This window comes from Streptomyces sp. NPDC001922 (assembly GCF_042891165.1).
In the GTDB taxonomy this organism is placed as follows: domain Bacteria; phylum Actinomycetota; class Actinomycetes; order Streptomycetales; family Streptomycetaceae; genus Streptomyces.
Genome location: NZ_JBIASV010000011.1, coordinates 47484 through 162826 on the forward strand (window position 1 = coordinate 47484; position 115343 = coordinate 162826).

Annotated in this window: 97 protein-coding genes and 1 riboswitch (1 of these 98 only partly in view); of the genes, 44 read left to right on the forward strand and 53 right to left on the reverse strand. The window is 72.8% G+C overall.

Annotation, left to right across the window (positions count from 1 at the left end):
- Positions 1–152: 152 nt before the first annotated feature.
- From amaP to ACFYYR_RS21295, 5 genes are all read right to left on the reverse strand, one after another.
- Positions 153–752, reverse strand: a complete 600-nt coding sequence (gene amaP / locus ACFYYR_RS21275; protein ID WP_388855609.1) for an alkaline shock response membrane anchor protein AmaP — start codon at positions 750–752, stop codon at positions 153–155.
- A gap of 8 nt (positions 753–760) precedes the next feature.
- Entirely contained in the window at positions 761–1522 is a 762-nt protein-coding gene (locus ACFYYR_RS21280; RefSeq protein WP_388855612.1) for a DUF6286 domain-containing protein, read from the reverse strand.
- Complete coding sequence (locus ACFYYR_RS21285; RefSeq protein ID WP_388855616.1) at positions 1519–1914, reverse strand: Asp23/Gls24 family envelope stress response protein; 396 nt, start codon at positions 1912–1914, stop codon at positions 1519–1521. The genes ACFYYR_RS21280 and ACFYYR_RS21285 overlap by 4 nt, the downstream gene beginning before the upstream one ends.
- Before the next feature lie 246 nt (positions 1915–2160).
- Positions 2161–2352, reverse strand: coding sequence for a hypothetical protein (locus ACFYYR_RS21290; RefSeq protein ID WP_388855619.1), 192 nt, complete (start codon positions 2350–2352; stop codon positions 2161–2163).
- 126 nt (positions 2353–2478) lie between these two features.
- Entirely contained in the window at positions 2479–2964 is a 486-nt protein-coding gene (locus ACFYYR_RS21295) for an Asp23/Gls24 family envelope stress response protein (RefSeq protein ID WP_388855621.1), read from the reverse strand.
- Between the two features lie 191 nt (positions 2965–3155).
- Between ACFYYR_RS21295 and ACFYYR_RS21300 the strand changes: the two genes are divergently transcribed.
- Positions 3156–4049 (forward strand): nucleopolyhedrovirus P10 family protein, encoded by an 894-nt coding sequence (locus ACFYYR_RS21300; RefSeq protein ID WP_388855624.1) that lies wholly within the window; start codon positions 3156–3158, stop codon positions 4047–4049.
- Between the two features lie 127 nt (positions 4050–4176).
- Here the strand turns inward: ACFYYR_RS21300 and ACFYYR_RS21305 are convergent, their stop codons facing one another.
- The 4 genes from ACFYYR_RS21305 to ACFYYR_RS21320 all read right to left on the reverse strand — a co-directional run bounded on the left by ACFYYR_RS21305 (position 4177) and on the right by ACFYYR_RS21320 (position 8276).
- Positions 4177–4962, reverse strand: a complete 786-nt coding sequence (locus ACFYYR_RS21305) for an enoyl-CoA hydratase/isomerase family protein (protein ID WP_388855627.1) — start codon at positions 4960–4962, stop codon at positions 4177–4179.
- A 141-nt stretch (positions 4963–5103) separates the two neighbouring features.
- Complete coding sequence (locus ACFYYR_RS21310; protein WP_019709629.1) at positions 5104–5325, reverse strand: helix-turn-helix domain-containing protein; 222 nt, start codon at positions 5323–5325, stop codon at positions 5104–5106.
- 400 nt (positions 5326–5725) lie between these two features.
- Positions 5726–7324 (reverse strand): ABC-F family ATP-binding cassette domain-containing protein, encoded by a 1599-nt coding sequence (locus tag ACFYYR_RS21315; protein WP_388855631.1) that lies wholly within the window; start codon positions 7322–7324, stop codon positions 5726–5728.
- Between the two features lie 250 nt (positions 7325–7574).
- Positions 7575–8276, reverse strand: coding sequence for a hypothetical protein (locus tag ACFYYR_RS21320; protein ID WP_388855634.1), 702 nt, complete (start codon positions 8274–8276; stop codon positions 7575–7577).
- A 381-nt stretch (positions 8277–8657) separates the two neighbouring features.
- Here ACFYYR_RS21320 and ACFYYR_RS21325 point away from each other — a divergent pair, with 381 nt between their 5' ends.
- Complete coding sequence (locus tag ACFYYR_RS21325; RefSeq protein WP_388855637.1) at positions 8658–9065, forward strand: VOC family protein; 408 nt, start codon at positions 8658–8660, stop codon at positions 9063–9065.
- Positions 9066–9283: 218 nt separating this feature from the next.
- On the opposite strand, the gene ACFYYR_RS21330 is transcribed toward ACFYYR_RS21325, so the two are convergent.
- From ACFYYR_RS21330 to ACFYYR_RS21340, 3 genes are all read right to left on the reverse strand, one after another.
- Positions 9284–10777 (reverse strand): hypothetical protein, encoded by a 1494-nt coding sequence (locus tag ACFYYR_RS21330; protein WP_388855640.1) that lies wholly within the window; start codon positions 10775–10777, stop codon positions 9284–9286.
- A gap of 188 nt (positions 10778–10965) precedes the next feature.
- Positions 10966–12093, reverse strand: coding sequence for an alpha/beta hydrolase family protein (locus ACFYYR_RS21335; protein WP_388855643.1), 1128 nt, complete (start codon positions 12091–12093; stop codon positions 10966–10968).
- 75 nt (positions 12094–12168) lie between these two features.
- Positions 12169–12834, reverse strand: coding sequence for a class II aldolase/adducin family protein (locus tag ACFYYR_RS21340; protein WP_388855646.1), 666 nt, complete (start codon positions 12832–12834; stop codon positions 12169–12171).
- Between the two features lie 526 nt (positions 12835–13360).
- Between ACFYYR_RS21340 and ACFYYR_RS21345 the strand changes: the two genes are divergently transcribed.
- The 10 genes from ACFYYR_RS21345 (at position 13361) to cobC (ending at position 25479) form a co-directional block, all read left to right on the forward strand.
- The gene (locus ACFYYR_RS21345; protein ID WP_388855649.1) at positions 13361–14650 is read left to right on the forward strand and encodes an anion permease; all 1290 of its coding nucleotides are present in this window, start codon (positions 13361–13363) and stop codon (positions 14648–14650) included.
- A gap of 17 nt (positions 14651–14667) precedes the next feature.
- Positions 14668–14904: a hypothetical protein gene (locus tag ACFYYR_RS21350; RefSeq protein ID WP_388855652.1), complete on the forward strand. Its 237-nt coding sequence runs from the start codon at positions 14668–14670 to the stop codon at positions 14902–14904.
- Between the two features lie 208 nt (positions 14905–15112).
- Positions 15113–15244: riboswitch (cobalamin riboswitch) on the forward strand.
- 163 nt (positions 15245–15407) lie between these two features.
- Positions 15408–16391 (forward strand): cobalamin biosynthesis protein, encoded by a 984-nt coding sequence (locus ACFYYR_RS21355; protein ID WP_388855655.1) that lies wholly within the window; start codon positions 15408–15410, stop codon positions 16389–16391.
- Positions 16388–17956, forward strand: coding sequence for a cobyric acid synthase (locus tag ACFYYR_RS21360; RefSeq protein ID WP_388855659.1), 1569 nt, complete (start codon positions 16388–16390; stop codon positions 17954–17956). The genes ACFYYR_RS21355 and ACFYYR_RS21360 overlap by 4 nt, the downstream gene beginning before the upstream one ends.
- Positions 17957–18260: 304 nt before the next feature.
- The gene (locus ACFYYR_RS21365) at positions 18261–20429 is read left to right on the forward strand and encodes a putative cobaltochelatase (protein ID WP_388856286.1); all 2169 of its coding nucleotides are present in this window, start codon (positions 18261–18263) and stop codon (positions 20427–20429) included.
- Positions 20429–21025 (forward strand): cob(I)yrinic acid a,c-diamide adenosyltransferase, encoded by a 597-nt coding sequence (gene cobO, locus ACFYYR_RS21370; RefSeq protein WP_388855662.1) that lies wholly within the window; start codon positions 20429–20431, stop codon positions 21023–21025. Before ACFYYR_RS21365 ends, cobO begins: the two co-directional genes overlap by 1 nt.
- Positions 21025–22581 carry a cobyrinate a,c-diamide synthase gene (locus ACFYYR_RS21375; protein WP_388856289.1) on the forward strand — a complete coding sequence of 519 codons (1557 nt, stop codon included), beginning with the start codon at positions 21025–21027 and terminating at the stop codon, positions 22579–22581. Before cobO ends, ACFYYR_RS21375 begins: the two co-directional genes overlap by 1 nt.
- An 89-nt stretch (positions 22582–22670) precedes the next feature.
- The gene (locus ACFYYR_RS21380; RefSeq protein ID WP_388855665.1) at positions 22671–23396 is read left to right on the forward strand and encodes a cobalamin biosynthesis protein; all 726 of its coding nucleotides are present in this window, start codon (positions 22671–22673) and stop codon (positions 23394–23396) included.
- Positions 23393–24409 (forward strand): sirohydrochlorin chelatase, encoded by a 1017-nt coding sequence (locus tag ACFYYR_RS21385; protein ID WP_388855668.1) that lies wholly within the window; start codon positions 23393–23395, stop codon positions 24407–24409. Before ACFYYR_RS21380 ends, ACFYYR_RS21385 begins: the two co-directional genes overlap by 4 nt.
- Positions 24410–24411: 2 nt before the next feature.
- Positions 24412–25479 carry an Rv2231c family pyridoxal phosphate-dependent protein CobC gene (gene cobC / locus ACFYYR_RS21390; RefSeq protein ID WP_388855672.1) on the forward strand — a complete coding sequence of 356 codons (1068 nt, stop codon included), beginning with the start codon at positions 24412–24414 and terminating at the stop codon, positions 25477–25479.
- 106 nt (positions 25480–25585) lie between these two features.
- On the opposite strand, the gene ACFYYR_RS21395 is transcribed toward cobC, so the two are convergent.
- Both ACFYYR_RS21395 and ACFYYR_RS21400 read right to left on the reverse strand, forming a co-directional pair.
- Positions 25586–26677, reverse strand: a complete 1092-nt coding sequence (locus ACFYYR_RS21395) for an SCO1860 family LAETG-anchored protein (RefSeq protein WP_388856292.1) — start codon at positions 26675–26677, stop codon at positions 25586–25588.
- 360 nt (positions 26678–27037) lie between these two features.
- Positions 27038–28129 carry an amidohydrolase family protein gene (locus ACFYYR_RS21400; protein WP_388855675.1) on the reverse strand — a complete coding sequence of 364 codons (1092 nt, stop codon included), beginning with the start codon at positions 28127–28129 and terminating at the stop codon, positions 27038–27040.
- A 403-nt stretch (positions 28130–28532) separates the two neighbouring features.
- Here ACFYYR_RS21400 and ectA point away from each other — a divergent pair, with 403 nt between their 5' ends.
- The 4 genes from ectA (at position 28533) to thpD (ending at position 31882) form a co-directional block, all read left to right on the forward strand.
- Positions 28533–29096, forward strand: a complete 564-nt coding sequence (gene ectA, locus ACFYYR_RS21405; RefSeq protein WP_388855678.1) for a diaminobutyrate acetyltransferase — start codon at positions 28533–28535, stop codon at positions 29094–29096.
- Positions 29097–29151: 55 nt separating this feature from the next.
- Positions 29152–30420: a diaminobutyrate--2-oxoglutarate transaminase gene (gene ectB / locus ACFYYR_RS21410; protein ID WP_388855681.1), complete on the forward strand. Its 1269-nt coding sequence runs from the start codon at positions 29152–29154 to the stop codon at positions 30418–30420.
- Positions 30421–30519: 99 nt separating this feature from the next.
- Positions 30520–30924 (forward strand): ectoine synthase, encoded by a 405-nt coding sequence (locus tag ACFYYR_RS21415; RefSeq protein WP_351507333.1) that lies wholly within the window; start codon positions 30520–30522, stop codon positions 30922–30924.
- Between the two features lie 58 nt (positions 30925–30982).
- Positions 30983–31882 (forward strand): ectoine hydroxylase, encoded by a 900-nt coding sequence (gene thpD / locus ACFYYR_RS21420; RefSeq protein WP_388855685.1) that lies wholly within the window; start codon positions 30983–30985, stop codon positions 31880–31882.
- A 170-nt stretch (positions 31883–32052) separates the two neighbouring features.
- On the opposite strand, the gene ACFYYR_RS21425 is transcribed toward thpD, so the two are convergent.
- The 3 genes from ACFYYR_RS21425 to ACFYYR_RS21435 form a co-directional block, all read right to left on the reverse strand.
- On the reverse strand, positions 32053–33117 hold the full coding sequence (locus ACFYYR_RS21425; protein WP_388855688.1) for an aminotransferase class V-fold PLP-dependent enzyme: 1065 nt from the start codon (positions 33115–33117) through the stop codon (positions 32053–32055).
- 216 nt (positions 33118–33333) lie between these two features.
- The gene (locus tag ACFYYR_RS21430; protein ID WP_388855692.1) at positions 33334–34017 is read right to left on the reverse strand and encodes a GntR family transcriptional regulator; all 684 of its coding nucleotides are present in this window, start codon (positions 34015–34017) and stop codon (positions 33334–33336) included.
- Positions 34018–34311: 294 nt separating this feature from the next.
- Positions 34312–35844, reverse strand: a complete 1533-nt coding sequence (locus ACFYYR_RS21435; RefSeq protein ID WP_388855695.1) for an aldehyde dehydrogenase (NADP(+)) — start codon at positions 35842–35844, stop codon at positions 34312–34314.
- A 107-nt stretch (positions 35845–35951) separates the two neighbouring features.
- On the opposite strand from ACFYYR_RS21435, the gene ACFYYR_RS21440 reads away from it, so the two are divergent.
- From ACFYYR_RS21440 to ACFYYR_RS21450, 3 genes are all read left to right on the forward strand, one after another.
- Positions 35952–36722 carry an IclR family transcriptional regulator gene (locus ACFYYR_RS21440; protein ID WP_388855698.1) on the forward strand — a complete coding sequence of 257 codons (771 nt, stop codon included), beginning with the start codon at positions 35952–35954 and terminating at the stop codon, positions 36720–36722.
- Between the two features lie 297 nt (positions 36723–37019).
- Complete coding sequence (locus ACFYYR_RS21445; RefSeq protein WP_388855701.1) at positions 37020–38288, forward strand: sensor histidine kinase; 1269 nt, start codon at positions 37020–37022, stop codon at positions 38286–38288.
- Entirely contained in the window at positions 38285–38947 is a 663-nt protein-coding gene (locus ACFYYR_RS21450) for a response regulator (RefSeq protein WP_388855704.1), read from the forward strand. The genes ACFYYR_RS21445 and ACFYYR_RS21450 overlap by 4 nt, the downstream gene beginning before the upstream one ends.
- A 264-nt stretch (positions 38948–39211) precedes the next feature.
- Here ACFYYR_RS21450 and ACFYYR_RS21455 read toward each other — a convergent pair whose 3' ends face one another.
- A complete protein-coding gene (locus ACFYYR_RS21455) occupies positions 39212–39985 on the reverse strand; it encodes a hypothetical protein (protein ID WP_388855707.1) in 774 nt (257 codons plus the stop codon).
- 674 nt (positions 39986–40659) lie between these two features.
- Here ACFYYR_RS21455 and ACFYYR_RS21460 point away from each other — a divergent pair.
- Entirely contained in the window at positions 40660–41856 is a 1197-nt protein-coding gene (locus ACFYYR_RS21460) for a TerD family protein (RefSeq protein WP_388855710.1), read from the forward strand.
- A 311-nt stretch (positions 41857–42167) separates the two neighbouring features.
- Positions 42168–42989, forward strand: a complete 822-nt coding sequence (locus ACFYYR_RS21465; RefSeq protein ID WP_388855713.1) for a class I SAM-dependent methyltransferase — start codon at positions 42168–42170, stop codon at positions 42987–42989.
- Here ACFYYR_RS21465 and ACFYYR_RS21470 read toward each other — a convergent pair.
- Positions 42961–44394, reverse strand: a complete 1434-nt coding sequence (locus ACFYYR_RS21470) for an alkaline phosphatase PhoX (protein WP_388855716.1) — start codon at positions 44392–44394, stop codon at positions 42961–42963. The genes ACFYYR_RS21465 and ACFYYR_RS21470 overlap by 29 nt on opposite strands.
- A gap of 368 nt (positions 44395–44762) precedes the next feature.
- On the reverse strand, positions 44763–46253 hold the full coding sequence (locus tag ACFYYR_RS21475; RefSeq protein WP_388855719.1) for a hypothetical protein: 1491 nt from the start codon (positions 46251–46253) through the stop codon (positions 44763–44765).
- A 191-nt stretch (positions 46254–46444) separates the two neighbouring features.
- Here ACFYYR_RS21475 and ACFYYR_RS21480 point away from each other — a divergent pair, with 191 nt between their 5' ends.
- Both ACFYYR_RS21480 and dapA read left to right on the forward strand, forming a co-directional pair.
- The gene (locus ACFYYR_RS21480; protein WP_388855722.1) at positions 46445–48277 is read left to right on the forward strand and encodes an endonuclease/exonuclease/phosphatase family protein; all 1833 of its coding nucleotides are present in this window, start codon (positions 46445–46447) and stop codon (positions 48275–48277) included.
- A gap of 118 nt (positions 48278–48395) precedes the next feature.
- Positions 48396–49334 (forward strand): 4-hydroxy-tetrahydrodipicolinate synthase, encoded by a 939-nt coding sequence (dapA, locus tag ACFYYR_RS21485; protein WP_388855725.1) that lies wholly within the window; start codon positions 48396–48398, stop codon positions 49332–49334.
- A 41-nt stretch (positions 49335–49375) separates the two neighbouring features.
- Here the strand turns inward: dapA and dapD are convergent, their stop codons facing one another.
- From dapD to ACFYYR_RS21535, 10 genes are all read right to left on the reverse strand, one after another.
- Positions 49376–50368, reverse strand: coding sequence for a 2,3,4,5-tetrahydropyridine-2,6-dicarboxylate N-succinyltransferase (gene dapD / locus ACFYYR_RS21490; RefSeq protein ID WP_388855728.1), 993 nt, complete (start codon positions 50366–50368; stop codon positions 49376–49378).
- Positions 50369–50638: 270 nt separating this feature from the next.
- Positions 50639–51004 carry a VOC family protein gene (locus tag ACFYYR_RS21495; protein ID WP_388855731.1) on the reverse strand — a complete coding sequence of 122 codons (366 nt, stop codon included), beginning with the start codon at positions 51002–51004 and terminating at the stop codon, positions 50639–50641.
- Between the two features lie 84 nt (positions 51005–51088).
- Positions 51089–51481, reverse strand: coding sequence for a metal-sulfur cluster assembly factor (locus tag ACFYYR_RS21500; protein WP_388855734.1), 393 nt, complete (start codon positions 51479–51481; stop codon positions 51089–51091).
- A complete protein-coding gene (sufU, locus tag ACFYYR_RS21505) occupies positions 51478–51942 on the reverse strand; it encodes a Fe-S cluster assembly sulfur transfer protein SufU (protein ID WP_388855737.1) in 465 nt (154 codons plus the stop codon). The genes ACFYYR_RS21500 and sufU overlap by 4 nt, the downstream gene beginning before the upstream one ends.
- A gap of 29 nt (positions 51943–51971) precedes the next feature.
- Positions 51972–53228: a cysteine desulfurase gene (locus tag ACFYYR_RS21510; RefSeq protein ID WP_388855740.1), complete on the reverse strand. Its 1257-nt coding sequence runs from the start codon at positions 53226–53228 to the stop codon at positions 51972–51974.
- Between the two features lie 102 nt (positions 53229–53330).
- Positions 53331–54098 (reverse strand): Fe-S cluster assembly ATPase SufC, encoded by a 768-nt coding sequence (sufC, locus tag ACFYYR_RS21515; RefSeq protein WP_351507297.1) that lies wholly within the window; start codon positions 54096–54098, stop codon positions 53331–53333.
- A gap of 7 nt (positions 54099–54105) precedes the next feature.
- Positions 54106–54429 carry a bifunctional 3-phenylpropionate/cinnamic acid dioxygenase ferredoxin subunit gene (locus ACFYYR_RS21520; RefSeq protein ID WP_388855744.1) on the reverse strand — a complete coding sequence of 108 codons (324 nt, stop codon included), beginning with the start codon at positions 54427–54429 and terminating at the stop codon, positions 54106–54108.
- Positions 54426–55610: a Fe-S cluster assembly protein SufD gene (gene sufD, locus ACFYYR_RS21525; RefSeq protein ID WP_388855747.1), complete on the reverse strand. Its 1185-nt coding sequence runs from the start codon at positions 55608–55610 to the stop codon at positions 54426–54428. The genes ACFYYR_RS21520 and sufD overlap by 4 nt, the downstream gene beginning before the upstream one ends.
- A 188-nt stretch (positions 55611–55798) precedes the next feature.
- Positions 55799–57220 carry a Fe-S cluster assembly protein SufB gene (sufB, locus tag ACFYYR_RS21530; protein WP_388855750.1) on the reverse strand — a complete coding sequence of 474 codons (1422 nt, stop codon included), beginning with the start codon at positions 57218–57220 and terminating at the stop codon, positions 55799–55801.
- The gene (locus tag ACFYYR_RS21535; RefSeq protein WP_388855753.1) at positions 57217–58017 is read right to left on the reverse strand and encodes a helix-turn-helix transcriptional regulator; all 801 of its coding nucleotides are present in this window, start codon (positions 58015–58017) and stop codon (positions 57217–57219) included. Before ACFYYR_RS21535 ends, sufB begins: the two co-directional genes overlap by 4 nt.
- 194 nt (positions 58018–58211) lie before the next feature.
- On the opposite strand from ACFYYR_RS21535, the gene ACFYYR_RS21540 reads away from it, so the two are divergent.
- The 3 genes from ACFYYR_RS21540 (at position 58212) to ACFYYR_RS21550 (ending at position 61311) form a co-directional block, all read left to right on the forward strand.
- Complete coding sequence (locus ACFYYR_RS21540; RefSeq protein ID WP_388855756.1) at positions 58212–59192, forward strand: ABC transporter ATP-binding protein; 981 nt, start codon at positions 58212–58214, stop codon at positions 59190–59192.
- Positions 59193–59280: 88 nt separating this feature from the next.
- Positions 59281–60051, forward strand: coding sequence for an ABC transporter permease (locus tag ACFYYR_RS21545; protein WP_388855758.1), 771 nt, complete (start codon positions 59281–59283; stop codon positions 60049–60051).
- Between the two features lie 276 nt (positions 60052–60327).
- Complete coding sequence (locus tag ACFYYR_RS21550) at positions 60328–61311, forward strand: heme A synthase (protein ID WP_388855761.1); 984 nt, start codon at positions 60328–60330, stop codon at positions 61309–61311.
- A 293-nt stretch (positions 61312–61604) separates the two neighbouring features.
- On the opposite strand, the gene ACFYYR_RS21555 is transcribed toward ACFYYR_RS21550, so the two are convergent.
- Both ACFYYR_RS21555 and ACFYYR_RS21560 read right to left on the reverse strand, forming a co-directional pair.
- A complete protein-coding gene (locus ACFYYR_RS21555; protein WP_388855764.1) occupies positions 61605–61955 on the reverse strand; it encodes a hypothetical protein in 351 nt (116 codons plus the stop codon).
- A 182-nt stretch (positions 61956–62137) separates the two neighbouring features.
- The gene (locus ACFYYR_RS21560) at positions 62138–63100 is read right to left on the reverse strand and encodes a heme o synthase (protein WP_388855767.1); all 963 of its coding nucleotides are present in this window, start codon (positions 63098–63100) and stop codon (positions 62138–62140) included.
- 434 nt (positions 63101–63534) lie between these two features.
- Here ACFYYR_RS21560 and tkt point away from each other — a divergent pair, with 434 nt between their 5' ends.
- The 8 genes from tkt (at position 63535) to ACFYYR_RS21600 (ending at position 72780) form a co-directional block, all read left to right on the forward strand.
- Positions 63535–65613 (forward strand): transketolase, encoded by a 2079-nt coding sequence (gene tkt, locus ACFYYR_RS21565; protein ID WP_388855770.1) that lies wholly within the window; start codon positions 63535–63537, stop codon positions 65611–65613.
- A 34-nt stretch (positions 65614–65647) separates the two neighbouring features.
- Positions 65648–66766 (forward strand): transaldolase, encoded by a 1119-nt coding sequence (tal, locus tag ACFYYR_RS21570; RefSeq protein ID WP_388855773.1) that lies wholly within the window; start codon positions 65648–65650, stop codon positions 66764–66766.
- 1 nt (position 66767) lies between these two features.
- Complete coding sequence (zwf, locus tag ACFYYR_RS21575) at positions 66768–68306, forward strand: glucose-6-phosphate dehydrogenase (RefSeq protein WP_388855776.1); 1539 nt, start codon at positions 66768–66770, stop codon at positions 68304–68306.
- A complete protein-coding gene (gene opcA / locus ACFYYR_RS21580; protein WP_388855779.1) occupies positions 68303–69361 on the forward strand; it encodes a glucose-6-phosphate dehydrogenase assembly protein OpcA in 1059 nt (352 codons plus the stop codon). The genes zwf and opcA overlap by 4 nt, the downstream gene beginning before the upstream one ends.
- Positions 69358–70140, forward strand: coding sequence for a 6-phosphogluconolactonase (gene pgl, locus ACFYYR_RS21585; RefSeq protein WP_388855782.1), 783 nt, complete (start codon positions 69358–69360; stop codon positions 70138–70140). Before opcA ends, pgl begins: the two co-directional genes overlap by 4 nt.
- A 228-nt stretch (positions 70141–70368) precedes the next feature.
- On the forward strand, positions 70369–71199 hold the full coding sequence (locus ACFYYR_RS21590) for an ABC transporter substrate-binding protein (RefSeq protein ID WP_388855785.1): 831 nt from the start codon (positions 70369–70371) through the stop codon (positions 71197–71199).
- Positions 71196–71996, forward strand: coding sequence for an amino acid ABC transporter permease (locus ACFYYR_RS21595; RefSeq protein WP_388855788.1), 801 nt, complete (start codon positions 71196–71198; stop codon positions 71994–71996). Before ACFYYR_RS21590 ends, ACFYYR_RS21595 begins: the two co-directional genes overlap by 4 nt.
- Positions 71997–72003: 7 nt before the next feature.
- Positions 72004–72780 carry an amino acid ABC transporter ATP-binding protein gene (locus tag ACFYYR_RS21600; protein WP_388855792.1) on the forward strand — a complete coding sequence of 259 codons (777 nt, stop codon included), beginning with the start codon at positions 72004–72006 and terminating at the stop codon, positions 72778–72780.
- Here ACFYYR_RS21600 and pgi read toward each other — a convergent pair.
- The 14 genes from pgi to uvrA form a co-directional block, all read right to left on the reverse strand.
- Positions 72756–74408 carry a glucose-6-phosphate isomerase gene (pgi, locus tag ACFYYR_RS21605; protein ID WP_388855795.1) on the reverse strand — a complete coding sequence of 551 codons (1653 nt, stop codon included), beginning with the start codon at positions 74406–74408 and terminating at the stop codon, positions 72756–72758. The two genes, ACFYYR_RS21600 and pgi, sit on opposite strands and share 25 nt — an antisense overlap.
- Positions 74409–74464: 56 nt before the next feature.
- Positions 74465–75733, reverse strand: a complete 1269-nt coding sequence (locus ACFYYR_RS21610) for an MFS transporter (RefSeq protein ID WP_388856295.1) — start codon at positions 75731–75733, stop codon at positions 74465–74467.
- Positions 75734–76197: 464 nt separating this feature from the next.
- Positions 76198–76533, reverse strand: a complete 336-nt coding sequence (locus ACFYYR_RS21615; RefSeq protein WP_351507258.1) for an RNA polymerase-binding protein RbpA — start codon at positions 76531–76533, stop codon at positions 76198–76200.
- Between the two features lie 163 nt (positions 76534–76696).
- The gene (gene secG / locus ACFYYR_RS21620; protein ID WP_388855799.1) at positions 76697–76927 is read right to left on the reverse strand and encodes a preprotein translocase subunit SecG; all 231 of its coding nucleotides are present in this window, start codon (positions 76925–76927) and stop codon (positions 76697–76699) included.
- Positions 76928–77076: 149 nt separating this feature from the next.
- Positions 77077–77853: a triose-phosphate isomerase gene (tpiA, locus tag ACFYYR_RS21625; RefSeq protein WP_388855802.1), complete on the reverse strand. Its 777-nt coding sequence runs from the start codon at positions 77851–77853 to the stop codon at positions 77077–77079.
- A 100-nt stretch (positions 77854–77953) separates the two neighbouring features.
- Positions 77954–79165 carry a phosphoglycerate kinase gene (locus ACFYYR_RS21630; RefSeq protein ID WP_388855804.1) on the reverse strand — a complete coding sequence of 404 codons (1212 nt, stop codon included), beginning with the start codon at positions 79163–79165 and terminating at the stop codon, positions 77954–77956.
- Between the two features lie 107 nt (positions 79166–79272).
- Complete coding sequence (gene gap / locus ACFYYR_RS21635) at positions 79273–80277, reverse strand: type I glyceraldehyde-3-phosphate dehydrogenase (protein WP_388855807.1); 1005 nt, start codon at positions 80275–80277, stop codon at positions 79273–79275.
- A 128-nt stretch (positions 80278–80405) separates the two neighbouring features.
- Positions 80406–83354: a M14 family zinc carboxypeptidase gene (locus ACFYYR_RS21640; protein WP_388855810.1), complete on the reverse strand. Its 2949-nt coding sequence runs from the start codon at positions 83352–83354 to the stop codon at positions 80406–80408.
- A gap of 323 nt (positions 83355–83677) precedes the next feature.
- Positions 83678–84667, reverse strand: coding sequence for a DNA-binding protein WhiA (gene whiA, locus ACFYYR_RS21645; protein ID WP_351507247.1), 990 nt, complete (start codon positions 84665–84667; stop codon positions 83678–83680).
- Positions 84658–85686, reverse strand: coding sequence for a uridine diphosphate-N-acetylglucosamine-binding protein YvcK (gene yvcK, locus ACFYYR_RS21650; protein WP_388856298.1), 1029 nt, complete (start codon positions 85684–85686; stop codon positions 84658–84660). The genes whiA and yvcK overlap by 10 nt, the downstream gene beginning before the upstream one ends.
- 236 nt (positions 85687–85922) lie before the next feature.
- Complete coding sequence (rapZ, locus tag ACFYYR_RS21655) at positions 85923–86852, reverse strand: RNase adapter RapZ (RefSeq protein WP_388855814.1); 930 nt, start codon at positions 86850–86852, stop codon at positions 85923–85925.
- Positions 86849–88990, reverse strand: a complete 2142-nt coding sequence (gene uvrC, locus ACFYYR_RS21660) for an excinuclease ABC subunit UvrC (RefSeq protein WP_388855817.1) — start codon at positions 88988–88990, stop codon at positions 86849–86851. Before uvrC ends, rapZ begins: the two co-directional genes overlap by 4 nt.
- A gap of 1326 nt (positions 88991–90316) precedes the next feature.
- Positions 90317–91219, reverse strand: a complete 903-nt coding sequence (locus ACFYYR_RS21665; RefSeq protein ID WP_388855820.1) for a GNAT family N-acetyltransferase — start codon at positions 91217–91219, stop codon at positions 90317–90319.
- Positions 91220–91682: 463 nt separating this feature from the next.
- Entirely contained in the window at positions 91683–94853 is a 3171-nt protein-coding gene (uvrA, locus tag ACFYYR_RS21670) for an excinuclease ABC subunit UvrA (RefSeq protein WP_388855823.1), read from the reverse strand.
- Between the two features lie 179 nt (positions 94854–95032).
- On the opposite strand from uvrA, the gene ACFYYR_RS21675 reads away from it, so the two are divergent.
- From ACFYYR_RS21675 to ACFYYR_RS21685, 3 genes are all read left to right on the forward strand, one after another.
- Positions 95033–95749, forward strand: coding sequence for a maleylpyruvate isomerase family mycothiol-dependent enzyme (locus tag ACFYYR_RS21675; protein WP_388855826.1), 717 nt, complete (start codon positions 95033–95035; stop codon positions 95747–95749).
- A 4-nt stretch (positions 95750–95753) separates the two neighbouring features.
- Positions 95754–96410: an MBL fold metallo-hydrolase gene (locus tag ACFYYR_RS21680; RefSeq protein ID WP_388855829.1), complete on the forward strand. Its 657-nt coding sequence runs from the start codon at positions 95754–95756 to the stop codon at positions 96408–96410.
- 409 nt (positions 96411–96819) lie between these two features.
- Positions 96820–97074 carry a hypothetical protein gene (locus tag ACFYYR_RS21685; protein WP_388855832.1) on the forward strand — a complete coding sequence of 85 codons (255 nt, stop codon included), beginning with the start codon at positions 96820–96822 and terminating at the stop codon, positions 97072–97074.
- Between the two features lie 107 nt (positions 97075–97181).
- Here the strand turns inward: ACFYYR_RS21685 and ACFYYR_RS21690 are convergent, their stop codons facing one another.
- Positions 97182–97394, reverse strand: a complete 213-nt coding sequence (locus ACFYYR_RS21690; protein ID WP_388855835.1) for a hypothetical protein — start codon at positions 97392–97394, stop codon at positions 97182–97184.
- 598 nt (positions 97395–97992) lie between these two features.
- On the opposite strand from ACFYYR_RS21690, the gene ACFYYR_RS21695 reads away from it, so the two are divergent.
- Complete coding sequence (locus tag ACFYYR_RS21695) at positions 97993–99279, forward strand: MFS transporter (protein ID WP_388856300.1); 1287 nt, start codon at positions 97993–97995, stop codon at positions 99277–99279.
- Positions 99280–99448: 169 nt separating this feature from the next.
- Here ACFYYR_RS21695 and ACFYYR_RS21700 read toward each other — a convergent pair whose 3' ends face one another.
- The 4 genes from ACFYYR_RS21700 to uvrB all read right to left on the reverse strand — a co-directional run bounded on the left by ACFYYR_RS21700 (position 99449) and on the right by uvrB (position 106062).
- Entirely contained in the window at positions 99449–100444 is a 996-nt protein-coding gene (locus ACFYYR_RS21700) for a TerC family protein (RefSeq protein ID WP_388855838.1), read from the reverse strand.
- A gap of 236 nt (positions 100445–100680) precedes the next feature.
- Positions 100681–102804, reverse strand: coding sequence for a TerD family protein (locus ACFYYR_RS21705; RefSeq protein WP_388855841.1), 2124 nt, complete (start codon positions 102802–102804; stop codon positions 100681–100683).
- A gap of 90 nt (positions 102805–102894) precedes the next feature.
- Positions 102895–103473, reverse strand: coding sequence for a TerD family protein (locus tag ACFYYR_RS21710; RefSeq protein ID WP_388855845.1), 579 nt, complete (start codon positions 103471–103473; stop codon positions 102895–102897).
- 435 nt (positions 103474–103908) lie between these two features.
- Entirely contained in the window at positions 103909–106062 is a 2154-nt protein-coding gene (uvrB, locus tag ACFYYR_RS21715) for an excinuclease ABC subunit UvrB (RefSeq protein ID WP_388855848.1), read from the reverse strand.
- 601 nt (positions 106063–106663) lie between these two features.
- Between uvrB and ACFYYR_RS21720 the strand changes: the two genes are divergently transcribed.
- The 3 genes from ACFYYR_RS21720 to ACFYYR_RS21730 all read left to right on the forward strand — a co-directional run bounded on the left by ACFYYR_RS21720 (position 106664) and on the right by ACFYYR_RS21730 (position 109820).
- The gene (locus ACFYYR_RS21720; RefSeq protein WP_388855851.1) at positions 106664–107578 is read left to right on the forward strand and encodes a glycerophosphodiester phosphodiesterase; all 915 of its coding nucleotides are present in this window, start codon (positions 106664–106666) and stop codon (positions 107576–107578) included.
- A gap of 106 nt (positions 107579–107684) precedes the next feature.
- Positions 107685–108218, forward strand: coding sequence for a methylated-DNA--[protein]-cysteine S-methyltransferase (locus ACFYYR_RS21725; protein ID WP_388855854.1), 534 nt, complete (start codon positions 107685–107687; stop codon positions 108216–108218).
- Positions 108219–108443: 225 nt separating this feature from the next.
- Entirely contained in the window at positions 108444–109820 is a 1377-nt protein-coding gene (locus tag ACFYYR_RS21730) for an MFS transporter (protein ID WP_388855857.1), read from the forward strand.
- Between the two features lie 31 nt (positions 109821–109851).
- Here the strand turns inward: ACFYYR_RS21730 and ACFYYR_RS21735 are convergent, their stop codons facing one another.
- Together ACFYYR_RS21735 and ACFYYR_RS21740 are read right to left on the reverse strand one after the other, a co-directional pair.
- Complete coding sequence (locus ACFYYR_RS21735; protein ID WP_388855860.1) at positions 109852–110214, reverse strand: cupin domain-containing protein; 363 nt, start codon at positions 110212–110214, stop codon at positions 109852–109854.
- A gap of 182 nt (positions 110215–110396) precedes the next feature.
- Positions 110397–111728, reverse strand: a complete 1332-nt coding sequence (locus ACFYYR_RS21740) for a glycoside hydrolase domain-containing protein (RefSeq protein ID WP_388855863.1) — start codon at positions 111726–111728, stop codon at positions 110397–110399.
- Between the two features lie 250 nt (positions 111729–111978).
- On the opposite strand from ACFYYR_RS21740, the gene ACFYYR_RS21745 reads away from it, so the two are divergent.
- The 3 genes from ACFYYR_RS21745 to ACFYYR_RS21755 form a co-directional block, all read left to right on the forward strand.
- Complete coding sequence (locus tag ACFYYR_RS21745) at positions 111979–112902, forward strand: pseudouridine-5'-phosphate glycosidase (RefSeq protein WP_388855866.1); 924 nt, start codon at positions 111979–111981, stop codon at positions 112900–112902.
- Complete coding sequence (locus tag ACFYYR_RS21750; protein ID WP_388855869.1) at positions 112899–113876, forward strand: carbohydrate kinase family protein; 978 nt, start codon at positions 112899–112901, stop codon at positions 113874–113876. The genes ACFYYR_RS21745 and ACFYYR_RS21750 overlap by 4 nt, the downstream gene beginning before the upstream one ends.
- A gap of 325 nt (positions 113877–114201) precedes the next feature.
- A protein-coding gene (locus tag ACFYYR_RS21755; RefSeq protein WP_388855872.1) for a tyrosine-type recombinase/integrase crosses the window boundary here: on the forward strand, positions 114202–115343 show its 5' portion. 37 nt of this gene lie beyond the right edge of the window; only the first 1142 of its 1179 coding nucleotides appear in the window; its start codon is at positions 114202–114204; the stop codon falls past the right edge of the window.

Consider the following 115343-nt stretch of genomic DNA (forward strand, 5'->3'; position numbering starts at 1 on the left):
TAGGTCGGCGGTGTCGTCGTCGGCGCCCTTCCCGGAATCAATCTGCGCACCCCCCCCCCCCCCCCCCGGCCCCCCCCACCCCCGAAACCCACCACACACCCGCACCCAACAAACAAGGCCCCCGCACAAACAAACCCCAGCAGCGCGCAGCGCTAAAGCACCCGCTCCGCCCCATGCCGCACAGCCGTCACCCGCACCTCCGCCGGCAGCACCGCCAGCCCCGCCGACTCCCGCGCATGCCCCAGCGCATCGCCCGTCAGCCGCCCCACCGCCTCCGCCGGCCCCGCATGGGGCTCCAGCACCATGCCCACCTGCGCCTCCGGCGCGGTGCGATGGCGCCCCGTCAGCCGGACGTCCACCCGGGACACACCGTCCATGGCCTCGGCCTCGGCCGAAACGGCGGCTTCCAGCGCCCGCGCCCGCAGCAGCGCCCCCTCCCCGTCCCCACTGTCCAGGAGCGTCTCGCCGAGCCGGTGCTTCCGCAGCTGGGCCAGCAGCCACCACAGCGTCAGCACGAGCAGCACACCCAGGACCGCGAAGACGACCGGCCACCACCAGCCGTCGTCCTTGTAGCGGGTCCGCCCCGCCGCGCTGAGCACCACGTCGTCGGGCCCCCGGAAGGGCCACCAGCCGGGCAGGGTGAAGCCCCAGTGCCGGGGCAGGTCCAGCGCGCCGACGAGCACCGCGCCGCCCAGGGCGAACAGCGCGAGTCCGGCGAGCCCCAGCAGCACCCGGTTGACCTTCCTGAGCATGCGTCACATCACCTCTTCGCCGCGCGCCGTACGTGCACGGACAGGGCGGGCCGGCGGGCCAGGCCCAGCTCCCGCAGGCCGTCCGCCGTCGCCGTGTCCACGTCCTTCCGTACTTCGTCCAGCTCCCGGAAGTGCGCCCGGGCCCGGATCGTGACCCGGCGGCGGCCGACGGCGGCCCGCACCGACTGCACCCCGGGCACCTCCATGACCCGGTCGCGCAGCACGAGCGCGGCGGCGTTCCGGTAGAGCCCGGCCCGTACGTGGTCCGCTCCGGGGACGCCGGCCGGGCGGCGCATCGGCAGGAGGGCCCGCAGCCCCGGGGTGAGCGCCAGCACGAGCAGCCAGAGCCCCACGGCCATCGCGCCGGCCGCGCCGCCGATCATCCAGGGGTTGTCCAGTGGCCGTTCGGCGAGCTGGTCGGCGAGCTCCCGGCGCCAGGCCATCGCGGACCGGCCCGCCCGGACGGCGGCCACGTCGTACAGGGTCAGCGCCACCCCGGCGACCGCGAGGAGCGCGACGACACCGGCCGGCACCCTTCGCGCGGACCAGAAGCGCCGGTTCCGCTCCTTGTCGCCGCCGCCCTCGTCCGTCGCGTCGGATCCGGACCGCTCGGGGCCCGAATCGCCGGGGCCCGAATCACCTGGGCCCGAGTGCCCGCGGCCCGAGTCACCGGGGGAGGCGGCGTGTTCGCCCGTCCCCGGGGAGGACTCGGGTCCGACGGTCGGCAGCCGCCGGGTGGTCCGCTCGTCGCGCGCGTCGTCCCCGGTCATTGCACCCGCTCCCCGTCCGCCCGGGCGGTGTGGGCGGAGTGCAGCCGTTCGACGGTCACGGAGACCTCGGGAACGTGCATGCCGGCCAGGGCCCGTACGCGTTGGGCGACCGAGCGGCGCACCGCGCGGCACTGTGCGCCGATGTCGCAGGGGTAGCCGAGTTCCACGGCGAGCCGTACCCGCGCTTCGCCCAGCGGGCCGCGCACATCCTCGTGCTGGGTCGCGGCGCGCACCGAGACGGTGGCATGGGCCCCGCGGCCGGTCGGCACCCGGTGGGCCTCGGGAGCCGTGCGCAGCACCTCCCGCGCGGCCTGCGAGGCGATCTTGGCCACGACCCGGTCGGCGACCCGGGTCGAGCCGCGCACGCCGGGCGGCACCGGCGGCTCACCCACACCCGCACCTGCACCCGCACCCGCACCCGCACCCGCAGAACCGGATCGCGCCCCAGCCTCCGCAGGCCCCGCATCCGCAGAACCGGGCGTCCCCCCGGGGCTCTGGCCCCGCCCCGGCCCGTACTTCGGCCCGCGCCCCTGTACCGGCTGACGCTCCTGTCCCTGCCGCTCCTGTCCCGACTGCCGCCCGGTTCCGGGCTCCCGCTCCGGCCCCGGTCCCGCGGCGGCCCCGTTCGCCACCCGCGCTCACCGCCGCCGCTGTTCGCGTTGGCGCGGCCGGAAGAAGTCCCCGGGCTCGAGGTCGCCGTCCAGGAACCGTCCGGCCACGAACCCGACCGCTCCCAGCGCGGCCACCAGCAGGAAGGCACCGAAGCCGCCGAAGTATCCGGCGAAGCCCAGCGCCATTCCGGCGATCAAGCCGACTGCGGCCATGTTCATCGTCCGCTCCTTGCGCTTGCGGCCCGCTCGCGGCCCGCTGCTGTACGGGTGGCTGCTGCTCGGCGGCCACCCCTCACTGACTGCGCCACCCCTCACTACGGTGCGGCCTCACTGACTGCGCGGCCCTCACTGGATGCGCGGCTGCTCCTCGTCCTCGTCCTCCTCGTCGGGCAGCTTCACATCGCTCACCGCGATGTTCACCTCCACCACGTCGAGGCCGGTCATGCGCTCGACCGCGGAGACCACGTTCTCCCGTACGGCACGGGCCACGTCCGTGATGGAGACGCCGTAGTCGACGACGATCTCCAGGTCCAGCGCCGTCTGCACCTCGCCGACCTCGGCCTTGACGCCGCGGGTGACCGACTTCCCGGCTCCCGGCACGCGTTCCCGGACGGCGCCGAAGGTGCGGGAGATGCCGCTGCCCATCGCGTGCACCCCGACGACGTCCCGGGCGGCGAGGCCCGCGATCTTCTCGACCACCCCGTCGGCGATGGTGGTCCTGCCGCGCGACGCCGGGTCTCCCCCGCCGCGCCGGGCCCCGGTGGCACGCCGGGGTTCGACCGTCTCGGTCGTGGTCGTCTCGGGCCGGTTCCGCTGAGGGGCATCGGACATCGCCGGTCACCTTCCGAGGGGGAGGAAGGAGCGGCATCCCGCTCCGCCGCCCACACTATGTGCGTTTGTCAGGTTTCGCCCCAGGGTTGTGGCAGGCGTGGGACAGGGGCTTTCCGACGAATGGCGCACCCGGCCGTCCCGTCGCGCGTGCGGCAGGCTGTACAGCAGCAGAGGGATGGAGGTGAGCGACGATGACGGCGGACGGCTGGATCCACGCGGTCCGGCACCAGCTCGGCCTGGGCCGGCTGCTCCCGCTCGGCGGACCACGGGACGGCGCGTGGATCACGGAGCACGCGGCTGCAGAAGTACTGCGGCAGGCGGTCGCCCCGGTGGAGGGTGTCCGGCTCGGCCGGCTGCGCATCTCCCTGGTGGACCCGGGCTCGGCGGACGCGCCGCCGGCCCCTCACCCGCCCAGCGCCCTGCCCCCCGGACCGCTGCGCATCGAGGCGGATTTCGCGGCCGCGATGCGGCTGCCGCTCCACGAGGCGGCGACCCGGGCCCGCGAGGCACTGCTCACCGCCGCGGAGGACCGGCTGGGGCTGACCGTGACCGAGGCGGACCTGCGTGCCACCGACCTCCTGGACGAACCGTCCCCCACCTCCGGCGGCCCCGGCCCGGCGGAAGCGGAACCCTCACCCCGTCGGCCGGACGTGGACACCCCGGCACCGCAGGGGCCGGCCTCGACGGAGACGGCCGGAGCACCGCGGCCGACGGACGTTCCGCAGCCGGCCGGACCGCCGGAGGCCGCCGAATCCGGGGCGCCGGCCCCCTCGGCGACGGCGCCCCGGTCGCCGGAGCGGTGGGGCGACGTCACCGCGGCCGCCTGCGCCGTGCCCGGGGTGATCCGGCTCGCCGCGGCCCTGGCCGGACCCGCGGTGCGGGTCGAGGACCGGACCCGCCCCGAACAGCGTCATGTCCAGGTGCAGTTGGCGGTCTCCGCCGACCACCGGACGCTGGACATCGCCCGCGCGGTGCGGACGGCGGTGACGATCGCGGCGGCGCTGGAGTCGCCGGGGCCGGTCAGGGTGGCGGTCGTCATCACGGCCGTCGAACCGGGACCGGGCCGCCGGCCACCGCACTTCTGACGGCGATCCCCCGCGCAGGCAGCCGCCGACCGCTCCCCCGCGCACGCTCCCGTCGACCGTCCGCGGTCCGGTGACGTACGCCGCCGGGCCCCTCGGCGCCACCCCGGCGGCGCCGCCCGCGCCCCGCCTACTCGGCGATGCCCGCCAGGTCGCGGAGCCGCCGCGCCTGGGCCGCCCGCTCGGCCCGGCGCTGCTCCTCGTACGTGCGCTCGCCCGCGCCCCGCAGGAGCGCCTTGGTCTCGATCACCGCGTCGCGCGGCGCGGCCAGCAGCGCGGCCGCCAGGTCCGCGACGGCGCCGTCGAGCTCGCCGGCCGGAACGACCAGGTTGGCCAGGCCCGTCCGCTCGGCCTCGGCGGCCTGGACGTACCGGCCGGTGGCGCAGATCTCCAGCGCGCGGGCGTAGCCGACCAGGGAGACGAGCGGATGCGTGCCGGTGAGATCCGGGACGAGCCCGAGGCTGGTCTCGCGCATGGCGAACTGCACGTCCTCCGCGCAGACCCGGAGGTCACAGGCGAGGGCGAGCTGGAAGCCCGCACCGATGGCGTGCCCCTGCACCGCGGCGATGGTGACGATGTCGTTCCGCCGCCACCAGGTGAACGCCTCCTGGTACTCGGCGATGGTGTCGTCGAGCTCCGTGTCGGAGCCGCGCGCCAGGTCGATGAACGAGGGCTCCCCGTCGAAGCCCTCGGGGGTGAACGCCTGGCGGTCGAGCCCGGCCGAGAAGGACTTGCCCTCTCCGCGCAGCACGACCACCCGGACGGTGCCCGGCAGCAGGCGCCCGGTCTCGGCGAGGGCCCGCCAGAGAGCGGGCGACTGGGCGTTGCGCTTGTCGGGACGGGCGAGGGTGACCGTGGCGACCTGTGCCGCGTCGTCCACGGTGAGCCGTACGCCGTCCTTGTCCAGCAGGGTCATGAGGTGCCTCCGGGTGGGCGCAGTCAACCAGCCCTCCCGGGTCGGTACTGTCCCGGGAAGCTGCGATTACTGCACAGTAACCACCCGGGCGACCGCGCGATCGACCGGGTGGTCACCACCACCCCTGCCGGGGGTGCCTCGTCAGGCCGAAGTGGCCTTCTTACCTCGTGTGGCTCCGCCGCGACCACGGAGGGTCACGCCGGACTCGCTGAGCATCCGGTGAACGAATCCATAGGAACGGCCCGTCTCCTCGGCCAGCGCCCGGATGCTCGCACCGGAGTCGTATTTCTTCTTCAGGTCAGCCGCGAGCTTCTCGCGCGCGGAACCGGTCACCCGGCTGCCCTTCTTCAGAGTCTCGGCCACCCGTGCCTCCTCATGGGAAGTGCGCTCTGTGACTCTCATGATCACCCCTTGCGGGCTTCCTGGCCACCCATTCGGCAAGGTCTGTGCCACATCGTTTCCTGTCCGAGCCCGCATCGAGGCGCCCGGAATGCAAGGTTCCGAACGATCGAACGGCCGTCACTGTCCGCAGTCATCGACGAAGGAGCAGGTCAGCGGTGTTACGTATGCCACAGTTCATGGCGCGCGGCGGTCGGCTGTTGTAGGGACCACGAATTTCCGGCCCCGCGAGGAAGGCGCGCCGGAGTACGAACCGGGCTCACCCAGATGATGGATCACCCATCGGCCGAATGATCCAGAAGCGCGACGGGAGGCCGGGAGCCGCCCCGGGACCGGGCGAGCCGCCCGGCCCGGGGCCGCCGGGTCAGGCCAGGGCGACGAGGTCCGCGTAGTCCGGGCCCCACAGGTCCTCGACGCCGTCGGGCAGCAGAATGATGCGCTCCGGCTGGAGGGCGTCGACCGCGCCCTCGTCGTGGGTCACCAGCACCACGGCGCCGGTGAAGGTGCGCAGCGCACCGAGGATCTCCTCGCGGCTGGCGGGGTCGAGGTTGTTGGTCGGCTCGTCGAGCAGCAGCACGTTGGCGGACGAGACCACCAGCGTCGCCAGGGCCAGCCGGGTCTTCTCACCGCCGGAGAGCACCCCCGCCGGCTTGTCGACGTCGTCGCCGGAGAACAGGAAGGAACCCAGGGTCTTGCGGATCGCGACCAGGTCGAGGTCCGGCGCGGACGAGCGCATGTTCTCCAGCACGGTGCGGTCCGGGTCGAGGGTCTCGTGCTCCTGGGCGTAGTAGCCGAGCTTGAGGCCGTGGCCCGGGGTGACGGAGCCGGTGTCCGGGGTCTCGACCCCGCCGAGCAGCCGCAGCAGGGTGGTCTTGCCGGCGCCGTTGAGGCCCAGGATGACCACGCGGGAGCCCTTGTCGATGGCGAGGTCGACGTCGGTGAAGATCTCCAGGGAGCCGTAGGACTTCGACAGGCCCTCGGCGGTGAGCGGCGTCTTGCCGCACGGCGCCGGGTCGGGGAAGCGCAGCTTGGCGACCTTGTCGGACTGCCGGACCTCGTCCAGGCCGGCGAGCAGCTTCTCGGCGCGGCGCGCCATGTTCTGCGCGGCCACGGTCTTGGTCGCCTTGGCCCGCATCTTGTCGGCCTGGGAGTTGAGCGCGGCGGCCTTCTTCTCGGCGTTGGCGCGCTCGCGCTTGCGGCGCTTCTCGTCGTCCTCGCGCTGCTGGAGGTACTTCTTCCAGCCCATGTTGTAGATGTCGATCTGAGAGCGGTTGGCGTCCAGGTAGAACACCTTGTTGACCACGGTCTCGACCAGGTTGATGTCGTGGGAGATCACCACGAAGCCGCCGCGGTAGGTCTTGAGGAAGTCGCGGAGCCAGAGGATCGAGTCGGCGTCGAGGTGGTTGGTCGGCTCGTCGAGCAGCAGGGTGTCGGCGTCGGAGAAGAGGATCCGGGCGAGCTCGACACGGCGCCGCTGGCCGCCGGAGAGGGTGTGCAGGGGCTGGCCCAGCACCCGGTCGGGCAGGTTGAGGCTGGCGGCGATGGTGGCGGCCTCGGCCTCGGCGGCGTACCCGCCCTTGGTGAGGAACTCGGTCTCCAGCCGCTCGTACTTCTTCATCGCCTTTTCGCGGGTGGCGCCCTGCCCGGTGGACATCCGCTGCTCGTTCTCGCGCATCCTGCGCAGCACGGTGTCCAGGCCGCGGGCGGAGAGGATGCGGTCGCGGGCGAGGACGTCGAGGTCGCCGGTGCGCGGGTCCTGCGGCAGATAGCCGACCTCACCCGAGCGCGAGATGGTGCCGCCGGCCGGGATGCCCTCGCCGGCCAGGCACTTGGTGAGGGTGGTCTTGCCCGCTCCGTTGCGGCCGACGAGGCCGATGCGGTCGCCCTGGGCGATGCGGAAGGAAGCGGACTCGATGAGGACTCGGGCGCCTGCGCGCAGCTCGAGGCCGGAAGCGGTGATCACGGAAAGACTCCAGGGCAGGTTTCGGGCGTCGGGACGGACGGGCGAAGTCGGGCGACGCCGTCTAATGCACAAGGAGAATTGCCATGCGGGCCAGTCTAGCGGGGCGGCGCAATGTCATTTCCGCGGAGCCCCGTTCCCCCTGCTCCGGTCCCCCGTCCCGGGCGCCGGCCGGCCCGCCGGGCGCTCGGGCCTGACCTGTGCGGGTGCGTCCCGTGGCGGCCGGCACCGCTGCCGGCCCCACTCGCCGTACTCAGGCGCGGGGCGGGCCGCCGGGGAGCGTCGGCGCCGTGTCGGTGCCGTCGACGGCGACCAGCTCGGCCGTCCACGGCGGGTCGGCGCCCCCGCGGGGCCGGATGCAGGGCTGGGCGATCAGCAGCGCGGGGCCGTTGCGGACCGTCCGGCGCGGCGCGAAGGAGCAGCCGGGGCGGGCGGGCAGCACCCAGCGGAGATCGCCGTCCGCGCTGCGATAGGCGGTGACGCGCCGCGGGGTCAGCACCGCGAGCAGCCGCCACCCGGGGCCGAGGGGGCGCAGCACGGCCCCGGCGCGCCGGACGACCCGGTCGGTGAGCGGGTTGGTGGCGCCGGGGACGCTCCGGTGCCAGCGGACCGCGGTGGGCCCCGTGTCGGTGACCATGCCGTCGTTCCAGAGGGTGAAGGAGTGGCCGGGCACGGTCCGTACGGTGACCGGGCGGCGGCCGGACCGGGCGTACGTCCACCGGCGGGCCCCGCTCACCGGGTCGCGGGCCTCCACGGACCGGTCCGTCATGCGCAGCACCGGCTGCGGGAGCGGGCCGGGCGCGGCAGCCGCGGCGGGGTGGAGGGTGAGCCGGTCGCCGTAGGGGGCGGGCCGCTCCCACAGCGCGGCGGCAGCGAGTGCCAGCACCAGCAGAACCGCGGCTACGGGGAGGGCCAGGTACGCGGTGCGGGTGCAGTCCGTGGCCCCGGCCGACATGGCGCAGAGCGTAGACCCGCGGTGCGGGACGGACCGGGCGGCCGGGGCGACACGGCGGGCGGAGCCGGGCGCATCCGCCCGTTCGGCCGCTGCCGGTGGCCACGACCAGCGGCCGGCGAGCCGCCGCGCCTTGTCGGGGGCGCGCCCCGGGGCCGCCACACACCGCGGCTGTGACGTACTTCACTCATACTCGTGGGTGGGCAGCCGCCCCCGGCGGGCGGTCGACGGCGGGTCCGTCGCGCCGGCCACAGCCCCGCCCGGTGCCCTGCCGCCTTGACGATGCCGCGCGGCGCCCGCGCGCGGCGGCGCGGTCCGGGGCGAGGGGCGCGGCGGAGCGGGACGAGGAGCGCGGCGGAGCGGGTTCGACGAGGAGTGAGCGCCATGGCAGAGAGCAACCGGCCGACCATCCACCCCACGCTGCTCTACGCGGACGCCCAGGCGGCCATCAAGCTGCTCACGGAGGCGTTCGGCTTCACGGCCGACGCCGTGTACACGGGCGAGGGCGATGTCGTCACCCACGCCGAACTGAGCTGCGGCAACGGCGTGGTGATGCTCGGCTCGAAGGGGCGGCCCGGGGTCTTCGCCGAGGCGATGCGGGACGCCGGGCCCGCCGGGATCTACGTGGTGGTCGAGGACATCGACGCGCACTACGAGCGGGCCGCCGCGCACGGCGCGGAGATTCTGATGCCGCCGACCGATCAGGACTACGGCTCGCGCGACTACATGGCGCGGGACGCCGAGGGCAATGTGTGGAGCTTCGGCACCTACGCCCCGGCCGGAGCGGCGTAACCGCCCTCCGCGGGGCGGCTTCCGGGCCTTCCCGGGGTGCGACGCCCTGGGCCGGGCGTACGTCCTCGGTGGGCTCCTCCCGAACGCGGCGTCGCGCCCGGCGTGATGCGGGGTCCGTACCGAACGGACCGGGCGGGGCCCCGGCGGTGCGGGTTGGTCTCCCGGCGCCCGTGCCCGGGAGACCGGCGGCGGGCTGCCGGGGCGCGCCCCCGCCTCGCTCAGACCCCGCCGGTGTGCACCTGGAAGGCGGCGCGGCGGACGGCCTTGGCGAGCGCCGGGTCCGGGTGGGCCGCCGCCAGGGCGACGAGCACCTGCACCGTGCGCGGGTGGCCGACGGCCCGTACCTCCTCGAGCAGGGCCGGGACCGTGCCCTGCACCGCTGCGTCGAGATGGCGGACCAGCAGCGGGCTCTCGCCGTGGTCGGCGACGGCCGCCGCGGTGTCGACCCACAGCCAGGTGGCCTCCTCTCGGGTGAGCACCGCCAGGGTGTCCTCCGGATCGCCGCCTTCCTGTTCGGCCAGCCACAGCAGGGCGTAGGGACGGAGGTACGGCTCGTCGACGGCGTCCCGCACGGCGGGCTCGGCCGGGGCGCCGACGACGCGCAGCGCCTCGAAGGCGAGTCCGCGGAGCAGGGCGTCGTGGCCCCGGGCCGCCGCGAGGAGTTCGCTCACGGCGCTGCCCACCGGGCGGGCCGCGAGCCAGGCGCGGTACTCGGCGCGGGCGGGCCCGGGGGTGAGCCGGGCGCAGCCGCGCAGCATGTCCTCGGCGGACTGCTCGATGTTGCCCGCCGGGCTCTGGGCGGCCACACAGATCTGTTCGAGCTTGACCCAGACGGCCCAGTTGCCGAGCGGGGTGAGCGTGGCCTGGTCGCCGTCGAGGGTGAGCGCGCCGACGGAGGCCAGGGCCTCGAGGGCCCAGTCCAGCAGGGCGGCGGGCGGCGGGCCGTCCGCGGCGGGCGGCTCGGCCTCGGTGACGCGCCGTCCGGTTGCGGTGCCGGCGGCGCCGCTGCCGGCTTCGGCGATGCCGGCCCGGTCGGCGCCGGCTTCGGCAGCAGTGACTTCGGCGGGGGCTTCGGCGGTGGTGTAGGCGGGGACCTCGCAGCGCTCGGTGCGCAGTTCGGCGACGCGCTGTTCGAGCAGGTCCATCAGCGCGGACAGCAGCACGGGCCCGGCCGAGAGCTGCAGCAGGGAGAGGAGCTGCGGGACGGCCTCCACCACTTCCCCGACGACGGTGGGGGCGAAGGCGGCGGGCACCGGGTGGGCGAGCGACCAGGCGTCGAAGAGCGCGACCCAGCCGCGCAGCACGGCGCTGTCGTCGCCGTCCCACGCCTGGAGCCGCCAGCCGGGGCGGGCGGTGTCGCCGCAGAGCTCGACGAGACCGGCGAGGCGTGCGCGGTCCCAGTCGGTCCGTACCTGTGCCGGAGTCAGCTGCAGGGCCGCTGCGGCCCGTTCGGCCGCGTCGTCGCCGAGGGCGCCGGTGCCGCCGGGCCGCAGCCCGGTGCCGCCCGCTGCGTCCGCCCAGCGCGCGACCCGCACGGCGCCGGCCAGGCCGGCCCGCGCCTGCCGTGCCAGCTCCGCGGGTGCCGGAGTGCCCGCGGGGGGCCGGGGCGCCGGCCGGGCCCGGTGGTTCGTCACCGCCTGACGGGCAGCGGTGGCGATCGGCCGTCGGGGGACGAGGCGGAGCCTGGAGTCGCGCGGAGTACGGGACGTCACAGGAGCAGTCTTCCCGCTGACGGCCCGAAAGCCCAATCGGAATCCGTGCGCGGGGTCTCGCGCGCGCCGAACCGCAGGTCACAGCGGCGCGTGAGGCGGGGGCACGGACCTCTCCGGGCGCCGCCGTCGCCCTGTGCGCGCCGGAGTCCGCGCACGCGGACGGGACCGGGAAGCGGGGGCGGGGCGGGTCACATGAGCGGCGTCAGGAAGCGCCGCAGGGCCTCCTCGTAGCCCTGCGGGTCGGCGTTCCACATCGCCGCGTGGGGGGCGTGCGGCACGGTGTGCAGGGTGACGAGGTCGGGCCGGCGCTCGGCGAGCGCCCGGGAGGTCTCCCAGGGGGCGATGGTGTCGTCCGGGCCGTGCAGCAGGAGGGCCGGTACGGACAGGCGCTCCGGATCGGCGGAACCGCCGAGCAGGTCGCCGTCGAGTCCGAGCCGGCCCTGCGCGGCGCGGACGGCCAGCGGCAGCAATGGCCTCGGGGCTCCGGCGGCGGACGCGAGCGCGCCCACGGTCGCCCGCCAGTCCAGGACCGGGGAGTCCAGGACGAGCCCGCTCAGGAGGTGCCGCAGGGGGGAGTGCGCGGCGGCGATGAGTGCCATGGTGGCGCCGGTGGACCAGCCGTACAGCACGATGTGCTCCGCGCCGTATCGGGCCGCGTAGCTCATGCCCGCGTCCAGGTCGCGCCACTCGGTGGCGCCGAAGTGCTGGATGCCGTCCGGCGGACGCGGGGCTCCCAGGTCGCCGCGGTGGCCGAGGTCCAGTACGGGGAAGCGGTGCCGGTGGAGGAAGGGCATGACGACCATGGGGTGTTCGCGGCCGGTGCCGAGGCCGTGCACGGTGATCACCCAGGTGTCGCGGGCCCCGGGCACGAACCAGGCGGGGAGCGGCCCGCGGTCACCGGGGACGTCGACGTCGGCGTGGTCGAGGCCGAGCGCGTCGCGCGGGTTGCCGATGTGCACCTGCGGGGTGAGCCACAGCCGGGCGCCGGGGCCGGGGCTGCCGTGGGTGACCCGCTCCAGGCGGCGGACGACGACGTCCGGGGCGTGCGGCACGCCTTTCAGGACCGGTCCGACGACGGCGTGGGTCCCGCCGCCGGTCAGACCGTAGGTGCCGGGCCGCAGGGCGGTGAGGCTGCGGGTCAGGGCGATCCGGCCGTCGGCGACGCCGTGCACAGTGAGCGGCGGGTCGGCGGGCAGCGGGCGCAGCCGGTGGGGCTTGAGGGCGGCGTCGCTGGCGTACCGGCCGGCCGCCACGGCGGCCGCACCGGCCCCGAGCACGGTGAGGGCGGCCCCGGCCGCCGCTGTTCGCAGGCCCATCCGCTCAGTGTGAGCGGGGGCGGGGCGGGCGGCCAGTGGGCGTCCGCGGCCGGGTGAGCGCCGGGTGCCGGGGCGTCAGTCCCGCCGCGGCTGCCCGTAGCCGCGCAGCTTCTCGCCGGCCTCGTGGAGTTGGCCGGCGGACAGCAGGCTCGGCGTGTGGCCGGGGACGGACCGGGCGGCCAGCCAGACCCGGCACATCCACTCCAGCTGGGCGGTGCGGTCGTAGGCCTGGGCGAGGGTGGCGCCGTGCACGACGGTCCCGTGGTTGCGCAGCAGACAGGCGGTGCGCTCGTGGAGCGCCCGGAGCATGTTCTCGGCCAACTCGTCGCTGCCGTAGAGCGCGTAGGGGGCGACCCGGACGGGGCCGCCGAGGGCCGCGGTCATGTAGTGGACCGGCGGGAGCTCGTCGACCAGCAGGGAGACGGCGGTGGCGTGGACGGCGTGGGTGTGCACCACCGCGGCGGCGTCGGTGCTGCGGTAGACGGCCAGGTGCATCGGCACCTCGCTGGTCGGCTCCAGCTCGCCGAGCACCCGACGGCCGTCGAGGCCGACGCCGACGGCATCCTGCGGGGTGAGCCGGTCGTAGGGCACGCCGGTCGGGGTCACCAGGACGGTGTCGCCGACGCGTACGGACACATTGCCCGAGGTGCCGACCACGAGTCCGTCGGCGACCGTCCGCCGTGCCGTGGCCACCAGATCGGCCCATGCCTCTTCGATGCGGGCGCGCTCGGTCTCGGTCAAGGCCCTCACCTCCGCGGCCGATCCTGTCAGGTACGGGACATCGACTCGCGCACCGGGCGCCGACCCGGCCGGAAACCGCTCCGGAACAGGGCATGGAACGGGACGAACAGTGCGCCGGGGCGAACCTGAGGGGGCATCACGCACCCTCGGGGCGATTTACTCCATATGGCATCAGATGTACACCCATGAAGGGATTCGCGACCGCCGGTCTCACTCCCCCGCGTCCGCCCTCGATGACCGGTCACGCCCCCTCGATGCCACACGCGCCGCTTCATTTTCCGGTCGCGCGCCGGCCATGGGAGATTTCCGGAGGACGGAGCGCGTTCCGCCGGCGGCCTCGCAGCTCACACGGCTCACCCACAGCGGAATCCAACGCTCCGGAGAACCCCCGGCGGACGAAGGGGAACGGCCCCTTCCGGGCACCCCGAAAGGGTGACACTCCAAACACCCCTTCAGTTCACCTTCCGTTCACTCGCCGTCTCTACGTTCGCCGTGCCACTGACCAACGAGCTGATTGCCTGGGTGAATGGAACACATCACGCTTCTCATCGGGATCGTGATCATCACGGCCTTGGTGTTCGACTTTACGAACGGCTTCCACGACACCGCCAACGCCATGGCCACCACCATCTCCACCGGGGCGCTCAAGCCCAGAACAGCGGTGGCGATGTCGGCGGTCCTCAACCTGATCGGCGCTTTCCTCTCCATCGAGGTCGCCCGGACGATCTCCGGCGGCATCATCGACGAGGGTTCCGGCATCCGGCCCGAAGTGATCTTCGCGGGGCTGGTCGGGGCCATCATCTGGAATCTGCTGACCTGGCTGGCGGGGCTCCCCTCCAGCTCGTCGCACGCTCTGTTCGGCGGTCTGATCGGCGCGACCGTCGCGTCCGTCGGCTTCGGCGCCGTCAACGCCGACGCGGTCGTCATGAAGGTCCTGATCCCCGCCGTCGCCGCCCCGCTCGTGGCCGGCATCGCCGCGATGGTCGCGACCCGGCTCACCTACCGGCTGGCCCGGAACCAGGACGAGCAGGAGACCGCCAAGGGCTACCGCGCCGGACAGATCGCCTCCGCCGCGCTGGTCTCCCTGGCGCACGGCACCAACGACGCGCAGAAGACCATGGGTGTCATCACCCTGGCGCTGATCACCGGCGGCGCGCTCGCCCCGCAGGCCGACCCGCCGATGTGGGTCATCGTCTCGTCCGGTGTCGCCATCGCGCTCGGCACCTACCTGGGCGGCTGGCGGATCATCCGCACCATGGGCAAGGGCCTCACCGACATCCAGCCGCCGCAGGGCTTCGCCGCCCAGACCGGCGCCGCGACCGTCATCCTCGCCTCCTCGCACCTCGGTTTCGCGCTCTCCACCACCCAGGTCTGCTCCGGCTCGGTCATGGGCTCCGGCCTCGGCCGCAAGGGCGGGGTCGTCCGCTGGTCGACCGCGGGCCGCATGGTGGCCGCGTGGGGTCTCACGCTTCCGGCCGCCGGTCTCGTCGCGGCGGCCGCGGCGCTCCTCGCCGGCCAGGGCACCTGGGGGGTCGCCGCCGTCGCCGTCCTCGCGCTCGTCGCCTGCGGCGCCATCTGGGCGCTGTCCCGCCGCAAGCCGGTGGACCACACCAACGTCAACGAGACCGCGGCCACCGAGCCGCCGGGCGTCGTCACCGCCGCCCTCCGCACGGTCTCCCCGCCGCCGGTCGGCTCCGCGGTCTCCGGTGAGGCGTCCGACGCCGCCACCGGCGCCCCGGTCGCCGGCGTCGCCGCGCAGGGCACGGCCCCGCAGAGCGCGCAGGCCGGCCAGTCCGCCGCCAAGGTCACGGTCTAGGTAAGGAACCCATCGTCATGAACATCGACTGGGCAGCTCTCGGCCAGGTCTTCGGCGTCAGCCTCGTGGTGACCGTCGCGCTCGTGGGCCTGTTCACCCTCGGCATCGTCGGCACCTCCCGCCGGACGCGGACCCAGCCGGACGGCACCGCCGCGGTGTCCGCCCCCGGCTCCCTGGCCCGGACCGGCGCCTACGTCTGCTACGGCCTGTGCCTGGCCGCCGTGGCGTACGGCATCCACCTGATCGTCTCCTGACGGGCCGGGGCGAACGGCCCCGCCCGCAACCGGTCCGCCGGGCCGGACAGCGCACGCCGCGCCGTCCGGCCCGGCGGATCGTCGTGTGCGCCCGAGGAGGGCCCGGCCGCCCGCTGTGGGCCGCGGCACACTCTCCCGTCGCAGGTCAAGCGCAAGTTGACGGGCCTTCGCGGCCCGTGGTGGACTGCCGGGGCCCAACGGCGGCAGGAGAGGAAGCCGGTGCAAGTCCGGCGCGGTCCCGCCACTGTCACCGGGGAGCGCACCCCCACCCGAGATGTCACGGCCCGCACCGACGGGCTGGAAGGCCGGGGGACGCGCCGATCCGGGAGCCAGGAGACTCTCACCGCCGGTACGTCGAGCCAGGGCGCGGACCCTGAGTGAGGACGATCGCGATGCCCGGCTGTTCCCGTACGCCAAGAGCCGTTCCCGGATGTTCCCGCCGAGGCGCGACGGCCGGCTGATCCGATGCGTGCCCATCACGCCCGGAGGGGACGGATCGCACGGTGAGGGGACGACACGGACTCGCCGCCGCGGGCGCGGCCGGCCTCGGTACCGCCCTGGGCTTCGCCGCCGACCTGGTTCTCGGTGACCCGCGGCGCGGTCACCCCGTCGCCGCGTTCGGCCGGACCGCCGCGGCCGTCGAGCGCCGGCTCTGGCGCGACCACCGCGGGGCCGGCGCACTGCACACCGCCCTGCTCGCCGGCGGCGCCACCGCGGCCGCCGCCGTACTCGCGCGCACGCTGCGCCGCTCCCCCGCCGCCACGGCCGGGCTGACCGCCGCCGCCACCTGGGCGGTGCTGGGCGGGACGTCGCTGGGCCGGGAGGCGCGTGCCGTGGGCGGCGCGCTGGCCGCCGGGGACCTGGAGGTCGCCCGCGAGCGGCTGCCGCATCTGTGCGGCCGGGATCCGCAGGCCCTGGACGGGCAGCAGATCGCCCGCGCCGTGGTCGAGTCGGTCGCCGAGAACACCTCCGACGCGGTCGTGGGCGCCCTGGTGTGGGGAGCCGTCGCCGGAGTGCCCGGCCTCGTCGGCTTCCGCGCGGTCAACACCCTCGACGCGATGGTGGGCCACCGGTCGCCGCGCCATCTGCGGTTCGGCTGGGCCGCGGCGCGGCTGGACGACGTGGCGGGCTACCCCGGTTCACGGCTCACCGCCGCGCTGGCGGTGCTCGCCGGACCGGATCCGCGGGGCGCCTGGCGGGTGCTGCGCCGGGACGCCCGGCGGCACCCCAGCCCCAATGCCGGACCGGTCGAGTCCGCTTTCGCGGGGGCGCTCGGCGTCCGTCTGGGCGGCACCCTGGCCTACCGCGGCCGGGTCGAACACCGGCCGGTGCTCGGCGGGGAGAACCGTCCGGTGGCGGTGCCGGACATCGAACGCGCGGTCCGGCTGTCCCGGCGCGTCAACGCCCTGGCCCTCGCGCTCTGTGTCGCGGGCGGCCTGGTGCGGAGCCGCCCGCGGCGCCCGGCCGCCGGAAGGGGGAGCGGATGAACGGGCCGGACGCACACCGGAGAGGCGGCGGGCTGCTCGTCGCCGGAACCACCTCCGACGCCGGGAAGAGCGTGGTCACCGCGGGGATCTGCCGGTGGCTCTCCCGCAAGGGGGTGTCCGTCGCGCCGTTCAAGGCGCAGAACATGTCGCTGAATTCGTTCGTCACCCGGGAGGGCGCGGAGATCGGCCGGGCGCAGGCCATGCAGGCCGCCGCCGCCCGCGTCGAGCCGAGCGCCCTGATGAACCCGGTGCTGCTCAAGCCCGGGAGCGACCGCAGCAGCCAGGTGGTGCTGCTGGGGAAGCCGGTCGGGGAGATGAGCGCCCGGGGCTACTTCGGGGACGCCTCGGGCACGCCGGGGCGGCAGCGGCGGTACACCGACCGCGGGCAGCTCCTGGAGACCGTGGTGGAGTGCCTGGAGGAGCTGCGGGGCACGTATGACGCGGTGATCTGTGAAGGAGCGGGGAGTCCGGCGGAGATCAACCTGCGGCGCACGGACATCGTGAACATGGGCCTGGCCCGGGCGGCCGGGCTGCCCGTGGTCGTCGTCGGGGACATCGACCGCGGCGGGGTGTTCGCCTCGTTCTTCGGCACGACGGCGCTGCTCGCCCGGGAGGACCAGGCGCTGGTCTCCGGCTATCTGGTCAACAAGTTCCGCGGGGACGTCTCCCTGCTGGAGCCCGGCCTGGACATGCTGCACGGGCTCACCGGGCGGCGCACGCTCGGCGTCCTGCCGTACGCGCACGGGCTGGGCATCGACGAGGAGGACGGGCTGCGGGTGTCGCTGCGCGGCACGGTCCGCGAGTCGGTGGTCGCGCCGCCGCACGGGCAGGACGTCCTGCGGGTCGCGGTCGCCGCGGTGCCGCTGATGTCGAACTTCACCGATGTGGACGCGCTGGCGGCCGAACCCGGCGTGGTGGTGCGCTTCGTGGACCGGCCGGAGGAGCTGGCCGACGCGGACCTGGTGGTCCTGCCCGGCACCCGGGGCACCGTGCGGGCCCTCGCGTGGCTGCGGGAGCGGGGCATCGCCGACGCGGTGGCGCGGCGGGCCGCGGAGGGCCGTCCGGTGCTGGGGATCTGCGGCGGCTTCCAGATGCTGGGCGAACGCATCGAGGACGAAGTGGAGTCGCGGGCGGGGACCGTGGACGGGCTGGGACTGCTGCCCGTACGCGTCCGGTTCGCGCCCGGGAAGACGCTGGCGCGGCCGGTGGGCGAGGCGCTCGGCGAACGGGTCGAGGGCTACGAGATCCACCACGGCGTGGCCGAGGTCGGGCCGGCGGACGAGGAGTTCCTGGACGGCTGCCGGGCGGGGTCCGTCTGGGGGACGCACTGGCACGGCTCGCTGGAGAGCGACGGGTTCCGGCGGGCGTTCCTGAGCCGGGTCGCGCAGGCGGCCGGGCGGCGCTTCGTCCCGGCGCCGGACACCTGCTTCGCGGCGCTCCGCGAGGACCAGCTGGACCGGCTCGGCGACCTGATCGAGGAACACGCCGACACGGACGCGCTGCTGCGGCTGATCGAGTCGGGGCCCCCGCCGGGGCTTCCCTTCGTCGCCCCGGGGGCGCCGTGACGGGCCGGCGGGAGAGGTGCCGAGGGGCGGCCGGACGACGGATCAGTGAGCGGTGGATCAAGGGCCGGTGGACCGGGAGCCGGTGGCTCAGGGGCCGGTGGACGACGACGGGCCGGACGACAGCGGCGGAACCGGGGGTCCATGAGCGGCTCCGCGCGACCTGCCCGCAGCTCGAGGGTGACCTGGAGGGTGACGTATGACGACCACGACGACTTCGGCCGCGGGGCCGGACGCGGCGACCGGGGGCGGCGGCGCGGCCGGCGCCCCCGCGGTGCCGAGCTATCCGTTCACGGCGATCGTCGGCATGGACGACCTGCGGCTGGGGCTGCTGCTCAACGCGGTCTCCCCGGCGGTCGGCGGGGTGCTGGTGCGCGGTGAGAAGGGCACGGCGAAGTCGACCGCGGTGCGGGCGCTGGCCGCCCTGATGCCGGCGGTGGACGTGGTGCCGGGCTGCCGGTTCTCCTGCGATCCGGCGGCTCCCGACGCCTCCTGCCCGGACGGGCCGCACGAGCCGGCGGCGGGGGTCTCCCGGCCGGCCCGGATGGTCGAACTCCCGGTGGGCGCCTCGGAGGACCGGCTCGTCGGTGCCCTGGACATCGAACGGGCGCTGTCGGAGGGCCGGAAGGCCTTCGAGCCGGGCCTGCTGGCGGACGCGCACCGCGGGGTGCTGTACGTGGACGAGGTCAACCTCCTCCACGACCATCTGGTGGACCTGCTGCTCGACGCGGCGGCCATGGGCGCCTCGTACGTGGAGCGCGAGGGCGTCTCCGTGCGGCACGCGGCCCGGTTCCTGCTGGTCGGCACCATGAACCCGGAAGAGGGCGAGCTGCGGCCGCAGTTGCTCGACCGGTTCGGGCTGACCGTGGAGGTGGCGGCGTCGCGGGAGCCGGACCAGCGGGTGGAGGTCGTCCGGCGGCGGCTGGCGTACGACGAGGACCCGGCGGGCTTCGCGGCGCGCTGGGCGGCCGAGGAGCAGCAACTGCGGGAGCGGATCGCCGCCGCGCGGGCGCTGCTGCCGTCGGTGCGGCTCGGGGACGGCGCGCTGCGCCGGATCGCGGCGGTGTGCGCGGCGTTCGAGGTCGACGGCATGCGCGCGGACATCGTGACGGCGCGGACGGCCACCGCGCTGGCGGCCTGGGCCGGGCGTACGGACGTCCGGAAGGAGGACGTCCGGCAGGCCGCGCTGCTGGCACTGCCGCACCGGCGGCGGCGCAACCCGTTCGACGCGCCGGGACTGGACGAGGAGAAGCTGGACCGCACCCTGGACGAGTTCGGGGACGACGATCCCGATCCGGGCCCGGACGGCGACGGGGGCGGCGAATCGCCCTCGGACGGGCCGGAGCCGACCGGTCCGCAGGACGCGGAGCCCTCCGGGGAGCGGCCGGAGGACGAGGCGCCCGCTCCGACCGAGGCGGACGCGCCCGCTCCGTCGGCGTCGCAGCAGGAGCCGGAGGAGCAGCCGGAGACCTCGTCGGAGGCTTCGCAGGCCGGTCCGGAGCCGTCCGGGGAGGAGTGCGGGCCGGACGGCGCCCCGGGCGCGGGGGCCGCGGCTGAGCAGCGCGCGGTCGGGGCGGCGGAGCCGTTCCGGACGAAGATGCTGAGCGTGCCCGGGCTGGGTGAGGGCGCGGCCGGGCGGCGCTCACGGGCGCGTACGGCGCACGGGCGCACGACGGGTGCCGTACGGCCCCGGGGCGCGCTCACCAAGCTGCATCTGGCGGCGACCGTGCAGGCGGCCGCCCCGCACCAGCATGCGCGCGGACGTCGCGGGCCGGGGCTGGTGGTCCGCCGCGACGACCTGCGGCAGTCGGTGCGCGAGGGCCGCGAAGGCAATCTCGTGCTGTTCGTGGTGGACGCCTCCGGGTCGATGGCGGCGCGGCAGCGGATGAGCGCGGTCAAGGGCGCGGTGCTGTCGCTGCTGCTCGACGCCTACCAACGGCGCGACAAGGTGGGGCTGGTGACCTTCCGGGGCCGGGACGCCGAGCTGGCGCTGCCGCCGACCTCGTCGGTGGAGGCGGGCGCGGCCCGGCTGGAGTCCCTGCCGACCGGGGGGCGTACGCCGCTGGCCGCGGGGCTGCTCCGGGCCCGTGAGGTGCTGCGGGTGGAACGGCTGCGGGACCCCTCGCGGCGGCCGCTGCTGGTCGTGGTGACGGACGGCCGGGCGACCGGTCCCGGCGCGGGGCGCCGGAGCGGGGCCGGTGCCGCCGCCGGAGCAGGCGCCGGCGGCCGGGAGGAGCCGCTCGCGCTCGCCTCCCGGGCCGCGCGGCTGCTGGCCGCGGAGGGCACGGCGTCGGTGGTGGTGGACTGCGAGTCCGGGCCGGTGCGGCTGGGGCTGGCGGGCGGGCTCGCCCGCGATCTGGGCGGCACCGCCGTGACGCTGGACGAACTGCGGGCGGAGAGCGTGGCGTCGCTGGTCCGCGATGTACAGGGAACGCCGGGATCGCCCGGACTGCCGAGGACAGGGAGGGCTGCGTAATGCCGCAGGGCAAGCCGAGTGTCGTACCCCAGGACGGGCTGACGACCCGCCAGCGCCGGAACCGGCCGCTGGTGATGGTGCACACGGGCGTCGGCAAGGGGAAGTCGACCGCCGCGTTCGGGATGGCGCTGCGGGCGTGGAACCAGAACTGGCCGGTCGGTGTATTCCAGTTCGTGAAGTCGGCGAAGTGGCGGGTCGGCGAGGAGCGGGCGCTGCGGGTGCTCGGTGACTCCGGCGAAGGGGGGACGGTCGCCTGGCACAAGATGGGCGAGGGCTGGTCGTGGGTCCAGCGCGACATCGAGTCGAGCGAGGAGGCCGCGAAGGAGGGCTGGGAGCAGGTCAAGCGCGATCTGGCGGCGGAGGCATACCGGCTGTACGTGCTGGACGAGTTCGCCTACCCGATGCACTGGGGCTGGGTGGACCCCGACGAGGTGGTGTCGGTGCTGCGGGACCGCCCGGGCACCCAGCACGTCGTCATCACGGGGCGTAACGCACCGCAGCAGCTGGTCGACTTCGCCGATCTGGTCACCGACATGTCGAAGGTCAAGCACCCGATGGACGCGGGGCAGAAGGGCCAGAGGGGCATCGAGTGGTGATGTCCTCCGCCGGCTCGCCCGTCCCCCGGCTGGTCATAGCCGCGCCGGCCTCCGGCAGCGGCAAGACGACCGTGGCGACGGGCCTGATGGCCGCGTTCGCCGAGCGCGGCCTGGCCGTGTCGCCGCACAAGGTCGGCCCGGACTACATCGATCCGGGCTACCACGCGCTGGCGACGGGCCGGCCGGGCCGCAATCTGGACGCGTATCTGTGCGGCCCGGAGCGGATCGCGCCGCTGTTCCTGCACGGCGCGGCGGGGGCCGGTCTGGCCCTGGTCGAGGGGGTGATGGGCCTCTACGACGGTGCCGCCCTGCAGGGCGAGCTGGCGTCGACGGCGCATGTGGCCAAGCTGCTGAAGGCGCCGGTGGTGCTGGTGGTGGACGCCTCGTCGCAGTCCCGTTCGGTGGCGGCGCTGGTGCACGGCTTCGCCTCCTGGGACCCGGAGGTACGGGTCGGCGGGGTGATCCTGAACAAGGTCGGCTCGGACCGGCACGAGGAGCTGCTGCGGGAGGCGCTGGGCGGTTCGGGTGTACCGGTGCTGGGTGCCCTGCGGCGTACGGACGGCGTGGGCACCCCGTCCCGGCATCTGGGCCTGGTGCCGGTCGCCGAGCGGCGGGAGGACGCCGTGGAGGCGGTCGCGGCCATGGCGGCGCACGTCCGCGCGGGGTGCGACCTGGAGGCGCTGCTCGCGCTGGCCCGTACCGCTCCCGCGCTGCCGGGCCCTGCCTGGGATCCCGCGGAAGCGCTCGCGGAGGAGGCCCGGTGGTCCCCCGCGTGGACCGGCGCGGGCACCGCGCCGGAGCCGGGTACGGAGACCGCCGTGGCGGGCGCCACGGACGCGGCCCCGGACTCCCCCGCACCGGCCCGTGCGGGGGGCGGCCCCGGGAGCGGCAGGCCGGTGGTCGCCGTCGCGGGCGGCTCCGCGTTCACCTTCTCCTACGCGGAGCACACCGAGCTGCTCACGGCGGCCGGGGCGGAGGTGGTCACCTTCGACCCCCTGCGGGACGAAGAGCTCCCGGAGAACGTCTCGGGCCTGGTGATCGGTGGCGGCTTCCCGGAGATGTACGCGCCCGAGCTCTCGGCGAACGAGCCGCTGCGCGCGGCCGTGGCCCGGCTGGCCGCGTCGGGAGCGCCGGTGGCGGCGGAGTGTGCCGGCCTGCTGTATCTGTCCCGGTCGCTGGACGGCAGCCCGATGTGCGGGGTGCTGGACGCCGAGGCGCGGATGTCGCAGCGGCTGACCCTCGGCTACCGGGAGGCGGTGGCGGTCTCGGACAACGTGCTGGCTCCCGCGGGTGCCCGGCTGCGCGGGCACGAGTTCCACCGCACGGTGCTGGAGCCGGGGGCCGGGCCGACGGCCGCATGGGGACTGGTGCACCCGCAGCGCCGGCTGGAGGGGTTCGTCCACGGCGGGGTGCACGCCTCGTACGTCCATGTGCACTGGGCCGCCGCGCCGGGGGTGGCCCGGCGGTTCGTCGAGCAGTGCGCGGAGTCGCGCGTCCGGAACGCCGCGGCCGGGCGGCCGGCGCCGGCGTCCGGCCCTCCTGCCGGGGTCCGTTGACCTCCGAGGGCACCGGGGCGGGGGCGGCCGGGGAAGCCGGTGGGGGACGGACCGGCGGGACTCGCGCGGTGGCCGGCGGGACCCGTGCGGTGGCCGGCTCCGAGACCGGCGTGCCGCGCCGGCCCCCGTCCCTCGTCGTCGGGGTCGGGGCGCGCCGGGGCGCACCGTGCGCCGAAGCCCTCGGGCTGATCCGGGACGTCCTCGCCGGCGCCGGGCTCGCGGAGAGCGAGGTCGCCGAACTCGCGACCGTCCGCGCCAAGGCGGACGAGGCCGGGCTCCTCGGCGCCGCCGAACGGCTCGGCGTGCCGCTGCGGGCCTATCCGGCCGACGCGTTGGCCGCCGTGGAGGTGCCGCACCCGTCCGAGGCGGCCCGCGCCGCCGTCGGTGCGCCCGGGGTCGCCGAGGCCGCCGCGCTGCTGGCCGCCGGGCCGGGGGCCGAACTCGTCGTGCCCAAGCGGAAGTCGGTGCCCGAAGGCCGCCCGGCGATGGTGACCGCGGCCGTGGCCCGGCGCCGGGACGGCGGACACGACGCGGCGCCGGGAGCGGCTGCGGCAGGAGCGCCGCCCGGAGCGGCGGCACCAGGGGCCCCGGCAGGAGCGGCGACGGCCGGAGCAACCGGGGAAACGCCGGTCGGAACGGACAGTTCGGCGGAGAGCAAGGCTGCCCTGCGCAGACAGCGCGGCGGAAGAGTCAGTAACGTCGGGGAGAAGAGCGGTCCGGCCGGCGTCGCGGCGGTTCCCCATCCGCTTCTCCTTGCCGGTCCGGCCTCGTCCGGACCGGTCGGCCCCACCCGCACGTCCAAGGAGTCACAGTGACGACCCCGCCCGCGCTGCTCATCGCCGGCCCCGGAACCCGCGACGAAGCGGGAGTTGCCGCCGTCCACGCCCTCGTCCAGGAGCTGGAACGGCGCGCACCCGGACTGCCGGTGGCGGGTGGACTCGTCGACCAGACTCCACGGCCCGGCGCTCCCCCCACCGGCCCGGAGCGGTCCTCCTCACCGCAGAACCTTTCACCGCACACCCCGTCACCGCAGAACCCCTCAGCGCAGAACCCCGCGCCCCGGCCCGCGCTGCGGCTGTCGGACGCCGTGGCCGGGCTCGCCGAGCGCGGAGTGACCCGGTGCGCGGCCGTGCCCCTCACGCTCGTCGCCGCCGGACGCGCCGCCGACGGCGTGACCGACGCACTGGCCGACGAGACGCGGCGGCACCCCGGCATCGCCTACCGGTACGGCCGCGCGCTCGGCCCGCACCCCCTGCTGCTGCGGGCGCTGGACCGCCGGCTCGACGAGGCGCTGGGCGACGCCGCCCGGTCGCCCGCCGACCGGGCGCGGACCACCGTGCTGCTGGTGGGCGCCGGTGCCACCGACCCGGCCGGCAACGCCGAGGTGCACCTGGCGGCCCGGCTGCTCTGGGAGGGCCGGGGCTTCGCCGGTGTGGAGACGGCCTTCGTCTCGCTCGCGGCGCCCGATGTGCCGTCCGGCCTCGACCGCTGCCTCCGGCTCGGCGCGCAACGGATCGTGGTCCTGCCGTACTTCCTCTTCGCCGGGGCGCTCCCGGACCGGGCGCGGCAGCAGTCCGAGGGCTGGGCCTCGGCGCACCCCGAGGTGGAGGTGGTCTCCGCCGATGTCATAGGACCGGCCGGGGAGTTGGCCGATCTGGTCCTGGAGCGGTACCGGGAGGCCGTCGGCGGCGGCCCGGAGCAGTTCTGCGAATCCTGCGCCCGGCCGGCGGAGCCGTGGGGCGGGGCCCCGGTGACCGTTCCGCGGCAGCACGACCGGGCCGGCGCGCCTGCCGGCGAGGAACCCCGCGACCACCGCACGGGACGGTGACCGTGCCGACATCCCCCGGGCCGGCCGAGTCCGCCGTCGATCTGCGCCACCACGGGGACGCGGAGGTGCGCGGCGGCGGCGCCGGTCTGACCGATCTCGCGGTGAACGTCCGGGCGGGCACGCCCCCGGCCTGGCTCAAGGAGCGGATCGCCGCGTCCCTGGACGGCCTGGCCGCGTACCCGGACGGGCGGCCGGCCCGCGCGGCCGTGGCCCGGCGTCACGGGCTGGACGAGGACCGGGTGCTGCTGACGGCGGGCGCGGCCGAGGCGTTCGTGCTGCTGGCGCGGGCCTTCCCGGCACGCCGTCCGGTGGTGGTGCACCCCCAGTTCACCGAGCCGGAGGCCGCGCTGCGGGACGCCGGACACGAGGTCGAGCGCGTGCTGCTGGCGGCCGGGACGGGGTTCCGGCTGGCCGCGGAGGCGGTCCCGGACGACGCCGACCTGGTCGTGGTGGGCAACCCGACCAACCCCACCTCCGTGCTGCACCCGGCGGACGCGCTCGCCCGGCTGGCACGCCCCGGGCGGGTGCTCGTCGTCGACGAGGCCTTCATGGACGCCGTGCCCGGCGAGGGCGAGTCGCTCGCCGGGCGCACCGACCTGCCGGGGCTGGTGGTCCTGCGCAGCCTCACCAAGACCTGGGGGCTGGCGGGGCTGCGCATCGGGTACGTGCTCGCCGCGCCGGAGCTGATCGCCGCGCTGGAGCGCGCCCAGCCGCTCTGGCCGGTCTCCGGGCCGGCCCTGGCGGCGGCGGTGGCGTGCAGCGAGCCGCAGGCCCTCGCCGAGGCCGCCCACGCCGCCCACCGCATCGCCTCCGACCGCGCCCATCTGCTGGGCCGGCTGGCCGAGGTCGGCGGGGTGGAGGTGTGCTCGCCCCCCGCGGGACCGTTCGTGCTGGTCCGGCTGGCCGGAGCCGCCACCGTGCGGGACCGGTTGCGGGACCGGGGGTTCGCGGTCCGCCGCGGTGACACCTTCCCGGGCCTGGGACCGGACTGGCTGCGGATCGCGGTGCGCGACCGCACGACGACGGACCGCTTCACGGAGGCCCTGGCGAAGGTCCTCGTGGACGGCTGACGAGGGAGGTCACCGGGTGTCGTCGCCAGGGGTGGATCCCCGGGACGACACCCCGCGCCCGGCCGCCGACGCCCACCCCTACGGGGTCGGCTCCGGCGTCACGGGCTCAGCCCCGGCGGCGGCGCCGGGCGAGCACCAGCGCTCCGCCGCCCGCCACGACCAGCAGGGCCGCGCCCCCGGCCAGATACGGGGTGGTGGCGCTGCCACCGGTCTGGGCGAGGTTCCCGCCGGCCGGCCGGTCACCCGCGGCCGCCCGTTCCGCACCGGACCCCGTCTGCGTGCTGAGCCGCGGGCCGTCGGTGCCGCCCGGCGCGGGCTTCCCGGCCCCCGGCTCGTCCCCGCCGGGCGTTTCCGCACCGCCGGGCTTCTCCGTGCCGCCCGGCTGCCCGGCACCCGGCTCCTCGTGCCCGGGCCGCTCCTCACCGGGCTTCTCCGCTCCCGGCTTCTCGTGGTCCGGCCGCTCCCCGGGCCGCCCCGGCTCCTGGCTGCCCCCGGCGCGCGGGCTCCGGCAGGTGGCCTCGGCCAGCGTGACCCGGCCCTCGACCTTCGCGACGTTCAGCTTGAGCGGATCGACCGAGACCCGCAGCGCGAGCGCGGTGGCCGCCGCCGTCCGCGAGGTGGTGGCGGTCCGTGACAGATCGAGCCGCACCTCCCCCACCTGCGGCACCCGTACCCGGGTGGTGCCACCGGAGCTGAGCGTGACCTTCTTGCCGAGCACCCGCACCGTGCCCAGCACGTTCGACACGGCCTCCGGCCGGTGACCGGCCCGGCACACCGCCTTCGACGTGACCTGCTCGACCTCGATCAGCGACAGCAGCGGCAGACCGGGGACATGGACCCTGGCCCGGACGAGGTTGGCGTAGCCCTTGGCCCGGCGGGCGTCGGCCGTGGCGCGGGCGGTGGCCGCGTCGGCGCGCAGCACGCTGACCGGGCGGCCACGGCCGACGCCGTCGAGCCGCACCGCCAGCGCGGTCCGGTCGGCGTCCGCCGGGGCCTGGACCTCGTTCAGGGCCGCGTTCAGCGGGACGTGCACGGAATCGTTGAGCAGACGGACATCGAGGCCGGTGCGGAGCACGACGGCCCCGGCCTTCCCGCCGCCGCCACCGGTGGCGTGGGCGGGCGCCGCGCCCAGGACGGCCGCGGGACCGGCGGCCAGGGCGGTGGCGGTCAGCATGGCGGCGGCGCGGCGCGCGGGCATGCCGAAGGCAGAGCTGTTCACGGTGGAAACCCCCAAGGAGACATGGGGCCGTCGGCGCCGCCCAGGGGACATCGGGGGCGCCGACGACCACGACCCGGACATACTTACGTACTGAGCGTGAACAGAGGTCAACCCGCCGTGAGTTCATCCCAACGGGTGGTTTCCGTCATCACATTCGAATACGCCGCCCGGCTCGCGGACCGCCGATCACGGCCGTGACCTCGGCGGCCGCCCCGGTGGCGCGCCCGCGGGGCACGCCGCCCCCGCGCCCGCCACTCATGGCCCCGGACACGGCCGCCGCGCCGGGCCCGTCACCCTCGGTCGCCGCCGGTGGCCACACAGCCGCCCCGCCCCCGGCGCTCAGCCGATCACCCGCCCCCGCAGCACCACCCGCCGCGGCGCGGTCAGCACCCGGACGTCGGCCCGGGGATCGTCCTCGTAGACCACGAGGTCGGCCGGAGCACCCTCGGTGAGCCCCGGCCTGCCCAGCCACTCCCGCGCGCCCCAGGTGGTCGCGGAGAGCGCCGCGAGGGGCGGGATGCCCGCCCGGACCAGCTCGGCGACCTCCGCCCCGACCAGACCGTGTGCGAGCGAGCCGCCCGCGTCCGTGCCGACGTACACCGGGATGCCCGCGTCGTAGGCGGAGCGCACCGTGTCGTAGCGGCGGGCGTGGAGCCGCCGCATATGGTCCGACCAGCGCGGGAACTTCGCCTGGCCGCCGTCGGCGAGCTTGGGGAAGGTGGCGATGTTGACCAGCGTGGGCACGATGGCGACGCCGCGTTCGGCGAACAGCGGGATGGTCTCCTCGGTGAGCCCGGTGGCGTGCTCGACACAGTCGATGCCCGCCTCGACCAGCGGCGCCAGGGTCTCCTCGGCGAAGCAGTGGGCGGTGACCCGGGCGCCCAGCCGGTGCGCCTCGGCGATCGCGGCCTCCACGGCGCCGCGCGGCCAGCAGACGCCCAGATCGCCGGTCTCGCGGTCGATCCAGTCCCCGACGAGCTTGACCCAGCCGTCGCCGCGCCGGGCCTCCTGCGCGACGTACGCGACCAGGTCCTCGGGCTCGATCTCGTGCGCGTAGTTACGGATGTAACGCTTGGTGCGCGCGATGTGACGCCCCGCGCGGATGATGCGCGGCAGGTCCTCGCGGTCGTCGATCCAGCGGGTGTCGGAGGGGGAGCCGGCGTCCCGGAGGAGCAGCGCCCCGGCGTCGCGCTCGGTCAGTGCCTGCTTCTCGCTGGTCGAGTCGTCGACCGGGCCGTGGGCGTCCAGCCCGACATGACAGTGGGCGTCCACCAGGCCGGGGAGCGCCCAGCCGGTTACGGTGGTCACATCGCGTGCGGCCGCCGGCCGCCGGTAGGTGATCCTGCCGTCCACCGCCCACAGCTCGTCCCGGACCTCTTCCGGCCCGACCAGCACCCGTCCCCTGATGTGCAGCACAGCACTCTCGCTCATGGGACGCACTGTACGAGCCCCCGGACGCCGGGCGCACCGGTCACGCGAATACTGCCCCCGCCTTCCACAATTGCGGGGCCAGCGATTCGACATATCCTTTGCGGGCGAATTCCCAATTACTCATCCGTATAGCTTTCCATCTGCTTCTTCCCTCCATCCCGGCCTTCAAACGCCCCAGTTTTCTGTCGGTCGGTGACGCAATTCAGAGGGGTCTCATCCGCGTTACGCACATGTGACGGACTCCACAGCAGGTCCGCTTCGTCCCGGAATTACCGGGCAAAACGGCCCTATCCGCGGAGCGTCCGCACGCCCGCGCGTCCACGCGCGATATCACATGGACCCCCACTTCCGTAACCCCTCCCCGAGATGCGATTTTGATTTGCCCTCGGTAAATTTAATTTGCATGACCGCCGCACAAGCAGCCCTGGCAGGTGTCGACACCGAATTCCTCGAAATGCCCGAGGGCCTCGAACTCGACACCCCGCGAGTCGAGGACGGAGCCGCGATATGGCGCATTGCCCGCGACTCCAAGGTGCTCGACCTCAACTCCTCGTACAGCTACCTCCTGTGGTGCCGTGACTTCGCCGCCACCTCCGTGGTGGCGCGCGACGGGGGCGGCGAGCCGGTCGGCTTCATCACCGGCTACATCCGCCCGGAGCGCCCACAGACCCTGGTCGTCTGGCAGGTCGCCGTCGACCACGCGCAGCGCGGACGCGGCCTGGCCGCGGCGCTCCTGGACGGACTGACCCTCCGGGTCGCCGGCGGACTCGGCGTCCGCAGCGTCGAAACCACCATCACCCCCGACAACGCCCCCTCGAACCGGCTGTTCACCTCGTTCGCCGAGCGGCACGGAGCCGCGGTGGAGCGAGAGGTCCTGTTCGACGGCGGCATGTTCCCCGACGGCGGGCACGAGCCCGAGGTGCTGTACCGGATCGGTCCCCTCGCGGCACCGGCGCCCCCACGCTGAAGCCCGCCCCCCAGACTTTCCTCCCTTCCTCACGCCACTCTCCCTGGAGCTCGCTGTGACCATCACCCCGCCCGCCCTGAGCGTCTTCGAGACCCTGGAGTCGGAGGTGCGCAGTTACTGCCGCAGCTGGCCCGCCGTGTTCGACCGGGCTCAGGGCAGCTACATGTACGACGAGGACGGCCATACGTACCTCGACTTCTTCGCCGGTGCCGGCGCCCTGAACTACGGGCACAACAACCCGGTGCTGAAACGCGCGCTGATCGACTACATCGAGCGCGACGGCGTCACCCACGGTCTCGACATGGGCACCACCGCCAAGCGTGCCTTCCTCGAGTCCTTCCAGAACACGATCCTGCGCCCGCGTGACCTGCCCTACAAGGTCATGTTCCCGGGCCCGACAGGCGCCAACGCCGTCGAGGCCGCGCTGAAGCTCGCCCGCAAGGTCAAGGGCCGCGAGTCGATCGTCAGCTTCACCAACGCGTTCCACGGCATGTCGCTGGGCGCGCTGGCCGTCACCGGCAACTCGATGAAGCGCGCCGGTGCGGGCATCCCGCTGGTGCACGGCACCCCGATGCCGTTCGACAACTACTTCGAGGGCCGGGTCCCGGACTTCCTGTGGTTCGAGCGGCTGCTCGAGGACCAGGGCTCCGGCCTGAACCAGCCCGCCGCCGTGATCGTCGAGACGATCCAGGGCGAGGGCGGCATCAACGTCGCCCGCGCCGAGTGGCTGCGCGCCCTCGCGGACCTCTGCAAGCGCCGCGACATGCTGCTGATCGTCGACGACATCCAGATGGGCTGCGGCCGCACCGGTGCCTTCTTCTCCTTCGAGGAGGCCGGCATCACCCCGGACATCGTCACCCTGTCGAAGTCGATCAGCGGCTACGGCCTGCCGATGTCGCTCACCCTCTTCAAGCCCGAGCTGGACATATGGGAGCCGGGTGAGCACAACGGCACCTTCCGTGGCAACAACCCGGCTTTCGTGACGTCTGCCGCCGCCCTGGACACCTACTGGGCGGACGGGCAGATGGAGAAGCAGACCATCGCCCGCGGCGAGCAGGTCGAGCAGGCGCTCAACGCGATCGTCGAGGAGCACCCGCGGCTCGGCGGCAACGCCCGCGGCCGTGGCCTCGCCTGGGGCCTGGAGTTCGCCGACAAGGACCGGGCGAACAAGGTCGCCGCCCGCGCCTTCGAGCTGGGTCTGCTGATCGAGACCTCGGGTCCGCAGAGCGAGGTCGTGAAGCTGCTGCCGCCGCTCACCGTGACCCCGGAGGAGCTGGACGAGGGTCTGCGCATCCTCGCCCGGGCGGTGCGCGAGACGGCCTGACGGCTGCTTTCCGGGGGCGGCCCGACGGCCGCCCCCGGTCCCCACGGGTTGACCTCATCCCCCGTACCGCCGACCGTAGAACAGAAAGGCACCATCACCGTGATCGTCCGTTCGTTCAAGGACATCGAGGGCACCGACCGGCACGTGAAGGCCGCGTCGGGCACCTGGGAGAGCAAGCGCATCGTTCTCGCCAAGGAGCGCGTGGGCTTCTCGCTGCACGAGACGACGCTCTACGCGGGCACCGAGACGTCGATGTGGTACGCCAACCACATCGAGGCCGTGCTCTGCGTCGAGGGCGAGGCCGAGCTGACCAACGACGAGACCGGTGAGACGCACTGGATCACTCCGGGAACGATGTACCTCCTGGACGGCCACGAGCGTCACACCATGCGCCCGAAGACCGACTTCCGCTGCGTCTGCGTGTTCAACCCGCCGGTCACCGGCCGGGAGGACCACGACGAGAACGGTGTGTACCCGCTGCTCACCGAGCCTGCCGAGAACTGAGCTTCCCCCCGCAGGAAAGGAAAGAGCAGGGACGTACGAGAGGAGAGGGAGCACCACCATGACCACCGCACCCGAGCGAACGGCCGATCTCTACCCGACGCGCGGAGCCACCGAGGTGAGCACTCCGCGACTGGACCCGGTCGTATGGTCCGAGCCGGGGGCTCCCGGCCCGGTCCAGCCGTCCGACCTGCGCGACTTCGATCGCGACGGTTTCCTGACGGTGGACCAGCTGATCACTCCGGACGAGGTGGCGAAGTACCGTGCCGAGCTCGACCGGCTGACCACCGACCCGGTCATCCGCGCCGACGAGCGCTCCATCGTCGAGCCGAAGTCGCAGGACGTCCGGACGGTCTTCGAGGTGCACAAGATCAGCGAGGTGTTCGCGGGCCTGGTGCGTGACCCGCGCGTGGTGGAGCGCGCCCGGCAGATCCTCGGCTCGGACGTGTACGTCCACCAGAGCCGGATCAACGTCAAGCCCGGTTTCGGGGCCACGGGGTTCTACTGGCACTCGGACTTCGAGACCTGGCACGCCGAGGACGGCCTGCCGAACATGCGGACGGTGTCCGTCTCGATCGCGCTGACCGAGAACTACGACACCAACGGCGGCTTGATGATCATGCCGGGCTCGCACCGGACCTTCCTTGGCTGCGCGGGGGCAACGCCGAAGGACAACTACAAGAAGTCGCTGCAGATGCAGGACGCGGGCACCCCGTCGGACGAGGCGCTCACGAAGTTCGCCGACCAGCACGGCATCAAGCTGTTCACCGGTGCGGCCGGTTCGGCGACCTGGTTCGACTGCAACTGCATGCACGGTTCGGGCGACAACATCACGCCTTTCGCGCGCAGCAACGTCTTCATCGTCTTCAACAGCGTGGAGAACGAGGCCGTGGAGCCGTTCGCGGCCCCGGTCCGGCGCCCGGACTTCATCGGGGCGCGGGACTTCACGCCGGTGCGGTGACGTCCGCGCCGTAGCGGGAAGCGGGAAGCGGCGCTGCCGCGAGGAGTGGCGCTTCCGCAGGATCACGAGAGCCCCGCCCGGCTCGGTGCGTTGCCGGGCGGGGCTCTCGTCCGTCCGCTCCGCTCAGGTTCCGGGCGGGCTTTCGCCGAACGCCTCCCGGGACGGACGGGTCAGGGGCTGTCGGGGAGCCCGGAGAGCACGTCCAGCACGCGGTCCACGTCGGCGGCCGTGTTGTAGAGGTGGAAGGACACCCGCAGGTTCCCCGCCCGGGCGGAGATCTGCACCCCGGCGGCGCGCAGCGTGTCCTCGGCACGGCCGAGCCCGGGGACGGAGACGATGGCCGATCCCGGGGCCGGCACCGGCTCCCGGCCCAGCCGCGCCAGACCAACCCGGAACCGCTCCGCGAGGGCCGTGTTGTGCGCGCCGACGGCCGCGGGACCGCCCAGCTCCCGGATCACCGGGATCGAGTGCTGGGCCGCGAGATACGGCAGCAGGCCGTGGCTCTGGTCGTAGCGACTGGCCGAGCGGGCGAGCCGCACCGGGCCGTAGATGCTGCCCCGCGGGTCCTCTGCGGCCGGCCAGGAGGCGTAGAGCGGCGGCAGGGCGTCGCAGGCCTCCGGGACGACGAGGAACGACACCCCGCGCGGGCAGAGCAGCCACTTGAACGCCCCGCACACCGTGTAGTCGAAGTCGTCGGCGCGGAACGGCAGCCAGCCCAGGGACTGCGTGGCGTCGACCAGGGTCCGGGCCCCGTGGTCCGCGGCGGCCTCGCGTACCGCCGCGAGGTCGGCGATCCGGCCGTCGGCGGACTGGACCGAGCTGACGGCGACCAGGGCGGTGCCGGGGCGTACCGCGTCGGCCAGGCTCTCCAGCGGCACACTGCGCAGCTTCAGGTCCGCCCGCGCGGCGAACGGGGCGACGAGCGAGCTGAAGTCGCCGTCCGCGACGAGGACTTCGGCCCCGGCGGGCAGCGACGCGGCGATCAGCCCGGTGTGCACCGAGACCGAGGCCGCCGCCGACACCCGGCCGGCGGGCACCCCGGCCAGGTCGGCGAAGGCCTCCCGGGTCCGCTCCACGGACTCGGTCCCGAGACCCGGTGTGGGCCTGCCGGTGACGGCGTCGTCGACCGCCTGCCGCAGCACGGCGGCGGACCGCGCGGGGAGCAGACCGCTGGACGCGGTGTTGAGATAGGTGGTCTCGGGCGCGAACCGGGCGCCTCCCAGGCTGTTCTCCATGGCCTCAAGCCTCTCCCGGGGGCCGGAGGACGTCCACGTAGTGGTGGTGGGGGACACCCTTCAGAGTTCCTTCGCACCGGGGCGACGGCACCCGCCGGGGCGGCTCTTCGTGCTGGTCGGAGCGGTGGCGGCGGCCGCCCGGGACGGGAGGCGGAGGCATGGCGGCAGGAGAGGCCGGGTGGCCGAAAAATGACTGGCGCACCGCGTCTGCGGCCGCTACCCGCTGAGGTCGGCGGGGCGGGGCAGTGCGAACTCCTCGACGACGCCGATGCGGTGCAGGGTCGCGGAGACGTGCCGGTGCAGCAGTCCGCGGGCGTCGCCGCCGCGGCCGATCGCCATGGCCTCGGCGATGGCGGCGTGCTCGGCGGCGTCGTTCTCCGGGTTGCCCGGCCCGACGGTGGAGGAGGCGGCGATGTGCCAGGTCCGGTCCCAGAGGGCGACGTGCATGTCGGCCACCACCGGGTTGCCGGCCGCGCGGACCAGCCGGGTGTGGAAGGCCCGGCCGACCGCCATCGCTTCGTCGGGCGTGCCGACCTCGTGGATCTCGCTCAGCAGCTCCTGGCCGAGTTCGCGCAGCTCGGTGCGGCTCCGGGCGGCGACGGAGTCCAGGGCGAAGATCTCCAGCAGCAGCCGGGCCTCCATGACGTCCCGTGCCTCCTGCAGGGTGGCGGGCAGGACCAGCGCTCCTCGGGTGGGGTAGAGCCGCAGGGCGCCCTCCTCCCGGAGCCGGGTGAAGGCCTCGTGCACGGCCTCGCCCGGCAGCCCGAGCTCGGTGGCCACGGTGTCCTCGTGCAGCAGCTCCCCCGGCCGGTAGGAGCCGTCGAGCAGCCGGGCCCTGACCTCGGCGTACGCTCGGTCCGTCGTCCGGGGTCCCGGGCTCTCGGGGCTCGTCTCCGGCATCACTCCATTGTCTCTGCTCCCGGCCCATCGGGCAGTTCCAGCCGCATCCGCAGGTGGGTTCCGCCGGGGGCGGGGGCCGGCTCGGGGCGCCCGTCATGATCACCAGGACGGCGGGAGGGCGCCGGGGGTTCCCGGCGCGGTGGTGCGCTCGCGGGCGGCCGTGCGGGCTGCCCGGGAGGGGCCGCAGGGCACAGGCCTCCCGGTGCGCTCGGCGTTCCCGGTCCGCTCGGCGTTCCGGGCAGCCCGGTCTCCCGGGCGGCCCGCCGCTCCCCTCGCGCCGGTGTTCCGGGCGGCTCAGCTCTCCGGGCGGCCGTCGACCCGGCGGGGCAGCCCGAGGGGGTTTCCGTCGCGGAGCTCCGGCGGCAGCAGCGCCTCGGGGGTGTTCTGGTGGACGACCGGCCGCAGCCAGCGTTCGACGGCGGTGCCGCCGACCGAGGTGGAGACCGAGGTGGTGGCCGGGTACGGGCCGCCGTGGTGCTGCGCCGGGGCGACGGCCACCCCGGTGGGCCACCCGTTGACCAGCAGCCGGCCCGCGAGCGGGGTGAGTTCGGCCAGCAGCCGCGCGGCCGGCCCGTCGCTCGTCGCGGCCTCCTCGGTGCCGAGGTGGACGGTGGCGGTGAGGTTCCCGGCGAGCCGGGCGAGGACCGCGGACACCTCCGCCGCGTCCACGTACCGGGCGACGACGGTGACCGGGCCGAAGCACTCCTCCAGCAGCAGATCGTGGCCGTCACCCGCGGCGAGCCGGGCGGCCGGGACGGTGAGGAAGCCGGCGCTGACGGCGTTGTCGCCGCTCTCCCCCGGGGTCACCGGGCTCTCGACGCCGGGCAGCGCGCTCCGTTCCCGCACGCCGGTGACGAAGGCCTCGTGCATCCGGGTGTCGAGCAGGACCCCTTCCGCCGTGTCGCTGACGGCCTCGGTGAGGGAGCGCACCAGGCGGTCGCCCGCCTCCCCGGCGGGGGCCAGGACGAGGCCCGGCTTGACGCAGAACTGCCCCACGCCCAGGGTCATCGACCCGGCCAGGCCGGTGCCGATCTCCTCGGCCCGCTCCGCCGCCGCGGCCTCGGTGACCACGACGGGGTTGAGGCTGCCCAGCTCGCCGTGGAAGGGAATGGGCACCGGGCGCGCGGCGGCGGCGTCGAAGAGGGCCCGGCCGCCGCGTACGGAGCCGGTGAACCCGGCGGCGGCCACCCGGGGGTGCCGTACCAGCTCCACCCCGGCGTCGAAGCCGTGGACCAGGCCGACCAGCGTCTCCGGCAGGCCGTGCCGTGCCGCCGCCCGGCGCAGCACGGAGGCGCACAGCTCGGAGGTGGCGGGGTGGTCGGGGTGCGCCTTGACGACGACGGGGCAGCCCGCGGCGAGCGCGCTGGCCGTGTCCCCGCCCGGCACGGAGAACGCCAGCGGGAAGTTGCTGGCCGCGTAGACGGCGACGACCCCGAGGGGCACCTTGTAGCGGCGCAGGTCGGGGCGGGGCACGGGGACCGCGTCCGGGTCGGCGCGGTCGATGAGGATGTCCAGGAACGCGCCCTCCGTCACGGCCTCGGCGAAGGCACGCAGCTGGTGGGTGGTCCGCGCCAGTTCCCCGGTGAGCCGGCCGGGCCCCAGCGCCGTCTCGGCGTCGGCGGCCTCGACGACGAAGTCGCCGGCCTCGTCGAGAAGGTCGGCGGCGGTGCGCAGGAAGGCGGCCCGTACCGCCCGGTCGGCGAGGGCCGGGCGCGCCGCGTCGGCGGCGCGGACCGTCCGGTCGACCTCCTCCGGCGTGGCCTCGACGGCGACCTGCTCCCGCTGCTTCCCGGTCCTGGGGTCGACACTCCAGACTGCTGCTGTCACCGCGCATCCTTCCGCGTGCCGCACAGGTCGTTCGATAGGCTGAACGTTGTTCCTGATGATGAATGCTTCGGGGACAGTATTCCTGGCCAACGAGGGGGTCAAGGCCGATGCCGGCTGCGGAGACGGGCGGGGCTCCGGTGAAATCCGCGGTGCGCACCGTGGAGTTGCTGGAGTTCTTCGCGAGCCGCCCCGGCCTGCACCCGCTCACCACCGTCCAGGAGGCCGTGGGCTACCCCAAGTCCAGCCTCTACATGCTGCTGCGCACCCTGGTGGAGCTGGACTGGGTGGAGACGGACCCGACGGGCACCCGGTACGGCATCGGGGTCCGCGCGCTGCTGGTCGGCGCCGCGTACCTCGACGGCGACGAGGTGGTGGCCGCCGCCCGCCCGGCCCTGGACCGGCTGGCGGAGGACACCGGCGAAACGGTCCATCTCGCCCGGCTGGACGGCACGGACGTCGTCCACCTCGCGACCCGGCAGTCCCGGCATCACTTGCGACCCGTCCCCCGGGTGGGGCGCCGGCTGCCCGCGCATTCGACGTCCCTGGGCCGGGCGCTGCTGGCGACGTACTCCGACGAGCAGGTACGGGCGCTGCTCCCGGCGGTGCTCACCCCGCTGACCGAGCACACGGTCACCGACCGGGAGCAACTGATCGAGGAACTGCGCCGCGTCCGCGAGCAGGGGTACGCCGTGGACCGCGAGGAGAACACGCTGGGGCTGTGCTGCTTCGGCGCCGCGCTGCCGTACCGCACCCCGGCCAGGGACGCGATCAGCTGCTCGGTGCCGGCGGCGCGGCTGACCGCGGACCACGAACGGACGGTCAAGGAGGCCCTGTTCGCCGCCCGTGACCGGCTGGCCGTCGCCACCCGCCGGTGCTGACCCCGCCCTCCCCCATGCGGCGGAGGAGGATCCTCACCGGGGCCGAGGCGCGGCCGGGGGCGCCCCGCGAGAGTGACGGGCATGAGAGAGATCTCCCTCGGCTCCGCCCGGCCGCCGGCAGCAGTCGCTGGCGGAACTGCCGGTGGCGGCCCGGCCGTCGGGCCGGGCCGGGCACCGCGACGCGGCCGAGCGGCTCATCCCGTGGTGGAGCCTGGCCTACGCTGGCCGGATGACCGCCGGGATGCCCGTCGCCGCCGTCCGCTCCCCCGCCGGGCGCGCGGCGCGACACCGTACGACGTGAACGCCCTGCTCCGGAGTGCCGACGTGTTCCTGGGGCCGCGGGCGCGGACGGGCTGGGCCCATCTGGTGTTCGGCGGCGCCATGCTGATGCCGTATTTCCTGGTGTCCTCGGTGCTGGTGGGTCCGCTGCTGGGCGAGGACGAGCTCTTCGGTTCCCTCGCCGCCGTGCTGACGACGTTCGCCGTGGCCCTGCCCATCGTGGCCGTGAGCGCGCTCCTCCCGCTCTCGCGGCCGCTCTCGCTGGGGCTGCTGCACGCACTGCACGGGATCCCGGACACGGAGTTGGCGAGCGGCCCGGCCCGGAGTACCGGGGCGCGGCTGCGCACCGCGGCCTGGTGCACCCTCCACTTCGCGGTCGGCGGAGTCATCAGCGGGATGAGCCTCGCCGTGCCGCCGTTCGCGTTCAGCCTCGTGCTGCTGCCGTTCTCGGAGCAGCTGCGCAACCACTACCTGGTCCGCTTCGCGTCGTTCGACGGCCCCGCGCAGTGGATCCTGCTCCCGCTCTCGGGCGTGGCGCTGCTGATCGCGCTGGCGGGGATCGCCGTCTCGACCGCCGAGCTGCTCGGCCGCGCCGCCCGCGTGCTGCTGGGGCCCACGCCCTCCGACCGGCTCGCCGCCGCCGAACAGCGGGCCACGGTGCTGGCACAGCGCAACCGGGTGGCCCGGGAACTGCACGACTCGGTGGGGCACGCGCTGAGCGCGGTGAGCCTGCAGGCGAGCGCGGCGCGCCGGGTGCTGGACGCCGATCCCGCGTTCGCCCGGCAGGCGCTGGCGGCCATCGAGGAGACGGCCCGGCGTACCGTCGGTGAACTGGACGCCGTCCTGGGCCTGTTGCGGCAGGACGACGACGAGGACCGGGCGGCCGCACTGCCGTTGGGGCCGACGCTGGCGGAGCTGGACGAGCTGCTGATCCGCACCCGGGCGGCGGGCGTCACCATCGACCCGTCGGTCTCGGGAGAGCTCGGCGCGCTGCCGGACGCGGTCTCCCGGGAGGCGTACCGGATCGTGCAGGAGGGGCTGAGCAACGCGCTGCGGCACGCCGGGCAGGTGCCCGTGCGCCTGCGGATCGCGGTGGAGGAAGAGGAGCTGGAGATAACCATGGAGAATCCGGTGCCCGCGCGGGACCGTGCTCGGGACGAGGGCGGCGGCCGCGGGCTGCGGGGCATCGCCGAGCGCGCCACCCTGCTGCACGGCAGCGCACGGGCCGGGGAGGACGACGGGGTGTGGAGGCTTGCGGTGCGGCTGCCGGCGGGAGGGGCGCGGTGACGCCCCTGCGGATCGTGCTCGCCGACGACGAGCAGCTGGTGCGGACGGCCCTGCGGGCGATTCTGGAGGCCGAGCCGGACATGACGGTCGTCGGGGAGGCCGCTACCGGCGCGGAGGCGGTGCCGCTGATCCGCGAACTCCGCCCGGATCTGGTGCTGATGGATGTGCGGATGCCGGAGATCGACGGCATCCGGGCCACCGAACAGCTGCTCCGCACCATGCCGGAGCCGCCGCGCGTGGTGGTGGTGACGACCTTCGAGAACGACTCCTACGTCTATGACGCGCTGCGGGCCGGGGCCAGCGGCTTCCTGCTCAAACGCTCGGGGGCGGAGGAACTGGTGCAGGCGGTCCGGCTGGTCGCCCGCTGCGACTCGCTGCTGTTCCCGGCCGCGGTACGGGCGCTGGCCGCCGAACACGCGCCCGCGCCCCGGGTGGGCGGCGCCGGCGCGCCCTGGCTGAACCGGCTCACCGACCGGGAGGCGGAGGTGCTGCGGCTGATGGCGTCGGGGCTGTCCAACGCCGAGATCACCGAACGGCTCCGGGTGGGCCCCGCGACGACCAAGACCCATGTGGCGGGGGTACTCACCAAGCTCGGGGTGCGGGACCGCACCCAGGCGGTGATCGCCGCCTACGAGTCGGGCTTTCTCCGGCCCGGGTGAGGCGGCCGCGGGGGCGTGGGGTCGCCTCGGCGGTCGGCTCGACGGTGGCCTTCGGTGCGGAGGCGGCCGCGGGGGCGTGGGCACCCCTGGGGGGCGCCCCTGCCGGGGCGGGCGCACGGGGTGCACAGGCTGTCACGTACGACGTGCGCGCCTGTGCACCTCCGATGCACCAGTGGTGGGGTCACCGGGGGCCGGTCTCCCCGTGGTTCGGGGGCCGGTCTCCGGTGGTCCGGTCGGCGGGTTCCGGTCTCCGGGGGTGGGGGCTCAGCCCACGCGCTCGATCCGGGCGTTGCGGATCAGGTTCTTCCCCGGCTCGCGGACCTCCTCGAACGCCGCGTTGTTCAGCAGCGCACAACTCCCCGACGGCCCCGTCACCGACACCGTCGTCGACTTGTCGTTGTCCAGGTTCGTCACCTTCAGCTTCGTCCCCACCGGGAAGTCACCACTCGTCGCACCCGGAGCCCCGCCCTCACCCGACAACGTCACCGTCGAACCGGGGCAGACGACCTCACCCTTCGCCTCCGCACCACCCGCACCGGCTCCCGCACCGGCTTCCGCACCCGCGTCGTCCGCGGCGCCGCCGTCGTCCGCGCCGTCCGCCGGGGGCTGTTCCGCGGACTGGCCCGCGTCTCCGCCGCCTTCGCCCACGCGCTCGATCCGGGCGTTACGGATCAGGTTCTTCCCCGGCTCCCGCACCTGCTCGAACGCCGCGTTGTTCAGCAGCGCACAACTCCCCGACGGCCCCGTCACCGACACCGTCGTCGACTTGTCGTTGTCCAGATTCGTCACCTTCAGCTTCGTCCCCACCGGGAACTCACCACTCGTCGCACCCGGAGCCCCGCCCTCACCCGACAACGTCACCGTCGAACCCGGGCAGACGACCTCACCCTTCGCCTCCGCACCACCCGCACCGGACGCCATGCCGGTGCTGGCGTTACTGGTCGCCGCCATCACTCCGGCCCCGGTGCCGGCGAGGGCGAAGGCGCCGACCAGCAGAGCGAGCTTCTTCTTGCGGCTGACGGTCCTCTTGTGTGCCATGTCTGACTCCTTTTCTGGGCGTTCCGCGTTCTCATACGGCGGGAGTCGCCCTTCGTTTCAAGGCGTCCGGAAAATAATCGCGCGAACCTGCCGGAGAATTACCCTCCGGGCCACTCGGCCTCCCTCTCCCATAAAGCAGCCTTAAGGCTTAATGAAGCTTTAAGGCAGAAGGGATTTCCCCGCCGCCACAGCCGTCACCCCGGGAAGCGAGCGGATGTTCACCCAGGTCAGCACGGCCGATCCGGGCGATGGATCGGGAGTCACGGGTCGGCGAGGAAAGCGTGGCCGGCGGTTCGGCAGGGGAGTCCGGCCCGCCCCGCAACGCCGAGAAAAGACATCGCACACGACCACCGCGGAACCACCGAAGGGTACTTTCCGACTCGCTGGAGGACCTGGGATTCCGGCCGTCCATCCCGAAACCGGACGCTCCTCCCGAAGGGACCCACGGAAGAATCCCGGATTCCGGATCAGGGACCCGGGCGCCCCACCCGTCCGGCTCCGGAGCGCCGGTGCCGCCGCGAGATGCCCGAGCACGACGGGCGGACGGCGGACGGCGGACGGCGGACGGCGGATCCTGTCGAGGGTGGCCGGCCCGCCACCGACGCCCGGGGAAGCCGACGGAAGGAAGCGGAAGGTAATGGAACCGTAAACCCGTCTCGCTCGTTACCCCGGACATGACCGCAATGACCCCTGGCTCGAACATTCCGCTGCCCGTCCCCCGCGTGGTGGTGGACGTCAGCGCCCCGGTCCGTCTCGATGTGTCGGGCCTGCTCCTCACCGCGGACGGAAAGGTGCGCTCGGACGACGACTTCGTCTTCTACAACCAGCCCAACGGCCCGGGCGTGACCCACCGGGCGGGCGGCGGTGCCGGGCCGGACTCGGTCACCGTGGACACCGCCGCCGTCCCCGCGGACATCGAGAAGATCGTCGTGACGGCGAGCCTCGACGCCCCCGGGACGACCTTCTCCGGCACCGAACCCACCGCGACCCTCCGGAGCGCCGACGACGGCGGCGTGCTGGCCACGTTCACGCCGCCCCGGTTGAGCGCGGAGACCGCCCTGGTGGTCATGGAGGTCTACCGCCGGGCCGGAGCGTGGAAGGCCCGGGCGGTCGGCCAGGGCTATGCGAACGGGCTGGCGGGCATCGCGACGGACTTCGGCGTGAGCGTCGAGGAGCCGGCCGCGCCCCCCGCTCCCGCAGCCGCCCCCCAGCCTCCGGCGCAGCCCGCGGCGGCACCCGCCGCACCGGCCGCTCCCGCCGCGGCTCCGTCCGCCCCGCCGGCGGCGGGCACCGGGAAGATCAACCTCGACAAGGGCCGGGTGAACCTCCAGAAGAACCAGACCGTCTCCCTGGTGAAGGGCGGCGCCCCGCTCCTCAGCTCGGTCCGGATGGGACTCGGCTGGGAACCGGCCTACCGCGGCAAGGACATCGACCTGGACGCCTCGGTCATCGCCTACGGCCCCGACCGCAAGAAGGTCGACGCCTGCTACTTCGGCAAGCTCGCCATCCTGAACGGCGCCATCCAGCACTCCGGGGACAACCTCACCGGCGAGGGCGGCGGTGACGACGAGGCGATCACCGTGCACCTCGGCGGCCTGCCCGCGAACGTCACCGGGCTGGTCTTCACCGTGAACTCCTTCTCCGGACAGCGGTTCTCCGAGGTCGCCAAGGCGTACTGCCGGCTGCTCGACGCGGGCACCGGAGAGGAGCTGGTGCGCTTCGACCTGACGGGTGCGGAGCCGCGGACGGGCGTGATGATGTGCAAGCTGATCCGCCAGTTCTCCGGCGAATGGGAGATGACGGCGATGGGTGAGTACGTCGACTCCCGCACGGTGCGGGGCATGGTCAAGCCGGGCGGGCAGGCACTGTAGCCCCCGGGAGGCGCCGGGCGCCGCGGAGAACACGAACCGGGTGGGCCGGTCACGGCGGGCGTTCCGCCGCGACCGGCCCACCCGGTCCCGTACTGCTCCGCAGGGATCGGGGGCCCATCGGCTCCGCGGCCCTCGTACGACTCCGTGGCCCCCGGACGACCCCGTGCCCCTGTACGGGACACGGTGCCCTCGCAGGCCGTTCGGGATCCGTAGGAAGCCCGGGCTCCGGGTCGTGAACTCATCTCGTCGCGTGGCATGGTGAGACCACGTGGGCAGGCTCTCCGACGCCCCGACGAAGCGAGGAAAGCCCCATGGCACAGCGACAGCCGCTGCCGGAACAGGTCGACAAGACCTACGGCTCGTTCGACCTCAGCACCGTGCCGGCCTTCACGGGTGGCTTCATCAACTTCGGTTACTGGCGCGACATCCCGGTCGAGCGCCCCCTCACCGGGGAGGACCGGCTCCGCACCGAGCAGGAGCTCTACCGGGTGGTGCTGCGCGAGTTCGACCGCACCGTGGGGCTGAACGCCGTCGACGTCGGCTGCGGCATAGGGCTCGGAGCCGCCCTCGCGCTGCGCGAGTTCGGCTTCGGCGAGGTGTGCGGTCTGGACGTGCACCCCGAACAGCTGGACCGGGCCCGGTACGCGAACGCGGCCCTGCTGACCGAACTGCCCTCACGGCTGCGCTATGTGTGCGGCGCCGCCGAGAGCATGCCGCTGCCCGATCTCTCCGTCGACTGCCTCTACTCCGTGGAGTCCGCCCAGCACTTCCCGGACATGCCCGGCTTCGCCGACGAGGCCGCCCGGGTGCTGCGCCCCGGCGGCCGGCTCGCGGTGGCGACGTTCTTCGCCACGAGCCGGCACGCGGCCCGGGCTCTTCCCGGGCTGCTGCCCAGCTACGCGGACCGGCTGGACCATCCGCACGTCATCGGCCTGTTCGTGGAGGACCTGGCCGCCGCCGGCCTGCGGAACGTCACGGCGCGCTCGATCGGTGAGGACGTCTGGGCGGCCTACGACCGCTGGCTCGCCCAGACGCCCCTGGAGTACCTCTGGCCCCGCCGCTTCCTGGAGGCGTACGAGACCGGGCTGCTCGACTACTACGTGGTCACCGCTGACGCCGCCACGGCCCGGTGATCGCCAGCATGATCCCCGGCTCCTGGATGTTGGCGAACAGCGTCCGCCCGTCCGGGGAAAACACCACGCCCGTGAACTCGCTGAACTCCGGCTCCGCGGCGGTGCCGATGTTGAGATCGTTGCGCGCGATGGGGTAGGTCTCCCCGGTGTCCGTGGCTCCGAAGAGGTGCTGGACGCCCTCGCCGTCCTCGGCGATGACCAGGCCGCCGTACGGGGAGACGGTGATGTTGTCCGGGCCGTCGAACGCCCCGTCCTCACCGGGGTTCCGGTTCACGCCCAGCAGCACCTTGAGGGTCAGGGTCCGGCGGCGCGGATCGTAGAACCAGACCTGGCCGTCGTGCGCGACCGGGCTCTCCTCCCGGGCGTACGAGGACACGAAGTACGCGCCGCCGTCCGCCCACCACATGCCCTCCAGCTTGCGGGCCCGGGTGACCTCACCGTCGGCGAACTGCTTGCGCACCGGCTTCGTCCGGGCGTCCCGGTCGGGCACGTCGACCCAGTCCACGCCGTAGACCGTGCCGGTGCGCGTGGCCCGGGACAGGTCGTCGACGAACCGGCCGCCCGAGTCGAAGCACTTCGGCGCCTGGAGCACCCCGGCGTCGTCGGCCAGCGTCCGCAGCCGGCCGCGGCCGTGCCGGAAGCCGTGCGGCGGCACCCAGCGGTAGAACAGGCCGTTCGGACCGGAGGCGTCCTCGGTCAGGTACAGATGGCCGCGCCGCTGGTCGACGACCACGGCCTCGTGCGCGTACCGGCCGAGGGCCTTGACCGGCCGGGGTGCGCGGTTGGCGCGCCGGTCCTGCGGGTCGACCTCGAAGACGTAGCCGTGGTCCTTGGTCATCCCGTGCTCGCCGGCCCGGTCCTCGCTCTCCTCGCAGGTGAGCCAGGTGCCCCACGGGGTGCTGCCGCCGGCGCAGTTGGTGGAGGTACCGGCGATGCCGACCCACTCGGCGACCTGTCCGTGCCGGTGCACCTCGACCACCGTGCAGCCACCCGAGGCGGCCGGGTCGTAGACGAGACCGTCGGTGAGCGGGACCGGGTGGTCCCAGTCGGCCCGCGGGCCCTTGAGCTCGTGGTTGTTGACCAGCAGCGTCACCCCGCGCGGCCCCTCGAAGGCGGCCGTGCCGTCGTGGTTGGAGGGGGTGTACTCCCCGGACTCCAGCCGGGTCACCCCGCTGCGGGTGATGATCCGGTACGAGAACCCGGCGGGGAGGGCGAGGATGCCGTCCGGGTCGGCCACGAGCGGCCCGTAACCGGCCTTCCGTCCGGCGTCGGCCTCGCCGGTGTCCCCGGGCTCGGATCCGAGGGCGCCGGGGGCGGTGCCCAGTACGCCGACACTGCCGGCGAGGGCGACCCCCGCCCCGGTGGCGGCCGAGTGCTTCGCGAAGTCTCTGCGGGTGAGCGGCATCGTGAACTCCTGAGTGGCCGGATCTGTCCCCTTGGTCTGCCGCTCCCACGCTGCCGCGCCCTCTCGAACGCCGGCTGAACTCGACACGACATCCCCGGACCGATAGGGGATCCGTTCCCCTCTCCGCGTTCCTGCCGCTGTCACTCCCCATCCGTACAGAACAGAATGAAATGGCTGATATCGCACTATGGCCCGGTGGAGAGCGCTCCGGCCGGCGGCGCCGGCGGACCGCACCGGCGGCCGGGCACCGGCGAGCGGCCCCGGCCGGGGCGCGGACGTCGGCGCGACACCGGGCCGCCCCACGGACCCCGCGCGCCCCGCCCCCGCGACACCCTGTGGACACCCGGGGCAATCAGGTGATCAGCCGGTCAGCGCCCCGACTTCGACCGGGCCTTGAAGGCCGCCTTCCGCGCCTCCTTGGCCAGCTTCTTGTCCGGGTGCAGCCGGCCCATCGCCTCCAGGACCTCCGCCGCCGCGGGGTGGTCCACCCGCCAGGCGGCCTCGAAGAACCCGCTGTGCTGCCCCACGACGCCCTCGACCAGCTCCCGCAGCTCCGCGGTGTCCTCCACCCGGTCGAGCTGGGCCGCGATGGTGTCGATCGTCAGCCAGAAGACCATGTCCTGGGGCGGCGGCGGCACATCGGTGATGCCGCGCTCGGCGAGGCCCACCCGGGCGAGACCGCCCAGCCGCGGGTCGTCGAGCACCTCGCGGAGCGCGGGCGCGGCCTCCGGGCCGACCATCAGCAGCGCCTGCTGGCAGGCGAGCCGCCGCAGCGGGGCCTGCGGATCGTCCCCGCGGGCCGCCGCGAGCAGCTCACGGGTGGCGTCCGTGCCGTCACGCCGGGCGAGCCACGCCTCGAGCTCCCCCTGGGCGACCATCTCCGGGTAGCCCGGCAGCCGGTCCAGCAGGACGTCGGCCCCCTTGTCGGCGAGGTCACCGACGGCCGGGGCGTCCACTCCGGCCTCCAGCATCCGGGCCCTTACGCCGTAGACGCCGAGCGGCGTGAGCCGGACCATGCCGTAGCGCGAGACGTCCGCGTCGTCCGCGTCCGCGCCGTCCGGCGCCGCGCCGCCCTCCGCCCCGAGCTCCGCGATCAGCGTCTCGTCCACCGGCCGGTACTCGACGAGGCCGATGGGGGCGAGCAGCCGGAACTGGTCGTCGAGCCGCATCATCGCCTCGGACACGTCCTCCAGCACCTCGTCCGTGGGCTCGTCCATGTCCTCGGGGACGATCACGGAGGCGGCCAGCGCGGGCAGCGGCACGGCGGGGTCCCCCGAGCCGTCGTCGAGGACGGTGAGCAGGTAGAGGTTGCCGAGCACGCTGTCCAGGAAGTCGGCCTCCTCCTCCGGGTCCCAGTCCAGGGCGTCGAGGTCCAGCTCGCCGCCCTCGCCGATGTGCTCCACGAGGTCGGCGATGTCGGGCGCGGCGGCGTCGTCGAGGACGGTGTCGAGCCCGTCCAGCCAGAGGTCGAGGACGTCGCGGGGGCTGCCGGAGGTGAGGAGCGCCGCGGCCTCCCCGGGGGTGGCGGTTCCGGCCGCCCCGCCCTCGGCGCCGGCCGCCTCCCCGGCTCCGTCCGGCGCGTCCTCCTCGACGTCCACCAGCCCGGTGTCGACGGCGAGCCGCCAGGCCTCCGCGGCGTGCACGGCACCGTCCTCGTCCTCGGTGAGCCCCAGGTGCGCGACCGCCTCCCGCAGCCCCTCGTCCAGGAGTTCGCCGCCGGCCCCCACCGGTGTCCCCGGACCGGCCCAGCGCGCGAGGCGCACGGCGCGGGCGAGGAGCGGGGCCGCGAGGGCGTCGCGGGCCAGCTCGGCCTCCGAGGGCAGGCGCACCGGCGGCATGATGGGGCGGTCTCCGGACATCGGGGGATTCTCCTCGGGACGCGGGTCTGGCACCGCCCAAGCCTAGACGGATTTCACCCCATCCCACCTGGTTCATGTCCCTGACAGGAGCAATACATCGGAGATCCCTTGACAACTCCGTTGACAACACAGGACATTGACGCGCGTAGAGCATCTTTCTACTCCACCCCTCACCCTTTCCGGAGACGTTGATGTCCGCTCACCCCATCCGCAGACCGGCGACGTTCGCCGCGCTGATCGCCGCCGCCATGGCGACCGGTCTGCTGGCAGCGCCGCAGTCGGCGAGCGCCGCCGATGTGCGTATCCACGACATCCAGGGCAACACCCGGATATCCCCGCTGGCGGGGAAGACGGTGACCGATGTGCCGGGCACCGTGACCGCCGTCCGCTCCTTCGGCTCCGCCCGCGGCTTCTGGCTCCAGGACCCGGACCCGGACCGCGACCAGGCCACCAGTGAAGGCGTGTTCGTCTACACCGGCTCCAAGACCCCCGAAGTGGCGGTGGGGGACTCCGTGCGGGTGTCCGGCACCGTCACCGAGTACTACCCCGGCGGTGCGGCGTCGGGCGTCCAGTCGGTCACCGAGATCAGCAAGCCCACCTGGACCGTGGCCTCCTCGGGGAACCCGCTGCCCGAGACCTTCCGGCTCAACGCCGCCTCGCTGCCGAATCGTTACTCCCCGACGGCCGACGGCGGGGACGGCAACGTCGAGTCGCTGCCGCTGGCCCCGCGCAGCTACGCGCTCGACCGGTACGAGTCCCTGGAGGGCATGCTCACCCAGGTCAAGGACGCCCGGGTGGTCGGCGCCGCGAGCGAGCACAACGAGCTCTGGGTGACGGCCGAGCCGAAGCAGAACGGCACGGTCCGCGGCGGCAGCCTCTACGGCTCCTACGACCAGCAGAACGGCGGCCGGGTGAAGGTCGCCTCGCTGCTCCCGCTCGCGGAGCGGCCGTTCCCGCAGGCGAACGTCGGCGACCGGCTCACCGGGGTCACCTCCGGCCCGCTGGACTACGACCAGTTCGGCGGCTACGAGGTCCAGGCCACCGCGCTCGGCGCGCTGGAGGACAACAAGCTCCAGCGCGAGAGGACCCGCAAGCAGTCGGCGTCCGAACTCTCCGTCGCCACCTACAACGTGGAGAACCTCTCCCCGAAGGACGCGCAGGCGAAGTTCGACCGGCTCGCCGGGGCCGTCGTGGAGAACCTCTCCTCCCCCGACGTCATCGCGCTCGAGGAGGTCCAGGACGACAACGGCCCCACCAACGACAAGGTGGTGTCCGCCGACGCCACCCTGAAGAAGCTCACCGAGGCGATCGCCGCCGCGGGCGGCCCGTCCTACGCCTGGCGCCAGATCGACCCGGCCGACGACCAGGACGGCGGCCAGCCGGGCGGCAACATCCGGGTGGCCTTCCTCTACAACCCGCAGCGGGTCTCGTTCACCGATGTGGCCGGCGGCGACGCCACCACCGCGGTGACCCCGGTGAAGTCCCCCGGCGGCGCGGCGCTGTCCGCCAACCCCGGCCGGATCGAGCCGGCCGACGAGGCCTGGAAGAACAGCCGGAAGCCGCTGGCCGCCCGGTTCACCTTCCGCGGCAAGCCGGTCTTCGTCATCGCCAACCACTTCAACAGCAAGGGCGGCGACCAGGGTCTGGACAGCCGGTTCCAGCCCCCGGCACGGCCGTCCGAGACCCAGCGGACGGCGCAGGCGAAGGTGGTCAACACCTGGCTGAAGTCGCTGCTCGCCATCGACGCGAAGGCCCGGGTCGTCGTGGCGGGCGACCTGAACGACTACGACTTCTCCCCCGCCCTCGACGCCCTCACCGCCGGCCGGGCGCTCACCGACCAGGTGACCCGCCTGCCGCGCGCCGAGCGGTACGGCTACGTCTTCAACGGCAACTCGCAGGTCCTGGACCACATGCTGACGAGCCGGGGCATCCGCAAGCCGGACTACGACATCGTGCACGTCAACGCGGAGTTCGCCGACCAGGTGAGCGACCACGACCCGCAGGTGCTGCGCTTCCGGCCGTGAACCGGAAGCACCTCGTAGATCTGCTGACACGTTGAGTGAGCAGATTTAAGTGGATCATTGCGGACAGGAGGGGCGAGACTCGGCAGAGTCCCGCCCCTCCTCTCCGGAAGGTCCCTCCATGTCCGCAGTCCGCCCCTTCGGCCGCACGTTGTGCGCCATGGTCACCCCGTTCACCGACGACGGTTCGCTCGACCTCGACGGCGCCCAGCGGCTCGCCACCCATCTGGTGGACCGCGGAGGCTGCGACGGTCTGGTGCTGAACGGCACCACGGGCGAGTCGCCCACCACCACCGACGCCGAGAAGACCCGCCTGGTCGAGGCCGTGGCCGAGGCCGTCGGGGACCGGGCACGGATCACGGCCGGGGTGGGGAGCAGCGACACCCGGCACACCATCGGGCTGGCCCGGGCCGCCCAACGCGCAGGCGCCCATGGGCTGCTGGTGGTCACCCCGTACTACAGCCGCCCGCCGCAGGAAGCGGTCGAGGCGCACTTCCGCGGCGTCGCGGACGCGGTGGAGCTCCCGGTGATGCTCTACGACATCCCGGGCCGCACCGCCACCCGGATCGAACCGGCGACCATGATCCGGCTGGCCGGGCATCCGCGCATCGTCGGCGTGAAGGACTGCTCCTACGACGTCCTGGGCATCTCGAAGGTCCTCAGCGACACCGGGCTCGCCGTCCACTCCGGCTGCGACGAGATGAACCTGCCGCTCTACGCCATCGGCGCGGCCGGGGTCATCAGCACCGTGGCGAACGTCGCCGGGCCGGAGATCCGGGCGGTGCTCGACGCCCACGACCGCGGCGACAACGCCGGGGCCGCGCGCCTGCACCGGCGGCTGGTCCCGCTGACCGAGCTGATGATGGCCGGCGGCCTCCCCGGCGCCGTCACCGCGAAGGCGCTGCTGAACGCCCTGGGGCTGCCGGGCGGACCGGTGCGCGGACCACTGCAGCCCGCCGGTCCGGAGCGGACCGACGGGCTGCTGGACGCCCTCGCGCGACTGCGCCGCGCGGCCCCCGGCCCGGTGCCGAGGCCGGGTTCCGTCGAGATCCGGAGCTGACCTCGCGGAGCCGGCCGGCGCGCACCGGCGGGGGCGGATGATCAGTTGTGGCTGTGCAGCGCCTCGTTGAGGCCGCCCCAGGAGCCGCTGCGCTGGAGCACCTCGACCCGCCCGGTGGTGGAGTTCCGCCGGAACAGCAGGTTGTTGGCGCCGGAGAGCTCCAGCGCCTTGACCACGGTGCCGTCCGGCAGGGTGACCCGGGTACCGGCGGTCACGTAGAGGCCGGCCTCCACGATGCAGTCGTCACCGAGGGCGATGCCGATGCCGGCCTCGGCGCCGAGCAGGCAGCGCTCACCGATCGAGACGATCTGCTTGCCGCCGCCCGACAGGGTGCCCATGATCGACGCGCCGCCGCCGATGTCGGAGCCGTCGCCCACCACGACACCGGCGCTGATCCGGCCCTCGACCATGGAGGTGCCCAGGGTGCCGGCGTTGAAGTTGACGAAGCCCTCGTGCATGACCGTGGTGCCGGAGGCCAGGTGGGCGCCGAGCCGGACCCGGTCGGCGTCCGCGATGCGCACCCCGGACGGCGCGACGTAGTCGGTCATCCGCGGGAACTTGTCGACGCTGGTCACCGCGAGGTGCAGGCCCTCGGCGCGGGCGGCGAGCCGCACGGTCTCGAGCTGATCGACGGCCACCGGGCCGAGGCTCGTCCAGGCGACATTGGCGAGCAGCCCGAAGATGCCGTCCAGGCTCTGCCCGTGCGGCCGCACCAGACGGTGGCTGAGCAGGTGGAGCCGGAGGTACGCGTCGTGCGCGTCGAGCGGCTTGTCGTCCAGGGAGGCGATGACCGTGCGGACGGCCACGGTCTCGACCCCGCGGCGGTGGTCCGGGCCCAGCGCGGCCGGCGCCTTCTCACCGAGCAGCTCGGCGGCGCGCTCGGCGGTCAGCCGCTCGGTGCCCGCCGGGCCGGGCTCGGCGACGAGCTCGGGAGCGGGGAACCAGGTGTCGAGCACGGTGCCGTCGGCGGTGACAGTGGCGAGGCCGGCGGCGACGGCGCCGGTGGAACGGGAAGCGGTAGCAGCATCGGTCATGGTCGAACGCTAACCGGCCCGGGCCCCCGGACGCTAACCGGTCTCAGTGCGCAGACCTCCTGCACAGCGGCACCGTCACCCCGCCGGAGACCGGTCGCGGGCGGGAACGGGCCGTCGGGTGGTCCCCTGCCGGAAGCCGCCCTCCGGCGCGGGCCGCGGACCCGCCCGGCCGACTGCCACCCCGCCGGCCCCGGAAGGCACGGGCCTCCGGCGCTCACCAGGGGACCGGGGCGCCGGACGACCGCCCTCCGGCCCCGGCGGGCACGGGTCTCAGTCGAGCAGGGTCTCCTTGGGGCGCAGCACGCAGAACTCGTTGCCCTCCGGGTCCGCCAGCACCACCCAGGTCACGTCCTCGCCCTGGCCGACGTCGGCCCGCCGCGCACCGAGGGCCAGCAGCCGCGCCACCTCGGCCTCCTGGTCGTCCGGGCTGAGGTCGAGGTGCAGCCGGTTCTTCACCGTCTTGCCCTCGGGCACCGGCAGGAAGACGATGCCGGGCCAGGTGTCCGGTCCGGCGCCGATGACGACCTCCTCGGGGTGGTCGAACAGCACCGCCCAGTCGAGCACCCGGCACCAGAAGCGGGCGAGTCCCCGGACGTCATGCGCGTCCACGGCGATCTGGAACAGCGAAACGGCCATGCCCGCCAGTCTTCCCGGCGGGCATGGCCGTGTCAGCACGACAGGCGGTCCCGGACGCGCGGTCCGGGACGTTCGGTCACGCTCTCAGACGTTGAAGCCGAGCGCGCGCAGCTGCTCGCGCCCGTCGTCGGTGATCTTGTCCGGGCCCCACGGCGGCATCCAGACCCAGTTGATCCGGAGCTCGTTGACCAGCCCTTCGGTCGCGGACTTCGCCTGGTCCTCGATGACGTCGGTCAGCGGACACGCCGCGGACGTCAGCGTCATGTCGATCGTGGCGATGTTGGCGTCGTCGACGTGGACCCCGTAGATCAGGCCCAGGTTGACGACGTCGATGCCCAGCTCGGGGTCGACCACGTCCATCAGGGCCTCGGTGACCTCGTCGACGGTCGCCTTACTGGTCCCGGGGGTCGCGGGGACCTCGGGGGTCTCGGGAGTCGCGGGGGTCTCGGTCGCGTTCTCGGTGGCGTTCTCGGTCATGCCGTCTTCCTCGCAGCCTCGTCGCCCAGTGCCTGGGCAGTGGCGTCCTTCCAGGCCATCCAGCTCAGCAGAGCACACTTGACCCGGGCCGGGTACTTGGAGACGCCGGCGAACGCCACGGCGTCCTCCAGCACCTCCTCCATCGCGTCGTCCGGCTCGATGCGGCCCTTGGACTGCATCAGCTCCAGAAACGTTTCCTGAATGCGCTGCGCCTCGGCGAGGTCCTTGCCCACCAGCAGCTCGTTCAGCACCGAGGCACTGGCCTGGCTGATCGAGCAGCCCTGGCCCTCGTACGAGACGTCCTCGACGGTCCCGCCGTTCAGCCGGACGCGCAGCGTGATCTCGTCACCGCACGTCGGGTTGACGTGATGCACTTCGGCGTCGCCGTCGCGCAGCCCGCGCCCGTGCGGGTGCTTGTAGTGGTCCAGGATCACTTCCTGGTACATCGAATCAAGCTTCACGAGTCAGCCAGTCCTCACTGCTCTGCCGGTCAACCGAAAAAGTTCCGTACGTACTCCAGCCCCTCGACCAGGGCGTCCACCTCGGCGGGAGTGGAGTACAGATAGAACGACGCTCGCGTGGTCGCGGGAATTCCGTACCGCAGGCAGACCGGCCGTGCGCAGTGGTGGCCCACCCGGACCGCGATGCCCTGCTCGTCGAGCACCTGCCCCACGTCGTGGGGGTGGATGTCCCCGAGCGTGAAGGAGATCGCCGCTCCGCGGTCCTCGGCCGTGGCCGGGCCGATGATCCGCAGGTCGGGGACCTCCTGGAGGCGCTTCACCGCGTACTCGGTGATCGCGTGCTCATGGGCCTGGATGTTGTCCATGCCGATCGAGGTCAGATAGTCCACGGCCGCGCCGAGGCCCACGGCCTGCGCGATCGGGGGCGTTCCGGCCTCGAATTTGTGGGGTGCGGGCGCGTAGGTCGACGAGTGCATCGACACGGTCTCGATCATCTCGCCGCCGCCGAGGAACGGCGGCAGGTCCTCGAGGAGCTCCTGCCGGCCCCACAGCACGCCGATGCCGGTCGGACCGCACATCTTGTGGCCGGTGAAGGCCACGAAGTCCGCCTGGAGCGCCTGCACGTCCAGCGTCATGTGCGGCGCGGCCTGCGAGGCGTCGATCAGCACCAGGGCGCCGACCTCCTGCGCCCGGCGCACGATGGCCTCGACCGGGTTGAGCGTGCCCAGGATGTTGCTGACCAGCACGAACGAGACGATCTTCGTCTTCTCGGTGATGATCTGGTCGATGTTGGAGAGGTCGAGCCGGCCGTCGTCGGTCAGGCCGAACCACTTCAGCTTCGCGCCGGTGCGCTGCGCCAGCAGCTGCCACGGCACGATGTTGGAGTGGTGCTCCATCTCCGTGATGACGATCTCGGTCTCGCGGTCCACGCGGTAGGGCTCCTCGGCCCAGCCCAGCATGTTGGCCACGAGGTTGAGCGACTCGGAGGCGTTCTTGGTGAAGATCACCTCGTCGCGGCTGGGCGCGTTGATGAACGCCGCGACCTTGTCGCGCGCGCCCTCGTACAGCGCCGTGGCCTCCTCGGCGAGGACATGCACGCCGCGGTGGACGTTGGCGTTGTACCTCTCGTAGTACCCGCTCAGGGCATCGAGCACCTGCCGCGGCTTCTGCGAGGTCGCCGCGTTGTCCAGGTACACGATCTTCTTCCCGTCGTGGACCGTACGGTCCAGGATGGGAAAGTCCTTGCGGATCGCCTCGGTGTCGAGGAGGCCCGGCAGTGTCGTCACGCCCCTTGCCCTCCGTTCGTCCCCGGAGCCTTCGCCCGGGTGGTGTCCCCGCCCCCGCCGGTGCGGCGGGGACGGGGCGTGTCAGTCTCCTGACGGGGAGCGTCACTCACCCGTCGTGCCGGCCTTCACATAGGCCTCGTAGCCCTCGTTCTCCAGCTTGTCCGCGAGCTCCGGGCCGCCGGACTCGGCGATCCGGCCGTTCGCGAAGACGTGGACGCGGTCGGGCTTGATGTAGCGCAGGATGCGCGTGTAGTGGGTGATCAGCATGGTGCCGACCTCGCCGCCCTCGCGGACCCGGTTGACGCCCTCGGAGACGATGCGCAGCGCGTCGACGTCCAGGCCGGAGTCGGTCTCGTCGAGGATCGCGATCCGCGGCTTGAGCAGCTCGAGCTGGAGGATCTCGTGGCGCTTCTTCTCGCCGCCGGAGAAGCCCTCGTTCACGTTCCGCTCGGCGAAGGACGGGTCGATGTTGAGGCGCTCCATGGCCTCCTTGACCTCCTTCACCCAGGTGCGCAGCTTGGGGGCCTCGCCCCGGACCGCGGTCGCGGAGGTGCGGAGGAAGTTGGAGACGGAGACGCCGGGCACCTCGACGGGGTACTGCATCGCGAGGAAGACGCCGGCGCGGGCGCGCTCGTCGACGGACATCTCCAGGACGTCCTCGCCGTCCAGGGTCACGGTGCCACCGGTGATCGTGTACTTCGGGTGGCCGGCGAGGGAGTAGGCCAGGGTGGACTTGCCGGAGCCGTTCGGGCCCATGATGGCGTGGGTCTCGCCCTGCTTCACGGTCAGGTCGACGCCGCGCAGGATCTCGCGGGGCCCGTTCTCGGCCTCGACGGAGACGTGCAGGTCGTGGATCTCAAGCGTTGCCATGGGTGTCTCAGGACTCCTGGGTGACGGAGACGAGCACGTCGTCCCCTTCGATCTTTACGGGGTATACGGGCACGGGGCGCGTCGCGGGCAGACCGGACGGCTTGCCGGTGCGCAGGTCGAAGCTCGACCCGTGCAGCCAGCACTCGATCTGGCAGTCCTCCACCTCGCCCTCGGAGAGCGAGACGTTCGCGTGCGAGCAGATGTCGTTGATCGCGAACACCTCGCCCTCGGCGCGGACGACGGCGACCGGGGTGCCGTCGAGCTCCACCCGCTTGGGCGTGTCCTCCTCGAGGTCACCCAGCGCGCAGACGCGTACGAAGGTTTCGCTCATGCCACGGACGCTTCCAGCTCGGCGTCGATCTTGGCGATCAGCCGCTCCTCGACGTCCGGCAGGCCGATCTGCTGGACCAGCTCGGCGAAGAAGCCGCGGACGACCAGCCGGCGGGCCTCGTCGGCCGGGATGCCGCGGGCCATCAGGTAGAAGAGCTGCTCGTCGTCGAAACGGCCGGTCGCCGAGGCGTGGCCGGCGCCGACGATCTCACCGGTCTCGATCTCCAGGTTGGGGACCGAGTCGACGCGGGCGCCGTCGGTGAGCACCAGGTTGCGGTTGAGCTCGTAGGTGTCGGTGCCCTCGGCGGCGGCCCGGATGAGGACGTCGCCGATCCACACCGCGTGGGCGTCCTGGCCCTGCAGCGCGCCCTTGTAGGTGGCGTTGCTGCGGCAGTGCGGGGTGTTGTGGTCGACGAAGAGCCGGTGCTCGTGGTGCTGGCCGTCGTCGGTGAAGTACAGGCCGAGCAGCTCGGCCTCGCCGCCGGTGCCCGCGTAGTTGACCCGCGGGTGGAGGCGGACCAGGTCGCCGCCGAAGGAGACCACGATCGACTTGAACGAGGCGTCCCGGCCCACGAGCGCGTTGTGCTGCGCGGTGTGGACGGCGGTGTCGTCCCAGTCCTGCACGGAGACGACGGTGAGCTTGGCACCGTCCCCGAGCAGGTAGTCGACGTTGGCGGCCAGCACCGCGTCGCCGGTGTGGTCGATCACGACGACCGCCTCGGCGAAGGCGCCGAGCTCGATCACCTGGTGGCCGAAGGCGGTGCCGCCCTCGCCGTGCACGGCGATCCGGATCGGCTCGGTCAGCACGGCGTCCTTGGGCACCGAGACGACCGAGGCCTTCTCGAAGGAGGAGTACGCCTGAGCCGCGACCCGGTCCACCGGGACACCGGCCTTGCCGACCCGGGCGTCGTCCCGGCCGACGGTCTCGACGCTCACCCCGTCGGGCGCGCTGACCTCGACCTTGACGCCGCCGCCGTTCGCCACGGCGGTGCCGTCGTGCAGGCCCTTGAGCCGCTCGAGGGGAGTGAACCGCCACTCCTCCTCACGGCCGTGCGGGACCGGGAAGTCCGCCACGTCGTAGGACGGCGGTGCACTCATCCGGGTGGCGACGGTGGACTCCGCGGCCACCGCGATGGACCCGGTGGTGGTGGCACCCGCCGGAATGTTCTGAGCCTCAGCCATGGCTGTCGTCGTGCTCTCTCTCTGCCTGATTGGGTTCGCTCGCCTCCGGTCGGTCCCACCGGATCCCGGGGTTCGGCGGTCCGTGTCCCACACGGTCCTCCTCGCCCCGGGAGCGGCGCGTCCTTCGGTCCGCTCACGCTTCACGGGTCGGCCCCGCGCAGCGGGGCCCGGGTACGGACGGCCGGACGTCAGCCGACCGCGCCCTCCATCTGCAGCTCGATCAGCCGGTTGAGCTCGAGCGCGTACTCCATGGGAAGCTCGCGCGCGATCGGCTCGACGAAGCCGCGCACGATCATCGCCATCGCCTCGACCTCGGTCATACCGCGGCTCATCAGGTAGAAGAGCTGGTCGTCACTGACCTTGGACACGGTCGCCTCGTGGCCCATGGACACGTCGTCCTCGCGGACGTCCACGTACGGGTAGGTGTCCGAGCGCGAGATCGTGTCGACGAGCAGGGCGTCGCAGAGCACGTTGGACTTGGAGCCCTCGGCGCCCTCGCCGATCTCGATCAGACCGCGGTAGGAGGTCCGGCCGCCGGCCCGGGCCACCGACTTCGAGACGATGTTGGAGGAGGTGTGCGGCGCCATGTGCACCATCTTGGCGCCGGCGTCCTGGTGCTGGCCCTCGCCCGCGAAGGCGATGGACAGGGTCTCGCCCTTGGCGTGCTCGCCCATCAGGTAGACGGCCGGGTACTTCATGGTGACCTTGGAGCCGATGTTGCCGTCGACCCACTCCATGGTCGCGCCCTCGTACGCCACGGCACGCTTGGTGACCAGGTTGTAGACGTTGTTCGACCAGTTCTGGATGGTCGTGTAGCGGCAGCGGGCGCCCTTCTTCACGACGATCTCGACGACCGCGGAGTGCAGCGAGTCCGACTGGTAGATCGGCGCGGTGCAGCCCTCGACGTAGTGGACGTAGGCGTCCTCGTCGACGATGATCAGCGTCCGCTCGAACTGGCCCATGTTCTCGGTGTTGATCCGGAAGTAGGCCTGGAGCGGGATCTCCACGTGCACGCCCTTCGGCACGTAGATGAAGGAGCCGCCGGACCACACCGCCGAGTTCAGCGAGGCGAACTTGTTGTCACCGACCGGGATGACGGTGCCGAAGTACTCCTTGAAGAGCTCCGGGTGCTCCTTCAGCGCCGTGTCGGTGTCCAGGAAGATGACGCCCTGCTCCTCCAGGTCCTCGCGGATCTGGTGGTAGACGACCTCGGACTCGTACTGGGCGGCGACACCGGCGACGAGGCGCTGCTTCTCGGCCTCCGGGATGCCCAGCTTGTCGTAGGTGTTCTTGATGTCCTCGGGCAGGTCCTCCCAGGAAGCGGCCTGCTTCTCGGTGGAGCGCACGAAGTACTTGATGTTGTCGAAGTCGATGCCCGACAGGTCGGAGCCCCAGGTCGGCATGGGCTTCTTGTCGAACAGCTTGAGGCCCTTGAGGCGCAGCTTCAGCATCCAGTCCGGCTCGGACTTCTTCGCGGAGATGTCGCGGACGACCTCCTCCGACAGACCACGCTTCGCGGAAGCGCCGGCGACGTCGGAGTCGGCCCAGCCGTACTCGTACTTACCCAGGCCCTCCAGCTCGGGGTGGGCAGTCTCCGTGGGGAGCGTCATGCGGGGTTCCTCCCGGACGTGCTTGCAGATGCTGTGGACGTGTTCGTGGTGCGCGGTGTGCTGCGGTTCTTCGGAACGAAGGTCGTGCACACCCCGTCGCCATGAGCGATCGTGGCCAGTCGCTGGACATGTGTACCGAGCAGGCGGGAGAAGACCTCGGTCTCCGCCTCGCACAGCTGCGGGAACTGCTCGGCGACATGGGCGACCGGGCAGTGGTGCTGGCAGAGCTGCTCGCCGACCGGTGCGCTGCGCGCCGTAGCAGCGTACCCGTCGGCGGTCAACGCCCTGGCCAGGGCCTCGGTCCGGTGTTCGGGGTCGGCGCCCTCAACGGCCTCGCGGTAGGCGACGGCCTGGGCGGCGAGGCGGGCGCGGGCGAACGCGGCGACCGCGGCGTCGCCCAGCTCTCCGCCGCCGGCCGTCTGCGCGATCCAGCGCAGGGCGTCGGCGGCGAGGCCGTCGTACGCCTGGTCGAAGGCGTCCCGCCCGCAGTCGGTGAGGGCGAAGGCCTTGGCGGGGCGGCCGCGGCCGCGCGAGCCGTAGACCCGCTGCTCGCGGGGCTCGACGACATTGTCGGCGACCAGCGAGTCGAGGTGGCGGCGGACCGCGGCCTGGGTCAGCCGGAGCCGCTGGGCGAGCTCGGCCGCCGTGGACGGACCGTGATCGAGGATCGACCGGGCCACCCGGTTGCGGGTGCTGCGCTGGCCGTCGTCCTCGAAGGGTGCGGCGTGAGCAGGCGTGACGGACCCGGCGGTCTCCTGGACCGCCGCAGCCTTCGCAGCCTCGCTCGCGTATTTCACAACGCCATTGTTGCGTAATTCTCGGCGCAGCGACAACCCACGATCCGGCCGCATCCAGGTGTGCTCGATCACTTAGGGTTACCTAATGCGCCGCTGACCAGGGCGGGGGACGGCTCTGTGGACGGACCGTGAGCACGGGCGTCTTTGTGGACCTGGCAGTCGGGCCCCGGGCCGCGGTTCGTAGACTCTCCGGCATGCGAAGCGAGCCCTCCCCCAGCCGAATTCCCCGGCCCACGCCGGCCGAGGCGCCCGGGGAGGTTCCCGCCGTGGAGGTCCGCGGGCTGGTGAAGCGGTACGGGACGAAGACCGCGGTGGACGGCCTCGACCTGACCGTCCGGCCCGGCACCGTCACCGCGGTCCTCGGACCCAACGGCGCCGGGAAGACCACCACCGTCGAGAGCTGCGAGGGCTACCGCCGCCCCGACGCGGGCACCGTGCGGGTCCTCGGCCTCGACCCGGTCGCGGACGCCGCGGCGCTGCGGCCCCGCATCGGCGTGATGCTCCAGTCCGGCGGCGTCTACCCGGGGGCCCGCGCGGAGGAGATGCTGCACCACACCGCCCGGCTGCACGCCCATCCGCTCGCCGTGGACCCGCTGATCGAACGCCTGGGGCTGGGCAGCTGCGGCCGCACCGCCTACCGGCGGCTCTCCGGCGGCCAGCAGCAGCGCCTCGCCCTCGCCATGGCCGTCGTCGGCCGGCCCGAGCTCGTCTTCCTCGACGAGCCGACCGCCGGACTCGACCCGCAGGCCCGGCGGGCCACCTGGGAGCTGGTCCGCGAGCTGCGGGCCGACGGCGTCACGGTGGTGCTGACCACGCACTTCATGGACGAGGCCGAGCAGCTCTCGGACGACGTCGCGATCATCGACGGCGGCCGGGTCGCCGCCCAGGGCAGCCCCGAGGAGCTGTGCCGGGGCGGCGCGGAGAACACCCTCCGGTTCACCGGCCGGCCCGGGCTGGATCTCGCCGCGCTGCTCAAGGCCCTCCCGGCCGACACCGCCGCCGCCGAGCTGACGCCCGGCACGTACCGCGTCACCGGCAGGATCGACCCGCAGCTGCTGGCCACCGTCACCTCCTGGTGCGCCCAGCACGGCGTGATGCCCGACCGGATCTCGGTCGAGCGCCACACCCTGGAGGACGTCTTCCTGGAGCTGACCGGCAAGGAGCTGCGCGTATGAACCACGGCCGCACCGGCACCCGCCGGGGGTCCGGGGGTTGTCCCCCGGGCGGACACAGCCTGGAGCCGACCGGCAGGGAGCTGCACGTATGACCGCCACCGGCACGTTCACCCCGCGGCCCGGCGCCGCGCCGCTCGGCCGGATGATCGCCGCGCAGACGGCGCTGGAGACCCGGATGCTGCTGCGCAACGGCGAGCAGCTGCTGCTGACCGTGGTGATCCCGACGCTGCTGCTCACCCTGTTCAGCGCGGTCGACATCGTCGACACCGGATCCGGCGAGCGGGTCGACTTCCTGGCCCCGGGCGTCCTGGCCCTCGCGGTGATGTCCACCGCCTTCACCGGGCAGGCCATCGCCACCGGCTTCGAACGCCGCTACGGCGTGCTGAAGCGGCTCGGTGCGTCTCCGTTGCCGCGCTGGGCGCTGATGACCGCGAAGACCGGTTCGGTGCTGGTCACCGAGGCGTTGCAGATCGCGCTGCTGACCGCGGTCGCGTTCGCCCTGGGCTGGTCGCCGCACGGCGGTCCGGTGTCCGTCCTGCTGCTGCTCCTGCTGGGAACGGCGGCCTTCTCCGGCCTCGGTCTGCTCATGGCGGGCACGCTGAAGGCCGAGGCGACCCTGGCGGCGGCGAACCTCGTCTTCATCCTGCTGCTCGTCGCGGGCGGGGTGATCGTGCCGCTGAGCAAGTTCCCGGAGGCGGCGCAGAGCGCGCTCCAGCTGCTGCCGATCTCCGCGCTCTCGGACGGCCTGCGGGACGTGCTCCAGCACGGCGCCGGGGTGCCCTGGGGCGATCTCGGGATTCTCGCGGTCTGGGCGGTGCTGGGGCTCGGCGCGGCGGCCCGCTTCTTCCGCTGGGAGTGAGCCCGCGCCGGTAGCGGACCCGCCCCGCCCGGCCGTCGGCGGTCCCGCGGGCCGCGGCGGGTGGCCGGTTGCCGGTGCGGCCGCGCTCACGCTTCCCGCCGGGCGCACTCCCGTTGGCCCCCCTTGGACGCGGTGCCGATTGCCGCCGGACGCGGTGCCGTGACGGCGGGCGGGTGCGCGCCCGCCGCCGGGGGCCCGCAGCGCCCGGATCCCGTACCGCGGCTCCGGAACCGACCCTCGTGAAATCTTGCACAAGCCCCCGCCTACGATGAGTCCGTGCCGAATTCGTTGAATCCTCTCGAGCAGATCGCCCGCCGCTGGCAGCCCTCAGCGCGCCTGGTGGAGCGGGCCGCGCTGGCCACGGTGGTGCTGGCCGTCGTCATCGTCGTCACCGGCGGCGCGGTGCGGCTGACCCAGTCCGGACTGGGCTGCCCGACCTGGCCGACCTGCACCAAGGACAGCCTGACGCCCACCCATGAGATGGGCATCAACGGCATCATCGAGTTCGGCAACCGGATGCTGACCTATGTGCTCTGCGCCTTCGTCGGCTTCGCGATCATCGCGGCGCGGGCCCGGGCGCCCCGCCGGCGCTCCCTGACCCGGCTGGGCTGGGCGCAGTTCTGGCTGGTGATGGCGAACGGCGTGGTCGGCGGGATCACCGTGCTGACCGGCCTCAACCCGTACATCGTGGCCTCCCACTTCCTGGCCGCCTCCGCGCTCCTCACGGTCGCCGTGGTGATGTGGCTGCGGGCGCGCGAGGGCGACGCGCCGGCCCGTCCGCTGGCGCCGCGGCCGGTGATCGGCCTGTCCTGGCTGACCGTCGGGGTGGCAGGGGCGCTGATCGTCGTCGGCACGGTCGTCACCGGCTCGGGGCCGCACGCGGGCGACGCGAAGAGGGTGCACCGCATCCCGCTGAACTGGGAGCAGGTCACCCAGCTCCATGTCGATCTGGTCTTCCTGCTGCTTGGCCTGACGGTCGCGCTGCTGTTCACCCTGCGCGCGGTGGACGCCGCCGCCCCGGTGCGCCGCCGGGGGCTCGAGCTGCTCATCGTGCTGCTGGCCCAGGGCGGCGTCGGCTTCGTGCAGTACTTCACGCATCTGCCCGAGCTGATCGTCGGCATCCACATGCTCGGCTCGTGCCTGGTGTGGATCGCCGTCCTGCGGGTGCCGCTCGCGATGCGGGAGCGGCCGTGGACCGAGGAGGAGGCCGGCGTGCCGGGCCCGGCCACCGAGGACGCGGCGGTCCCCGCCGGGGTCTGAACCGGCCGCCCCGCGGTCCGGGCGGTCCGCTCCGTGGCGGGCGGTCCGCTCTCGCCACGGCCCGGACGGCCCGCCTGCTCCGGATACGCAGCTGCCCCCTGTCACCGCCGAGGTGACAGGGGGCAGGTCGTTTTCCGGGCCCGTTGGGACGGGTGGCCGGGCACAGGGGGCGACACCGGTCGCGGTCGGCGCACGGTTCCGGTCGGCGCACGGTCCCCCGGTGCGGGACGCGCTCCCGGTGCGGCGCGCGACAGGAGCCGCCGGGTGCCCGTCCCCCGGGGCCGTCGGCCTGATCAGCCGTTGCTGGGGCCGCCGAGCTGGAGGCCCGCCATGCGGGTCCACTCGTACGGGCCGGTGCGGACCTTCGCCGCGAAGTCGCCGTCGAACGACTCGTGCAGGGTGATGCCCGCGCGCTCGGCCGCCTGCTGCGCGACGGCGTGGGTGGGGGCCACCAGGTCGCCCCAGCTGCCGTCCTCGGCGACGAGCACGATGCGGGTGCCCTTCTGGCCGATGTAGGCGAGCTGGCCCTCGACGCTTCCGCCGTGGCTCTTGGCGAAGGCCTTGATCTGCTTCGCGAGTCGTGCCGCGCGGCGCTCCCCCCGTGCGTCGGGGGTGCTGTCGTCGGCCTGCTTGGTGTCTGCCATGCAATAGATGCTACCGACGGGTAGATCACCTGGCGACGTCACGTGCGGGTGGCCTTGACCACGCGCCCGGATCACCCGGCCGAGTGAGGGCGCGCCCCTGCCGGGGAAGCGGCAGGGAAAGACCGCGGCGCCCCGGCCAACAACAAGGCCGGGGCGCCGGAGAGCAGGGCGCGCGAGTGGCTTCAGCGCAGGAACGGGTCCACGGCGATGGCCACGAACAGCAGGGACACATAGGTGATGGACCAGTGGAAGAGGCGCATCTCCTTGAGCTTCGCGCCCGTCACACCCGCCTTGGCGCGCGCCTGGAGGCCGTGCGCCTCCTTGAGCCACCAGCCGCCTGCCACGACGGCCACGAGCGGGTAGAACCAGCCGACGTACCCCAGCGGCCACAGGGTCAGCGAGACGGCGACCATGACCCAGCTGTAGAGCACGATCTGGCGGGCGACCACCGTGTTGGCGGCGATCACCGGGAGCATCGGCACGCCCGCACGCGCGTAGTCGTCCTTGACCTTCATCGACAGCGGCCAGTAGTGCGGCGGCGTCCAGAAGAAGATGACGAGGAAGAGGACGACCGCGGCCCAGGAGACCGAGTTCGTCACGGCCGACCAGCCGATGAAGACCGGCATGCAGCCGGCGATGCCGCCCCACACGATGTTCTGGGCGGTCCGCCGCTTGAGGATCATCGTGTAGACGACGACATAGAACAGCAGTGCGGCGAGTGACAGCGCCGCGGACAGCCAGTTGACCAGGACCCCGAACCACACGGTGGAGATCACGGCGAGCGAGAGGCCGAACACCAGGCCCTCGCGCGGCGACACCATGCCGGTGACCAGCGGACGCTGCGACGTGCGGTCCATCAGCGCGTCGATGTCCCGGTCGATGTACATGTTGAGGGCGTTCGCCCCGCCGGCGGAGAGGTAACCGCCGATGCAGGTGGCGAGCACCAGCCACAGGTCGGGCACGCCCTGCTCGGCGAGGAACATCACCGGAACGGTGGTGATCAGCAGCAGCTCGATGATCCGTGGCTTCGTCAGAGCCACGAACCCCATGACCCTGGCCCTGAGCGGCCGGTGGCCGGGGCTCTGCTCGCGCTCCCCCACAGTCCTTCGGACGTGGCCCGCAGGACGGGATTCGACGGCCGTCACGCACACCCCTGTATAGCGGCTCCAGCGGCTCCGGCCGCGGGCACAGACCAGCAAGCACCGGTCAGTGAGGCCGGTTATGACTTGCGCGTACCACGCCACTCTAGACGTAGGGGGTACGTCGCCCGTCCCGGGGGTGGGTCGTGTCCGCTCCGGGCCGTCCGGGCCCGCTCCGGGTCCCCACGGCCGGGCCGTTCGCCGCCCGGCGCGGCACACCACGCTCCCGACAGGCGGTGCGGAGCCCGGCCCGGCAGTCTGTAACAGTGACCGCCCGGCTGAGTCGGGGCGGCCCCTCGGTACGTATCCGGTAGCGCCGGGCCGCCGGTCCGCGGGCGACGACCAGTCGAAATATGGCGCGTCCCCGCGAGGATAGGCTTGGCAGCGCCCGGTGCAGAACGTCACCGGCTTCGACATGTGGAGAGGAGCCCTGACTCAGGGTGAGCACCAAGCCGACCACCACAGACCTCGAGTGGACCGAACTGGACCAGCGGGCCGTCGATACCGTCCGCGTCCTGGCCATGGACGCCGTGCAGAAGGTCGGTAACGGCCACCCGGGCACGGCCATGAGCCTGGCTCCCGCCGCGTACCTGCTCTTCCAGAAGCTGATGCGGCACGACCCGGCGGACGCCGGGTGGACGGGCCGCGACCGCTTCGTCCTCTCCCCCGGCCACACCAGCCTGACGCTCTACATCCAGCTCTTCATGGCCGGGTACGGCCTGGAGCTGGACGACCTGAAGGCGTTCCGCACCTGGGACAGCCGCACCCCGGGCCACCCGGAGCACGGCCACACCACCGGCGTCGAGACCACCACCGGCCCGCTGGGCCAGGGCATCGCCAACGCGGTGGGCATGGCGATGGCCGCCCGTTACGAGCGCGGTCTCTTCGACCCGGACGCCGCCCCGCAGGCCTCTCCGTTCGACCACACCATCTGGACGATCGTCTCCGACGGCGACCTGGAGGAGGGTGTCTCCGCGGAGGCGAGCTCGCTGGCGGGCCACCAGAAGCTGGGCAACATCGTCGCGCTCTACGACGACAACCACATCTCGATCGAGGGCGACACCGCGACCGCTCTCTCCGAGGACGTGCTGCAGCGCTACGAGGCGTACGGCTGGCACGTGCAGCGCATCGAGCAGGCCCCGAACGGCGACTTCGACGTCCAGGAGCTGTACCGGGCGCTCAAGGCGGCGCAGGCCGAGACCGAGCGCCCCTCGATCATCGCGGCCCGCACGATCATCGCCTGGCCTGCCCCGAACGCGCAGAACACCGAGGCCTCCCACGGCTCGGCGCTGGGCGCCGCAGAGGTCGCCGCAACCAAGGAGGTGCTCGGCTTCGACCCGGAGCGCGACTTCCAGGTCGACGACGACGTCTTCGCCCACGTCCGGCAGGCGCAGGACCGCGGCCGTGAGGCGCGTGCCGCCTGGGACAAGAAGTTCCAGGAGTGGCGCACCGCCGACGCGCAGCGCGCCGCCGAGTTCGACCGCATCGCCGCGGGCGAGCTGCCCGAGGGCTGGGAGCAGAAGCTGCCGGTCTTCGAGGCCGGCAAGGACGTCGCCACCCGCAAGGCCTCGGGCGAGGTGCTCAAGGCGCTGGGCGGCGTGCTCCCCGAGCTGTGGGGCGGCTCCGCCGACCTCGCCGGGTCGAACAACACCACGATCGACGCGTCGTCCTCGTTCCTGCCCGCGGACAACCCGCTGCCCGAGGCGAGCCCGTACGGCCGCACGGTCCACTTCGGCATCCGCGAGCACGCCATGGGCTCGGCCATGAACGGCATCGCGCTGCACGGCAACACCCGGATCTACGGCGGCACCTTCCTGGTGTTCTCCGACTACATGCGCCCGGCGGTGCGGCTGGCCGCGCTGATGCAGCTGCCGGTCACCTACGTCTGGACGCACGACTCGATCGGCCTCGGCGAGGACGGCCCGACCCACCAGCCGGTCGAGCACCTGGCCGCGCTGCGCGCCATCCCGGGCCTGAACATGGTCCGGCCCGCGGACGCCAACGAGACCTCGATCGCCTGGCGCGAGATCATGCGCCGGCACACCGCGAAGCCGGCCCCGCACGGTCTGGCCCTCACCCGGCAGAACGTGCCGACGTACGAGGCCAACGAGGACGCCGCGAAGGGCGGTTACGTCCTGTTCGAGGCCGAGGGCGGGCAGCCGCAGGTCATCCTGATCGCCACCGGTTCCGAGGTGCAGCTGGCGGTCGAGGCGCGCGAGAGGCTCCAGGCCACCGGGGTTCCCACCCGGGTCGTCTCGATGCCGTCCGTCGAGTGGTTCGAGGAGCAGGACCGCGGGTACCGCGAGAGCGTGCTCCCGCCGTCCGTGACGGCCCGGGTCGCGGTGGAGGCCGGCATCGGCCTCACCTGGCACCGGTACGTCGGCGAGGCCGGCCGGATCGTGTCGCTGGAGCACTTCGGTGCGAGCGCCGACTACAAGGTGCTGTTCCGCGAGTTCGGCATCACCGCCGACGCCGTCGAGACCGCCGCGCGGGAATCTCTCGCCGCCGCCGGCCGCTGACGCCCCTAGACGACTAGTAGGAGATGCAACTCTCATGGCAGACGCACTCAAGCGCCTCTCCGACGAAGGCGTGGCGATCTGGCTGGACGACCTGTCCCGCCGGCGCATCACGTCCGGCCACCTCGCCGAGCTGATCGACCAGCAGCACGTGGTGGGTGTCACCACCAACCCGTCGATCTTCCAGAAGGCGATCTCCGGCGGCGACGGCTACGAGCAGCAGCTCGCCGACCTCGCCGCCCGCCGGGTGACCGTCGAGGAGGCCGTCCGCATGATCACGACGGCGGACGTCCGGGACGCCGCCGACGTGCTGCGCCCGGTCTTCGACGCGACCGACGGCCGGGACGGCCGGGTCTCCATCGAGGTGGACCCGCGTCTGGCGCACAACACCCGGGCCACGGTCGCCGAGGCCAAGCAGCTCGCCTGGCTGGTCGACCGCCCGAACACCTTCATCAAGATCCCGGCCACGCAGGCGGGGCTCCCGGCGATCACCGAGGTGATCGGCAAGGGCATCAGCGTCAACGTCACGCTGATCTTCTCCCTGGAGCGCTACCGCGCGGTCATGGACGCCTACCTCTCCGGTCTGGAGAAGGCCAAGGCGGCCGGCCTGGACCTGTCGGAGATCGAGTCGGTGGCGTCGTTCTTCGTGTCCCGGGTGGACACCGAGATCGACAAGCGGCTGGACGCCCTGGGCACCCCCGAGGCCAAGGCGCTGCGCGGCAAGGCCGCTCTCGCCAACGCCCGGCTCGCGTACCAGGCGTACGAGGAGGTCTTCGGCTCGGACCGCTGGGCGGCCCTGGAGAAGGCCGGCGCCAACCGGCAGCGCCCGCTCTGGGCCTCCACCGGCGTCAAGGACCCCGCGTACAAGGACACCCTGTACGTCGACGAGCTGGTCGCGCCGGGCACGGTGAACACCATGCCGGAGGCCACCCTCGAGGCGGTCGCCGAGCACGGCGAGATCCGTGGCGACACGGTGCGCGGCGGCTACGAGCAGGCCCGCGCCGACCTCGACGCGCTGGCCGGCGTCGGCATCTCGTACGACGAGGTCGTGCAGCTCCTCGAGGACGAGGGCGTCGACAAGTTCGAGGTGTCCTGGAACGACCTGCTCAAGTCCACCGAGGCGGAGCTGAAGCGCCTCGCCCCTCCGGAGGCGTGAGTTGACCTCTTCGTCCGCAGGCGGCGTCAATCCGCTGCGTGACCCTCGGGACCGACGGCTGCCGCGCATCGCGGGGCCGTCGGGCCTGGTCATCTTCGGCGTCACGGGCGACCTGTCCCGCAAGAAGCTGATGCCGGCCGTCTACGACCTGGCCAACCGGGGGCTGCTGCCGCCGGGCTTCTCGCTGGTCGGGTTCGCCCGCCGGGACTGGGCGCACGAGGACTTCGCGCAGGTCGTGCACGACGCGGTGAAGGAGCACGCGCGGACGCCGTTCCGCGAGGAGGTCTGGCAGCAGCTGGCCGAGGGCTTCCGTTTCGTGCCCGGCGAGTTCTCCGACGACGACGCGTTCGCCACGCTGAAGACGACCATAGAGGACCTGGACAAGGCACGCGGTACCGGCGGCAACTTCGCCTTCTACCTGTCGGTCCCGCCGAAGTTCTTCCCCACCGTGGTCGAGCAGCTGAAGAAGCACGGGCTGTCGGAGGGGGCCGGTGACTCATGGCGGCGCGCCGTCATCGAGAAGCCGTTCGGGCACGACCTGCGCAGTGCCCAGGAGCTCAACAACATCGTCCACCAGGTGTTCCGGCCGTCCGACGTCTTCCGGATCGACCACTACCTGGGCAAGGAGACGGTCCAGAACATCATGGCGCTGCGCTTCGCCAACACGATGTTCGAGCCGCTCTGGAACCGCAGCTACGTGGACCATGTGCAGATCACGATGGCGGAGGACATCGGGATCGGCGGCCGGGCCGGCTACTACGACGGCATCGGCGCCGCCCGCGACGTCATCCAGAACCACCTGCTGCAACTGCTGGCGCTGACCGCGATGGAGGAGCCGTCCTCCTTCGACGCCAAGGCGCTGGTGACCGAGAAGCTGAAGGTCCTGCGCGGCGTCAAGCTGCCCCGGGAGCTGGGCAAGCACACCGTGCGCGGCCAGTACACCCGCGGCTGGCAGGGCGGTGTGGAGGTGCCCGGCTACCTCGAGGAGGACGGCATTCCGCCGGACTCGCGCACCGACACCTACGCCGCGATCAAGCTGGAGATCGACAACCGCCGCTGGGCGGGCGTCCCCTTCTACCTGCGCACGGGCAAACGGCTCGGACGGCGGGTCACCGAGATCGCGGTGGTCTTCCAGCGCGCCCCGCACTCCCCGTTCGACACCACCGACACCCAGGAGCTGGGCCAGAACGCCCTGGTCATCCGGGTGCAGCCGGACGAGGGCGTGACCATCCGGTTCGGGTCGAAGGTGCCCGGTACCCAGATGGAGATCCGGGACGTGACGATGGACTTCGCGTACGGCGAGTCCTTCACCGAGTCCAGCCCCGAGGCGTACGAGCGGCTGCTGCTCGACGTGCTGCTGGGCGACGCCAACCTCTTCCCCCGCCACCAGGAGGTGGAGGAGTCCTGGCGCATCCTCGACCCGATCGAGGCGTACTGGGACAAGCACGGGAAGCCCGAGCAGTACACCTCGGGCACCTGGGGACCGAAGGCCGCGGACGAGATGCTCGCACGAGACGGACGGAGCTGGCGCCGGCCATGAGGACCGAACTCACCGACACCACGTCCAGCCAGATCAACAACGCGCTGGTCACGGCCCGCCGGGCGACCGGCACCCCGGCCGTCGGCATGGTGCTCACCCTGGTGATCGTCACCGACGAGGGCAACCACTACGACGCGCTGCGGGCGGCGAGCACGGCCTCCAAGGAGCACCCGTCCCGGATCCTGGTGGTCATCAAGCGGCCGGGGCGCTCGCCCCGGGACCGCAAGATGGCCCGGCTGGACGCCGAGGTCCGGGTCGGCGGCGAGACCGGCATCGGGGAGACCGTGCTGCTCCGGCTGCACGGTGAACTCGCCAACCACGCCCACTCCGTGGTCCTGCCGCTGCTGCTGCCGGACGCCCCGGTGGTCGTGTGGTGGCCGGAGGAGGGTCCGGAGGACCCGGCCGGGGACCCGATCGGGCAGCTCGCGGCGCGGCGGGTCACCGACGCCGCGGCCACCGAGGACCCGGTCGCGACGCTGGAGCAGCGCGCCAAGGCGTACGCCCCCGGCGACACCGACCTGGCGTGGACCCGGATCACCGGCTGGCGCAGCGTGCTCGCGGCCGCGCTGGACCAGCGGCACTCGGCGATCAAGTCCGCCGTGGTCGAGGGCGAGGCGTACAACCCGAGCAGTGAACTGCTCGCGCTGTGGCTCGCCGACCGGCTCGGCATACCGGTGGACCGCAAGATCTCCGACGGGCCGGGGCTGACCGCGGTCCGCCTGGAGACGGCCGACGGCACGATCTGCCTGGACCGGGCCAATGGTTCGCTGGCCGAGCTGGCCATGCCCGGTCAGCCGGACCGGCATGTGGCGCTGAAGCGGCGGGAGGTCAGCGAGCTGATCGCCGAGGAGCTGCGCCGGCTCGACCCGGACGAGAGCTACGCGGCCACCGTCAAGTTCGGGGCGACCAAACAGGGCAAGAGTGTCATCGCCGCCGGTCAGACCGGTGCCGCTCCCGCCGGGCCCGGATCGGACGACGGTACCGGGGCGCACGCGGAGCAGAAGGCGCCGGCCGCCCCGGCGAAGCGGACCGCGGCGAGGAAGGCGGGCAAGTGAACGCTCCGCAGATCGTCGTCCACCGGGACAAGGAGCTGATGGCGCAGGCCGCGGCGGCCCGGCTGCTCACCCGGATCGTGGACGCCCAGGCCGCCCGTGGCTCGGCGTCGGTGGTGCTCACCGGCGGGCGCAACGGCAACGGCCTGCTGGCCGCGCTCGCCGCGTCCCCGGCCCGGGACGCGGTGGACTGGTCGCGGCTGGACCTGTGGTGGGGCGACGAGCGCTTCCTGCCCGCGGGGCACCCGGACCGGAACGACACCCAGGCCCGGGAGGCGCTGCTGGACGCGGTGCCGGTGGCTCCGGAGCGGGTGCACTCGATGCCCGCCTCGGACGGTCCGCACGGCGACCACGTGGAGGCGGCGGCGGAGGCGTACGCGGCCGAACTCGCGGGCGCGGCGCGCCCGGAGAACCACGCGTCGGTGCCGTCGTTCGACGTGCTGCTGCTGGGGGTCGGTCCGGACACCCATGTGGCGTCGCTCTTCCCGGAGATGCCGGGCGTCCGGGAGACCGAGCGCACGGTCGTCGGGGTGCGGGGTGCGCCCAAGCCGCCGCCGACCCGGATCTCGCTGACGCTCCCCGCCATCCGCGCGGCCCGCGAGGTGTGGCTGCTCGCCGCCGGTGAGGACAAGGCGGGGGCCGCGGCCATCGCGCTGTCGGGCGCCGGTGAGGTGCAGGCTCCCGCCGCGGGGGCGCGCGGACGGAGCCGCACCCTGTGGCTGCTCGACGCGGCCGCGGCGGCGAACCTGCCGCGCGGGCTGTATCCGCCGGCCTCACCCTGACGGTCCTGCATCCGGGCCCCGGTGCCGTGTTCCCGACGCGGCACCGGGGCCCTGCTCCTTCCGAAAACCGGACCGTCCGGCTCCGGTGGTGTTGCGGCAGCATTGCAGCACTGTGAAGCCCCGTGAATCCCGAGGTCACGGGGCTTTTTCGGGTCACGAACCCTGGACACTGGCGTTCCCCGTACGACAGGCTGTGCGACCACTGCCCGCCGTAACCCTGGGGTGCCGATGACTCTGCCCGCCCGTTCGATACGCCGCCGGTCCGTCCTGTTGCCGATGGCCGCCTGCAGCGCTCTGCTCCTGACCGGATGCGGCTCCGGGGGCTCCGGCGGCACCACGGTGAAGGGGGTGCATCTGGCCAAGGCCGGGCAGCTGACGACCTGTACCCACCTGCCGTACCCGCCGTTCCAGTTCGAGAAGGGCGGCAAGGTCGTCGGCTTCGATGTGGCCATGATCGACCTGGTCGCCGAGGAACTCGGCGTGAAGCAGGTCGTGGTGGACAAGTCGTTCGAGACCATCAAGACCGGCGCCGACCTCAACGCGAACACCTGCGACGTCGCCGCCGCGGGCATGACGATCACGGATGAGCGGAAGCAGAACCTCGACTTCTCCGCCCCCTACTTCGACGCGACGCAGGCGCTGCTGGCCCGCAAGGGGCTCAAGGTGGACTCGTTGAAGGACGTGACGTCGAAGAAGCTGAAGCTGGGGTCGCAGTCCTCGACGACCGGGGAGGACTTCGCCCGCAAGGCGGGGGCCGACTCGCGGTCCTTCGAGTCCTCCGACGCCGAGCTGAACGGGCTGCGCACCGGCCAGGTCGATGTGATCATCCAGGACTTCCCGGTGGTGCAGAGCTGGCTGAAGGACTCCCGCACCGCGGCGAAGTTCGAGCTCGTGGGCAATCTGGACACCGGTGAGCAGTACGGCTTCGCGGTGAAGAAGGGCGGCAACCCTCAGCTGCTGAAGAAGATCGACGCCGCGATCGCGAAGGCCCGTAAGGACGGCACGTACCGGAAGCTCCACGAGAAGTGGATCGGCCCGCTGCCGGAGGACGCCCGGTGAGCACCGCCCTGACACCACGCCGCAGGCAGCGGCTGGCCCGCGGCGCGCAGTACGCGGTGTTCGGCGTCGCGGTGCTGCTGCTCGCGGCGTTCGCGGACTGGGAGCGGCTCCGGGAGCAGTTCCTCGACGTGTCCGTGGCGCGACAGCTGTTCCCCGATCTGATCACGGTCGCGCTGTTCAACACCGTCGTCTACACCCTCTCCGGCTTCGCCGTGGGGCTGGTGCTGGGGCTGGTCGTCGCACTGATGCGGCTGTCCTCGGTGGGCCCGTACCGCTGGCTGGCGATGGCGTACATCGAGTTCTTCCGCGGGCTGCCCGCCCTGCTGATCTTCATCTTCGTCGGGGTCGGGGTGCCACTGGCCTTCCCCGGTCTGGTCTTCCCCGGCGGCACCTACGGGCAGGTGGCGTGCGCCCTGGGGCTGGTGTCGGCCGCGTACATGGCGGAGACCATCCGGGCCGGGATCCAGGCCGTGCCGCGCGGCCAGCTCGAAGCGGCGCGGACGCTCGGCATGTCGCATGCGACGGCGATGCGGTCGATCGTGATTCCGCAGGCGTTCCGCATCATCGTGCCGCCGCTGACCAACGAGCTGGTGCTGCTCTTCAAGGACTCCTCGCTGGTGCTGTTCCTCGGGGTCACCCTGGAGCAGCGCGAACTCACCAAGTTCGGGCGGGACCTGGCGAGCCAGGAGGCCAACACCACGCCCATCTTCGTCGCGGGGCTGTGCTACCTGCTCGTGACGATCCCCCTCGGCCTGCTGGTGCGGCGGCTGGAGTCCCGGCATGCGAAGGCGCGGTGAGAACGGTATGAGCACGGAAACGACGCGGCCGGCGGCGATCGAGATCCAGGGGCTGCACAAGTCCTTCGGCGAGCTGGAGGTACTGCGCGGCATCGACTTCCGGATCGGGTACGGCGAGGTGGTGTGCGTCATCGGGCCGTCGGGGTCCGGGAAGTCCACGCTGCTGCGCTGCGCGAATCTGCTGGAGCAGCCGACCGCCGGGAAGGTGCTGGTCGGCGGGGTCGACATCACCGATCCGGAGGTGGACATCGACCGGGTGCGCCGCCGGGTCGGGATGGTCTTCCAGTCGTTCAATCTCTTCCCGCACCTGTCCGTCCTGGAGAACCTCACCATCGCGCAGCGGCGGGTGCTGGGCCGGGGCAGGGAGGAGGCCGCGGAGGTCGCGCGGGAGAACCTCGCGAAGGTCGGGCTGACCGACAAGGAGGACAGCTACCCGGGGCGGCTGTCGGGCGGCCAGCAGCAGCGGGTGGCCATCGCCCGGGCGCTGTCGATGGGCCCGGAGCTGATGCTCTTCGACGAGCCGACCAGCGCGCTCGACCCCGAACTGGTCGGCGATGTGCTGGCGGTGATGCGCACCCTGGCCGACGAGGGCATGACGATGATGGTCGTCACCCACGAGATGGGCTTCGCCCGCGAGGTCGCCGACCGGGTGGTCTTCATGGACGACGGGAACGTGGTGGAGGAAGGTGGCCCGGACGAGGTTCTGGTCCGTCCGGGCCACCAGCGGACCCGGGCCTTCCTGGCCCGGGTCACCGAACCTCAGCGGCCGCGCAGCGAGCGGTAGCGGGCGGCCAGGGCGGCGGTGGAGCTGTCGAGGTCCGCGCCGCCGGTGCCCTCGGTGAGGACCGGCTCGATCCGCTTGGCCAGGGCCTTGCCCAGTTCCACGCCCCACTGGTCGAAGGAGTTGATGTTCCAGACCGCGCCCTGGACGAACACCTTGTGCTCGTACAGCGCGATGAGCTGGCCCAGCACTGAGGGGCTGAGCTCGGTGGCGAGGATCGTGGTGGTGGGACGGTTGCCGTGGAAGGTGCGGTGCGGCACCTGCTCCGGCGCCACGCCCTCCGCCACGACCTCCTCGGCCGTCTTCCCGAAGGCCAGCGCCTGCCCCTGGGCGAACAGGTTGGCCATCAGCAGATCGTGCTGGGCGGCCAGTTCCGGACCCAGCTCCTCGACGGGCCGCACGAAGCCGATGAGGTCGGCCGGGACGAGCTTGGTGCCCTGGTGCAGCAGCTGGTAGTACGCGTGCTGGCCGTTGGTGCCGGGGGTGCCCCAGACGATCGGCCCGGTCTGCACCCGCACCGGGCGGCCCTCGCGGTCCACCGACTTGCCGTTGGACTCCATGTCCAGCTGCTGGAGGTAGGCGGTGAACTGGGCGAGGTAGTGGCTGTACGGCAGCACGGCGTGCGACTGGGCGTCGTGGAAGTCGTCGTACCAGATGCCCAGCAGGCCGAGCAGCAGCGGGGCGTTGGCCTCCGGCGGCGCGGTGCGGAAGTGCTCGTCGACGAGGTGGAAGCCGTCCAGCATCTCGCGGAAGCGGGCCGGGCCGATGGCGATCATCAGGGAGAGGCCGATCGCCGAGTCGAAGGAGTAGCGGCCGCCGACCCAGTCCCAGAACTCGAACATGTTCTCGGTGTCGATGCCGAACTTCGCCACCTCCTCCCCGTTCGTGGAGAGCGCCACGAAGTGGAACGGCACCGCGGCCTCGTCCCCGCCGAGCCCGTCCAGCAGCCAGCTCCGGGCGGACCGGGCGTTGGTGACCGTCTCGATGGTGGTGAACGTCTTCGAGGCGACGATGAACAGCGTCTCGGCCGGGTCCAGGTCCCGGATCGCCTCGTGCAGGTCGGCGCCGTCCACATTGGAGACGAAACGGAACGTCATCGAGCGGTCGGTGTACGCGCGCAGCGCCTCGTACGCCATGGCCGGGCCGAGGTCCGAGCCGCCGATGCCGATGTTGACGACGTTCCGGATCCGCCGGCCGGTGGAGCCGACCCACTTGCCCGAACGGACCGAGTCGGCGAAGCCCGCCATCCTGTCGAGCACGGCGTGCACCCTGGGGACGACGTTCTCGCCGTCCACCGTGATCACCGCGTCCCGCGGGGCGCGCAGCGCGGTGTGCAGCACGGCGCGGCCCTCGGTGACATTGATCTTCTCACCGCGGAACATCGCGTCCCGCAGCTCCGCCACGCCGGTCGCCGCCGCCAGTTCCCGCAGCAGCCGGAGGGTCTGGTCGGTGACCAGGTGCTTGGAGTAGTCCAGGTGCAGATCACCCACCTGGAGGGAGTACCGCTCGCCGCGGTCGGGGTCACCCGCGAACAGCTCGCGCAGCTGCACCTCCCCGAGCTGCTCCCGGTGCTTGCCCAACGCGACCCACTCCGGCAACCGGTCGAGCCCGGTACGGCCTTCTGCGTTCATCTGCGCCTTCACCACTTCTCTCGTACCTGCCCCGCTGCGGGTCCCAACTTAATTGATCAGGCCCGGGTCCGAGGTGTCCCCCGGCTGTCCTCACGGCCAAGTGCGGGTATCAGCGCGGCGACACCGCCCAGGAACAGGCCGGCGGCCAGCAGCATGGGCGTGTTGAGCCCCCAGGCACCGGCGACCGCTCCGCCGAGGACCGCGCCGGCCGGGGCGCCCGCGACCGACGCGGTACGGAACGCCGCGCCGACCCGGCCGAGCAGCTCGGGCGGCGTGCTCTGCTGCATCATCGTCACCTCGGTGACATTCCAGACCATCCCGACGAAGCCGAAGATCCCCAGGGCGACGGTGGCGGCCGGGAGGCCGGGCAGGGTGCCCAGCGCCAGCAGACAGCCGGTCTGCACGAGTCCGCCGGCCAGCAGGACCCGGGTCCGCCCCAGCCGTTCGGTGATCCGGGACGCCAGCAGCCCGCCGGCGACGGTTCCGACGCCGTACACCGTGATCACCAGGGCGTATCCGGTGTCCCCGGCGCCCAGCCGGCCCTTCACCAGCAGCACCAGGGTGCCGATGAGCGCGCCGATGGCGACATTGCACACCGCGGTGGACAGGCACAGGGCCCGCAGCACCGGATGCCGCCACAGGGCCCGCAGCCCGTCGGCGATGTCCCGCCGGAGCGTCGCCCCCGGCGGCCGCGGGTCCCGCTCCGGCGCCGCGGTCCGCACGGACGCCACCAGCACTGCGGCGAGCAGGTAACTGACCGCGTCCACGGCGTACGGCGCGGCCAGGCCCACCCCCAGCAGCACCGGCACCAGCGGAGCGCCCACGAACCGGTGCGCGGCCTCCTGCCCGGTCATCAGGCGGGCGTTCGCCCTGCCCAGCGCCGCCCGCGGCACCACGGACGGCAGCAGGGCGGTCGCCGCGTTGTCGAAGAGGGTCTGGAGTGTGGTGAGGGCGAAGGCGAGGAGGATCAGCAGGGCGATGCTCGCGTGGCCGGTCGCGACCAGGACGGCGAAGGCCGCCATGAGCAGGGCACGCACCGTGTCCACCGCCCACATGGCCCGGCGCTGGTCCACCCGGTCCGCGACGGCACCGCCGAGCAGCCCGAAGAGCAGCCAGGGCGCGAGTCCGGCGGCGGTGACCAGGGAGATGAGCAGCGGTGAGTCGGTGAGGCCGTAGGCCAGCAGGGGCAGCGCCGCACCGCGCAGCGCGTCCCCGAACCGGGAGACCACGGCCGCGGTCCACAGCCGTCCGAACCCGCCCCGCCAGGCGGGCACCACGGATTCCGGTACGGACGGCGCCCCCTCGCCCGGCGCGGCGGCCGGCACCTGCCCGGGGCCGGCGGCCGCCCTCGTCCCACCCGCCACTTGTGTGGTGCCCGCCCCTTGCGCCTCGTGTGCCCCTTCAGGCTCGGAGGCCACGGTCCGTTCCGGCACTCCCGACTCGAGCAGCCCTCCTGGGCGAGCCCCCGTCCCCGGTAAGAGCTCCGCCCGCGGTTCTGCTCGCCGCTGCGATGCGGCCGGGTGCGCTTCCGCCGGGTGCCCGTCCCCCGCTTCGCCTCCACCCGTGCCACCGACACCTGCACCGGCCACCGCCATGATTCACCCCTCCGCACCGTTCCCTGGAGTTCGTCACCCTAGGGACAGCCACTGACAATGCCTCCGGGCCAACTGCCCCACCCGGAACGCCGACGGCCCGGTGCACCGGGGATGTACCGGTGAACCGGGCCGCTGGTACGGCTGACGGGGCGCGGGAGGCGCCCGGGTGAGCTCGGGGACGACGTCCGGAGGACCTAGATCTCGCCGCGGAGCTTGGCGAGCGCCTCGGCGAGAATCGCCTCGCCGTCGGCGTCACTGCGCCGCTCCCGGACGTACGCGAGGTGGGTCTTGTACGGCTCGGTGCGCGGCGGGTCCGGCGGACTCTCCCGGTCCTTCCCGGCGGGGAAACCACAGCGGGGGCAGTCCCAGGTCTCGGGAACCTGCGCGTCGCTGGCGAAGCTCGGCTGTGTCTCGTGCCCGTTGGAGCACCAGAAGGAGATGCGGAGGCGCGGTGCGGATTCGCCCCGCTCTGCCTCCCCCATCGGCCCCGCTCCGACCCGACTTCCACGGATCGCGTTGCCACTTGCCACGGTCGTAACTCCCTGCGTCATGGTGCCGCGAAGCATTGATAGGCAGCTCCGCTGCCGGGGCGCTCCAGTCTACGTAAGGCCCAACGCGCGTCCAGTGGCAGGAGTTACCTACCGCTCCTCGAGGACGCAAGCCCTCATGATATGCCGCAGGGACGACGGTGTGTCAGGAGTCGAGCTTCACCAGCACGCCAAGGGCCACAATGCACGCGAACCACAGCAGACCGACCACGATCGTGATCCGGTCCAGGTTCCGCTCGGCGACCGACGAGCCGCCGACGGAGGACTGCATGCCTCCGCCGAACATGTCGGACAGACCGCCGCCCTTCCCCTTGTGCATCAGCACCAGCAGCATCATCAGCAGGCTGAAGACGATCAGGGCGATCGAGAACCCCATAACCACGGCTGGACCAACTCTCTCGGACGGTGACGGACGCTGCTCTTGATCGAACGATCGGGTCTTGACCGAACAATCGGGGGCCGGGCAGCTGCAGCGCGCTGCCTCGACCCCCGACAGGGTACTTCGGAGTACCGCCTTCGGCCTACTTACTGGTCGCGGAAGCGGACGATCTTGACGAACTCGTCGACATCCAGCGCGGCGCCGCCGATCAGGGCGCCGTCCACGTCGGGCTGCGCCATGATCGCGGCGACATTGCCCGACTTCACGGACCCGCCGTACTGGATGCGGACCGTGTCGGCCAGCTCCTGGGTGTACAGCTCGGCCAGCCGGCCGCGGATCGCCCCGCAGACCTCCTGGGCGTCCTCGGGCGTGGCCACCTCGCCGGTGCCGATGGCCCACACCGGCTCGTAGGCGATCACGATGGTCGCGGCCTGCTCCGCCGGGACGCCCTCCAGGGCCCCGTCGACCTGGGCGAGGGTGTGCGCGACCTGGTTGCCCGCCTTGCGGACGTCCAGGCCCTCACCGACGCAGAGGATGGGGGTGAGGTCGTGCCGGAACGCGGCCTTGACCTTGGCGTTCACCAGGGGCTCGTCCTCCTGGTGGTACTGCCGTCGCTCGGAGTGACCGATCGCCACGTAGCTGCACTTGAGCTTGGCCAGCATGCCACCGGAGATCTCACCGGTGTAGGCGCCCTCGTCGTGCGCCGAGAGGTCCTGGGCGCCGTACTTGATCTTGAGCTTGTCGCCGTCGACCAGGGTCTGCACCGAGCGCAGGTCGGTGAAGGGCGGCAGGACGGCGACCTCGACGTCCTCGTAGTCCTTGTCGGTCAGGGCGAAGGCGAGCTTCTGGACATGGGCGATGGCCTCGAGGTGGTTGAGGTTCATCTTCCAGTTGCCCGCCATGAGCGGGGTGCGGCTGGTCATGTCCGTCCTTTCTGGTTCTCGTCCCCGCCCGCGCGGCGCGCGGACGGGAGTCGTATCGGTGCGCGGCCCGGAGGCCGCGGGGGCGTGCGCGCCCCGGCGGTCAGTCCTCGAGCGCCGCGAGACCGGGGAGCGTCTTGCCTTCGAGGTACTCCAGGCTCGCTCCGCCGCCGGTCGAGATGTGACCGAATGCCTTCTCGTCGAAGCCCAGGGTGCGCACGGCCGCGGCCGAGTCGCCACCGCCGACGACAGTGAAGGCCGGGCTGTCGACCAGGGCCTGGGCGACCGCGGCGGTGCCCTCGGCGAAGTCGGGGTGCTCGAAGACACCCATCGGGCCGTTCCAGAAGACGGTGGCCGAGTCGGCGAGCCTCGCGGCGTACAGCTCGCGGGTGCGCGGCCCGATGTCCAGGCCCTCCTGGTCGGCCGGGATGGCGTCGGCGGCGACGACCGTGGGGTTGGCCGGGGCCTTGGTCTTCAGGTCCGGGAACTCGGGCGAGACCAGGACGTCGACCGGGAGCACGAACTCCACTCCCTTGGCCGCGGCGCGCTCCAGGTACTCCCGGACCGCCGGGATCTGGTCCTCCTGGAGGAGCGAGATGCCGACCTCGTGGCCCTGGGCCTTGAGGAAGGTGTACGCCATGCCGCCGCCGATGAGGATGCGGTCGGCCTTCTCCAGCAGGTGGTCGATGACGCCGAGCTTGTCCGAGACCTTGGCGCCGCCGAGCACCACGGCGTACGGGCGCTCGACGTCCTCGGTGAGCCGCTTGAGCACGTCCACCTCGGCGGCGATCAGGTACCCCGCGGCGTGCGGGAGCCGGGCCGGGAGGTCGTAGACCGAGGCGTGCTTGCGGTGCACCGCGCCGAAGCCGTCGCCGACGTACAGGTCGGCCAGCTCCGCGAGGCTGTCGGCGAACGCGCCGCGCTCGGCGTCGTCCTTGCTGGTCTCCCCGGTGTTGAAGCGCAGGTTCTCCAGCAGCGCGACCTGGCCGTCGGCCAGCGCGGCGACGGTGGCCCGGGCGGACTCACCGACGGTGTCGGTCGCGAACGCCACGCCCCTGCCGAGGAGTTCGGCCAGCCGCTTGGCGGCCGGGGCGAGGGAGAACTGCGGGTCCGGGGCGCCCTTGGGACGTCCCAGGTGGGAGGCGACCACCACCTTGGCGCCGGCCTCGGCGAGCTTGGCGACGGTCGGCACGACGGCGCGGATCCGGCCGTCGTCGGTGATGGTGGTGCCGTCGAGCGGCACATTCAGGTCGGCGCGGACGAATACGCGCTTGCCCGCCACACCGCCGTCGATGAGGTCGTCGATCGTCTTCATGTTTCCTGGACTCCTTGGGTGCCGAGACAAGCGGCAGGGCCCGTGCGGCGCGCTGTGCGCTGCGCGAGCCCTGCCACTCACATCGAGGTGTCGTAAGGCCGCTGGGGTCAGAGCCGCCCGCCGACGAAGGTGGTCAGGTCCACCAGGCGGTTGGAGTAGCCCCACTCGTTGTCATACCAGCCGACGACCTTCACCTGCTTGCCCTGGGCCATGGTGAGGCCGGCGTCGAAGGTGCAGGAGGCCGGCCAGTTCACGATGTCGGAGGAGACGATCGGGTCCTCGGTGTACTCCAGGATGCCCTTGAGCTGGCCCTCGGCGGCCTTCTGGAAGGCCGAGTTGATCTCGTCCTTGGTGACCTCGCGGTCGAGCTCGATGACGAGGTCGGTGACCGAACCGGTGGGGACCGGGACGCGCATGGCGATGCCGTCCAGCTTGCCCTTGAGCTGCGGGAGCACCAGAGCGGTGGCCTTCGCGGCGCCGGTGGAGGTGGGGATGATGTTCTCCGCGGCGGCGCGGGCGCGGCGCAGGTCGGAGTGCGGGAAGTCGAGGATCCGCTGGTCGTTGGTGTACGCGTGGACCGTCGTCATCATGCCCTTGACGATGCCGAAGCTCTCGTCGAGGACCTTGGCCATCGGCGCCACACAGTTGGTGGTGCAGGAGGCGTTGGAGATGACGTGGTGGCTGGCCGCGTCGTACTTGTCCTGGTTGACGCCCATCACGATGGTGATGTCCTCGTTCTTGGCCGGGGCCGAGATGAGGACCTTCTTCGCGCCGGCGGCCAGGTGCTTGGCCGCGTCGTCACGCTTGGTGAAGATGCCGGTGGACTCGACGACGATGTCGGCGCCCAGCTCACCCCAGGGGAGCTGGGCCGGGTCGCGCTCGGCCATCGTCCGGAAGGTCTGGTTGCCGACCGTGATGGTGTCCTCGGTGTGGCTGACGTCCTGCTTCAGCCGGCCGAGGATGGAGTCGTACTTGAGCAGGTGCACCAGGGTGGCGTTGTCGGTCAGGTCGTTGACACCGACGATCTCGATGTCCGCACCCTGCTCCAGGAGAGCCCGGAAGTAGTTGCGGCCGATGCGGCCGAAGCCATTGATTCCTACGCGGATCGTCACGAACCGATCTCCTCGTTGGTACGCCGGTCTGGAACCCGGCGAGCTGTATGGGATGTCCCCGACCACCCCCGACCCTACCCCCTTCGACGGGGGGACCGGGGACATCGGGCGGCCGGGGACACGCACGGTCAGCGGCGCAGGGCGCGCAGTGCTGTCCGTACCACCTGTGCCCGCTCCCGGGCGCTGTTCACATGCTCCAGACCGAAGCCGAGCAGCACCGTGTCGCGCGTGGTGACGGCCGACGAGGCGTGGAACAGCTCCCTGGAGCGTGCCCAGTCGGTGGTGCTCGCGGGGCTGCCGGACGGCGCTCCGGGAACCGCCCAGGGCCCGAGCGCCTGCTCGAATCCCTCGGTCTGCCCGGGGGTGCCGCTGGTGAGCAGACGGGTGTTGTCGACGAACACGCCGCGTCCGCCGGTGCCCGGGTCGGTGACGTAGGAGACCGACAGCTCGATCTTCTTGCCCGCGTAGCCGCTCAGGTCGAACGCGACGGACCGCCAGCCGTCGGAGGAGCCGGTGAACCGGTTCCAGCTGCCGCTGCTGCCGGTGGCCCGGCAGGCGTCCTCGCCCTGGGTGAGGTAGTGCGACAGGAAGGGGTGGCCGCGGAGGTAGAAGCCCTCGGTGCAGTCGGCGGGCACCTCCGTGCCGGTGCCGCCGCGCTTGTCGGGCAGGGTCGTCCAGTCGTCCTGGCCCACGGTGTGCGCCTCGACGATCACGTTGTCGTAGTCACGCTCGGTGTCGTAGCTGAGCCGGAAGTCCAGCGTCGGCTCCGCGGCGGCGTCCGTGCCGGTCAGATCGACCGTGCGGGAGAGCCGCATCCAGGAGCTGTCCTGGTGCCGGGCGGCGGCGAACCAGTCGCCCTCGTACGGCTGGAACGGGGTCCGCACGCCGGGGTAGTCGCCCGCGGCGGCGCTGCGGAACTGCGGGAAGTCCGCGGGCGGCAGTTCGTCGGAGGTGACGGTGTAGGCGCCCGCGCCGTCCAGCGGATTGCCCTCGGCGTCGCCGATGCGGGCCGTGGTTCCGCCGAGCCGTCCGGTTCCGGCGAACCGGTCCGGGGACTTCACCGAGATGCGGCCGGAGGCACCGAGGTAGTACTGGCTGAAGTCGTCGGTGGCGGCCCGTCCGACCGTGGACGCGCCGCCCGCCTTCTCACCGGTGGTGATGAGCTTGCCGCCCTCGTTGAGGAAGTCCCGCACGGCGAGCAGCGTCGAGCCGCCGGGCCGGTCGGCGCCGGTGTACCAGAGCACGGTACGGAAGTGGTCGAGGATGCCGAGGTGATGCGGGGCGCCCTGGGTGGCGACGTCCCAGACGACGGCCTTGCGCCCGTTGTCGGCCAGCGCCCGGGTGTACGCGGCCGTGTGCCGGGCCGCGCCGGTGCCGCCCTCCTCGGCGATGACCAGGGTGTCCGCCGCGGGGCGCTTCGCGACGGCGTAGGTGAAGGGGGTGCTCTCGGTCCGCTTGCCCGCGCGGGTGCGGCCGGTGAACCAGACGGTCACCTTATCGCCGGTGCGCGCGCCGGTGACCTTCGCCCGGTACTGGTCGAAGCGGATGTTGTCGTCGCCGCCGTAGGTCTCGCCGCCCTTCCAGGCCTTGAGGCGAGCGGTGTGCGTACGGCCGCCGTCGATGCGGTAGTTGAGCTGCTTGGCCCGGACGCTCTTGCGCGCGGTGACCGAGACCTGCTGGGCGGCTCCGCGGGCGTAGGAGGCGGTGAAGGCGTCCGGAGTGAAGTCCGGGGCCTCCATGCCGACGGGCGAACTGGGCCGGTCCGGGTGCGCGGCGGTCTCGGCGACGGCCAGCGCGAAGGGCACGTTCTTACGGAACTCCTGCTCGATCAGCTTGCGGTCGTCGGGGAAGTTGAAGCCCGACGGGCAGTCGGCGGCGTTCCAGGCGTCGTTCGGGTCGACCCGCGACGCCGTGGCACAGGTGGACATCTCCGGGGTGAACATCATCATCCCGTTGGCGTTGCCCGCATGGCCGTCCGCTTCACCGTTGGTGGTGTAGAGCTCGGACGAGACCTGAGGCCGGTAGCCGGGGACCGCGGGCTTCTCCGGGGTACCGGCCAGCGCCTTGTAGAGGACGTCGTCCGGGGTCTCGGTCGCGACCTGCCAGCCGACGCCGTAGAGGATCAGCTCCGCGGCGGAGTGGTAGTTGATGCCGTACGCGAAGCCGATGCGCTTCTGGAGACGGTCGATCGCCTTGGTCTCCGGCTCGGACAGGGCGCCGCTGCCGCGGAAGGTCTCGTCGGCCGGGTCCGGCGAGGAACCCTCGTTGTCGTAGCCCCACTTGTAGGCGAAGTTGCGGTTGAGGTCGACGCCGTCGCCGGGTGCGATCTTCCCGTCGCCGTTGTTGTCGTGAAGGTTCTTGCGCCACAGCCGGTTGCCCGGAGTGAAGCTGAAGTCGTACCCGTCGGGGTTGGCGGAGAGGACGAACCACAGCTCGGTGGAGTCCACGATCCCGGTGATCCGGCGGTCCCGGCCGTAGCCGTCCAGGTAGTGGTGCATCAGCCGGCGGGTCATCTCCGGCGTGATCCACTCGCGGGCGTGCTGGTTGGACATGTACAGCACCGCGGGCTTGGCCCCGTCCCGGACCTTCCGCGCCCCCTTGCTGACCTTGAGGGCGAGGATGTCCTTGCCGCCGACGGTCTTTCCGATGCTGACGGCCTTGGTGATGTCCGGGTGCGCCCGCGCGGTGGCGAGGATCTCCTGCTGCAGGCCGTTCTCGCCGCTGTACGGGCGGAACACCCCGTCCCCGGCGGCCGTGAGGCGGTGCTCGGCCGTGCTGGAGAGAGTGCGCCGTTCGAGGTCGACGCCCTGGTGGCGCAGCTCGGCGGCCTGCCGGCCGGTGAGCACCAGTTCGACGTTCGTGGTGCCCGTCGCCGGTGCCCGCTCGCCCAGTTCGTGGCCGTCGGCGCCGGCCCGGAGCAGCAGCGGGATCTGTTCCCTGGTCACGTCCGCGTTCCACACGGAGACTTCGTCGGCGTCCGGGCCGCTGCCCGGCCGGGCCTGGGCTGCGGGTGCGGCCGCCACTAATCCCAGCAGCAGTGAAGCCGCTGCGAGGATCGATCTCGCCTTGCGTCTCATGAGCCCCCCTTGCTGTAGTCCGTCACGGTTGTGCGCTGACGACAGGCTTGTGACGCTGCATGATCATGTCAATAGTGCCGGTCGTGCCGCGCGGGCACGGCCGACGGGGGGTTCCGGCGGCCTGCCGGGGTCCGATGATCAGGTCAGCACGAGGTCGGGCACCCCGGGCGGAGCCGCGCCGGGCGGTGACCGGAAAGGACGGCGGCCCCGCACCCTCCAGGGGTCACGGGGCCACCGACCGGCGTTCGGACGTGCCGGCTTCCGGCTTCCGGCTTCCGGCTTCCGGCTTCCGGCTTCCGGCTTCCGGCTTCCGGCTTCCGGCTTCAGCCGACCATGCCGTCGGCCATCTCCTCCGTCAGATTGGACTCCGTCCCCGGAATGCCGAGGTCCTGGGCCCGCTTGTCGGCCATCGCCAGCAGCCGGCGGATACGGCCCGCGACGGCGTCCTTCGTCAGCGGCGGATCGGCGAGCGCGCCCAGCTCCTCCAGCGACGCCTGCTTGTGCTCCATGCGGAGCCGTCCGGCGGCGGCGAGGTGCTCGGGCACCTCCTCGCCCAGGATCTCCAGAGCCCGCTGGACCCGTGCCCCGGCGGCGACGGCGGCCCGCGCCGAGCGGCGCAGATTGGCGTCGTCGAAGTTGGCGAGCCGGTTGGCCGTCGCCCGGACCTCGCGGCGCATCCGCCGCTCCTCCCAGGCCAGCACCGACTCATGGGCGCCGAGCCGGGTCAGCAGCGCGCCGATCGCATCGCCGTCCCGTACGACGACGCGGTCCACACCGCGCACCTCGCGGGCCTTGGCCCCGATGCCGAGCCGGCGGGCGGCGCCGACCAGGGCGAGCGCGGCCTCCGGCCCGGGGCAGGTGACCTCCAGGGACGAGGACCTGCCGGGCTCGGTGAGCGAGCCGTGCGCCAGGAACGCGCCGCGCCAGGCGGCCTCGGCGTCACAGGTCGCACCGGAGACCACCTGGGGCGGCAGCCCGCGGATCGGGCGGCCGCGGCCGTCGACCAGCCCGGTCTGCCGTGCCAGCTGGTCACCGCCCGCCACCACCCGAACGACGTAACGGCTGCCGCGCCGCAGCCCGCCCGGGGCCATCACCACCAGGTCGGACGCGTGCCCGAAGATCTCCAGGATGTCCTTGCGCAGACGGCGGGCGGCGATGCCGGTGTCCAACTCCGCCTCGATCACGATCCGGCCGCTGACCAGGTGCAATCCGCCCGCGAACCGCAGGATCGACGAAACCTCCGACTTCCGGCAGCAGGTCCGGGTGACGGGTAGCCGGGAGATCTCGTCCTTCACCGCTGCCGTCATCGCCATGGGCCGATCCTTCCATGCATCCGAAAAATACGGTCGTACGCGGCGGCCAGCAGCTCCGGGTCGTGCTTGGAGGAACTGTCCGGCGCGGCCACCGGCGCCAGCTCGACCGTGCCGCCCAAGCGCTGGGCGGCTTCGGTCAGGCTCTTCCGGTCGGGCACGGCGGCCTCGTCGGCCAGCACCACGTCGAAGGCGAGTTTAGGGGCGTGTCGGGCCAAAACCTCCAAATGACGCTGCGGGGAGAACCCCTCGGTTTCACCGGGCTGCGGCGCGAGGTTCAGCGAGAGCACCCGGCGTGCCTTGGTCTCGGTGAGCGCGGTGAGCAGCTCCGGGACGAGCAGATGCGGGATCACCGACGAGAACCACGAGCCGGGTCCCAGCACCACCCAGTCCGCGTCGAGGACCGACTCCACGGCCTCGGGCACGGCCGGCGGGTCGTTGGGCACCAGGTGGACGGACTGGACCTCGCCGGGCGTGAGCGCCACGGTGGCCTGGCCCCGGACGGTGCTGATCGCGTCGGCATGGGCGGGGTCGTGGCCGCGCACCAGCGCCTGGAGCTCCAGCGGCACCGCCGACATCGGCAGCACCCGGCCGTGCGCGCCGAGCAGCCGGCCCACCCACTCCAGCGCCTTGACGTGGTCGCCGAGCTGTTCCCACAGCGCGACGATCAGCAGGTTTCCGACGGCGTGGCCGTGCAGGTCGCCCTCGCTCGCGAAGCGGTGCTGGATCACCCGGGCCCAGGTCTGGCCCCAGTCGTCGTCCCCGCACAGCGCCGCCAGCGCCTTGCGGAGGTCGCCGGGCGGCAGCACGCCCAGCTCGTCGCGGAGCCGCCCGCTCGATCCCCCGTCGTCGGCGACCGTGACCACGGCCGTCAGATCACCGGTGATGCGGCGCAGCGCGGCCAGCGACGCCGAGAGGCCCTGGCCGCCGCCGAGTGCGACGACCTTGGGCTGGGCAGCGCTGCGCCGGCGGTTCGCACGCCGCGTGGGCAGGCCCGCCCGGTCCGGCACGAGAGCCCGCACCCGACGGAGCCGCGAGCTGCGCCCGCCGGCCGGCCGCGGCGGGACGGCCGGTGCCGGAGCCGGGGCCTGGGGGGTGTCCGCGGCCCGGTCGGCTTCCGGGGGCGGGGCGGCGTCCGGGAGCCGGTCGGCGCACTCCCCGGCCCCGGCCGGCCCCTCGGCGGCACGGCCGCTCGTGTCCGGGGCGGGGCCGCCCGGTGCGGGGGCGGCGCTGTCGTCCCGGCCCTCGTCGCGGCGTTTCACTCGCGCCCCATGTCGCGGTGGACGACCACGGTCTCGACCCCTTCGGCCGCGAGCCGCGCGGCGAGCTTCTCGGACATGGCGACGCTGCGGTGCTTGCCCCCGGTGCAGCCGATCGCGATCGTCACGTAGCGCTTGCCCTCACGGCGGTATCCGGCCGCGATGAGCTGCAGCAGCTCGGCGTAGCGGTCCAGGAACTCCTTGGCGCCGGGCTGGTGGAAGACGTAGTTGGACACCTCTTCGTTGACCCCGGTGAAGGGGCGCAGCTCGGGCACCCAGTGCGGGTTGGGCAGGAAGCGGCAGTCCGCGACCAGGTCGGCGTCGACGGGCAGGCCGTACTTGTAGCCGAAGGACATCACCGTGGCGCGCAGCTCCGGCTCCTCCTCGCCGGCGAACTGGGCGTCCATCTTGGCCCGCAGTTCGTGGACGTTGAGGCTGGAGGTGTCGATCACCAGATCGGCGTCGCCGCGCAGCTCGCGCAGCAGGTCGCGCTCGGCGACGATGCCGTCCACGATGCGGCCGGAGCCCTGGAGGGGGTGCGGGCGGCGCACCGACTCGAAGCGGCGGACCAGCGCCTCGTCGGAGGCCTCCAGGAAGATCACCCGGCGCTTGACGTTCTTGGCGGCCAGGTCGGCCAGGGACTCCCGCAGGTTGTCGAAGAACCGCCGGCCGCGGACGTCGACGACGACCGCGATCCGGGCCACGTTGCCCTGCGAGCGGGCGCCGAGGTCCACCATCGTGGGAATCAGTGCGGGCGGCAGGTTGTCGACCACGAACCAGCCGAGGTCCTCCAGGCACTTGGCCGCGGTGCTGCGGCCCGCGCCCGACATGCCCGAGATGATCACCAGCTCGGGGATGGCTCCGGAGTCGGCGCCCTCCGCCGTCGTGCCCGTACTCACCTGTGCTCCGTCTCCGTCGTTGTCATTCATCCGTGCTGCCCCCGTTCCGACGAGGACGCCGCGGCTGCGGCCTCGTCCTCCATGATCTCTCCCGTCGCGGTGTTCACCGCGGGCCCCGCCGGAGCCGCACCGGCGAGCGCCACCACGACCGTCTCGGCCGTCTTGCGGCCGATGCCGGGCACCTCGCAGATCTGGTCGATCGTGGCGGCCCGCAACCGCTTGACCGACCCGAAGTGCTTGAGCAGGGCCTGGCGACGGGTCTCGCCGAGCCCGGGGACCGTTTCGAGGGGCCCGGACCGCATGCTTTTGCTGCGCTTCTTCCGCTGGTAGGCGATGGCGAACCGGTGCGCCTCGTCACGGATCCGCTGGAGGAGGTAGAGCCCCTCGCTGGTGCGCGGCAGCACCACCGGGTCCTCGTCGCCCGGGAGCCAGACCTCCTCCAGGCGCTTGGCGAGGCCGCAGACGGCGACATCGTCGATGCCCAGCTCGTCGAGGGCCCGCCGGGCGGCGGCCACCTGCGGCCGGCCGCCGTCGACGACGACGAGCTGCGGGGGGTAGGCGAAGCGCCGCGGCCGGCCGGTCTCGGGGTCGACGGGGCCCGCGGCGGGGTCCGCGTCGGGACCGACCGGGCCCGAGGACGGCACGGGGGCCGCCACGGCACCGGGATCCACGGGGGCCGGGGACGGGCCGGCGGCGTCGGGCCCGGTGGGCGACACGGTACCGACGACCGGTTCGCCGCCGGTCTCCTCGTCCCACTCCCCCGTCCGCTGCTTCTCCTGGAGATAGCGGCGGAAGCGGCGGCCGACGACCTCGTGCATGGCCCGTACGTCGTCCTGCCCGGCGAAGCTCTTGATCTGGAAGCGCCGGTACTCGCTCTTCCGGGCGAGGCCGTCCTCGAAGACGACCATGGACGCCACCACGTCGTCGCCCTGCAGATGCGAGACGTCGAAGCACTCGATCCGCAGCGGCGCCGAGTCCAGGTCCAGGGCCTCGGCGATCTCCTCCAGCGCCCGGGAGCGGGTGGTCAGATCGGAGGCGCGCTTGGTCTTGTGCAGCGCCAGGGCCTGCTGGGCGTTCCGCTGCACGGTCGCCATCAGGTCCTTCTTGTCACCGCGCTGCGGTATCCGGAGGCTGACGTTGGAACCGCGGCGGGCGGTGAGCCACTCCACGACCGGATCGGCCGGGTCGGGCACGGCGGGGACGAGGACCTCGCGGGGCACGCCCTCGCCGGTCTCCTCGCCGTACAGCTGCTGGAGGGCGTGCTCGACGAGCCCGGCGGTGTCCACGGCCTCCACCTTGTCGGTGACCCAGCCGCGCTGACCGCGCACCCGGCCGCCGCGGACGTGGAAGATCTGGACGGCGGCCTCCAGTTCATCCTCGGCCACGGCGATCAGGTCGGCGTCCGTGGCGTCGGTGAGGACGACCGCGTTCTTCTCCATGGCGCGGCGGAGCGCCTCGATGTCGTCGCGCAGCCGGGCGGCCTTCTCGAACTCCAGCTCGTCCGAGGCGTCCTGCATCTGCTTCTCCAGGCGCCGCAGATACGCTCCCGTGCTGCCGGCCATGAAGTCGCAGAACTGGTCGGCGAGTTCGCGGTGCTCCTCCGGGGTGACCCGGCCGACGCAGGGCGCGGAGCACTTGCCGATGTAGCCGAGCAGGCAGGGGCGGCCGATCTGCGCGGAGCGCTTGAAGACCCCGGCGGAGCAGGTGCGGACGGGGAAGACCCGCAGCAGCAGGTCGACGGTCTCCCGGATGGCCCAGGCGTGCGCGTAGGGCCCGAAGTAGCGAACGCCCTTCCTCTTCGGACCGCGCATCACCTGAACGCGTGGAAATTCCTCGTTCAGGGTGACGGCGAGGGAGGGGTAACTCTTGTCGTCGCGGTATTTGACGTTGAACCGCGGGTCGTACTCCTTGATCCAGGAGTACTCGAGCTGCAGCGCCTCGACCTCGGTGGTGACGACGGTCCACTCGACGGAGGCCGCGGTGGTGACCATCGTGCGGGTCCGCGGGTGCAGCCCGGCGAGGTCCTGGAAGTACGAGGAGAGCCGCTGACGCAGGCTCTTCGCCTTCCCGACGTAGATCACCCGACCGTGCTCGTCCCGGAACCTGTAGACCCCCGGCGAGTCGGGGATCTGTCCCGGCTTGGGTCGGTAGCTGCTGGGGTCTGCCATGCCCTCACCCTACTGGCGGGAGGGGACAGTCCGGCGGCCGGAGACCGTCGGCCGAGGGGACACGGGTGTGACGTGTCCCATGCAACGGAGCGGCGGCGCTCCGGGGCGGTGCCCGGGCGGGCGCGGGGGCCGGGAGCGGCGCCGGAGCGGGCGGCGGGGGCGGCGGAGAGGGGCGTGGGGGCCTCGGCCCGCTCCGCCACCGGATCGGCCCGAGCAGGCACGGCAGCCCGGACCAGGCACGGCGGGAGGACGGGAGGAGGGGCGCGGCCCGGGCGGACGCGACCGCGGTGGCCGGCGGGCAGCGCTCTGCAGCGCAGTCGGGTGCGGGCACCTGGCGAACGGACGGCACGCGGCGACGGAGCGCGGGCCGACGGCGTGGACCGTCAGCGGCACCTGCGACGACGAGCGGCGACAGCGCTCAGTCCGAGTGCCAGCACCGCGGCCACGGCGGTGGCGGCGGACGCCGCCGTCACCAGGCTCTCGTCAACGGCCCGGCCAGGGGGCGAGGCGGGCCCCCCGGGGGTTCCGTAGCCGCTGACCTTGCCGTCCCGGTCGTGCGCGGAGCTGGGCAGCCCACTCCCGTACGCCGGGTGACGGCGAGCCGGGCGGGCGTCGACGGTCCTGCTCCCGCCCGTGGACCGGTCCTGCGCCCGCCCCGGAGCGTGCGCCACTGGCGGGTACTGCGTCCGGGCCCGCGCGTCCGCCTGAGCCCGGGACTGCGCGGCCACCGAGGTCACCGCATGTGCCGGAGAGGCGGCTCGCGCCGACGCCTGGAGCGGTGGTGCGAACAGAAGCAGTACGGCGGCAAGTGCCCCGGTCACGGCCGCACGAGCGGCGGTCCTGTGGGCGGTCACAACTTCACGCTCCGATCCGGTCGGGCGCGCGGCCCTGGGAGCAGGGCCGGCCCGGAGATGACGGCTGTTGTCGGCGCACCGGCGCGGAGTGCCCCCTGCTGACGGTCGTTCTGGGCCATCTCGTCCCCGGTCGTGTCGTTGACATTGTCATAACCGTAGATCACATGCATGTCGCCTCTCGTCCGAGTTGATCCCGGTCTGCACAGTGGAGTAATGCAGTCATCCGGCACATGCGGCCCGGGTTTGACGGCTGCTCCGGTCGGACCGTTCCGTGCATGACCGAAGGTTGCACGGGAGTTGGGGCCGGCCGTACCGCTAATGGGGTCGAGCACGCTCGGAAGTACGGATTCCTCCGCGGCGGCCGGAGCTGCCCCGATGCGGAACTCCCCCGGCGGCGGGGCGAATCGGAGCAGCGTCCGGGCGGCGGTGTCTGCTGCGGGCATGCCGTTCGGCGGCTCCGCGCCGCCGGCGGTCAGACGAAGTCGATGCGCTCCTCGCTGACGGGGTAGCCCGCCGTCGCGAAGTGTGCGGCCATCGGGAAGTTCCCCTGGTCGGTCGCGGCCACGATGCGCGTCGCACCCTGTGCCACCAGGTCCTGTGTGCACTCGACCAGCAGGTCGTAGGCGTAGCCGTGGCCGCGCTGCTCGGGGAGGACGCCGATGAAGCCGATGCAGGAGCCCGACGGGTTGCGGGCGGGGACGTGGAAGCCCACCATCTCGCCGGCCGGGTCGTAGGCCACCCGCCACCAGTCCCGCGGGGACGGCATCCAGCTGAGGACGGTGAGGAGTTCCTCGACCGCGCCGGCCCTGCCGTACGTCGCGATGTCGTTCAGGTCGTGGGCGTCCAACGAGCCTTCCTGGATCCGGCGCACCACGCCCCGGATGACGTCGTCGTCCGGCTCGGGCCGGTACTCCAGACGGCCGGTGCGCTCGGGGAGCGGGCAGTCGGAGGTCCAGGTGTAGCGGTAGCGTTCGACCAGCTTCCGGAGGCCCGCCGCCTCGGCCGCGGCCGTCCGGGCCTCGGCGGCGGCCCGCACGTCCGGCTTGTCACGCCAGCCGGGCGGCAGCAGCAGGCTGTACTCGGCGTGCAGAGGTGCGGCGCGCAGCAGCTGGACAGCGGCCTCGTGGTCGGTGAAGTCGAACCAGTCGAGGACGATGGGGGTGTCGTCCCCCTGCTTGGCCCACCAGGCAGCACGGGCGACCACGACGCCGTCGCGCAGAGCGACCCAGGTCCATTCCGGCCGGTACTGGCCGCCGTCGGCGATCATGCCGTAGGTGTCGCCGAGGACGGCGCGGCCGACGATGCCCGGGTCGGGCAGGGAGGTGAAGAGGGGAGTCTCGCCCGCGGTGAGCGGGCGGATGACCAGTTCAGTCATGGGTGAAGCGATCCTTCGGGAGAGTGGCGCGCTCCCGCATCAGACCTGGGACGCCCGGTGGACGGGGCGGGAGCGCAGGGTTGCTGTGGTGGACATCGCTCTCGCCTCCTCATCTGTGATCACGGGCGTGCGCTCACCCTAAGGGCGGCCGCTCGCTGAGGTCCAGGCATTTTCCGCGCAGGGATCCCGGCGTCGGGCGGACGGCGGGCACGGCACGCGTGCACGGCGGCGCGGACGTTCCGCTCCGCCGTGCACGCGTGCCCCGCATGGGCCTTGCTCTGCTCGGAAACCGTCGGCTCTGCTCGGACCGTCGACTCTGCTCGGACCGCCGGCTCTGCTTCGACCGCCGGCTCTGCTTCGACCGTCGGCTCTGCTCGGACCGCCCGTATGGGCGCGCCGGGCACAGGCGCGTCGAGCTCAGGCGCGTCGAGCTCAGGCGCGCCGGGCATCGGCGCGCCCGGGCTCAGGTGCGCCGGGTCCTCGTGGGCTTCCCCTCCGTGGACTTCTTCGCCGCGGCGCTCTTCTTCGCGGCCGTGGTCTGCGTGGCCACGGTCTTCTTGGCCGTCTTCTTGGCGGTGGTCTTCTTGGCCGCCGCCCTTCCGGCGGCCTCGGACTTCGGGGTCGAGTTCACCGTGGTGGACCCGGCCGCGGCCCGCTTCCCGGTCGACGTCTTCGCGTCCACCGTCCGCTTGGCGGGCGCGGACCGGGCCGCGACCGTCCTGGCGGACTTCCGCGCGGCCGGGGCCTTCTTCGCCGTCCGCTGTGCTCCCACGCGGGGTGTGGCGTCGCTGACCCGCTCGCCCAGGAGATCCCGCAGGAACTTGCCGGTGTGGCTCGCGGGGACGGCCGCCACCTCCTCGGGCGTGCCCTCGGCGACCACCAGACCGCCGCCGCTGCCGCCCTCCGGGCCCATGTCGACGATCCAGTCGGCCGTCTTGATCACATCGAGGTTGTGCTCGATGACGATCACCGTGTTGCCCTTGTCGACCAGCCCGGACAGCACATTGATCAGCTTGCTGATGTCCTCGAAGTGCAGACCCGTGGTGGGCTCGTCCAGGACGTAGACGGTCCGGCCGGTCGACCGCTTCTGCAGCTCGCTCGCCAGCTTGACGCGCTGCGCCTCACCGCCGGAGAGCGTCGGTGCCGACTGCCCGAGGCGGACGTATCCGAGGCCGACCTCGTTGAGCGTGCGCAGATGGCGGGAGATCGTCGGCACGGCGTCGAAGAAGTCCAGTGCCTCCTCGATGGGCATGTCCAGCACCTCGGCGATGGACTTGCCCTTGTAGTGCACCTCCAGGGTCTCCCGGTTGTAGCGCGCACCGTGGCAGACCTCGCACGGGACATACACGTCCGGCAGGAAGTTCATCTCGATCTTGATGGTGCCGTCACCGGAGCAGTTCTCGCACCGGCCGCCCTTGACGTTGAAGGAGAACCGGCCCGGCAGATAGCCGCGCACCTTCGCCTCCATCGTCTCGGCGAAGAGCTTGCGCACATGGTCGAAGACCCCGGTGTACGTGGCGGGGTTGGACCGCGGGGTCCGGCCGATGGGCGACTGGTCGACATGTACGACCTTGTCGACCAGGTCGTCGCCGTCGACCCGGGTGTGGCGCCCGGGGACGGTCCGGGCCGCATTCAGCTCCCGCGCCAGGTGCGTGTACAGGATGTCGTTGACCAGCGTGGACTTGCCGGAACCGGAGACACCGGTCACCGCCGTGAACACCCCGAGCGGGAAGGACACATCGATGTCCTGGAGGTTGTTCTCCCGCGCGCCGCGGACGGTCAGCCGCCGCTCGGTGTCCACCGGCCGCCGGATGTCCGGCGTCGGGATCTCCTTCTTCCCGGCGAGGTACTGGCCGGTCATCGACTCGCTGTTGGTCAGCAGCTCCTTCAACGGGCCGCTGTGCACCACCTTGCCGCCGTGCTCGCCCGCGCCCGGGCCGATGTCCACCACCCAGTCCGAGGTCTTGATGGTGTCCTCGTCGTGCTCCACGACGATCAGCGTGTTGCCCAGGTCCCGGAGCCGGACCAGGGTCTCGATCAGCCGGTGGTTGTCGCGCTGGTGCAGGCCGATCGACGGCTCGTCCAGCACGTAGAGCACCCCGACCAGGCCGGAGCCGATCTGGGTGGCGAGCCGGATGCGCTGGGCCTCGCCGCCCGAGAGCGTCCCGGCGGCCCGGTTCAGGGACAGGTAGTCCAGGCCGACGTCGACCAGGAAGCGCAGCCGCTCGTTGACCTCCTTGAGCACCCGCTCCGCGATCTTCTTCTCGCGGGCGCTGAGCTTCATCTCCCGCAGGAAGTCCGCACAGTCGCTGATCGACATCGCGGACACCTCGGCGATCGACCGGCCCTGCACGGTGACCGCGAGCACGATCGGCTTCAGCCGGGTGCCCTCGCACGTCGGGCAGGGCACCTCGCGCATGTAGCCCTCGAAGCGCTCCCGGCTGCTGTCGCTCTCGGCCTCCGAGTGCCGCCGCTTGACGAACGGCACCGCGCCCTCGAACGAGGTGGTGTACGCGCGCTCGCGCCCGTAACGGTTGCGGTAGCGCACCTCGATCTGCGTCCGGTGCCCGTTCAGCAGGGCCTTCTTCGCCCGCTGCGGCAGCCCGGCCCACGGGATGTCCGTACGGAAGCCCAGCTCCTCGGCGAGGGCGCCGACCAGCCGGCCGAAGTAGTCCTTGGTGTGGCCGTGCGACCACGGGTTGATGGCGCCCTCGTCGAGCGACTTGTCCTCGTCCGGGACGATCAGCTCCGGGTCCACCTCCATGCGGGTACCGATGCCGGTGCAGTCGGGGCAGGCGCCGAACGGCGAGTTGAACGAGAAGGAGCGCGGCTCCAGCTCCTCGAAGGACAGGTCGTCGTACGGGCAGTAGAGGTGCTCGGAGTACATCCGCTCGCGCTGCGGATCGTCGGCGTCGAGGTCGACGAAGTCGAGGATGACCATGCCGCCGGAGAGGCCCAGCGCGGTCTCCACGGAGTCCGTGAGCCGGCGCTTCGCGCCCTCCTTGACGGTGAGGCGGTCCACGACCACCTCGATGGTGTGCTTCTCCTGCTTCTTCAGCTTGGGCGGGTCGGACAGCTGGATCGTCGTGCCGTCCACCCGCGCACGGCTGTAGCCCTTGGCCTGGAGGTCGGAGAAGAGATCGACGAACTCGCCCTTGCGCTCGCGCACCAGCGGGGAGAGCACCTGGAAGCGGCTGCCCTCCTCCAGGCTCAGGACCTTGTCGACGATCGCCTGCGGCGACTGCCGGGAGATCGGCCGGGCGCACTCGGGGCAGTGCGGCTTCCCGATCCGGGCGAAGAGCAGCCGGAGGTAGTCGTAGACCTCCGTGATCGTGCCGACCGTCGAGCGCGGGTTGCGCGAGGTCGACTTCTGATCGATGGAGACCGCCGGTGAGAGACCTTCGATGAAGTCCACATCGGGCTTGTCCATCTGGCCCAGGAACTGGCGGGCATAGGAGGAGAGCGACTCGACGTAGCGGCGCTGCCCCTCCGCGAAGATCGTGTCGAACGCGAGGGAGGACTTGCCCGACCCCGACAGCCCGGTGAAGACGATGAGGGAGTCGCGAGGGAGGTCGAGCGAGACGTTCTTGAGGTTGTGCTCGCGAGCGCCACGGACGATGAGACGGTCGGCCACGCCGGTCGGCACCTTTCGTGAGAAGAGGCGGGGGTACGCCGGCACCCCCGGTCCAGGGTATGGGCGGCGCCACTGCGGTGTCGTACTTGATGCCGGACCGAGCCTATAGCACGCACATTCGATTTACGGGATCGTGTCGCCACCTTCACCCGAACGTGTGGCGGCGATAGCGTCGAGTCATGACTGATCACGTGCAGGACACGGCGGCGGTCCGGGAGGCCACCGCACGACTGCTCACCGCCCTGGGGAAGCTGGACGACGCCGCCGTCCGCGAGCCCTCCCTGCTTCCGGGCTGGTCACGCGGGCATGTGCTCGCCCATCTCGCGCGCAACGCCGATGCTCTCGTGAACGTCCTCGAGGCCGCGCGCACCGGCACCGACATTCCCATGTATGCCGGCAGCGAGATCCGCGACCGGGACATCGAGCGGGGCGCCGGCCGTCCGCTCGCCGTCCAGATCGAGGACCTGACTGCTGCGGCCGACCGTTTCAACAATGCCGCGGCCGCTCTTCATCCCGAGGCGTGGGAAGCCACCGTCACCCTGCGCAACGGCGTCACCGACCGGGCTTCGCGCGTGCCCTTCCGGCGGCTGATCGAGATCGAACTCCACCACGTGGACCTGGGCATCGGCTGCACGGTCGGCGATCTCCCGGCCGCCTTCGTCGAGCGCGACCTGGAGTACGTCGCGGGCGAGCGGTTCGCGGGCCGGGGCGACGTCCCGCCACTGCTGCTGACCACCGACGACGGCCGCTGCCGGCGCACCGGGCGGACGGACGGCGACCCGGTGGCGGTCTCCGGGGCCGCGGCGGCGCTGCTCGGCTGGCTCACCGGCCGGGCCGACGGCTCGGATCTCGACGCCGGGGGCGCCCCGCTGCCCGTCGTGCCGCCGCTAGGCTGACGCCATGACGTACAGCGGAGTGGTGACGGTCGGCGGGCCCGCGGACGTGCACGAACTGACGGACCTGATGATCTCGAAGGTCGCCGTCGGCCCCATGGAGAACAACGCCTATCTTCTGCGCTGCCGCGCGACCGATGTCCAGCTGCTGATCGACGCGGCGAACGAGCCGCGCACCCTGCTCAACCTGATCGGCGACGGCGGGATCGCCTCGGTGGTCACCACGCACCGGCACGCCGACCACTGGCAGGCGCTCGCCCAGGTGGTGACGGAGACCGGTGCCCGCACCTACGCGGGGCGGCACGACGCGGTCGGCATTCCGGTCCCCACCGACGTCCTGGTGGACGACGGCGACACCGTCCGGGTCGGCCGGGTGGAGCTGACCGCGCGCCATCTGGTCGGCCACACGCCGGGCAGCATCGCCCTGGTCTACGACGACCCGCACGGCCATGCGCACGTGTTCACCGGCGACTGTCTCTTCCCCGGCGGTGTCGGCAACACGAACAAGGACCCCGAGGCGTTCGCGTCGCTGATCCACGACGTGGAGACGAAGCTCTTCGACCAGCTGCCGGACGAGACCTGGGTCTACCCCGGCCACGGCAACGACACGACCCTGGGGGCGGAGCGGCCTCGGCTGCCGGAGTGGAAGGCCCGCGGCTGGTAGCCCCTGCCGGAGCGCAAACCGGCGTCCGCGCCGGTGCGCGCTCCGGTGTTCTGCGCGTCACCGGCGGACCCCGGCCGGCGACGCGCACGTGAAGCCGCGTCACCAACGCACCGGCGACCTGCAGGCCGCGGGCACCGGCGATGCGCAGGCGAGACCGCGTCAGGGGGCAGCCGGCTCGGAAGGCGGGCGACACGGAGGGCGGTCGGCTACACGCCGGAGTGCGCGATGCGACGCGTGCGGGGCGCGGTGTGGTGCGGTCGGCACTTGTCGCGCGGGGAGACGCCCCGCTGCCGACGGGGCGTTGCCCGGAGGGGTTCGCCCCGCCGTCGGCCGGGTACCCGCAGGGGCGAGGAACCGCCATCCGGACCCGGGTCCCCCAGCCTGTGCCGTGAGCCAGCTCAGGAGTCTTATGGACAACGACGTGCAGGACCTCATCACCAGGGCGCGTGAACTCGCCGAGCAGGCCGCCGAATCCGGGGATCCCGGGACCGCCGGTGCGGCGCAGGCCTATGCAACGCTGGCGCTCGTCGCCGGAATCGACGACGTCAACGCCCAGTTGCGCGGCCTCACCCGCCGGGTCGACACGGAGAGCGGCGTGATCGGCACGGTGCTCTCCGATCTCGGTCAGAAGCTCGACACCCTCACCTACCGCGTCCAGAGCTGATCCGGCGGGACACCAGCAAGTCCTGCCGACGGTCCGCCCGGTCGCCGGGGCCGTGCCCCGTGCCGAGTCGGGCGGACCTCATCTCCCGTGCGGCGAACGGACGGTCCTCACGCGGCGTTGGGCGGCCCGTCGTCGTTGCCCCGGTAACGCCTGCTGTCCCACAGGGCCATGGGCACGATGCCGACAGCCGCGCGCGGCCGGCTCCGCTCCGCGCCGCCGGGCCACTCGCTCACCAGTCCCTGGGGCTCGACTCCGTGCGGCTCGACCCCACGCATCCTGGCGGCCAGTCGCTCCGCTGCACTGAGCTTGCCTTGACTCATGCACTCCTCCAAGGTTCGGGCCTGACCTGTACGGGTCGTCAGCGATACGGGCCTCGCCCGCCGGTGGAACTCCGGTGGTGCCGAGGTCGCCGATGGCGTCAGTGATCTGTACGGCTCCCGAGCCGACTGCGTTCATCCGCGGCTGCCCTGAGCACGCGCCCCGGAGCTGCGGCCGGTGGCACGCACGGCCTCTCGGCGCCCACGTCGCCGTACGTCGGCACCGGTGGACACCCGCCCCCGGGCCCGGCGCCCTGCCGTCCCGGAGCTCCCGGAGCCGGGCCGGCGAAGGCCACGGTCCGGCCGACGGGGGCTGTGCAGGACAGCCGACCGGGGACTGCGCGGGACAGCGGGCGGATGGCGTGCGGAACACGGAGCGGCGGCTGCCCGGCAGTGGCCCCGCCCGTATCGCGCCGGGGAGCGACGGCGCACGACAGCACCTCCCGGAGGCGCCGCGCACCGCTCGCCGACAGCCGTCCGGGCCCGCGCACCCGCCGGCGCCGCGGATGCCACCGGGCGCCTCCGCGGGACCGGTGACCCGGGGCCGCTCTGCTTCGTTGAGCGCGGCGTGAACGATCACGTCGCCACCGCCCGCCCCTCGATGACCCGCCTGGCCGCGGCGTCGCTGGCCGGCACCGCCATCGAGTTCTACGACTTCTTCCTCTACGGCACGGCGGCGGCCCTGGTCCTGGGGCCGCTCTTCTTCCCGACGTTCTCCCCGCTCGCGGGGACCCTCGCGGCCTTCGGCACCTTCGCGGTCGGCTTCCTCGCCCGGCCCCTGGGAGCCGTGCTCTTCGGGCACATCGGCGACCGGCACGGCCGCCGTCCGGTGCTGGTCGCCTCGCTGTTGCTGACGGGGACCGCGACCGTCGCCGTGGGCTGCCTGCCCACCTACGCCTCGCTGGGCGCCGGCGCTCCGCTGCTGCTGTTGGCGCTGCGCTTTCTGCAGGGGCTCGGACTGGGCGGGGAGTGGGGCGGGGCCGTGCTGCTGACCGCCGAACACGCCCCCGCACGGCGCCGGGCACTGTGGGCGAGCTTCCCGCAGATGGGTCCGCCGGTGGGCTTCGTGCTGGCGAACGGCGTGATGCTCGCGCTCTCGGCCGCGCTGACGGAGGCGGAGTTCCGCGCCTGGGGCTGGCGGGTGCCGTTCTGGGCGGCCGGGGTACTGGCGCTGGCAGGGCTGCTGCTGCGGGCCTCGCTCACCGAGAGCCCGCAGTTCCGGGAGCTGGCCGAACAGGGCAGCCGGGCCCGGGTGCCGCTGGCCGAAGTGGTCCGGGGGCACTGGCGCCTGGTCCTGCTGACCGCCGGGGCGCTGGCCGTCGGCTACGCCGTCTTCTACGCGGTGACGACGTGGTCCCTGGCGTACGGCACCGAGGAACTCGGCGTGAGCCGCACGGTGATGCTGGGCTGCATCATGGCCGCGGTGGTGATCAAGGGTGCCTGCACACCCGTGGTCGGCATGCTCGCCGACCGCTACGGCCGACGGTCGCTGTGCCTGGTGGGGTGCGCGGCCGCGGCGGTGTGGATGTTCCCGTTGATCGCGCTGCTGCGGACCGGACAGCCCCTGCCGATGTTCCTGGGATTCCTCGGCGCCCTGCTGGCCTTCATCATGATGTTCGCCGTGGTCGCCTCCTATCTGCCGGAGCTGTACGAGCCTCGGGTGCGCTGTACCGGGGCGGCCGTGGGCTACAACCTGGGCGGGGTGCTCGGCGGGGCGCTGACCCCGGTCGTGGCGACCGCGGTGGCGGCCGGGGACGGGCCGCCCTGGGGCGTGGCCGCGTATCTGACCGGGATCGCGGTGGTCAGCCTGGTGTGCTTCGCGCTGCTGCCCGAGACCCGGCCCGTGGAGGCCGTGGAGCCGGCCGCCCCGGCGAGCGCGCCGGCCTGATCTCGGCCGGCGGCCGTCGGTGCACGGCCCCGTTCGCCACCGGCCGGTCGTCGGAGGCGGCCGCCGCCCTGGGGACGACCGCGCCTGACCGGGTTCCGGAGAGCCGCCCGAGAGACAGGGGACCGCACGTGCCGGGGCGCCCACACGGGGGCGCCCCGGCCGGGGTGGGTCAGGTGGTGACGTCGTCCTTCTCGGCGGCCTTCGCCTTCGCTTCCTTCTTCGCTTCCTTCTTCGACGCGTACAGGCTGGTGATCGTGGTGATGACGAGCACCGCGCAGATCACACCGAGCGAGACGGGGATGCTGATCTCGGGCACGTGGACCCCGGACTCGTGGAGCGCGTGGAGCAGCAGCTTCACGCCGATGAAGCCGAGGATGACCGACAGGCCGTACGAGAGGTGGACGAGCTTCTTCAGCAGTCCGCCGATGAGGAAGTACAGCTGCCGCAGACCCATCAGCGCGAAGGCGTTGGCGGTGAAGACGATGTACGGATCCTGGGTGAGGCCGAAGATCGCCGGGATGGAGTCCAGCGCGAAGAGGATGTCCGTGGTGCCGATCGCCAGAACGACGACGAGCATCGGGGTCATCAGGCGCCGGCCCTGCTCCCGGACGAACAGCTTGGGGCCGTGGTACTCGCCGGTGGACGGGAAGCGCTTCTCGACCGCCTTGAGGAAGCGGTTCTCGTTGTACTCCTCGTCGTGGTCCTCGGAGCGGGCGTCCTGGATCAGCTTCCAGGCGGTCCAGATGAGGAACGCGCCGAAGATGTAGAAGACCCAGGAGAAGTTGGCGATGATCGCGGCGCCGGCCGCGATGAAGATCGCTCGCAGCACCAGGGCTATCAGCACGCCGATCATGAGGACGCGCTGCTGGAGCACCGGTGGCACGGCGAACTTCGCCATGATCAGCACGAAGACGAAGAGGTTGTCGACGCTCAGCGATTTCTCGGTGACGTAGCCCGCGAAGAACTCGCCCGCCGGCTGTCCTCCGCCGAAGAGATAGAGGCCGAGCCCGAAGAGCCCGGCGAGCACGACCCAGACGATGGTCCAGATACCGGCCTCCTTGATGGAGACCTCGTGCACCTTGCGTCCACCGATGAAGAAGTCGGCCGCGATGAGGGCGCACAGACCAACGATGGTCAACGCCCAGACGGCGGGTGTTACGTCCACTGTTCCTCCGGCATGGGTACGGCAACTGCCAGCGTCGTCGCTGCCGGAGGTCTCTTCCACCCGGGACCGTGTGCCGCCCTCGGGCCGGCGCCCCGGGATCTCATCGATCCGTACTGACGGGAACGCCGCAGTAGGGAGTACTCCCCTCCGCGTAAAGAACGGTACAGGAAATACCAAGGAAAGGTAAAGAGCTCGGCAAAGTCAGCGCAAAGTCGCTGGTCACCGGCCGTACCGCGTCACTGGCCGTACCGGTGCCGGGCCTCGGTCACCTGCGTGAGGACCTGCTCCAGCACCGCGCTGCCGGGCGGCGCGAGCGGCGGCTCGTAGGTCCAGGCGTGGCCGACCCACGGGTCGGCCAGGTGGTCGTCGGGGATCGGCGTGATCCGCATGAGGGAGCGCCAGAGCGGGTCGAGCAGCGGCCCGTACTCCTGGGCGTCCTCCCGGTCGGCGACCATCATCAGGTGCACGCCGACGGCCGGCCCCTCGTCCGCCAGGTAACGGAGCCGGGTGACGTCGCGGTCGTCGAAGCCGTGCGGGAAGTCGTTGACGATCAGCAGATGCTGGGAGGTGTCCACGTCCGGGGGCAGGGCATCGGAGGCTCCCCCGCGCAGGGCCATCTGCACCAGGTCCACCCGCTGGGTCAGACCGGCCAGGACCGCGGCCACGCCCGCCGCACCGGCCGCGGGCGGCTCGCGGAGGGCCCCGGACCTCACCAGCGGGGCGAGCGAGGAGGCCGCCGCGCCCGCCGGGTCGATCACCTGGACGGTGAACTCGCCCGCCGGATACACGGCGAGCAGGCGGGCGGCGTGCGCCACCGCGGTGTCCATGGCCAGACGGCGCAGCTCACCGGGGTCCAGGAACGCGCTGTCGGGGGTGCTCGCGCGTCCGCGGTCCACCCACAGCCCTCGCTCCAGCGGCAGCCGGACCAGCATGGGGATGCGGAGGTCGGGACGCTCCGGCAGGTGCAGATCGCCGAGGCGCAGCGCCATGGGGATCTCCATCGGCACCCGGTAGGCCTGCCAGACGGGGTTGTCCCAGCGGGCGAACGCGGGCGGCAGCGCCGGTTCCACGACCTCGGCCTCGGCGACGAGCTGGGCGAGGTCGCGGTCGAGGGCGGCCTGGGCCTGCTCGACGAGCCGGGTGTGCTTGGCGTGGGCTTCCGCGTGGTGGGAGTCACCGGTGGCGGCGAGCCGCAGGCGCGGATCGGCGAGCAGCCGGTCGAGCTCCTGCTCCCGGCGGGAGTCGGCGAAGTCGACCGCGCTGCGGTAGGCGGCGACGGTGCGGGCCAGATCCTCGAACATCCCCCACACCTGGTTGTAGAGCCGCTCGTCCGGGGTCCAGCCGGTGGCGTCGCCGGCGACGGGCGAGGACGGCGAGGCGGGCCCTCCGGACCCGTCGGCCGGGGGCGGAGTGGCGGCGGACGTCGCCGCGGTACGGCGGGGGTGCCGGTAGTCGACCGGGCCTCCGCCCTCGCCGGAGGCCGGCACCGCGGCCGCGGACGGCGGAACGGAGGGTTCCGGCGGGGAGGCGGCGGGTGCCGGTGACGGGTCGGGCACGGACGGGGACGCGGCAGGTGCAGGTGACGGGTCGGGCACGGACGGGGAGGCGAGCGGAGCGGAATCGGTGCCCCGGGCCATGGAGCTGCTCCCTCCGCTCGTTCCACCGCTGCCCCGGCCGTCGGCCGAGGCGCCGGCTGCTCGGCCGGCCGCGGTGCCGGTCATGGAGTCGGCGCCGGTCCCGCCGCCGGACGGGGCCGTGCGGACCCGGTCGCCCTCGGCGGTGCGGGACGGCGCCGGAACGGAGCGGGCCATGCCCTGAGCCACCGCGTCATGGATCGTGGCGGCGAGTTCAACGGCCTCGGGCAGCCCCTGGTCCCGGAACAGCTCTGCGAGACCGCCCGCGTACCCCTGTCCGACGGCGCGTACCTTCCAGGCACCCTGCCGGCGGTACAACTCCACGGCGACGACCGCGGATTCGCTGTCCAGGTCCGTGACCGTGTAGCCGGCGATCTCGTGGCCGTCGAGACCGGTGACGGCCACGAACGGCGCCGCGACGGCCCCGAATCGCGCCGGCCCGCCGCCACCGCCCGGCAGGGCGAGGAGCACGTGGACCCGGTGGACCTCGCCGGGCAGCGCGTCGAGGTCCACGGCGAGCCGGTGAACGGGCGCGGCCTGCCGGGAGACCTCCAGACCGGGCAGGGCCGGGGCGGCCGGATGAGCGACCCAGGCGGCACCCCGCACCGTGCCCTGTTCGTCGCCCAGGGTGGCTCCGGCCACGACCGGACTGCCCGCCGAGACCCGGATCTCCACACGGTTCCCGGGCAGCGGGTGGTTCTGCCCGCGCACCAGCTCGGCCGTCATCGTGCGTCCCCTGTTCTGTGTCCTGATTCCTGTGGCTCCGAGCTCATGCCCCCCTGCCGCGGAGAGGGGACTGTCTCCGGCAGACGGCGCCTAAAGGTGCGGCAGCAGCGCCGGCATGAGGTCCTGGAAGGTGCGGCCGTCGGCTGCGGCGCCGAGGGCGGTCATCTGCCAGCCGCCGCCGGTGCGGTGCACCTTCGCCATGATCTGCGCGGTGTACTTGCCCCCGCCGGTCAGCGTGTAGCGCGCCAGCTCCTGGCCGTTGGTCTCGTCGACGATGCGACAGAAGGCGTTCTGCACCTCGGCGAACGTCTGGCCGGTGAAGGAGTTCACGGTGAAGACGATCTGGTCGATGTGGACCGGGACCCGCTGCAGGTCGACCAGGATCGCCTCGTCGTCCCCACCCTGGCCGGCGCCGCCGACCAGGTTGTCGCCGGTGTGCCGGACCGAGCCGTCGTCGCTGACGAGGTGCCGGAAGAACACGACGTCCACCGGCTGCTTCTCCGCGAAGAGCACGGCCGACGCATCGAGATCGATCTCCTTGGTACGGGTCCCGAAGAGCCCACGGCGAGGGGCGGCCTGCCAGCCCAGCCCCATCCGCACCGCGGTCAGGGCTCCCCCGTCGGACTTCTGCAGGCTGATGCCCTGTCCCTTGGACAAGTTGACGCTCACGCGGTGTCCCCTCTCGAACCGTTCCCCAGCACCATCAACCACCTGTTCGGGCAGCTGACGGAAACCCTACGCAGTGCCACCGACGCAGGGCATGGCCCGCCCCGTTTTGTGGCGTTCCTGCAACACGCGGCGCCCGGCGCCGCGCCCGGTCTCCGGGGACGCGGTGGGGACGGGGCCCCGGGGCGTTGGAGTGCGCGGCTGCGGTGGGAGGTGCGGAGGGTGCGGAGGTCCTGGTCTCCGCCACCGGGCCGGTGGGCTGCCCGGGCGTACGTCGCCGAGCGAGGTACCGCGCCCCGGCCCTGGCCGGGAGCGGGCGGCCCGGAGCAGTGATCCGGAGCGGCGTGCCCCGGCCACGGCAACGGCAACGGCAACGGCAGAGCGCGACGCCCAGGGCCCGGCCCCGTCCGCCCGTCCGCCCCTCCTCAAACCCTTCCGTCAGGAGAGTCCGACCTCCTGCATCTGCCGGAGCTCCTTCTTCAACTCCTTCACCTCGTCGCGCAGGCGCGCCGCGACCTCGAACTGCAGCTCCGCGGCGGCGGCGCGCATCCGCTCCGTCATGTCCTCGATCTGCTGGGCGAGTTCGGCGGCGGGGCGGTCCGTCGCAACGGCGCGGCCCTTCGCGCCCTTCGCAGCCTTTCCGCCCTTCCCCGCCGTGGCGGGCTCGGCCTTGTTCCCCTTGCCGCCCAGGTCCGGGACGGGGGCCTTCCCTTCCTTGGAGCTGCGGTATCCGGTGCCCAGCAGTTCCTCGGTGTCGACCTCTTCGCGGGCGATGGCCGCCACGATGTCGTTGATCTTCTTCCGCAGGGGCTGCGGATCGATGCCGTTCTCCTTGTTGTACGCGATCTGCTTCTCACGGCGCCGGTTGGTCTCGTCGATGGCCTTCTCCATCGCCGGCGTCATCTTGTCCGCGTACATATGGACCTGGCCCGAGACGTTCCGCGCCGCGCGCCCGATGGTCTGGATGAGCGAGGTGCCGGAGCGCAGGAAGCCTTCCTTGTCCGCGTCGAGGATCGCAACCAGCGACACCTCCGGCAGGTCGAGCCCCTCGCGCAGCAGGTTGATGCCGACCAGCACGTCGTACTCGCCGGCGCGGAGCTCCCGCAGGAGTTCCACCCTGCGGAGCGTGTCGACATCGCTGTGCAGGTAGCGGACCTGAATGCCGAGCTCAAGGAAGTATTCGGTCAGGTCCTCCGCCATCTTCTTGGTGAGGGTGGTGACCAGGACGCGCTCGTCCTTCTCCGCGCGGGTCCGGATCTCGTGGACCAGGTCGTCGATCTGGCCCTCGGTCGGCTTGACGATCACCTCCGGGTCGACCAGACCGGTCGGCCGGATGATCTGCTCCACATGGCCGTCGGAGCGGGAGAGTTCGTACTGCCCGGGGGTCGCCGAGAGGTAGACCGTCTGCCCGATCCGTCCCAGGAACTCCTCCCACTTCAGCGGCCGGTTGTCCATGGCCGACGGCAGCCGGAAGCCGTGCTCCACCAGGGTCCGCTTGCGCGAGGCGTCGCCCTCGTACATCGCGCCGATCTGCGGAACGGTGACGTGCGACTCGTCGATGACCAGCACGAAGTCGTCCGGGAAGTAGTCCAGCAGGGTGTTGGGCGCCGAGCCGGCCTCGCGGCCGTCGATGTGCAGCGAGTAGTTCTCGATGCCGGAGCAGCTGCCGATCTGCCGCATCATCTCGATGTCGTAGGTGGTGCGCATGCGCAGCCGCTGGGCCTCCAGCAGCTTGCCCTGCTTCTCCATCCGGGCGAGCTGTTCCTCGAGCTCCGCCTCGATCCCGGTGATGGCCTTCTCCATCCGCTCCGGACCGGCCACGTAGTGGCTCGCCGGGAAGACGTAGAGCTCCCGGTCCTCGCTGATGACCTCGCCCGTGACCGGGTGCAGGGTGGAGAGCGCCTCGATTTCGTCGCCGAACATCTCGATGCGGACGGCCAGTTCCTCGTAGACCGGGAAGATCTCGATGGTGTCGCCCCGCACCCGGAACGTGCCCCGGGTGAAGGAGAGGTCGTTCCGCGTGTACTGGATGTCGACGAAACGGCGCAGCATCTGATCCCGGTCGATCTCCTCGCCGACCTTGAGCGGAACCATCCGGTCCACGTACTCCTGCGGTGTGCCCAGGCCGTAGATGCAGGAGACCGACGCCACCACGACCACATCGCGCCGGGTGAGCAGCGAGTTCGTCGCCGAGTGGCGCAGCCGCTCGACCTCCTCGTTGATCGAGGAGTCCTTCTCGATGTAGGTGTCCGACTGCGGGACGTACGCCTCGGGCTGGTAGTAGTCGTAGTACGAGACGAAGTACTCGACGGCGTTGTTGGGCAGGAGCTCGCGGAATTCGTTGGCGAGCTGGGCCGCGAGGGTCTTGTTCGGCGCCATGACGAGGGTCGGCCGCTGGAGCTTCTCGATCATCCAGGCGGTGGTGGCCGACTTGCCGGTGCCGGTGGCGCCGAGCAGGACGACGTCCTTCTCGCCCGCCGTGATGCGGCGCTCCAGGTCGGCGATGGCCGTGGGCTGGTCGCCACTGGGCTGGTAGGGGCTGACGACCTCGAAGGGCGCCACGGTGCGTTCGATCTTGGAAACGGGCCGCATGCATCCACGGTACGACCCCCCACTGACAACCGGGCCCGGCGAGCGCTCCGCCCCCTGCCCGTACGTCATGCGAACCGCGCTGACCAGGGGCGAAGGGCTGAGCGGCCCGCCGGGCAGCGGCGGAGGCCCACGAACGGCCCCGGGCCTTTCGTGGGACTGCCCGGTCGGGCCGGGAGCGGACGTCTCCTCCGGCAGCGGCCCTCTCCGGGGCAGCGGACACCGACCGAGCGGAACCGTGCCTGCCGGGGGCGGGGCACCCGACGGACGGTGCCGCCCGTGCGCGCACGACACGTGCCGAGGCAGCGGTCGGCAGAGGTGGACGGGCGCGCGTACCGGCATCACGAACGGTGCCGGTACGGCCGGCGCCCACGTACGGCCCGGCCGGGCACGAGGCGCACGTTCCCGACGCCGCGGTCACCCCCGCCCATTCCCTCGAGCGGGTGAACTCGCACAGCGTCGAACACAGGGCCGTCACAGCGTGACACCGTGAAGTTCTCCGGGGGGGCGTCCCGTTCAACTTCTGTCCATTCCACGCCTGTCCACCGTTGCACCACGCCTGGGACCCTCGGCCCGTCCGCGAAAGACGACGCGAGGAGTCCACGTGCGCATACGCCCTCTCGCAGCCACAGTCGGAACGCTTCTGGGAGTCTCGACACTCTTCTTCCCCGCCACGGCGGCCCAGGCCGTCGACCACCCGCACCGACCCGTGGTCGTCGCCCATCGCGGCGCGTCCGCCTACGCCCCGGAGAACACCCTCGCGGCCGTCGACAAGGCCGACGACCTCGGCATCACCTGGGTGGAGAACGACGTCCAGCGCACCAAGGACGGTGAGTTGGCCGTCATTCACGACACCGACCTGAAGCGCACCACCAACGTGGAACAGGTCTTCCCGGACCGGGCGCCCTGGAAGGTCGCCGACTTCACCATGGCGGAGATCAAGCGGCTGGACGCGGGCAGTTGGTTCTCCCCCGCCTACGCGGGCGAACGCGTGCCCACCCTGGAGGAGTACCTCGGACGGGTCAGTGACCACCGGCAGAAGCTGCTGCTGGAGCTCAAGGCCCCGGAGCTGTACCCCGGTCTGGAGCGCCAGACCCTCCGCGAACTGCGCCGTGAGGGCTGGCTCGACCGCTCGCACGTCCGGCGCAAGCTGATCGTCCAGTCCTTCAGCGCGGACAGCGTGGGCACGGTCCACAAGCTGCGTCCCGACATCAAGACCGGCTTCCTCGGCGCTCCGGAGGTCGCGGATCTGCAGACGTACGCGGGGTTCGTCGACCAGATCAACCCGAGTCACCGGACGCTGACACCCGAGTACGTGGCCGCCGTGCACAAGCTGCGCGGTGCACACGGCCGCCGGCTGGAGGTCTTCACCTGGACGGTCAACGACGGCCCACGGGCCGCCCTGCTCAAGAGCTACGGCGTGGACGGCATCATCACGAACACCCCTGACGTCGTCCGCGACGCGACAGCCAGGAGCACCTCGGACCACAGCGCCGTCGCCGGCGCCTCCGCGTCGTAGCTCCGACTCCCGGGAGCACGACACACCGCGGCCGCGTCCCCGAGGGGGCGCGGCCGCGGTGCGTGCGGCGGCGCATCCCCTCCCGGAGCGCACTACCCTGCGGGAGATGAGCGCAGTGAGCTGGACCGTGACCGGCACCCCCATCGGGCCGTTGCTGCTCGCGGCGACCGGCCGGGGGCTGGTCAACGTCGTCTTCCACGCGGACGAGCGGACGGCCCGCGCGGCGGTCGACCGGCTGGCGTCCCGGCTCGGGGACGAGCCGGTCGAGGCGTCCGAGGACCCGCTGCTCGCCGAGACGGTCCGGCAGTTGCGCGCCTACTTCGCGGGAACGCTGCGCGAGTTCACCGTGGAGCTGGACTGGTCGCTGTCGGCCGGCTTCAACCGGCGGGTGCTCCGGGAACTCGCGACCGGCGTCCCGTACGGCACGGTCGTCGGCTACCAGGACCTGGCCGACCGGGTCGGCGAACCGGGGGCCGCACGGGCCGTGGGCACGGCCATGGGGTCCAATCCGCTGCCCGTCGTGGTCCCCTGCCACCGGGTGGTGGAGAGCGGCGGCGGGATCGGCGGCTTCGGCGGGGGCCTGGAGACGAAGCGCACCCTGCTCGCGCTGGAGGGCGTGCTCCCGCAGCCGCTGTTCTGAGCGGTCGGCAGAGCGTTCCCCGCCCCGCTCCGGAAGGCTCCGCAGCCTGCTCCGGAACGCCCCGCGGCCGCGCCCAGGGCTCCCGGCCCGGGCAGGAGGGGCGCCCGCGACCTCTCAGGCCGCTGCGCAGGAGGTCCTCGCAGAAAACCTCGCAGCGGGCCGTCGCGGGAGGTGCCCGCGCAGGACGCCCTCCGGTCACGTTTCCGAAAGCTTCCCCGCCGGCCCATGGCCTGTCGGCAGCGGTGCTGCCAGACTGCGGCCGTGTCCGACTCCTCCGATTCGCCCTCATCCCTTCCCCCGTCCGCCTCCCCCACCGCACCCGCACCCGTATCCGGCCCTGACGCCCCGGCCGTGTCCACGGAGGCGGAGGCCGTCCCCGGTCTGCACGCCGTGCGGCGGCGCACCACGGCCGTACTGATCGCCTCCCAGATCCTCGGCAGTCTGGGCACGGCGATGGGAGTCGCCCTCTCGTCGGTGCTGGCGCAGGAGATCGGCGGCTCGGAGGCGGTGGCCGGGCTGGCCGGGACCGCGGCCGTGGCGGGGACGGCTCTGCTGTCGGTTCCGGTCGCCGCCCTGATGAGCGCCCGCGGCCGGCGGCCGGGGCTGGCGCTGGCGTACGCGGTCGGTGCGGTGGGCGCGGGACTGTCCGTGCTGGCCGCCACGGTGGGGAGCTTCCCCCTGCTGCTGCTCGGCATGGTGGCGTTCGGCGCCAGTACGACGGCGAACCTCCAGGCCCGGTTCGCGGCGGCGGATCTGGCGCCGGCGGGGAACCTCGGCCGGGCGATCTCGACGGTGGTCTGGGCGGCGACGATCGGTGCGGTCCTGGGGCCGAACATCGCGGCCCCAGCCGGGGACAGCGTCGCGGGCCTGGGGATTCCGGCCACGGCGGGACCGTTTCTGTGGGCCGCGGTGGTCTTCCTGGCCGCGGCCGTCCTGGTGCTGGTCCTGCTGCGCCCCGACCCGCTGCTGACGGCCCGGTCGCTGGCTCCGGCCGGGTCGCAGACGCGGGAGAGCCGGTCGCTCCGCGCGGGTGTCCGTGTGGTCGCCGGCTCCGCGCGGGCCCGGCTCGCGCTCGTCACCATCAGCGCCTCGCACACCGCGATGGTGGCGATCATGGTGATGACCCCGGTGGACCTGGGGCACCACGGTGCGGACATCGAGCTGATCGGGCTGGTGATCAGTGCCCACATCGCGGGGATGTACGCCTTCGCCCCGGTGATGGGCCGGCTCTGCGACCGGGTGGGGCCGTTCACCGTGATCGCCCTGACGGTGGCCCTGATGGCTTCGGCCGCCCTGCTCGCGGGCACGGCCGACGGACACCACGGGCGGACCACGGCCGGTCTGTTCCTGCTCGGCCTGGGCTGGTCGGCGGGGCTCGTGGCGGGCTCCACGCTGCTCACCGACGCCGTACCGCAGGCCGCCCGGGCTGCTGTCCAGGGACTCTCGGACCTGACGATGAACACCTCGGCCGGGGCCGGTGGCGCCCTGGCCGGGCTGATCGTGGCGCGGGCGAGCTACGGCTGGCTGAACCTGGCGGCCGCGCTCCTGCTGCTGCCGGTGGCGGCCCTGGCCCTGTTCACCGCACGCCCGGCCCGCGCCTGAACCCACGTCAGGCCCCAGAGGCCGAGGGACGTCAGAGGCTGATGTGATACGCCTTCCGGAGCGTCTCGTGGACGGTCCAGGTGGTCCGGTCGCCCTCGCGCAGCACGCACGCGTCCCCCGGGCCCACCTCGATCACGGAACCGCCCTCGACCTCGATCGTCGCCCGCCCGCTCACGACGACGAACAGCTCGTTGGCCTCGGTGTCGGTCACCACCCCCGGAGTGATCTGCCAGATGCCGCGGAGCTGCTTGCCGTCCGGGGCCTCCCACAGCACCTTGCCGGTGACGACGGGATCGCCCGAGACGATCTGCTCGGGAGCGAGCGGCTCCACCTCGAGCTCCACATCCGGAATGTGCACTGCGAACGACGCGACGGGGTTGTCCATGCCAGTCATAGCCGGTCAGAGTAGCGGCGCCCGTTCCGCCGCCGGCGGGCAGGTACCGCAGCGCATCGATCCGGAGCCCGCCCGGCCCCCATCGGAGGGCACGGGCGCCCCGGGCGGCGGCCCGTAGCGACAGATCGCCGCCACCCTCCCGGTCGAGGGTGGCGGCGATCCCTCCGCGGCGGGGCGCCGGCTCAGCAGCGGGGTACGGGCCTGCTGTACGTCGTGTTGCTCGCGTTGGCCACGTAGTAGTCGGAGACCCACTTGCCGTTGTCCAGCTTGTTCCAGACCGAGGTACCGCTCACCGCCGTACCGGGGGCCTGACAGGTCGTCCAGGCGAGCGCTCCGCTGGGCAGCGCACCGGCCGTGGCGTACGACGTACCGGGGCCGGTCCGCTGGTTGACCCCGCTGGCCGGGGTGATCTGGTACGGGTGCGCACAGCGGGGCAGCGGGGCGCTGTAGCCGGTCTTGGAGGGCGTGCTCACGTAGTGGTCGGAGACGAAGCTGCCGTCGGAGAGCTGGTCCCACACGGAGGTGCCCCCGACGGTGGCACCCGGCTTCTGGCAGACCACCGCGACCGAGGATCCGGGGGCGACGGACCGCACGACGGTGCCGGTGGTCGACGGTGTCCGGCGGGCCTTGAGCACGGCGTCGCTGGTCACGGTGTACGTGTGGGCGACGGTGGCCACCGGCGCGTCGAGCTGGTTGCTGTCGATGTTGATCTTCACGCCGCCGTGCGTCTCGTCATGGCTGTTGCTGTACTGCTTGGCGCGCTGGTGCGCCGCCCACTGGGAGTCCGGGATCCCCGACCAGCCGCTGAGCGACGTACTGCCGTCGTACCGGGCGATCCAGAGGGCGTCGGGGCGGGCGTGGCTCGTGGAGCCGTAGACGGCGGAGAGGTCCGCGGCGCCGTGGTTGAGGTTCATGTAGACACCGGAGAGGTAGCCGCGGGCGTGGAGCTCCTTCGTCCACGCCGACAGGTACGTCAGGACCGAGTTCCGGCAGGTGCTGTCGGGGCTGGTGTACTGCTCGATGTCGTTGTAGAGAGCGCTGCCGGGCAGCATGCCGCGCGTGGTGGCCGCCGCGATGGCGTCGACCGCCGCCGCCTTGCCCTCCGCCGCCGCCGAGCCGGGGGTGATCTTCTCGTCCTGAGCCCGTGCACCGCAGGCCGGCTGCAGTCCCTTGTAGATGGGGAGCAGGCGCCAGCCGAGTTTCGACACCTCGGTGACCCAGCTCGCGGTGAGCCGGGGCTGGGTGCAGGTGCGGTTGACACCCCCGATGTACACGCCGACGGCGCGGTACGGCGACTCCTTCCACGCCTTCATCGCGTCGAGGCTGGGCGCGCTGCACGCGTCGAAGGCCGGACCGGTGTAGCGGGTCGAGGCCGCGCCCGATGGATAGGCGATCGAGGTGGCGGGCTCCGCGGCGGCGGGCGGGGCGAGTACAAGCGTCATCGCACCGCCCAGGGCCGCGGCCAGGCCCGCGACGCCGAGCCGCTGTCTGATACGGAACGGGAAACGGGACATGTCGACCCCCGGGCGCAGTCGGACCGAGTCCGGCTGCACGACCGTCAGGAAGGCGCCGCGGGCAGCGTCCTGACGGTACGACGGACTCTATGGATTTCTGAGGTTCTGTCTGTTCTGTCATAGTTTTGCCACTCCGGTGCAGTGCTGGTCAAGCACCGGGGCGCGAGGTTTGACGGTGTGACCGGAACGCCAGGGATGGGAGGAGAAGCGTTCCTTCGGACGCCGCCCACGAGACGGGAGACGCGCAGCGATGCCCACACCCCCGATGAACGTGTCCGAGGAGGTCCGGGAAGCACTCGCCCGCAGACATCCGGTGGTGGCCCTGGAATCGACGATCATCGCGCACGGTCTGCCCCGCCCCCGCAATCTGCAGGTGGCGAAGGAGCTGGAGGCCGAGGTCCGCGAGGGCGGCGCCGTCCCGGCGACCATCGCGGTGCTGGACGGCCGGCCGCACATCGGCCTCACCCCGGAGCAGCTGGAACGCATCGCCGACGATCCGTCACTGCGCAAGCTGGGCCACCGCGATCTGGCCCCCGCGGTGGCGGCGGGTGCAGACGGCGCGACGACGGTCTCGGGGACGGCCTTCCTCGCCGCCCGCGCGGGGATCAGGGTCTTCGCGACGGGCGGGCTGGGCGGTGTCCACCGGGAGTGGACCGCGACGCAGGACGAGTCGGCGGACCTGTCGCTGCTGGCCCGCACCCGGATCACGGTCGTCTGCGCGGGCGTGAAGTCCATCCTCGACGTGCGCGCCACGCTCCAGCGCCTGGAGACCCTGGGGGTGGGGGTGCTGGGCTACCGCACCGACCGCTTTCCCGGCTTCTACCTCAGCAGTTCGGGCGAGCCGGTCGACTGGACGGTGCACGAGCCCGAGGAGGTCGCCGCCGCCATGGCCGCCCAGGACGCGCTGGGCGGCCCGGAGTCGGCCCTCGTCGTCGGCAATCCCGTTCCCCAACGGGAGCAACTGGATCCGGAACTCCACGACCGGGTGCTGGCCGAGGCGCTGGCCGCCTGTGCGCGCGAGGGCATCAGCGGACAGGCGGTGACACCGTTCCTGCTGGGCCATCTGGTGCACCACACCGACGGCGCCTCGCTGGAGGCCAACCTCGCGGCGGTACGGGGCAATGTGCGCCTGGCCGCCCGGATCGCCACGGCCTGGTCCCGGACCCCGGCATGACGGGGTCCGGGGACGCCGACGGGCGGCAGGGCCCGGTCCGCGGGGGGCTGCTGGTGATCGGCGACGTGATCACGGATGTCGTCGCCCGGCACTCCGCTCCCCTCGCTCCGGCGACCGACACCACGGCCCGGGTGAGCACCCTGCCGGGCGGCGCCGGGGCCAACGCGGCCTGCTGGGCGGCCCGGAGCGGAGCACCGGACGTCCGGCTCATGGGGTGCGTGGGGGCGGACTCCGCCGCGTGGCACGAGGACGCGCTGCTGCGCTGCGGGGTCCGCCCCGCCCTCCGCGTCGATCCGGACGCGGCCACGGGCACCGTCATCTGCCTGGTCGACGCCACGGCGGAACGCACCCTGGTCACCGACAGCGGCGCCGCGCTCCGGCTGTCCCCCGCGGACTGGCGGGACGGCCTGCTCGACGGCGTGGCCCGCCTCCACCTGTCGGGCTACCTCTTCTTCGCGGAGGGCAGCAGGGCGCTGGCCCGGGTGGCGATGGCGGCGGCCCGGGACCGGTCGGTACCGGTCAGTGTCGATCCGGCGTCGGCCGGCTTCATCGAACAGCACGGCCCCGCCGCGTTCCTGGCGTCGGTCGCCGCCGCGGACCTCCTCCTCCCGAACAGCGACGAGGCCACGCTGCTCACCGGACTCGCGGACCCGGCCGACGCGGCGGCCGAACTCAGCCGGGACTTCGGCCTCGTCGCGGTCAAGAGGGGCGCCGCGGGAGCCGTGCTCGCCGCGGGCGGCGACATCCTCGCCCGGGTACCGGCCCCCGCGGTGACACCGGTGGACACCACCGGCGCGGGCGACGCCTTCACCGGCGCCTTCCTCGCGGCGCTGCTGGCCGGCGGGGATCCGGTGACCGCCGCGGAGGCGGGCTGCCGGGCCGGCGCGGAGGCCGTCACACGGGCCGGCGGGCGGCCGCCGGAGCGGGGAGCGTCCGCCCCGGCGGACGTTCTCCGGAGCGGCGCTCCCACATGAATGCGGCCTCCTTGCCGCGTGAGTGCGCCGCTCGCCTCGTGAGTGCGCCACCTTCTCCGCGCCCGCGCGGGGCGCTCGACGGCCCGGCGCGCCCTGCGGTCCCACCTCACCTTGCCGGCACCCGGCACGGCGCCGGCATCCCCGACACCATGGGCAGGAGTTCTCCATGACGGCTCGCCCCCTGCTGCTTCTCGACGTGGACTTTACCGACCGCGGGCAGTGCTGCTCGTGATGTCTGTCTGGGCCTGTGACTTAGGCGTCATGGGCTCGTTTACCGACCGGGACCGGGACGTCTGTCATGTTCCGGAGTCGGTACGGAGGACAAGTGGTACGGCACGTGGTGATCGGGGACTTGCGGGTCCAGCAGATCGAACGGAAGGACGGGCGGCGATCATGGACGATCGTCTGGCCCGAGGGCACGCTGCACACGGAGGCGGACCGGTTCCTGCGTGAGCACGAGGGCTCGGGCACGCAGAAGACCTACGCGTACTACCTGGTGGACCACCTGCGGTGGCTGGAGCGCGAGTGCCTGGCCTTCGACACGGTGCAACTGCGCGACCTGGAACGGTACATGGGGATCGTCGGTGCCGAAGTCCGCATGCCGCTCGGAGAACCGTGGCGGGTCGGCAAGCGCCCCTACGGCCGCTCCGCGCTGTCGACCGCGGCGGCCTGCTTGAAGGGCTTCTACCTGCACCAAACCTCCCTCGGCATCAACGGCGAGCTCGGCAGGAAGCTCGACAAGTCCCGGCTGCCGTCACGGGTGGACCGCCGCCGCTCGTTCCTCGGTCACGTGAAGTCGCCGCTGCCCACGAATCCGCTGGCGCCGAAGGGGCCGCAGCGCCGGCACCCGAAGATGCTGCCGGACGGGGCGAGAGAGAGGCTGCTGGAGTCGGTGAACGCCGCCCGGGACCGGCTGGTCGTCGACTGGCTCGCCGACGGAGGACTGCGGATCGGCGAGCTGTGCGGGCTGCACCTGGTCGACCTGCACCTGCGGGAGAACGCTGCCTGCGGCGAGTGCCGCACCCCGCATCTGCACGTCTGCCACCGGCCCGGCAACCCGAACCGGGCCGAGGCCAAGACCAAGCACCCGTGGCAGATCGTGCGCGGGACGGTCACCGGCGGGCTGATCAAGCGGGTCAGCCCGGCGATGGTGCACTCCTACTTCGAGTACATCACCACCGAGTACCCGCGCGGCGCTCGGCACGGCATGCTCCTGGTCCAGTTGCACGGCGCCGATGCGGGCCGGCCGTGGGCACCGGTCGGCGCCCGGCGGATGCTCGGCCGGGCCGGGGAACGCGCTGGGCTGGGGCTGGTGAAACCCCATGCCTTCCGGCACACCTTCGCCTCGGCGGTTCTCGACGCCGCGGGCGGCAACACCCTGATCGCCCGGGACGCGGGCGGCTGGGCCTCGGCCGCGATGGTCGACGAGGTCTACGGGCACGTCGACATCCACGATCCGGTCTTCGA

Bases quoted from the DNA above. Each gene is read 5' to 3' on its own strand.
- ACFYYR_RS21295 (WP_388855621.1), bottom strand. From the start codon at position 2,964: ATGTCCGATGCCCCTCAGCGGAACCGGCCCGAGACGACCACGACCGAG.
- tal (WP_388855773.1), top strand. From the start codon at position 65,648: ATGGCAGACGCACTCAAGCGCCTCTCCGACGAAGGCGTGGCGATCTGG.
- ACFYYR_RS21735 (WP_388855860.1), bottom strand. From the start codon at position 110,214: ATGACTGGCATGGACAACCCCGTCGCGTCGTTCGCAGTGCACATTCCG.
- ACFYYR_RS21500 (WP_388855734.1), bottom strand. From the start codon at position 51,481: ATGACCGAGAACGCCACCGAGAACGCGACCGAGACCCCCGCGACTCCC.
- ACFYYR_RS21425 (WP_388855688.1), bottom strand. From the start codon at position 33,117: ATGGAGAACAGCCTGGGAGGCGCCCGGTTCGCGCCCGAGACCACCTAT.
- ACFYYR_RS21280 (WP_388855612.1), bottom strand. From the start codon at position 1,522: ATGACCGGGGACGACGCGCGCGACGAGCGGACCACCCGGCGGCTGCCG.
- ectA (WP_388855678.1), top strand. From the start codon at position 28,533: ATGACCGCCGCACAAGCAGCCCTGGCAGGTGTCGACACCGAATTCCTC.
- whiA (WP_351507247.1), bottom strand. From the start codon at position 84,667: ATGGCGATGACGGCAGCGGTGAAGGACGAGATCTCCCGGCTACCCGTC.
- ACFYYR_RS21345 (WP_388855649.1), top strand. From the start codon at position 13,361: ATGGAACACATCACGCTTCTCATCGGGATCGTGATCATCACGGCCTTG.
- uvrC (WP_388855817.1), bottom strand. From the start codon at position 88,990: ATGGCAGACCCCAGCAGCTACCGACCCAAGCCGGGACAGATCCCCGAC.
- ACFYYR_RS21725 (WP_388855854.1), top strand. From the start codon at position 107,685: ATGAGCGCAGTGAGCTGGACCGTGACCGGCACCCCCATCGGGCCGTTG.
- amaP (WP_388855609.1), bottom strand. From the start codon at position 752: ATGCTCAGGAAGGTCAACCGGGTGCTGCTGGGGCTCGCCGGACTCGCG.
- ACFYYR_RS21325 (WP_388855637.1), top strand. From the start codon at position 8,658: ATGGCAGAGAGCAACCGGCCGACCATCCACCCCACGCTGCTCTACGCG.
- ACFYYR_RS21395 (WP_388856292.1), bottom strand. From the start codon at position 26,677: ATGCCCGCGCGCCGCGCCGCCGCCATGCTGACCGCCACCGCCCTGGCC.
- rapZ (WP_388855814.1), bottom strand. From the start codon at position 86,852: ATGAATGACAACGACGGAGACGGAGCACAGGTGAGTACGGGCACGACG.
- ACFYYR_RS21690 (WP_388855835.1), bottom strand. From the start codon at position 97,394: ATGAGTCAAGGCAAGCTCAGTGCAGCGGAGCGACTGGCCGCCAGGATG.
- ACFYYR_RS21400 (WP_388855675.1), bottom strand. From the start codon at position 28,129: ATGAGCGAGAGTGCTGTGCTGCACATCAGGGGACGGGTGCTGGTCGGG.
- ACFYYR_RS21745 (WP_388855866.1), top strand. From the start codon at position 111,979: ATGCCCACACCCCCGATGAACGTGTCCGAGGAGGTCCGGGAAGCACTC.
- ACFYYR_RS21730 (WP_388855857.1), top strand. From the start codon at position 108,444: ATGGCCTGTCGGCAGCGGTGCTGCCAGACTGCGGCCGTGTCCGACTCC.
- ACFYYR_RS21480 (WP_388855722.1), top strand. From the start codon at position 46,445: ATGTCCGCTCACCCCATCCGCAGACCGGCGACGTTCGCCGCGCTGATC.
- sufD (WP_388855747.1), bottom strand. From the start codon at position 55,610: ATGGCTGAGGCTCAGAACATTCCGGCGGGTGCCACCACCACCGGGTCC.
- sufB (WP_388855750.1), bottom strand. From the start codon at position 57,220: ATGACGCTCCCCACGGAGACTGCCCACCCCGAGCTGGAGGGCCTGGGT.
- ACFYYR_RS21430 (WP_388855692.1), bottom strand. From the start codon at position 34,017: ATGCCGGAGACGAGCCCCGAGAGCCCGGGACCCCGGACGACGGACCGA.
- ACFYYR_RS21520 (WP_388855744.1), bottom strand. From the start codon at position 54,429: ATGAGCGAAACCTTCGTACGCGTCTGCGCGCTGGGTGACCTCGAGGAG.
- ACFYYR_RS21545 (WP_388855758.1), top strand. From the start codon at position 59,281: ATGACCGCCACCGGCACGTTCACCCCGCGGCCCGGCGCCGCGCCGCTC.
- ACFYYR_RS21360 (WP_388855659.1), top strand. From the start codon at position 16,388: ATGAACGGGCCGGACGCACACCGGAGAGGCGGCGGGCTGCTCGTCGCC.
- ACFYYR_RS21495 (WP_388855731.1), bottom strand. From the start codon at position 51,004: ATGGCCGTTTCGCTGTTCCAGATCGCCGTGGACGCGCATGACGTCCGG.
- ACFYYR_RS21470 (WP_388855716.1), bottom strand. From the start codon at position 44,394: ATGCCGCTCACCCGCAGAGACTTCGCGAAGCACTCGGCCGCCACCGGG.
- uvrB (WP_388855848.1), bottom strand. From the start codon at position 106,062: ATGCGGCCCGTTTCCAAGATCGAACGCACCGTGGCGCCCTTCGAGGTC.
- ACFYYR_RS21630 (WP_388855804.1), bottom strand. From the start codon at position 79,165: ATGAAGACGATCGACGACCTCATCGACGGCGGTGTGGCGGGCAAGCGC.
- ACFYYR_RS21350 (WP_388855652.1), top strand. From the start codon at position 14,668: ATGAACATCGACTGGGCAGCTCTCGGCCAGGTCTTCGGCGTCAGCCTC.
- ACFYYR_RS21465 (WP_388855713.1), top strand. From the start codon at position 42,168: ATGGCACAGCGACAGCCGCTGCCGGAACAGGTCGACAAGACCTACGGC.
- ACFYYR_RS21320 (WP_388855634.1), bottom strand. From the start codon at position 8,276: ATGTCGGCCGGGGCCACGGACTGCACCCGCACCGCGTACCTGGCCCTC.
- thpD (WP_388855685.1), top strand. From the start codon at position 30,983: ATGACCACCGCACCCGAGCGAACGGCCGATCTCTACCCGACGCGCGGA.
- ACFYYR_RS21440 (WP_388855698.1), top strand. From the start codon at position 35,952: ATGCCGGCTGCGGAGACGGGCGGGGCTCCGGTGAAATCCGCGGTGCGC.
- ACFYYR_RS21675 (WP_388855826.1), top strand. From the start codon at position 95,033: ATGACTGATCACGTGCAGGACACGGCGGCGGTCCGGGAGGCCACCGCA.
- ACFYYR_RS21365 (WP_388856286.1), top strand. From the start codon at position 18,261: ATGGACGACCTGCGGCTGGGGCTGCTGCTCAACGCGGTCTCCCCGGCG.
- tpiA (WP_388855802.1), bottom strand. From the start codon at position 77,853: ATGACCAGCCGCACCCCGCTCATGGCGGGCAACTGGAAGATGAACCTC.
- opcA (WP_388855779.1), top strand. From the start codon at position 68,303: ATGAGGACCGAACTCACCGACACCACGTCCAGCCAGATCAACAACGCG.
- ACFYYR_RS21290 (WP_388855619.1), bottom strand. From the start codon at position 2,352: ATGAACATGGCCGCAGTCGGCTTGATCGCCGGAATGGCGCTGGGCTTC.
- ACFYYR_RS21375 (WP_388856289.1), top strand. From the start codon at position 21,025: ATGTCCTCCGCCGGCTCGCCCGTCCCCCGGCTGGTCATAGCCGCGCCG.
- ACFYYR_RS21750 (WP_388855869.1), top strand. From the start codon at position 112,899: ATGACGGGGTCCGGGGACGCCGACGGGCGGCAGGGCCCGGTCCGCGGG.
- ACFYYR_RS21640 (WP_388855810.1), bottom strand. From the start codon at position 83,354: ATGAGACGCAAGGCGAGATCGATCCTCGCAGCGGCTTCACTGCTGCTG.
- ACFYYR_RS21600 (WP_388855792.1), top strand. From the start codon at position 72,004: ATGAGCACGGAAACGACGCGGCCGGCGGCGATCGAGATCCAGGGGCTG.
- ACFYYR_RS21685 (WP_388855832.1), top strand. From the start codon at position 96,820: ATGGACAACGACGTGCAGGACCTCATCACCAGGGCGCGTGAACTCGCC.
- ACFYYR_RS21540 (WP_388855756.1), top strand. From the start codon at position 58,212: ATGCGAAGCGAGCCCTCCCCCAGCCGAATTCCCCGGCCCACGCCGGCC.
- secG (WP_388855799.1), bottom strand. From the start codon at position 76,927: ATGGGGTTCTCGATCGCCCTGATCGTCTTCAGCCTGCTGATGATGCTG.
- ACFYYR_RS21555 (WP_388855764.1), bottom strand. From the start codon at position 61,955: ATGGCAGACACCAAGCAGGCCGACGACAGCACCCCCGACGCACGGGGG.
- ACFYYR_RS21335 (WP_388855643.1), bottom strand. From the start codon at position 12,093: ATGGGCCTGCGAACAGCGGCGGCCGGGGCCGCCCTCACCGTGCTCGGG.
- ACFYYR_RS21305 (WP_388855627.1), bottom strand. From the start codon at position 4,962: ATGACCCTGCTGGACAAGGACGGCGTACGGCTCACCGTGGACGACGCG.
- ACFYYR_RS21300 (WP_388855624.1), top strand. From the start codon at position 3,156: ATGACGGCGGACGGCTGGATCCACGCGGTCCGGCACCAGCTCGGCCTG.
- ACFYYR_RS21695 (WP_388856300.1), top strand. From the start codon at position 97,993: ATGACCCGCCTGGCCGCGGCGTCGCTGGCCGGCACCGCCATCGAGTTC.
- ACFYYR_RS21455 (WP_388855707.1), bottom strand. From the start codon at position 39,985: ATGGCACACAAGAGGACCGTCAGCCGCAAGAAGAAGCTCGCTCTGCTG.
- dapA (WP_388855725.1), top strand. From the start codon at position 48,396: ATGTCCGCAGTCCGCCCCTTCGGCCGCACGTTGTGCGCCATGGTCACC.
- ACFYYR_RS21665 (WP_388855820.1), bottom strand. From the start codon at position 91,219: ATGACTGAACTGGTCATCCGCCCGCTCACCGCGGGCGAGACTCCCCTC.
- ACFYYR_RS21705 (WP_388855841.1), bottom strand. From the start codon at position 102,804: ATGACGGCCGAGCTGGTGCGCGGGCAGAACCACCCGCTGCCCGGGAAC.
- cobO (WP_388855662.1), top strand. From the start codon at position 20,429: ATGCCGCAGGGCAAGCCGAGTGTCGTACCCCAGGACGGGCTGACGACC.
- ACFYYR_RS21590 (WP_388855785.1), top strand. From the start codon at position 70,369: ATGACTCTGCCCGCCCGTTCGATACGCCGCCGGTCCGTCCTGTTGCCG.
- dapD (WP_388855728.1), bottom strand. From the start codon at position 50,368: ATGACCGATGCTGCTACCGCTTCCCGTTCCACCGGCGCCGTCGCCGCC.
- ACFYYR_RS21460 (WP_388855710.1), top strand. From the start codon at position 40,660: ATGACCGCAATGACCCCTGGCTCGAACATTCCGCTGCCCGTCCCCCGC.
- ACFYYR_RS21475 (WP_388855719.1), bottom strand. From the start codon at position 46,253: ATGTCCGGAGACCGCCCCATCATGCCGCCGGTGCGCCTGCCCTCGGAG.
- ACFYYR_RS21740 (WP_388855863.1), bottom strand. From the start codon at position 111,728: ATGTCCCGTTTCCCGTTCCGTATCAGACAGCGGCTCGGCGTCGCGGGC.
- ACFYYR_RS21680 (WP_388855829.1), top strand. From the start codon at position 95,754: ATGACGTACAGCGGAGTGGTGACGGTCGGCGGGCCCGCGGACGTGCAC.
- sufC (WP_351507297.1), bottom strand. From the start codon at position 54,098: ATGGCAACGCTTGAGATCCACGACCTGCACGTCTCCGTCGAGGCCGAG.
- pgi (WP_388855795.1), bottom strand. From the start codon at position 74,408: ATGAACGCAGAAGGCCGTACCGGGCTCGACCGGTTGCCGGAGTGGGTC.